General features: G+C 47.2%; 97 protein-coding genes (1 of these 97 running past the window's edge). 52 read left to right on the top strand and 45 right to left on the bottom strand.

The features are described from left to right. The 4 genes from OM95_RS04925 to OM95_RS04935 all read right to left on the bottom strand — a co-directional run. On the bottom strand, nucleotides 1–225 hold the 5' end (the start) of the coding sequence (locus OM95_RS04925; RefSeq protein WP_291515586.1) for a tail fiber domain-containing protein. Its footprint begins 2925 nt before the window's first position; 225 of the gene's 3150 nt are visible here — the first part of the coding sequence; its start codon is at nucleotides 223–225; its stop codon lies beyond the left edge, outside the window. Between the two features lie 179 nt (nucleotides 226–404). Beyond that, nucleotides 405–695: a hypothetical protein gene (locus tag OM95_RS04930; protein ID WP_041870909.1), complete on the bottom strand. Its 291-nt coding sequence runs from the start codon at nucleotides 693–695 to the stop codon at nucleotides 405–407. Beyond that, nucleotides 692–790, bottom strand: a complete 99-nt coding sequence (locus OM95_RS17515; protein WP_363228091.1) for a type II secretion system protein — start codon at nucleotides 788–790, stop codon at nucleotides 692–694. The genes OM95_RS04930 and OM95_RS17515 overlap by 4 nt, the downstream gene beginning before the upstream one ends. A gap of 148 nt (nucleotides 791–938) precedes the next feature. After that, the gene (locus tag OM95_RS04935) at nucleotides 939–3974 is read right to left on the bottom strand and encodes a tail fiber domain-containing protein (protein ID WP_041870910.1); all 3036 of its coding nucleotides are present in this window, start codon (nucleotides 3972–3974) and stop codon (nucleotides 939–941) included. Between the two features lie 884 nt (nucleotides 3975–4858). Here OM95_RS04935 and OM95_RS04945 point away from each other — a divergent pair. Next, nucleotides 4859–5065 (top strand): hypothetical protein, encoded by a 207-nt coding sequence (locus OM95_RS04945; RefSeq protein WP_041870913.1) that lies wholly within the window; start codon nucleotides 4859–4861, stop codon nucleotides 5063–5065. 137 nt (nucleotides 5066–5202) lie between these two features. Here the strand turns inward: OM95_RS04945 and OM95_RS04950 are convergent, their stop codons facing one another. The 3 genes from OM95_RS04950 to OM95_RS04960 are packed head-to-tail and all read right to left on the bottom strand — an operon-like array spanning nucleotide 5203 to nucleotide 7976. Next, nucleotides 5203–6102, bottom strand: coding sequence for a DMT family transporter (locus OM95_RS04950; RefSeq protein WP_041870914.1), 900 nt, complete (start codon nucleotides 6100–6102; stop codon nucleotides 5203–5205). A 3-nt stretch (nucleotides 6103–6105) separates the two neighbouring features. Continuing rightward, nucleotides 6106–6972 carry a pseudouridine synthase gene (locus OM95_RS04955; protein ID WP_041870916.1) on the bottom strand — a complete coding sequence of 289 codons (867 nt, stop codon included), beginning with the start codon at nucleotides 6970–6972 and terminating at the stop codon, nucleotides 6106–6108. After that, on the bottom strand, nucleotides 6927–7976 hold the full coding sequence (locus OM95_RS04960) for a hypothetical protein (RefSeq protein WP_041870918.1): 1050 nt from the start codon (nucleotides 7974–7976) through the stop codon (nucleotides 6927–6929). Before OM95_RS04960 ends, OM95_RS04955 begins: the two co-directional genes overlap by 46 nt. A 105-nt stretch (nucleotides 7977–8081) precedes the next feature. Here OM95_RS04960 and OM95_RS04965 point away from each other — a divergent pair, with 105 nt between their 5' ends. Continuing rightward, nucleotides 8082–8585 (top strand): hypothetical protein, encoded by a 504-nt coding sequence (locus OM95_RS04965; protein WP_291515587.1) that lies wholly within the window; start codon nucleotides 8082–8084, stop codon nucleotides 8583–8585. 59 nt (nucleotides 8586–8644) lie between these two features. Here OM95_RS04965 and dsbD read toward each other — a convergent pair whose 3' ends face one another. Then, nucleotides 8645–10453 carry a protein-disulfide reductase DsbD gene (gene dsbD, locus OM95_RS04970; RefSeq protein WP_041870920.1) on the bottom strand — a complete coding sequence of 603 codons (1809 nt, stop codon included), beginning with the start codon at nucleotides 10451–10453 and terminating at the stop codon, nucleotides 8645–8647. A gap of 104 nt (nucleotides 10454–10557) precedes the next feature. Between dsbD and motA the strand changes: the two genes are divergently transcribed. Both motA and OM95_RS04980 read left to right on the top strand, forming a co-directional pair. Further along, nucleotides 10558–11424, top strand: coding sequence for a flagellar motor stator protein MotA (gene motA / locus OM95_RS04975; RefSeq protein ID WP_041870922.1), 867 nt, complete (start codon nucleotides 10558–10560; stop codon nucleotides 11422–11424). 97 nt (nucleotides 11425–11521) lie between these two features. Continuing rightward, the gene (locus OM95_RS04980; protein WP_041870924.1) at nucleotides 11522–12484 is read left to right on the top strand and encodes a flagellar motor protein MotB; all 963 of its coding nucleotides are present in this window, start codon (nucleotides 11522–11524) and stop codon (nucleotides 12482–12484) included. On the opposite strand, the gene OM95_RS04985 is transcribed toward OM95_RS04980, so the two are convergent. Further along, nucleotides 12456–13103: a TorF family putative porin gene (locus OM95_RS04985; protein ID WP_291515588.1), complete on the bottom strand. Its 648-nt coding sequence runs from the start codon at nucleotides 13101–13103 to the stop codon at nucleotides 12456–12458. The two genes, OM95_RS04980 and OM95_RS04985, sit on opposite strands and share 29 nt — an antisense overlap. A 142-nt stretch (nucleotides 13104–13245) precedes the next feature. Here OM95_RS04985 and OM95_RS04990 point away from each other — a divergent pair, with 142 nt between their 5' ends. The 4 genes from OM95_RS04990 (at nucleotide 13246) to OM95_RS05005 (ending at nucleotide 18311) form a co-directional block, all read left to right on the top strand. Continuing rightward, nucleotides 13246–14079 carry an exonuclease domain-containing protein gene (locus tag OM95_RS04990; protein ID WP_291515589.1) on the top strand — a complete coding sequence of 278 codons (834 nt, stop codon included), beginning with the start codon at nucleotides 13246–13248 and terminating at the stop codon, nucleotides 14077–14079. A 212-nt stretch (nucleotides 14080–14291) separates the two neighbouring features. Beyond that, entirely contained in the window at nucleotides 14292–16346 is a 2055-nt protein-coding gene (locus OM95_RS04995) for an IPT/TIG domain-containing protein (RefSeq protein WP_041870928.1), read from the top strand. Next, the gene (locus OM95_RS05000; protein ID WP_041870930.1) at nucleotides 16333–17055 is read left to right on the top strand and encodes a prepilin-type N-terminal cleavage/methylation domain-containing protein; all 723 of its coding nucleotides are present in this window, start codon (nucleotides 16333–16335) and stop codon (nucleotides 17053–17055) included. Before OM95_RS04995 ends, OM95_RS05000 begins: the two co-directional genes overlap by 14 nt. Further along, on the top strand, nucleotides 17052–18311 hold the full coding sequence (locus tag OM95_RS05005) for a hypothetical protein (RefSeq protein ID WP_041870932.1): 1260 nt from the start codon (nucleotides 17052–17054) through the stop codon (nucleotides 18309–18311). Before OM95_RS05000 ends, OM95_RS05005 begins: the two co-directional genes overlap by 4 nt. 50 nt (nucleotides 18312–18361) lie before the next feature. On the opposite strand, the gene OM95_RS05010 is transcribed toward OM95_RS05005, so the two are convergent. Beyond that, nucleotides 18362–19294: a signal peptidase II gene (locus OM95_RS05010; RefSeq protein WP_041870934.1), complete on the bottom strand. Its 933-nt coding sequence runs from the start codon at nucleotides 19292–19294 to the stop codon at nucleotides 18362–18364. A 90-nt stretch (nucleotides 19295–19384) separates the two neighbouring features. On the opposite strand from OM95_RS05010, the gene dacB reads away from it, so the two are divergent. Together dacB and OM95_RS05020 are read left to right on the top strand one after the other, a co-directional pair. Then, on the top strand, nucleotides 19385–20824 hold the full coding sequence (gene dacB, locus OM95_RS05015; protein WP_291515590.1) for a D-alanyl-D-alanine carboxypeptidase/D-alanyl-D-alanine-endopeptidase: 1440 nt from the start codon (nucleotides 19385–19387) through the stop codon (nucleotides 20822–20824). A 31-nt stretch (nucleotides 20825–20855) separates the two neighbouring features. Beyond that, complete coding sequence (locus OM95_RS05020) at nucleotides 20856–22043, top strand: lytic transglycosylase domain-containing protein (RefSeq protein ID WP_041870936.1); 1188 nt, start codon at nucleotides 20856–20858, stop codon at nucleotides 22041–22043. A 72-nt stretch (nucleotides 22044–22115) separates the two neighbouring features. On the opposite strand, the gene OM95_RS05025 is transcribed toward OM95_RS05020, so the two are convergent. From OM95_RS05025 to OM95_RS05040, 4 genes are all read right to left on the bottom strand, one after another. Beyond that, the gene (locus OM95_RS05025; RefSeq protein ID WP_041870937.1) at nucleotides 22116–22799 is read right to left on the bottom strand and encodes a TetR/AcrR family transcriptional regulator; all 684 of its coding nucleotides are present in this window, start codon (nucleotides 22797–22799) and stop codon (nucleotides 22116–22118) included. A gap of 164 nt (nucleotides 22800–22963) precedes the next feature. After that, nucleotides 22964–23425 (bottom strand): hypothetical protein, encoded by a 462-nt coding sequence (locus OM95_RS05030; protein WP_291515591.1) that lies wholly within the window; start codon nucleotides 23423–23425, stop codon nucleotides 22964–22966. A gap of 120 nt (nucleotides 23426–23545) precedes the next feature. After that, nucleotides 23546–24628: an alpha/beta hydrolase gene (locus tag OM95_RS05035; RefSeq protein ID WP_041870939.1), complete on the bottom strand. Its 1083-nt coding sequence runs from the start codon at nucleotides 24626–24628 to the stop codon at nucleotides 23546–23548. A gap of 45 nt (nucleotides 24629–24673) precedes the next feature. Next, nucleotides 24674–25489, bottom strand: coding sequence for an MBL fold metallo-hydrolase (locus OM95_RS05040; protein WP_291515592.1), 816 nt, complete (start codon nucleotides 25487–25489; stop codon nucleotides 24674–24676). Nucleotides 25490–25572: 83 nt separating this feature from the next. Between OM95_RS05040 and OM95_RS05045 the strand changes: the two genes are divergently transcribed. After that, the gene (locus OM95_RS05045) at nucleotides 25573–26529 is read left to right on the top strand and encodes a helix-turn-helix domain-containing protein (protein WP_041870941.1); all 957 of its coding nucleotides are present in this window, start codon (nucleotides 25573–25575) and stop codon (nucleotides 26527–26529) included. A 123-nt stretch (nucleotides 26530–26652) separates the two neighbouring features. Beyond that, entirely contained in the window at nucleotides 26653–27660 is a 1008-nt protein-coding gene (locus OM95_RS05050; protein ID WP_041870943.1) for a hypothetical protein, read from the top strand. 32 nt (nucleotides 27661–27692) lie between these two features. On the opposite strand, the gene OM95_RS05055 is transcribed toward OM95_RS05050, so the two are convergent. The 10 genes from OM95_RS05055 to OM95_RS05100 all read right to left on the bottom strand — a co-directional run bounded on the left by OM95_RS05055 (nucleotide 27693) and on the right by OM95_RS05100 (nucleotide 35985). Continuing rightward, nucleotides 27693–28931, bottom strand: a complete 1239-nt coding sequence (locus OM95_RS05055; RefSeq protein ID WP_041870945.1) for a M14 family metallopeptidase — start codon at nucleotides 28929–28931, stop codon at nucleotides 27693–27695. Between the two features lie 112 nt (nucleotides 28932–29043). After that, a complete protein-coding gene (gene murB / locus OM95_RS05060) occupies nucleotides 29044–30057 on the bottom strand; it encodes a UDP-N-acetylmuramate dehydrogenase (RefSeq protein ID WP_041870947.1) in 1014 nt (337 codons plus the stop codon). 15 nt (nucleotides 30058–30072) lie between these two features. Beyond that, complete coding sequence (locus tag OM95_RS05065) at nucleotides 30073–30378, bottom strand: PilZ domain-containing protein (protein ID WP_041870949.1); 306 nt, start codon at nucleotides 30376–30378, stop codon at nucleotides 30073–30075. Nucleotides 30379–30482: 104 nt separating this feature from the next. Further along, nucleotides 30483–30992 (bottom strand): dihydrofolate reductase, encoded by a 510-nt coding sequence (locus OM95_RS05070; RefSeq protein WP_041870951.1) that lies wholly within the window; start codon nucleotides 30990–30992, stop codon nucleotides 30483–30485. After that, a complete protein-coding gene (locus tag OM95_RS05075; RefSeq protein WP_041870953.1) occupies nucleotides 30989–31783 on the bottom strand; it encodes a thymidylate synthase in 795 nt (264 codons plus the stop codon). The genes OM95_RS05070 and OM95_RS05075 overlap by 4 nt, the downstream gene beginning before the upstream one ends. 209 nt (nucleotides 31784–31992) lie before the next feature. Further along, entirely contained in the window at nucleotides 31993–32850 is an 858-nt protein-coding gene (locus tag OM95_RS05080; RefSeq protein WP_291515593.1) for an MlaD family protein, read from the bottom strand. Beyond that, nucleotides 32843–33457, bottom strand: coding sequence for a paraquat-inducible protein A (locus OM95_RS05085; protein ID WP_291515594.1), 615 nt, complete (start codon nucleotides 33455–33457; stop codon nucleotides 32843–32845). Before OM95_RS05085 ends, OM95_RS05080 begins: the two co-directional genes overlap by 8 nt. A gap of 141 nt (nucleotides 33458–33598) precedes the next feature. Next, nucleotides 33599–34129 (bottom strand): hypoxanthine phosphoribosyltransferase, encoded by a 531-nt coding sequence (hpt, locus tag OM95_RS05090; protein ID WP_041870955.1) that lies wholly within the window; start codon nucleotides 34127–34129, stop codon nucleotides 33599–33601. Nucleotides 34130–34145: 16 nt separating this feature from the next. Beyond that, nucleotides 34146–34934 (bottom strand): uracil phosphoribosyltransferase, encoded by a 789-nt coding sequence (locus OM95_RS05095; RefSeq protein ID WP_041870957.1) that lies wholly within the window; start codon nucleotides 34932–34934, stop codon nucleotides 34146–34148. A gap of 16 nt (nucleotides 34935–34950) precedes the next feature. Further along, entirely contained in the window at nucleotides 34951–35985 is a 1035-nt protein-coding gene (locus OM95_RS05100) for a hypothetical protein (protein WP_041870959.1), read from the bottom strand. Nucleotides 35986–36153: 168 nt separating this feature from the next. On the opposite strand from OM95_RS05100, the gene rsmH reads away from it, so the two are divergent. The 6 genes from rsmH to OM95_RS05130 all read left to right on the top strand — a co-directional run bounded on the left by rsmH (nucleotide 36154) and on the right by OM95_RS05130 (nucleotide 42883). After that, nucleotides 36154–37140, top strand: a complete 987-nt coding sequence (gene rsmH, locus OM95_RS05105) for a 16S rRNA (cytosine(1402)-N(4))-methyltransferase RsmH (protein ID WP_041871130.1) — start codon at nucleotides 36154–36156, stop codon at nucleotides 37138–37140. An 82-nt stretch (nucleotides 37141–37222) separates the two neighbouring features. After that, nucleotides 37223–37456 (top strand): hypothetical protein, encoded by a 234-nt coding sequence (locus tag OM95_RS05110; protein WP_291515595.1) that lies wholly within the window; start codon nucleotides 37223–37225, stop codon nucleotides 37454–37456. Next, the gene (locus OM95_RS05115; protein ID WP_041870963.1) at nucleotides 37457–39436 is read left to right on the top strand and encodes a penicillin-binding transpeptidase domain-containing protein; all 1980 of its coding nucleotides are present in this window, start codon (nucleotides 37457–37459) and stop codon (nucleotides 39434–39436) included. It abuts the gene before it with no gap. A gap of 183 nt (nucleotides 39437–39619) precedes the next feature. Then, complete coding sequence (locus tag OM95_RS05120) at nucleotides 39620–41182, top strand: ATP-dependent DNA helicase RecQ (protein ID WP_041870965.1); 1563 nt, start codon at nucleotides 39620–39622, stop codon at nucleotides 41180–41182. 73 nt (nucleotides 41183–41255) lie between these two features. Continuing rightward, nucleotides 41256–42017: a nucleotidyltransferase domain-containing protein gene (locus OM95_RS05125; RefSeq protein WP_041870967.1), complete on the top strand. Its 762-nt coding sequence runs from the start codon at nucleotides 41256–41258 to the stop codon at nucleotides 42015–42017. Next, nucleotides 42014–42883, top strand: a complete 870-nt coding sequence (locus tag OM95_RS05130) for an NAD-dependent epimerase/dehydratase family protein (RefSeq protein ID WP_041870969.1) — start codon at nucleotides 42014–42016, stop codon at nucleotides 42881–42883. The genes OM95_RS05125 and OM95_RS05130 overlap by 4 nt, the downstream gene beginning before the upstream one ends. On the opposite strand, the gene OM95_RS05135 is transcribed toward OM95_RS05130, so the two are convergent. Further along, nucleotides 42860–43546 (bottom strand): serine esterase, encoded by a 687-nt coding sequence (locus tag OM95_RS05135; RefSeq protein WP_041870971.1) that lies wholly within the window; start codon nucleotides 43544–43546, stop codon nucleotides 42860–42862. The genes OM95_RS05130 and OM95_RS05135 overlap by 24 nt on opposite strands. Before the next feature lie 34 nt (nucleotides 43547–43580). On the opposite strand from OM95_RS05135, the gene OM95_RS05140 reads away from it, so the two are divergent. Together OM95_RS05140 and murF are read left to right on the top strand one after the other, a co-directional pair. Next, nucleotides 43581–45074, top strand: coding sequence for a UDP-N-acetylmuramoyl-L-alanyl-D-glutamate--2,6-diaminopimelate ligase (locus OM95_RS05140; protein WP_041870973.1), 1494 nt, complete (start codon nucleotides 43581–43583; stop codon nucleotides 45072–45074). Nucleotides 45075–45080: 6 nt separating this feature from the next. Beyond that, nucleotides 45081–46505 (top strand): UDP-N-acetylmuramoyl-tripeptide--D-alanyl-D-alanine ligase, encoded by a 1425-nt coding sequence (gene murF, locus OM95_RS05145; protein ID WP_041870975.1) that lies wholly within the window; start codon nucleotides 45081–45083, stop codon nucleotides 46503–46505. A gap of 55 nt (nucleotides 46506–46560) precedes the next feature. Here murF and OM95_RS05150 read toward each other — a convergent pair whose 3' ends face one another. Continuing rightward, nucleotides 46561–46998 carry a Spy/CpxP family protein refolding chaperone gene (locus OM95_RS05150; protein ID WP_041870977.1) on the bottom strand — a complete coding sequence of 146 codons (438 nt, stop codon included), beginning with the start codon at nucleotides 46996–46998 and terminating at the stop codon, nucleotides 46561–46563. Between the two features lie 161 nt (nucleotides 46999–47159). Between OM95_RS05150 and OM95_RS05155 the strand changes: the two genes are divergently transcribed. After that, nucleotides 47160–47852: a response regulator transcription factor gene (locus tag OM95_RS05155; protein ID WP_041870979.1), complete on the top strand. Its 693-nt coding sequence runs from the start codon at nucleotides 47160–47162 to the stop codon at nucleotides 47850–47852. Nucleotides 47853–47863: 11 nt separating this feature from the next. After that, entirely contained in the window at nucleotides 47864–49132 is a 1269-nt protein-coding gene (locus OM95_RS05160; protein WP_291515596.1) for a HAMP domain-containing sensor histidine kinase, read from the top strand. Here OM95_RS05160 and OM95_RS05165 read toward each other — a convergent pair. Beyond that, entirely contained in the window at nucleotides 49125–49910 is a 786-nt protein-coding gene (locus tag OM95_RS05165; protein WP_041870983.1) for an EcsC family protein, read from the bottom strand. The two genes, OM95_RS05160 and OM95_RS05165, sit on opposite strands and share 8 nt — an antisense overlap. Before the next feature lie 120 nt (nucleotides 49911–50030). On the opposite strand from OM95_RS05165, the gene OM95_RS05170 reads away from it, so the two are divergent. After that, on the top strand, nucleotides 50031–50309 hold the full coding sequence (locus OM95_RS05170; RefSeq protein ID WP_041870985.1) for a GNAT family N-acetyltransferase: 279 nt from the start codon (nucleotides 50031–50033) through the stop codon (nucleotides 50307–50309). A 4-nt stretch (nucleotides 50310–50313) separates the two neighbouring features. Here OM95_RS05170 and OM95_RS05175 read toward each other — a convergent pair whose 3' ends face one another. Both OM95_RS05175 and OM95_RS05180 read right to left on the bottom strand, forming a co-directional pair. After that, nucleotides 50314–50526, bottom strand: a complete 213-nt coding sequence (locus OM95_RS05175) for a hypothetical protein (protein WP_041870987.1) — start codon at nucleotides 50524–50526, stop codon at nucleotides 50314–50316. Between the two features lie 20 nt (nucleotides 50527–50546). Next, nucleotides 50547–51011, bottom strand: coding sequence for a CBS domain-containing protein (locus tag OM95_RS05180; RefSeq protein ID WP_041870988.1), 465 nt, complete (start codon nucleotides 51009–51011; stop codon nucleotides 50547–50549). 204 nt (nucleotides 51012–51215) lie between these two features. Here OM95_RS05180 and mraY point away from each other — a divergent pair, with 204 nt between their 5' ends. From mraY to murC, 6 genes are all read left to right on the top strand, one after another. Further along, the gene (gene mraY, locus OM95_RS05185; RefSeq protein ID WP_041870989.1) at nucleotides 51216–52292 is read left to right on the top strand and encodes a phospho-N-acetylmuramoyl-pentapeptide-transferase; all 1077 of its coding nucleotides are present in this window, start codon (nucleotides 51216–51218) and stop codon (nucleotides 52290–52292) included. Nucleotides 52293–52296: 4 nt separating this feature from the next. After that, nucleotides 52297–53685, top strand: coding sequence for a UDP-N-acetylmuramoyl-L-alanine--D-glutamate ligase (murD, locus tag OM95_RS05190; RefSeq protein ID WP_041870991.1), 1389 nt, complete (start codon nucleotides 52297–52299; stop codon nucleotides 53683–53685). Nucleotides 53686–53764: 79 nt separating this feature from the next. Further along, nucleotides 53765–54133 carry a hypothetical protein gene (locus OM95_RS05195; protein ID WP_041870993.1) on the top strand — a complete coding sequence of 123 codons (369 nt, stop codon included), beginning with the start codon at nucleotides 53765–53767 and terminating at the stop codon, nucleotides 54131–54133. A gap of 86 nt (nucleotides 54134–54219) precedes the next feature. Continuing rightward, a complete protein-coding gene (gene ftsW, locus OM95_RS05200; RefSeq protein WP_041870995.1) occupies nucleotides 54220–55362 on the top strand; it encodes a putative lipid II flippase FtsW in 1143 nt (380 codons plus the stop codon). Nucleotides 55363–55373: 11 nt separating this feature from the next. Beyond that, nucleotides 55374–56450 carry an undecaprenyldiphospho-muramoylpentapeptide beta-N-acetylglucosaminyltransferase gene (murG, locus tag OM95_RS05205; RefSeq protein ID WP_041870997.1) on the top strand — a complete coding sequence of 359 codons (1077 nt, stop codon included), beginning with the start codon at nucleotides 55374–55376 and terminating at the stop codon, nucleotides 56448–56450. Beyond that, nucleotides 56447–57808, top strand: a complete 1362-nt coding sequence (gene murC / locus OM95_RS05210; protein WP_041870999.1) for a UDP-N-acetylmuramate--L-alanine ligase — start codon at nucleotides 56447–56449, stop codon at nucleotides 57806–57808. The genes murG and murC overlap by 4 nt, the downstream gene beginning before the upstream one ends. 76 nt (nucleotides 57809–57884) lie before the next feature. Here murC and OM95_RS05215 read toward each other — a convergent pair whose 3' ends face one another. Together OM95_RS05215 and OM95_RS05220 are read right to left on the bottom strand one after the other, a co-directional pair. Further along, nucleotides 57885–59534 carry a methyl-accepting chemotaxis protein gene (locus OM95_RS05215; RefSeq protein ID WP_291515597.1) on the bottom strand — a complete coding sequence of 550 codons (1650 nt, stop codon included), beginning with the start codon at nucleotides 59532–59534 and terminating at the stop codon, nucleotides 57885–57887. 237 nt (nucleotides 59535–59771) lie between these two features. Next, complete coding sequence (locus OM95_RS05220; RefSeq protein WP_041871001.1) at nucleotides 59772–61301, bottom strand: methyl-accepting chemotaxis protein; 1530 nt, start codon at nucleotides 61299–61301, stop codon at nucleotides 59772–59774. Between the two features lie 233 nt (nucleotides 61302–61534). Between OM95_RS05220 and OM95_RS05225 the strand changes: the two genes are divergently transcribed. The 4 genes from OM95_RS05225 to OM95_RS05240 all read left to right on the top strand — a co-directional run bounded on the left by OM95_RS05225 (nucleotide 61535) and on the right by OM95_RS05240 (nucleotide 66086). Beyond that, nucleotides 61535–62281 carry a cell division protein FtsQ/DivIB gene (locus tag OM95_RS05225; RefSeq protein WP_041871003.1) on the top strand — a complete coding sequence of 249 codons (747 nt, stop codon included), beginning with the start codon at nucleotides 61535–61537 and terminating at the stop codon, nucleotides 62279–62281. A 114-nt stretch (nucleotides 62282–62395) separates the two neighbouring features. Then, nucleotides 62396–63649, top strand: coding sequence for a cell division protein FtsA (gene ftsA, locus OM95_RS05230; RefSeq protein WP_041871005.1), 1254 nt, complete (start codon nucleotides 62396–62398; stop codon nucleotides 63647–63649). A 56-nt stretch (nucleotides 63650–63705) separates the two neighbouring features. Next, the gene (gene ftsZ, locus OM95_RS05235; protein ID WP_041871007.1) at nucleotides 63706–65337 is read left to right on the top strand and encodes a cell division protein FtsZ; all 1632 of its coding nucleotides are present in this window, start codon (nucleotides 63706–63708) and stop codon (nucleotides 65335–65337) included. Continuing rightward, the gene (locus OM95_RS05240) at nucleotides 65337–66086 is read left to right on the top strand and encodes a UDP-2,3-diacylglucosamine diphosphatase (protein WP_041871010.1); all 750 of its coding nucleotides are present in this window, start codon (nucleotides 65337–65339) and stop codon (nucleotides 66084–66086) included. Before ftsZ ends, OM95_RS05240 begins: the two co-directional genes overlap by 1 nt. Before the next feature lie 3 nt (nucleotides 66087–66089). Here OM95_RS05240 and OM95_RS05245 read toward each other — a convergent pair whose 3' ends face one another. Continuing rightward, nucleotides 66090–66794, bottom strand: a complete 705-nt coding sequence (locus tag OM95_RS05245) for a tyrosine-protein phosphatase (RefSeq protein WP_041871012.1) — start codon at nucleotides 66792–66794, stop codon at nucleotides 66090–66092. A 130-nt stretch (nucleotides 66795–66924) separates the two neighbouring features. Next, complete coding sequence (locus OM95_RS05250; protein WP_291515598.1) at nucleotides 66925–67680, bottom strand: hypothetical protein; 756 nt, start codon at nucleotides 67678–67680, stop codon at nucleotides 66925–66927. A 165-nt stretch (nucleotides 67681–67845) separates the two neighbouring features. On the opposite strand from OM95_RS05250, the gene OM95_RS05255 reads away from it, so the two are divergent. The 3 genes from OM95_RS05255 (at nucleotide 67846) to OM95_RS05265 (ending at nucleotide 72113) form a co-directional block, all read left to right on the top strand. Continuing rightward, a complete protein-coding gene (locus OM95_RS05255; RefSeq protein ID WP_041871014.1) occupies nucleotides 67846–68394 on the top strand; it encodes an NUDIX hydrolase in 549 nt (182 codons plus the stop codon). Nucleotides 68395–68409: 15 nt separating this feature from the next. Beyond that, on the top strand, nucleotides 68410–71085 hold the full coding sequence (gene acnA / locus OM95_RS05260; protein WP_041871016.1) for an aconitate hydratase AcnA: 2676 nt from the start codon (nucleotides 68410–68412) through the stop codon (nucleotides 71083–71085). A gap of 230 nt (nucleotides 71086–71315) precedes the next feature. Beyond that, nucleotides 71316–72113 carry a L,D-transpeptidase gene (locus OM95_RS05265; RefSeq protein ID WP_291515599.1) on the top strand — a complete coding sequence of 266 codons (798 nt, stop codon included), beginning with the start codon at nucleotides 71316–71318 and terminating at the stop codon, nucleotides 72111–72113. A 50-nt stretch (nucleotides 72114–72163) separates the two neighbouring features. Here OM95_RS05265 and OM95_RS05270 read toward each other — a convergent pair whose 3' ends face one another. The 6 genes from OM95_RS05270 to OM95_RS05295 all read right to left on the bottom strand — a co-directional run bounded on the left by OM95_RS05270 (nucleotide 72164) and on the right by OM95_RS05295 (nucleotide 80754). Beyond that, nucleotides 72164–74257 (bottom strand): oligopeptidase B, encoded by a 2094-nt coding sequence (locus tag OM95_RS05270; protein ID WP_041871136.1) that lies wholly within the window; start codon nucleotides 74255–74257, stop codon nucleotides 72164–72166. A 76-nt stretch (nucleotides 74258–74333) separates the two neighbouring features. Beyond that, nucleotides 74334–75278: an NmrA family NAD(P)-binding protein gene (locus OM95_RS05275; RefSeq protein WP_041871020.1), complete on the bottom strand. Its 945-nt coding sequence runs from the start codon at nucleotides 75276–75278 to the stop codon at nucleotides 74334–74336. Nucleotides 75279–75362: 84 nt separating this feature from the next. Further along, nucleotides 75363–77057: a DNA repair protein RecN gene (recN, locus tag OM95_RS05280; RefSeq protein WP_041871022.1), complete on the bottom strand. Its 1695-nt coding sequence runs from the start codon at nucleotides 77055–77057 to the stop codon at nucleotides 75363–75365. A gap of 22 nt (nucleotides 77058–77079) precedes the next feature. Next, the gene (locus tag OM95_RS05285) at nucleotides 77080–77967 is read right to left on the bottom strand and encodes an NAD(+)/NADH kinase (RefSeq protein WP_041871024.1); all 888 of its coding nucleotides are present in this window, start codon (nucleotides 77965–77967) and stop codon (nucleotides 77080–77082) included. A gap of 17 nt (nucleotides 77968–77984) precedes the next feature. Next, nucleotides 77985–80018: a M3 family metallopeptidase gene (locus tag OM95_RS05290; RefSeq protein WP_041871026.1), complete on the bottom strand. Its 2034-nt coding sequence runs from the start codon at nucleotides 80016–80018 to the stop codon at nucleotides 77985–77987. 187 nt (nucleotides 80019–80205) lie between these two features. Then, nucleotides 80206–80754, bottom strand: coding sequence for a hypothetical protein (locus tag OM95_RS05295; RefSeq protein ID WP_041871028.1), 549 nt, complete (start codon nucleotides 80752–80754; stop codon nucleotides 80206–80208). A gap of 257 nt (nucleotides 80755–81011) precedes the next feature. Between OM95_RS05295 and OM95_RS05300 the strand changes: the two genes are divergently transcribed. The 14 genes from OM95_RS05300 (at nucleotide 81012) to OM95_RS05365 (ending at nucleotide 97647) form a co-directional block, all read left to right on the top strand. Then, on the top strand, nucleotides 81012–81533 hold the full coding sequence (locus tag OM95_RS05300; RefSeq protein WP_291515600.1) for a hypothetical protein: 522 nt from the start codon (nucleotides 81012–81014) through the stop codon (nucleotides 81531–81533). A gap of 4 nt (nucleotides 81534–81537) precedes the next feature. Further along, nucleotides 81538–82281 (top strand): hypothetical protein, encoded by a 744-nt coding sequence (locus OM95_RS05305; RefSeq protein WP_041871030.1) that lies wholly within the window; start codon nucleotides 81538–81540, stop codon nucleotides 82279–82281. Between the two features lie 12 nt (nucleotides 82282–82293). Next, nucleotides 82294–82974 carry an ABC transporter ATP-binding protein gene (locus OM95_RS05310; RefSeq protein ID WP_041871031.1) on the top strand — a complete coding sequence of 227 codons (681 nt, stop codon included), beginning with the start codon at nucleotides 82294–82296 and terminating at the stop codon, nucleotides 82972–82974. Next, nucleotides 82974–84182, top strand: coding sequence for an FtsX-like permease family protein (locus OM95_RS05315; protein WP_041871032.1), 1209 nt, complete (start codon nucleotides 82974–82976; stop codon nucleotides 84180–84182). Before OM95_RS05310 ends, OM95_RS05315 begins: the two co-directional genes overlap by 1 nt. A gap of 298 nt (nucleotides 84183–84480) precedes the next feature. Beyond that, nucleotides 84481–85479, top strand: a complete 999-nt coding sequence (locus tag OM95_RS05320; RefSeq protein ID WP_041871034.1) for a diacylglycerol kinase family protein — start codon at nucleotides 84481–84483, stop codon at nucleotides 85477–85479. 19 nt (nucleotides 85480–85498) lie between these two features. After that, nucleotides 85499–86524: an SDR family oxidoreductase gene (locus OM95_RS05325; RefSeq protein ID WP_041871036.1), complete on the top strand. Its 1026-nt coding sequence runs from the start codon at nucleotides 85499–85501 to the stop codon at nucleotides 86522–86524. After that, on the top strand, nucleotides 86493–88625 hold the full coding sequence (locus tag OM95_RS05330) for a dehydrogenase (protein ID WP_041871038.1): 2133 nt from the start codon (nucleotides 86493–86495) through the stop codon (nucleotides 88623–88625). Before OM95_RS05325 ends, OM95_RS05330 begins: the two co-directional genes overlap by 32 nt. Before the next feature lie 8 nt (nucleotides 88626–88633). Continuing rightward, nucleotides 88634–89332, top strand: coding sequence for an outer membrane lipoprotein-sorting protein (locus OM95_RS05335; protein ID WP_041871040.1), 699 nt, complete (start codon nucleotides 88634–88636; stop codon nucleotides 89330–89332). Continuing rightward, a complete protein-coding gene (locus OM95_RS05340; protein WP_041871042.1) occupies nucleotides 89329–90390 on the top strand; it encodes a hypothetical protein in 1062 nt (353 codons plus the stop codon). The genes OM95_RS05335 and OM95_RS05340 overlap by 4 nt, the downstream gene beginning before the upstream one ends. 9 nt (nucleotides 90391–90399) lie before the next feature. Next, a complete protein-coding gene (locus OM95_RS05345) occupies nucleotides 90400–91497 on the top strand; it encodes a DUF3419 family protein (RefSeq protein WP_041871044.1) in 1098 nt (365 codons plus the stop codon). Between the two features lie 72 nt (nucleotides 91498–91569). Further along, nucleotides 91570–92130 (top strand): hypothetical protein, encoded by a 561-nt coding sequence (locus OM95_RS05350; protein WP_291515601.1) that lies wholly within the window; start codon nucleotides 91570–91572, stop codon nucleotides 92128–92130. Nucleotides 92131–92159: 29 nt separating this feature from the next. Further along, nucleotides 92160–94973 (top strand): tail fiber domain-containing protein, encoded by a 2814-nt coding sequence (locus tag OM95_RS05355; RefSeq protein ID WP_291515602.1) that lies wholly within the window; start codon nucleotides 92160–92162, stop codon nucleotides 94971–94973. A 115-nt stretch (nucleotides 94974–95088) separates the two neighbouring features. Beyond that, nucleotides 95089–96279, top strand: coding sequence for a PA14 domain-containing protein (locus OM95_RS05360; protein WP_041871048.1), 1191 nt, complete (start codon nucleotides 95089–95091; stop codon nucleotides 96277–96279). Between the two features lie 156 nt (nucleotides 96280–96435). Next, nucleotides 96436–97647 carry a hypothetical protein gene (locus OM95_RS05365; RefSeq protein ID WP_041871050.1) on the top strand — a complete coding sequence of 404 codons (1212 nt, stop codon included), beginning with the start codon at nucleotides 96436–96438 and terminating at the stop codon, nucleotides 97645–97647. Between the two features lie 51 nt (nucleotides 97648–97698). Here OM95_RS05365 and OM95_RS05370 read toward each other — a convergent pair whose 3' ends face one another. The 3 genes from OM95_RS05370 to OM95_RS05380 are packed head-to-tail and all read right to left on the bottom strand — an operon-like array spanning nucleotide 97699 to nucleotide 101891. Continuing rightward, nucleotides 97699–98115: a hypothetical protein gene (locus OM95_RS05370; RefSeq protein WP_291515603.1), complete on the bottom strand. Its 417-nt coding sequence runs from the start codon at nucleotides 98113–98115 to the stop codon at nucleotides 97699–97701. Between the two features lie 15 nt (nucleotides 98116–98130). Beyond that, nucleotides 98131–99912: a long-chain fatty acid--CoA ligase gene (locus OM95_RS05375; RefSeq protein ID WP_041871054.1), complete on the bottom strand. Its 1782-nt coding sequence runs from the start codon at nucleotides 99910–99912 to the stop codon at nucleotides 98131–98133. Nucleotides 99913–99950: 38 nt separating this feature from the next. Then, complete coding sequence (locus OM95_RS05380; RefSeq protein ID WP_041871056.1) at nucleotides 99951–101891, bottom strand: serine/threonine-protein kinase; 1941 nt, start codon at nucleotides 101889–101891, stop codon at nucleotides 99951–99953. 65 nt (nucleotides 101892–101956) lie between these two features. On the opposite strand from OM95_RS05380, the gene coaE reads away from it, so the two are divergent. Then, the gene (gene coaE / locus OM95_RS05385) at nucleotides 101957–102568 is read left to right on the top strand and encodes a dephospho-CoA kinase (protein WP_041871058.1); all 612 of its coding nucleotides are present in this window, start codon (nucleotides 101957–101959) and stop codon (nucleotides 102566–102568) included. Here coaE and OM95_RS05390 read toward each other — a convergent pair. Continuing rightward, nucleotides 102565–103128, bottom strand: a complete 564-nt coding sequence (locus tag OM95_RS05390) for a hypothetical protein (protein ID WP_041871060.1) — start codon at nucleotides 103126–103128, stop codon at nucleotides 102565–102567. The genes coaE and OM95_RS05390 overlap by 4 nt on opposite strands. Nucleotides 103129–103184: 56 nt before the next feature. Between OM95_RS05390 and OM95_RS05395 the strand changes: the two genes are divergently transcribed. Beyond that, on the top strand, nucleotides 103185–104366 hold the full coding sequence (locus OM95_RS05395; RefSeq protein WP_041871062.1) for a hypothetical protein: 1182 nt from the start codon (nucleotides 103185–103187) through the stop codon (nucleotides 104364–104366). A gap of 71 nt (nucleotides 104367–104437) precedes the next feature. On the opposite strand, the gene OM95_RS05400 is transcribed toward OM95_RS05395, so the two are convergent. Both OM95_RS05400 and OM95_RS05405 read right to left on the bottom strand, forming a co-directional pair. Continuing rightward, nucleotides 104438–105181: a hypothetical protein gene (locus tag OM95_RS05400; RefSeq protein WP_041871064.1), complete on the bottom strand. Its 744-nt coding sequence runs from the start codon at nucleotides 105179–105181 to the stop codon at nucleotides 104438–104440. A gap of 111 nt (nucleotides 105182–105292) precedes the next feature. Then, nucleotides 105293–106078 carry a hypothetical protein gene (locus OM95_RS05405; protein ID WP_041871065.1) on the bottom strand — a complete coding sequence of 262 codons (786 nt, stop codon included), beginning with the start codon at nucleotides 106076–106078 and terminating at the stop codon, nucleotides 105293–105295. Nucleotides 106079–106262: the final 184 nt, after the last annotated feature.

Here is a 106262-nt window from a genome sequence, read left to right on the forward strand (position 1 = left end):
CACGCCATGACTGTTCGTCATGTTGATCCCATTTTTTTGTTCGCGATAGATCACGCAAGATCCGGTGTTGTTTGTAATCTCGAACAGGAAACTTACGTTATTGTACTCTAAAGCACTGCCATCGCTTTTAACAATACGCCCCTGGTAAGTGAGAAGATTGGGCGCCGCAAGGGTATGCAAGGATGCCAAAATAGAAAAGACAACAAGATACGTTCCGGTTTTCATGGGAACCTTATCGGAGCGGATTGCTTCTTTTGGAAGGTAAAAATTAAAAGTGAATGATAAGTCGAGGGGTCTTCAGATAACGGGTTCAAGATGAATCGTTAGTCCGGTTGCGTGGCCAAAATCAGAATCTTTAAATGCTTCAAAATGAGATGCTTTGAAGAAGATCCCTCTGATCGGGATCACGGAATGATCACGCAGTGGAAGCCGAAGGGCGGGTGAGCAAACGATGTACTCGAACTCAAATCAATCGTAAAGACTCCCGTGCTGGAGCCCGTGTTCCATCTACCGCCACGACGGATGGCGCCGATTGCAGGGGCTACGCCAAGGTCCGGATAGTTGTCGACCAGAAGACGATTGCATAGAGTATTGCTGGTCATCGTTTGGACTAACAGTTTTTCGACATCCAGAGCCGCAATTTTTTCTGATAAGGCCCGGGTTTCTCTTTGTTGAGTCACATTAATTGTGATCACGCCAGCATCACAATCGATAGGATTCCCAGTGAGACAAGGATTTCAACAAGGCTCATTCCGGATTCGTTTTGAAAACGAGTTCTACATTTTTTCATATTCTTACGTTTCGGCGGGAAGGGGCGGGAGAGTGTAAGCTACGAAAGCGTTCCAAAGTAAAGAATGGAACACTCTAAGTCCGTTTATGCGTGTCAACGAAAGCAGGCCATCAAAGTGGCCTCCATATATCAACGACAGCGACCAAGACTATTTTTCGCCAATGTATCTTTCAAGGCGTTCTAGTCGAGATCTCAGTTCTGCATTTTCCTTCAATAATTTTTCAAATTCTGCTTTATCAACTTTATTATGTTCAAGAGTCGCAATTCCTCGAGCTTGGGAAATCTGTTTGTCTTTGAGGCTGACAACGTTTTGATAAAGTTCTTTGATAGCCTCAATCAATGGAGCTACAAGAGAGGGATAATTCACCGATTTATATCCGTTATGATCGGTATGAACGGCTTCTGGAAATTGTTTTTCGACTTCCTGAGCGATCACACCGATATCCTCAATTCGCTCGTGTGTTGTGGGTTGCGATATGTCGGTTCTCCACTTGAAAGTGACTCCACGCAGTTGAAGAATCTTTTCTAAAGGGTTTTTGATCTCAGTGATTTCTTCTTTAAGTCGTTTATCTGAAGTGGTGTTCCAGGCGGTCGCAAGGGCCGTGCCGTTGACGTGTAAAAGCTGTGTGGGACTTATAGTCCCGATGCCTACATTTCCATTGGACTGAATTGTTAAAAGATTTTCGAAGGTGGAGGCCCCCGTTTTCTGTTTAAAGTCGAAGGCCGTTGTTGCCCCCTCATAAGAATTCCAGAAATTCGTTTCTCCCCAAGCTCCGGAATAATTGCCGCCAATAGTCAGGCCAAAACCCGAGGCGGGAGCTGTTCCATTGTTATTTAAACTGAAAGATGCAAATGCGTTACTCTGAGCGCCCACTTGAAACTTTTGTGTTGGCGCGGCAACGCCGACACCGACATTCCCGGTTGAATAAGCATTCAAAGTTAAAGCGGCTGCCTCCACTAATAAACTTGTGTGGGCTGCCGCCGTTCTATTGTAAGAGGAAATGAGTGCCGTATTCGAGTCATCTGCGTAACCAAACTCTAACCCTTTGCCTGAAGCGGGAAATGTGCCAAAGGAAGCTCCCCCTTGAATACGGATCATGCCTCCAGAGGTGTCAAGGGCTGCCAGAGGATTGCTTGTACCAATGCCGACCTTGCCGCCACTGGGAGCCAAAATGATAGAACCTTTGGTAGTGTGAGATGTCGAATCCAATGTCAAAACATCACTGCTTCCGGTTCCGCCGTTGATAGTCTGCCCGCCAGATCGACCCGCAAGAAAAAGATACTGACTAAAAAAATCACTAGTGGTGGTTGGAAGTAAAGATGCTGGCAAACGACCGTCGCCATCCAAGGTCGCCAAACCATTTGCTTGGGCTTTTTGAGCGGTGATTCTTGCATCCACACTCGAAGAAAAATTCGTAATCGCGGAAGAGTTTAAGGACCCGATATCCTGACAGGTAAAACGATCGGTGATCAACGACCAGGTCATCGACTGATTTGCGGCACAAGCGGAAGCGGGGATTAGTTGGTCTCCTCCCCAGGCCGTTCTGATGTCTTGAGCCCTGACGTATTGTGCTTTCCAAGTCGTATTAATCTGATCCCACAATAATACTTGTCCATTGATGGGTGCTGTCGCATCGATTGGACGACTTTGAATTTTTGCGACGGTTGGATTCGGATAATTTCCGCTTAAATCTCCGCCCGCAGAGCCTTTCGGCTTTCGATCGTCTGACAATCTTGTGTCATCACCTCTGACAACTTCGCTTGCCGCCGCATCGACGCCAGCGCCGGCAACATTTAATGTCGCCGACGTCCCAAGACCCGTGATGTCTGCAGGGGTAAGAGTAATAGCACCGATTCGGCCTGCAACGCTTGAAACCGGAGCGGAAGGAAGAGGTGACCATACAAAGTTTCCAGAAGCATTCAAGCGCAGGACATCACCATTGTTGCCGGCCTGATTTGGCCAAGCTACCGAATATCCTGCGCCACCGGTGGGCAGAGTGAACGTTAAATATTCGCTTGCTCCGTCATAGAGCTTCCAATTTGTAACATTGATATTTGCCGCAGATATGGAGGTTGCACTGACATTTTGAGTGAGCGTGCCTGAGGTAATTTTTGCGGCATCTATATTTGGGATATCCGCAGCAGACAAGGAACCGCCGTTAGTGACCCGACCTTTAGCATCGACCGTGACCTTGGCGTATTCCCCGGCAGTCACACCTGAATTAGCAAGTTTATTTCCGGAAATTGTTCCATCAGCAATGTTGTTCAGTGCCGCGCCCACCCCCAACTTTTCCATGGTCACGGCTCCGTCGCTGATTTTCGCGGTTGTGATAGAGCCGTTGGTAACCTCGGCTACCACATCGTCACAGATCAGATGACCACTTCCATCGTCTTTAAGAAATTGTGTAGAACCACAAGTGGGCAGATCTATTTTCGCAAAGTTCTTTACAGATGTATCGGTCGTGGATGGAGTCATTGCCGCCCAACCACCCGCATTCCAACCAAGGAACTGACCATTCGTCAAAACAGGAACAGGAGAGCCGCGCAGCTGACCGGCTTTTTCATATTGTGTGGAGGCACCAGTTAAAAGATTCACCAGCTCAGAGAAGTTCGCCGGGCTTAAGGGCGTCGCATCACCACTGCTCAAACGCAACAAAGAACTGGCGGGAGTGCCTCCAACTTTTTGCGAATCATAAGCGCTGACTGAGAATGGCACAAAGTTCACATCCATTAAAGGAAGTGTCTGATCACCAGTGCCTGTTCCGTCGTTGAAAGTGACCTCAAGATGCCTTTGATCTAAAAGATCAGGCGTATAGAAAGAACCGGTGTTGCAGACCAACTTTGGAGTATTAGTGGTGTTGAACGTAATATTGGAGTCATTATTGAAAATCCTTTCTACTTGGATTCCTGGATCGGCGGCTGTTCTGGTTCCCTCACCGTCGCCGATCGACAGAACAAACACACCTTGCGAGTTACTCATGTTCAGTGACCGCATCTCTTCATACAGTAAACATTTTTTTGGTTTTGGGCTATAAACTCGGACCTTGAAAACGACATTGGCGTTTTCGACGGGATGCTTGTTTGGATCCAAGAGACGTCCATGATAAGTGATTGCGGCTCCAGCCCATCCGAATAGGGGAGTCAGCATTATCGCCATAACAATGAATAAATTTGTGTGGCTCATTTCCTTATTCCTTGAAAAGGTTGGATTGTAGACTTGTTCGAACAGTATACCCACTTGAAGTTTGCGGTTCTGGTTGAGCGTCATAGTAACTGATTGAGACCTGAGCCTGATAGCCACCCGTGGTATAGACACCTTGACTGCTAGAAGGTGTAACTTCTAAGGGGGGCATTTTTTCAGAAAGCACGGGCGCTGGTCCAGGGGATGTATTTTCACTCAGATTCAAAATTTGAGCATTGAAGGAACATCCCGAAAGAAGGACCACTAAAGATAAGGAAGAGGCTATATTTATTTTTCCTAACCTTTGTTCCACCGTGCCACCTACATTCAGTATTTTTGGCCTTCGGCCAGGCCTCTCGTAAATTAGAGTCATGGTTTCAGGCATTGTGTGACTATGTTTATGAGTTTCTTTTCGGCTTTTTTTTCTGTTTCCTTAAATTTTCAGAAAAAGTATTTACAAAAAAGAAAGTGGGACGGATTCGATCGGGGGATTAGAAATAGGAATGTTGTGTCTTTGTTAGACCCCAATGTAGTACACGTTTTTGTTCGCTCAAGTGACAAAAATCAATAATAATGTTCCAAAACTCGACGGGGACATACTAATTATTGCGACAGAGTAAATTTATAAAAATCGAATATACCTAGTGCAAAACGAATCTTCGATTTCTGTATTCCTATTGGATGTTTTGGAACGCCGACGCGAACGAAATCCCCGGTACTCGATGAGAGCCTTTGCTCGTGATCTGGGGTTATCGCCTGGATGTTTGTCTGATTTTCTTTCTGGTCGAAGAGTGCCCGGAAAATAACTTACTCATCGAATTATCGTCTCTTTAGGACTCAAGCATGAAGAGGCTTAAAAGCTGAAGCAACTCATTGAAAGACATAAAATGTTGCACGTCGAATCTGGTGGTGCCTTTCAGTTGTCAGCCGATCGAGAGCATTTTGCTATTCCGAATTTAATGAAGACGGACAATTACGTTTCGAAAGCTTCCTTGCGGTGTATCCATAGAACTTACGATGAAAATACCATCAGCATTACGGAGGAAAGAATGAGTAAAGTGGATGTTCAAGTTGTTCTGTTAAGATCTTCATGAAAAGAAAGTGAAAGGACCGTCCCTAGGGTCGATGGAAAAGATGGGGTGTGTGAGCGGTCAATGCGATGTCAGGAAACCATGGATTTCGCGCCATTATTGATTCCCCCCTCACACGTTTGAACATGGAGGCCAGGCTCCTAAAGGTGCGGATTAGGTGGCGACTTTTTTGAAATGACATTCAGCACGAGAGCGACAGCGATGATTAAGGCGCCAAGAATTTGCAGAGGTCGCAAGCTTTCATGAAAAATGAAAGCACCCATAAGTGCGGCGGTGATGGGTTCGATCATCATTAGTAAGGCGACTTCGGTGCTTCGTAACTTCTGCAAGGCGGCCAGTTCCAGGGTCAATGGCAGAATTGTGCAAATGATGGCAATGCCAAAAATACAGCTGGCTTGAAAGCTTGTCAGAGCTTGGACATGTGAAAAATCAGTGCGATGAAACAGGGACAGCGTGATCGCGCCGAAAGTGATCACGTAAAGGGTGGAAGAAATAGGACGAACACCCTGTTGCAGTCGACCGGATAGAAGGACATAGATCGCATAACTGATTGCCGATCCCAAGCCAGCAGCGATCGCCCAGAAATTGCGAACTTCGATATGGCCCCACAGAAGCAGTACCAGTCCTGCAGATGCAGCAACCAGACACAGAGCCTCTTTCTTAGAAATTTTATCGTGTGTAAAAAAATGTGAAAAGACATTCACCCAGAACGGGTACGTATAAAGTAAAAGAGCGGCCAGCGTGACACTCAATCCGTCAATGGCTTCGAAATAAAGAGTCGAAAAAAGAGCATAACCAAAAACGCCAAGCAAAGATGCTATAACGGTTTGTCGTCTATTCAGCTTAATCCACTGAGGTTTGAAAAGAAGAAGAAAAATCCAGATAAGAAGAGCTGCCAGAGTGAAGCGATAGGAAAGAAACTGCCCCACAGAAAGACCGGAGGCGAAGGCCCACTTCGCGAAGATCCCTAAAAATCCAAAACCCACGCTGGCGATAGAAATCTCGATCGTGCCTCTTAAGCGTGGGTTCAGGGATGCCATGGTTTATCGGCCTTTTGATTCTTTTTTCACGCGGATACGTGAAGCGGGTTTGGCGGTCTTTTTAACCGAAGCCGTGCGCCCCTTGTAGGTGCGCTTTTGTTTTACTTCCTCAGGATCATCCGCCAAGAAGACGCGTTCGACCGCCACTTCATTCAAGAAGATAAGTTCGCCGGACTTCAAGGCTCCCATGCGCAAGCGGCCAATGGCCACACGTTGAAGTTTTAAAACGTCAAAGCCCACCTTCGCAAACATCTGACGGATCTGACGGTTTTTACCTTCAGTGATTACAATTTTATACCATTCGTACTTATCAGACTTGTTGTCGCCGGACTTTTTAATTTTTTCGATATGGCGAGCCGATACGCGACCGCCGACAATCGAAACCCCTTTTTTTAGTTTTTCAATTTGGTGAGGTTGAGGCTGGCCATCCAATTTCACAAGGTAGGTTTTAGTAACTTCCGCTTTGGGATGCATGACTTTGTTGGCGAAGTCACCGTCGTTCGTCAAAAGCAACATACCTTCAGAGTCCCAATCCAGACGACCCACCGGGAAAACTCGCGCAGGGACTTCTCCCAAATAGTCCGCGACGGTAGGGCGACCATGAGGATCGTCCATAGTTGTCAGCACACCTTTTGGTTTATTGAAGACAAGATAGTATTTTTGCGAAAGTGGTTTACGAAGAGGTTTGCCATCCACCAAGATACGATCTGCTGTAGGATCAACTTTGACGCCCAATTCGTAGACGCGTTTTCCATTAACCGTGACTTGACCTTCTTCGATCATGCGATCTGCATGACGACGGGATGCCAATCCTGAATCAGCAATTAGTTTATTAAGTCGAACTCTTTGAGCGGCGTTATTTTCAGACATTCTTCATCGGCCTCGGGTAATTGTTGTGAAGACAATATACCACCAGTGAGGGCAGAAGAGGAGATATTCTTGCGAGAGTATTCGCCAATGGCGTGGCGAAGATCACGCACTAAAAGAGTCATGAGCTTGTCTCCCATAAAGATATTGTCCAAAGCGGTTTCAGCTTTGTTTAGGACAATGGAAGACCACTTTAGTGCCTCAGAATCACCCTGTTGGATTAAAGCGCAGGTTCTTTCCAGTTGGCTGACCAAATCCTGATAATAAGGATCTGTGCGACGATCGACAAAGAACTGCTCCAAACGCTTGATGGGGAAGAGAATGCGAGTTTGTTCCGCCAGAGGTTCGCTTTTCATTTCTTGAAGTTTTTGAAAAACATACCCACGAAGCAAAGAACCTGTGACCTTTTCGCCCATCACGCGGAATTGTGCTGTGATATAAGGAGCCACTTCGATTTTATGAGTGTGTTGACTGCTGAGTTCCAACTCGGAGTTGTAATAAAGAACAAGATCTTTACGCAAAGGTTCCAAAAGGCCGTTGCGAAGAGTGAACTTGCGGTCAAAAGTGCGAACTTCCAAAGATTTGTCTTCGCGAAGAAGAATCACAATCACGCGTTTGTTCTGATCGGGAAGAACACGAAACTTGTCATTTTCGCCGCAAAGCGTCTTAATGTAAGAACTAACTGCGTCAATCAGATCGTGGAAGTGCTCGATCTCGATAAGCTGCATGTTTTGAGGAAAACGAATTGGACTGAGGTCAAACTTCTGTTGATAGAAGCTATTGAAATTCTCCAACAAAAACTGAACTTCGTGGCCCAACTGCTGCTTGTTGGAAGCCCAATGTGGGTAATCCATGCAGTAATTGAAAAACATTTCGATCAATTCCGGGGTTAAAACGTCTTCAGGATGAGGAAAACCCCGCAAAAAATTGAAAAATGACAAACGCGTGGGCGTATTTTGCGGATTTAGATCAGATACGAATTTTAAAAGTTGTCCAACCTTAAGCAAAATGCGGTCCCCCTTCGCGCATAAAGTATGAACATTTGAAATTTTAGTCCAGAAAAAATATGATAGAAGACGTAGATTTTTTTGAAGTCCTAGGAGGGGCGTCTTATGCAAAAAGAATTAAATCCAGAACTATTTGGGGAAAAGAAAGTCGCCAAGAGTCCTACAGTCGAAATCCCTGCAAACATGGGCACAGTCGGGAACAATTATTTGAACACAGATCGGCAGATTTTTGAGCTCAAAGCCCAGAACCAGGCTTTAGCGGATCAGCTGAATAAAGTGGTGGCGACTGTGAACGAGTTAATCAAATCCTCCAACATCAAATTTGAAAAACACAGTCAACTTCTAGGGCGCCTTGAGCAAAGCCATAACGGGCTTGCGACCGAAGCGGGCCAGAAGATCACCCAACTGGCGCAACGTGTGAACGAACGCAAAAGCCTGGATCTGAAAGTTCAGGAAATGGTGGACCGCCATAATAATGTTATCAAGAGTTTCGAGGTTCGTATGAACCATCTGCAAAAATTGCTGGCGGAAAAAGAAGCGCAAATGATTTCTTCTCAGGCGGCTTTGAATGAAGCGAAAATGGAAATCGCCAGATTGAAACGTTTGTAGAAAAATATCCTGCTTAAATTCGGATAAAGTAAAAAAGCCGGTGAAAACCGGCTTTTTTATTATTGAGCGCCTTTTTCCATGCGTTTTAGAAATGCCTCTGGTTTTTCAAACATGGTCAATGTCAGGGCGTCGATCCACACACCATTGCGATTGATGAAAACCACCGTGGGCAGTCCTTGAATATTGTACTTCTTTTTTAATTCGCGCAATTTTTCGGAATCCTTGGTGGCATCGAATTTCAAGAACACAAAGCTCTGCCCCATGGCGCGGACCCGGGCATCGGTGAAGGTGTGTTCCTCCAACTCGTGGCAGGCGGCGCACCAATCCGCCCAGAAGTCGATAATGACGGGTTTACTGTTCTTCGCAGCCTCTTCAAGAAGTTTTTCCGAATAAGGTTGCCATTGAATTCTGTTGATTTGATTAAGGCTGTCGTTGGCCATAATTCGACCCCGAATGTAGGGGCGCAGATCGAATGCGGCCAGGGCGATGTAACCGATACCGACGATAAGCACCGCCTGCATCAGGCCTTTGCGAATCTTGTTCAAAGCTGAAGCCACCTGTAAAGGAGTCAGGAAGGCGCCGTAGACGCTTGCCAAAATAACAAGCCCTGCTCCCAATGCCAGGTCAAACCCACGTTCTGGCAAGAGGAGTTCCAAATAGTAGTAGAAAGCACTCAACATCAACGTGCCCAGGATGAATTTGAAAAAGTTCATCCATGGACCCGAGCGCGGCAGTGCGCGACTTAATTCTGTGAAGACTCCCAATGCAATAAAGATCAGTCCCAATCCCACAGCGTAAGTGAAAAGGAAAAGGAATCCTAAAACCTTGTTTTGTGTTGAAGCGACATAGGTCAAAATGGCGACCAATACCGGTCCCACACAAGGACTGGCCACGATTCCGGCAAACATTCCTGTGACGTAAGCTCCACCCAAGGATTTTTTTTGTTTTCCCGCGCCCAGGCGATTGCGAATGAAGGCAGGAACTTGGATTTCATAAAGGCCATACATACTCAGTGCCATGGCCAGAAAGATGAAACAGATGACGGCCAAGACATAGGGATTACCCAGGGTGGCGCCGAAGACTCCACCTGTTGAAGCCGCAATTAAACCCAAAACAGAATACGTCGTCGCGATTCCTAACACATACACACAGGCGGTGATCAGGTTCTGTAAACGTGTTCTTTCGTTCGAGTGATTACCCAGAACTGCAAGAGTGATAGGGATCATCGGAAAAATACAAGGCGTGAAACTGGTGAAGACGCCCGCCAGAAAAACAAAGAGCAAGCCGGTGAAAAGACTTGTACTTAAAAACTTTTGAAAACTTCCCGAGTCGAAAAAGGAAGGCGAGGACATGGCAGGTGTCGTCGCTTTTTCCATGATTTGAGGTTCACCTTCAACGACAGTCACGGAAATAGGAACTTCAATTAGCTTCGTGGTGGGAAAAAGACAGAATTGATCTGAACAGGCCTGGTAGGTCAATTCCAGCTTCATCTTGTCATGTTTCTTCAGGAATCTATTTGGAGCTTCAATGTGCGCTTGCAATGTGGCGTCGTTTTCAATTCCCAGGCGGTCTTTTTTTGAGAATTTATCGAACCATTTTTTTAAAGGTGCAACATTCAGTGGCGCCACCTGAAATCCATCGGGTTCCAAGACAACGACTTTAAATTGATCTTCGTAGGCGTGATAACCCGACGGAAGTTTCATTTTAATTTCAAGTGTTCCACCTTGACCCGGATTCCACTCGTAGGGAAGCACTTTGGTTTCGACTAATAACGGATCCGTATCATCGGTATTGAGTTGCGCCCAAGACGAAGGGCCTGTCCCAAGCAAAAGTGTGAAAACGAAAATGTACTTCAGGCTGAGTTTCATGCTTTTCCTCTTAGTCCTAGTCCGGACCATGGGCAAGTTTATTCGCTAATGACTCAATATTACCACAGCTGTCTCCGATAGAGAAACTGAAGAGGTCATATCTTATGGGATTTGTAGGTATCATAGTCGTATTCGTGATGGTGTTCGGGGGCTTTATTATAGCCGGCGGTCACATGTCCGTTATCTTAAAGGCGGCGCCAATCGAAATGATGATTATCGGGGGCGCCGCACTCGGTGCGTATATCATTGCGAACCCGATGAAAATTATTAAATCCGGTTTCAAATTGAGTATCAAAGCAATGACGGCAAAAGGTCCGCAGAAGCAGGATTATGTCGAACTGTTGCAGATGATGTTCCAGCTTTTCCAAGCGTTCAGAAAAGAAGGACCGCAAGGGATTGAAAAACACATCGAGGAACCAGAGAAGAGTGACATCTTCAAAGCTTATCCAAGCTTCATGCATAATCATCATGCGGTTCACTTTCTGTGCGACACGATGAAAATCACGTTGTCAGCAGAGATGTCACCCTACGATGTTGATGATCTTCTTGATGCCGATATTAAAGCGATTCACCACGAAGAACACATGGCTGCACATGCGGTACAAACAGTCGCCGACGGTTTCCCTGGATTGGGTATCGTTGCCGCGGTTCTGGGTATCGTAAAAACCATGGCCCACTTGACCGAAGGGGTTGAAAAAATCGGTTCCTTGGTTGCCGGCGCCCTGGTTGGAACGATGTTAGGGGTTTTCTGTGCCTACGGTTTGATTGCACCAACAGCATCAAAAATGGGTGCGGATATCGAAGCGGAAGGTCGCTATCTGGCTTGTATTAAAGCAGCCATGATTGCGTTGCAAAGAGGCGCGCCACCGATCGTGTGTGTCGAGTACGCTCGTCGTACGATCATGCCTGAAGAGCGTCCTTCATTTGACGAAGTAGATAAGGCAACAAAAGAGATTAAGAAAGCGGCTTAATTAGAGCCGCAAAGGCCAAGCGGGCTTTGTCCCGCACAACCGGACTTGTGATGAAATAAGGACTGAGGAAGGATTCCTCAAGAAAACTGGATAAGAAATGGCAGAAAAAAAGCAAACCATTGTTATCAAAAAGATCATCGTTTCAGGAGGCGGCCACCACGGCGGTTCCTGGAAGGTGGCTTTGGCCGACTTCATGACGGCCCTTATGGCATTCTTTCTGGTCATGTGGCTGTTAGGTCAATCCGAAGAAACAAAAAAAGCCGTTTCAGATTATTTCTCGACACCTTCTGTGATTGAGTACAACTTCCAGAACTTCGGCGCAGAAATCACGCTCGAGAAATTATTCCTGGATATCTTGAATGAGCCCTTAAAAGCTTTCCAAAGTTTTATGGAGCCCGCGGACACAACGCCAAATCTTTTGGATATGGGCTCCACAAAAGTGGTGGCGGCTTACTTGGCTGACCAGATGAATGACGTTGCGAAAAATGTGACGGTCACTCCTGAAGGTTACGACTTTGATATCCCTGACTACATGCTTTTTGAAAGAGGCACGGCCACACCGAACGCAAGTTTCGTGAAAGTCATGGATAAAATCAAAGGCATTACAACCGGTCTTAAAGAAGCTGACATCAAGTTGACGTCAGGATTGTTTGTGCAAGCGGTGGCTGATGGCAATGTGATGACTGCAAATAAAGTGGCGGCAGAAAGATTCGACATCGTTCGCAATAAGATCCTGGCATCCCTGGAAACGAACACGGTGTCCGTGACTGGTGGAATCAGTGTCAAAGAAAAACGGGGAGAGATCGATCCGGCGAAACTCGTGGGCTTCATCCGAGTGAAGATCGCGCAGAAGGAAATCACTTCGGATGGACGAAAACCGCGAAAACTCGAAACACTGTTTGGTCCGTCACGTGTGGATATGTCTGTGTATGACAACTTTGTGAATCAGATCAGCAATCGTAAAAAAGAGCAAGAACCGCCGAAAAACTTAAAAGAACAGGTGGATCAAGAACTCAACGATGCTGCTGGAATTACAGATCCGTCGACGCCGACAGAATAAAAAAGACGTCGCCGGCCCCATTGAATTGGGAGCTTTCGCTGGTTCCAGTGAGAGCTCCTTCTAAGAAGATCACGCCCCATTTTGTTCCTAACCCAGTGCGCCCGTCGAAGTAAGCATTTATATTGTCGACATTGGGTGTGTTGTAACCGATCTCGTTATTCCACTTCCAGCCATTGAAAACATTGGAAACTTTGCCGAACGCAAAGCGCTTCGAGTTTTCATCCGTACCTTCCCAATTGCTAAGGCTGTCATACATGATGCGATAGTCGAACATGTTCAAACGGACACCAATGATGTTTCCGTTTCGGTCCCCACCATTGTAGTACTGGCTTTGCGCATAACTGATGACCAGATTTGTATTGGCGGAAAAAGTGACTTTGATGTCACCTAAAAGTCTGAGATTAAAATGATCATCGCTATTTTCGAAATTAGTGTTGGAGCCCCAAACACCCAAGCGGAACTGCGAACCAAAATGAAACCAAAATGTTCCCTGAAGGGCTGGCGACTTGTCCGATTGGGACAGGCCGTTTTCCACATAATGGGAAAGAAGGCTGATATCTCCGGAAAGATCAAAGGTTGGCGAAGTGCCATCGGCGCCTTGTGCCTTCCAGAAGCTCATTAGAATAATTATAAAAGCAATGTATCTTCGCATAGATAGTCCCACTCATTCTGAACTAAATAAGTGCGAAAAACAAAGACTTCACCAAAGTGGATTTGGGGGACTGGACTTTTGGCTCTGGTCGCTCAGGCAAAAAGGTGTTATGGTGCCGGTTCTTATGAATTTAAATTTGCCTTTGCATGATTACACCTTTGTCGCTTTTGATACTGAAACTAGTGGAGCTTATCCCGTGGGGCACGACATCGTCGAGTTTGGCGCCATCAAATGGTTTCAAGGCGAAGAGGTTGGCCGCCTGCAGTTTCTTTTGAAGCCACGCGAACCCATGACCGATTTCATCATCGGTATTCACGGAATCACCAACGAAATGGTGCAGGATGCCCCCGCGATGGCTGATAAAATTCATGAGATCCATTCTTTCATCAAAGGGTCGGTAGTGATGGCACATCATGCTCCTTTTGATATGGGTTTTTTGGCGGCGGAGTTTGAAAAGTATCATCTGTCACTGCCGCCTGAGCCGGCTTTGTGCACCAGTCTTCTTTCGCGTAAATGGATTCACGGTGTAGAAAATCACAAGCTGCAAACTTTGGTGAAGCATTTGACCATTGATGGGGGCCAGGCCCATCGCGCTTATGACGATGCAAAATCATGTTTGTATGTTGCGCTGGCCTGTTTTCAGAAAATGGATCCGAACGTAACATTGACTGATGCTATAAAAAGTCAGGGAAAAAATCTTTGGTGGCGCGATTATTCTTTGGCCGCCTTGAATGAATCCAAGTTCGTGCTGCTCAAACAGGCAATTCTGGCGAAACAAGACGTGGACATGGTATATATGGGGGGCTCGGCAAAAGGGGAAGTGCGTCGGGTCACGCCTATCGGAATAGTCCGAAATCCTGACGGAGATTATCTTCAGGCTTTTTGTCACAAAGAAAAAACGCCCAAGCGTTACTATTTAAACCGCATCGCCGATGTTGGGTAAATTCATTCATTCCTTCTCATTTTTTCAGATCAATAGGCCTTCGTATAGTTGTGTACGCTGACCCCCCTCTTAGAAAACGTTTTTTTTGAAGAAACCTCTTCAGCAATACTAATTTCGGTGAATCCAGCCGATATTATAATGTAGGTGAAGTCTCACTATCGTGGAATTCTAGGTGCGAGAGAATTTCATCTGAGGTTAAACTTGGGGGGATTATGGATATATCCAGAATATCTGGAACCAAAGGATTTTCTGTCGTAGAGACTCTGGTAGCGATAGGTGTCCTGGCCGTCTTACTGGGTTTGACGGCTGTGGGACTATCATCTAAATGGCAAGGACTTCGGATTGTTTCAGATCAAGAAAGCTGTGCTGAGAATTTACGTGCGGTGGCCTCGAAGATAAAGGGACTAGGTGTGAATTTAGACTCGACGCCGGTGGGTCTGCAGGATCTGTCCAATGTACGATGGGTTGAGAATCTACCTTCAGAACAATCAGATGCTTCGACGGGAGGGGGCCTCATTTCAGTCGCTGATAGATGGGGCGCGATTCAAGGAAAGAGTTTACTTAGTCAGACTCCAAAGACCACGGTTTCAAGATTGCCCTATTTATATAATGGAACGAATCAGATATTAGCCTCTGTGTTTAATTCCTCGCCTGAAGTTTGCACTCAAGGAGTGGATCTTTATTCCGTATTTCAGCACGATAAGATTTCGGACCTTGAAAAGGGACAGATCACAATCAAGATTCAGCCTTATCTTGCGTCATCCGGAGAGGTCATTTCCTGTAAAAATATCGTGCGCCCCCTTTACAGCAGACCATTGTCACGAAACGAACCCGCAGCAATGGTGCAGGATCGAGTTGCAACGTTTGGGGAAAATATCTGGGATATCGGATGGAATGTGGAATTAAAAGGAACTTCCGGGAACGCGAAGGGCGCCGGAGTCGCCTGTTCTTTGTCTTTGAACTTTATGCCTCAAGTTGATTCCGATGAGCCTGTCGAACCAGAGTTTAAAAATATCGTTAATGAATCTAAGGCCACCGCAAAAGTTTGCGAGTTTCCGACACATAAATTTTCATTTGAAGTCGGCTATTTTTCAAAAAAGAGAGGTCCCGGAGACGGAATGTTGTGCCGAAGCCTGTCTTCGACTTTTTTGCCTCAAGGGAAAGAGATTTGTCCGGGAGCCCCCATCATACCAGAGTTCCAAGAGTCGAACCTGTGGGTGCCTTGTGATAAACTATCAATTTGTGGGCGCTCTCCTTCAAGGGTTGTTTCAACGGCCGACCAGAACTCTGCGGAGTTTCTCAAAATCGAATACGAAAATATTCCTTGGAGCTGCCAGATAAACCTTGAAGCCCTGAGTGTCGATGGAGCTGGGAATCTTTCGAAAAAATCCTTTCTATCGGAGGTCATTCGAGTCCCTGCCTGTGCTTATTGTGCGAGTACTCGCAAGGACCAATGTTTAGATTGTCCGGCAGATACCGCCTGCGGTCAGCGAGTGGTGAAGGCCGATAGCGAAGTTTATACGTCTGAACGACTGTGTGTGCACAAGGCCAGAAAGTGCACCCAAGAGGTCTGGGCCCGTGCGACCGTGGTGACCTGGTTGCCCTATAGGGTCGTCGGTGATGACCCTAACTGTTGTATAGAAGCCGGGGTTTACAATGAAAAGCCTTCTTGCCAATTTTTCCCCAACCCTGGGAATCAACCTCCTTATAGAGATGTTCGTACACATGGGTATCCCGCGGGTCTCGGTTCCGGGGATGGGTGTGGAGGCTATGCTTGTTGGATTGGGTGGCACAACATATTCCAGTGCTTTGCCATAAACTCCTTTAGTGCTACGGCCGAGTGGACTTTTAATGGGAAGGCCCCTCCGGGAGTTACATTCGTGACGAAAGTTGCTCCGATGGCGTCCTTTGCGCCTGATTGCGATGAGATGGTAGATCGAAGTCAAGTGGTGCCGCCACCTTCACCAGTACCATCACCAAAATCAAATGAGGCCGATGAAGAACAGGTTTTAGAAGTCACCATGGTAGCTCCCGAAAAAGTTTCGACTAAGGGTGCTTCCGTGAGAATTCTTGGAAAAGGTTTCGGTAGCCAAACTCAAGTTTTTATTGGTGGAGCTCTTTGCGGAGACGTGGCCGTACTGTCGTCTGCGGAAATGACTTGCTTCGCGCCGCCAAGGGCTGCTGCTGGGAATGTTCGGGTTATGGTCTCTAACGGAACTGGAATCCAAAAAGAGTGGAGTGGAACGTTGGTCTATGAAGAGAAGTAAGGGATTCACAGTGATTGAAGTCCTGGTGGCAACAGGTTTGGCAGGAGTGGCAATAGGCGCATCCCTGTACTATCTAAAATTTGTGAAGGAAAACTATGTTGCGGTAGTAGGAGCGATCAGCCACGAAGAAGAGTTGATGAAGATGTTGTACTTTTCCAGATCGTACCTCAGTCAGGCTATTAATCTGAAAACTACGACAAACAATATAGATAGCTATAAATCCGATGGACAACAGGGGTTGTTAAGATTGGGAAGTTTTGGCCAAGCGGGTGATGGCAGCGTACACACCCTGGGGCTTTTCAAACAAGAACACGCGACTAGGAATAAGAGCTCTTATAAGGTGACAGGGATGTTCTTCAAAGAGCCGACGGAAAATACTCCAGGGATGATTTTCTTTGATACGGGCGGAGAGCCCCGGCCCTCGCATAAAGCAATTTCTTTTAGTGGGTTGTTGTCCATGGCGGTGAGTGAGCCGCAGATCACGGCAGAAGGGAACGTCCATTCTGTACAGATCGAAATAAAAACAAGACGTTTTTTTTCTGGGCAGAGTTGGTGTCTGCATAAATGCGAAGAGCGTAGATACCGGGATATTGGAAGAAAGACGCGAATTTTCTTTAGGAATAATGTCATTCGCGACAGCGCCAAGGGCGTTTTCGCAGATCGTGCTTTTGGGAAGATATATTTTTTTAGATCGGAAATCTTGAAATGAATAAGGCCGGTTTTTCGCTATTGGGATTTGCACTGATTTTTGCCGTGATTTCGTCTGTTATCATGTTCGAGATCACCAGGAATTTTGATTCGCTTTTGAAGACGAAAATGATTTATCGAAGAGCTTATTTGGCACAAAGTGCTTCAGAAGATATCGCCCAGAAGATTAAGCGCGCGTACGATCTTGGGGTCATGGTGAAGAATAAAGGAAGTCAGTGCTCTACCTATGGCAATCTTTATCCGCTGCGCGTAGGAAATCTTGATTTCTGTTTTCCAGAGGGTGATGAATTGTGCGGCATCGATGGCATTTACTGTTTGAAGACCTCTTCGATTCGCAGGGCGGTCTTTACGGCCTTCAGGGAGCGAAACTCAAAATTTAAGATGATGGCGCAAGCTCTTCTTGGCGTCGATGTTCGGGCTTCTCAAGAAAGTGTTTATTGGCCAGAGGACCCCCGTTCAGCTCATATAAGTAATGCAATGGTTTTGGACGACTGCGAAGACGGCTCATGCTATTCTTGTGGTAAGGATCTAGTGTGCGTCTCCTACGAAGTCTGCTTGAAAAGCGGGCTTACCTGCGCAAGTGTCATCGAACAAGTTGTCGGTTTTCCGGAAAAGACTCCAAGTTCCTGCAAGGACTTGGTGGAAATGGGTTTTACCGCTGATGGGAACTATACTATCATTTTGCCTGATCGCGGGCCGACCGAAGTGTATTGTAAGATGAATCCATCGGATGAATGTGGAGCTGGCTGGATGTTGGTTTATTCACAAAATGGTGCGACCATTCTTCCGGATGATTCAACGCCCACTGCGGGAGCCAATTATCCCAAAAACCCCGAGGAACGAACCACGGGACGAATCCTGCCTTCAGTGGATTGGAATGATGACATGATCGCATGTTCTCCAGATGGAGGAGCGACTGTTCATAGACTTTGTTTTAAGAAAGATAACATTGTGTGGGATACCGTGAGAACGGAGTCTTCGACGTGCACCTATGGACTGAAGCCTATCGAGGGCAGTGGTGGTGCCGGAGGACAAGCCAATATCAGTTATGTCGAGAAATCGAAAGGAACGAGTGGTGGGCCTCCTTGTGGCAACACGTGTGACTTCGAAAAGAGATTTCGTTTTGACGGAAAAACTCCAGGCGGTCTTCCCGTGACCATAGGAGTATCGGCTTCATCTTGTGGGACAGAGGAGCCTGTGTGTGGGAATGTTCAAGGGGCTAACGCAAATATGAAGTTTTGGTATTATGTGCGTTAGCGCACGGTTCGCGAAAGGCTTTCAAGGGAATTTCGGAAAAATTCCCATTTTTAATTTTCATCGTCTTTGTATTCGATCACGTTGACAGTGCGCTCTTTTTTAATTTGATTTAAGCGCTCGTTGACTTGTTCGGCCAGCTCTTCGAGATGTTTAAATTCGTCTCCCGCTCGTAATTTCAGTGGAGTGGAGGTTCCTTCCAAAGAAGTCTTCAGGAAGCGTTCGAAGGCGTAAAGTGGTCCGGCAATACGATGAGAAATCAAACGTCCCACCGCAAACAAGATGGCGCAAAAGGCAATGCAGATAATAATGAAGGTGATCACATAAGGGACCAGGAATTTATTGAGAAGAAAAGCGTTGTTTCCTACCAGTTCCTGGATGGTGACACGCATATAAGTGTACGAAAAAACCAGACAGATCAAGGTCAGACTTAAACCCACCGCCATCAAAATAAAACAATATTTCAACTGGAAAGGCATGTTGACCCAGTACTGCTTGCGCACGTTGTTTTCCGGCCAAAGCAGCTCACCTTCGCGAATGATTGCATAGACGATCAAGGCATAGCCCAGCCATTGCAAAGCATCGGCTAAATTGAAGGCAGGGCTTGAAAGTGAAGGTGTGCCGACGACAATGAAGTCCACGACATAACCCCATATGATTCTGTCAGTGACGTTGCCAATAATGCCGCCGATCAAAATAGAGAGACCGCTTCGCAGCGTAAGTGACTTGATGGGCAAAAGGTATTGAATCAAAGCATATGTACAAAGAAGGAAGGCACCGCCCGTAGACAATGACACGATTCTAAGCACAGAGGGCAAATCCGAGAACAAACCGAGCATAGCGCCATGATTATGGTGCAAAACAAAATGAATCGGACCAAAGGATTTTAGCTGCGTGATGCCTGTAGCCCAAACTTTCGTAACGCGGTCGATGAGCCAAGTTGCCAGAAGGGGAAGAATCACTATAAGCCATTCACGTTTTTTCATGCACTTCAGTCTAACAATTCACGCCAGTTCTTGCGAAGAAAAACTTCAGCCTTTACTATACCTAGACGGGTACGACCGAGGGAGCTGGACTTGAAATATCTTATCGCCACTATTTTGCTATTTTCTGCTTTTACAAATGCGCAAACACCAGGCTCTGATTCCAAAGACAAATTTGCTGATCTTGCCAAAGAATATCAATCTTTGCTGAAGAAATATGGCGTGGACGCCAAGGATTTGGGCATGTATGCCACGGTCGGCGAAGGCGAAGAAATGAAAGTTCTTTTGGACAACAACGGTTCCAAAGTGATGATCCCGGCTTCGATTTCCAAAATTGCCACGGCTTCAGCTGTTTTAGAACACTTTCCGCCCGGTTATAAATTCAAAACTCAGCTGCTATCCACGGCAGAACCCAAGAATGGTGTTCTTAAGGGGACTCTTTACCTAAAAGGGGCAGGCGACCCCTCTTTTGTCTCAGAAAATATGTGGTACCTGGTCAACGCTTTCACTCGGAATAACGTTAAAAAAATTGAAGGCGACATCGTCGTCGACGATTCTCTTTTTGACAAAGTTCGTTACGACCTGAGTCGGCAGAAAGAGCGCGTGGACCGGGCTTACGACGCCCCGGTGGGCGCGATGAGTTTCAATTGGAACTCGGTGAATATTTTTGTTCGCCCGAATGGGGTCGGGACCGGTGCGCAAGTAACCATTGATCCAGAAAATGAATACATTCGTTTGGTCAATCGGGCGAAAACCGTGTCTGGTTCGGGAAACAATCTGATAGCGGACCGGGAAGATGATAAGAAGTTTCCCGGCGACGTCGTCATTGTGGGCGGATCGATCGGACAGGGTTTGAAAGAGGTTGTCATTTTTAAGAATGTTCAGCAACCCGACCTTTGGGCAGGCTACAATTTGAAATCTTTTTTGGCGCAAAGAGGAATTCAACTGACCGGAGACGTGAAGAACGGTGTCACACCAGAGAAGGCGGATGTTTTAGCGGAATCAGAAAGCAAGCCGATCGAGCAGATGGTGGCCGACATGAATAAGTTTTCCAATAACTACGTCGCCGAAATGCTTACAAAAAACTTGGGTGTGGCGAAAAAGTCAAAAGGAGCGACGTTGGCAGACGGCATGCAGGTTATTAATGAGCATCTGCAAAGTTTAGGGCTTCCTGCGGATCAGTACAAAATAAACTCGCCATCTGGTTTGTCACGAGAAAACAGAATTTCATCCTTCGCTATGTGGAAAGTATTGGACCACTTGCGGGATGATTTCCGAGTCCAGCCCGAATTTCTGACGTCCTTGCCCATCGCGGGCGTTGATGGCACTCTCAAAAAGCGAATGAAAAACTCTTCGGCCGAACGCTGGGTGCGTGCTAAAACGGGATTTTTGACGAATGTCGTATCCTTAGCCGGTTACGCGGGATTAGAGGATGGTCGAGTGGTCACGTTTTCATTTGTTTATAACGGGTCTACGGATGAAACGAAGATTCGCGCGTTTTTTGATAATTTACTTATTTATCTTGTAAAATAAGCCGAATGAGAACCAGGAAGGTGGACGTTCGATGAAAAAGCTGAGTGTCTCAATATTATGCGCAATCTTATCTGTCGCTTCTATCGCGGGAGCGCAAGGTGATATTGCTGCGCAAGTGGTGCCCCAGGTATTGGGAAGAAGTCCTGAAGAAGTTCGCCCTTGGCGTGCACCTTCCTATGCGGATCAATCTGCCTCCTTGGGCTATCACGACAGTGCCTTTTCCATTCCTAAAGGCATGGAAAAACAGGTTCAGTTTTGGATCGATGTCTATACCAAATACACGACAGAACAAGGTGTTATTCACGATTCAGAAAATGTCGAAACAGTTTATGAAATTGTCGATCTCAAAGGTCTTAAGACCGAGCGTGAAAAGCAAAAGAAAGTCGATGAAGTAAAAAAAGTCATCGCGGCTCGCTTGGCAACTCCTGAAGAAGGGGAACGCTTGCGCTTTCAATTGGGTCAGAAAGATCGCATGCAAGACGCGATTTTCTATTCCGGTCGTTACCTTGAAGACATGGAAAAAATTTTCCGAGACAACAAAGTTCCTGTGGAACTGACGCGTCTGGCATTTGTCGAAAGCTCGTTCAATATCATGGCTCGTTCCAAAGTGGGAGCAAGCGGCATTTGGCAGATCATGCCTTACACCGCTCGCCCTTATAAGATGATTTCTCCCGTTGTAGATAAACGAAATCATCCGCTGGAAGCGACAAAGCTTGCGGCAAAACTTCTTCGTCAGAACTACAATATGCTTGAATCCTGGCCTTTGGCGGTCACGGGTTACAATCACGGACCGACCGGCGTTTTAAAAATGACCAGAAGCTATGAAACCCGCGAATTGGGTGAGCTGGTGCAAAACGTTCGTTCGCGCAAAAGCTTTGGTTTTGCTTCAAGAAACTTTTATGCAAGTTTCCTTGCCGCCTTGGAAGTTGAAAAGAACGCGAATAAATATTACGGCTCCGTCGTATGGTCCAAACCTTTGCCGGCTCAGGAATTAAAACTTCCCGTGTCTGTGAAGTATAAAGAGATTGTGGGCTGGTTTGACGGCGATGACTCAAAAGCTCAGGTGTATAATCCGCATCTGACTCAAAAAGCTCGCAAAGGTCATCCTATTCCGGCCCAAACGGTGATTTCAGTTCCGAAGGATAAATACAATGTGGCTTTGATTTCTCTAGCACGGAAAAATCGTACCGTGGCTATGGAAGATAAGAAAAGTCGTTAGACTCTGTCATTTTGAAAATAAAAAAAGGGAGCCAGCAAGGCTCCCTTTATTATTTCGATCAAGAGGTTCAATTTAAATAAAGTCGCCCTTTGCGCGGGAAGCGTTCGTCGCAGTTGTCTCCATCGATGAACCTATGTCCAAATATTTAAAGAACAATTGATGGATTTCTTTTACAATGCCCGCATCGTGGATAGCTTCGGGCTTATCGATAGACATTGTATTTACCAAACCGATAAAGGCATTGACGACTAGATAAGAAACCTTGTCCATGTCGCGGCCTGGAATCGGCGGAAGATTGTAACGAACCACCTCTTGGAAGAAGCGAATGGATTCGGACATATAAGCGGCTTCAGCAACATAATATTGGATCGTTGTTAGTTTGGCGCGCAGTTCTGAGTTGCGGCGGATTGTTTCCACGGCAAGTTCGATCATAGCTTTCACACGCTGTTCAGGGGGAAGGGGAGAGATCGCGCGCATTTTTTCACTAATAAGGCGCTTGTCCTCTTCGACGATGTTTTTAACCACGGCTTGAACGACGGATTCCTTGTTGCCAAAAAACTGATAAAGGGACCCGATGCTGACGCCAGCTTCTTTCGCAATTTTATCTGTCGTTATCGAGTAAAAGCCTTCGGAAATTAACAAACGAGAGCAGGCATCTAAGATGGTTGCCACCGTTTGTCTTGAACGCTCTTGTGTCGGCGCTTTCACGATGATCTTAGTTTTCTTTGCTTTTTCTTTCTCAAGTGACTGACTCATGCCAGAATTATCCCTTCTAAATACGCTCAGTATGGATTCGTGTCCTAATGAGGACAGAATAAGGAGCAACGCAGATACGGGCAAGTCTGGTTTTTTACAGAATTGTAATGATCCTGCAATGAATATGGATTTTAGTAGGGAATGTGATTCCTGCTTGTTTTTGCCTACTCAAGTTCTTGTGAACAATAAACTTCAGCTCGTTGAGCATTGGCGGGATAGGCCATGCTTTTAGCAAAACTCTGACACTGTTTTTTGGTGAGCGAGCGATTGAAGCGGCGAAGGCAATCCCAACGAACCTCGTCGCCCGTATCCGCATATTCCATGCTTTTAGAAATCGCATGGCAGTCCTTGATCCCGATTTGGCGAAGCTCGTAAAGACAGACAAGGCGCGCCTCTTCAGCGTTGGTGGAGTATTCCATTGTTTTCGCGACATTTAAGCACGAAGCCACCGTCAGTTGGTTTTTCTTCTGCTTTAAACATTGCATTCTTAGATCGTCACGTTGATCCATTGCCAGGCGGTTCTTTCCGGTGACTTGGCAAAGGCTTCCCGCCTGAGCGGAAACCATAGAAAAGAAAAATGCAAAGACCATGAGCAGCTTGAATAGATGCATAAGAAATTCCCTCATTGCGGTATTAGTGCAAAATGAGGGCGCTGTATTCTTCTTTATATTTGATTTTAGGCAGGCCCCCCTGTCTAACTTTGATACAGGGGGCGAAAATGGCGGTACGTGAGTCCTCATGTTTTCTTAGAGTTCCAAAAAGTCCGTCTTGATTTGCTCAAGGAAAGACTCTTGAAAGGGCAGTGGGCTCTCATTGGGTTCCTTGCCGTTAAAACTGCTCAGTTGCGAAGAGGCTTTGCGAATGAAATGGTCTCCGTTGGGAACGGCCACCAGTTTGACGGAACTGGTTCCAAATCCGTTAATTTGCGCGGCCATCGAAATAAATTCTGACCATTGCGAGCCGATAAAATCCGAAGAGCCCGAAAAAACTACCACGGCTGTTCGTGCCTGGCTGATATCCGCAACCGGATCAACATCACCTAACTCTTGCATATAAGTCCAATGTGCTTGCATTTGAAAGTAATGGTTCATGTCGGGGTACTTGGTCAGAATTTCTTGGGGTGTTTTTTTGTATTTATAAAATTCCTGAGAAACCAAAGCAATTCTATTCATGATTCCGGCAACCTGATTAGGTTGATAGCCTGCAAGAAGAAACTGGCGGCGATGGTTAGAGATGTCATAATCAAACCATTTTGTGGCTAAGCTTCCATAGACCGCAATTTTTTTAACGCTCACTTCTTGGGCTATAAAGGGAGCGATCACGCCGCCAATACTATGACCAAAAATATAGAGACGATCTTTTTGCACAAAAGGGTAACTGGCCAAAGCTTTCATTCCGGCTTTGAATCCAGCTAACTCCCGTTGAAAACTTTGTAACTGGCAAGGGGTTCCTTTGCTATCACCCATGCCTGTCTTTTCCACTCGCATGGTTACAAAGCCTAGGCGCGCCACAAAATCAATAATGCGGTGATAGGCATCCGGCTTCGGGCCTGTACCCGAAAAATCCATCGAATAGCAGCCTAAGCCACCGACGAAGAGAAGTGCCGGTGAAGGTTTATCGCCAGCGGGTTTAGTCACAATCACTCGTTGAACTTCATTGCCAACTTTGACCGAGCCATAAATAATTTGATAGGCAGAACTGGATTCTCGCGGGAAGCCGCCAGCGGTGGGCTCTCCCAACTCATTTGGAATTGAGACGGCTTGAGTGCCAAGACACCACAAAACAGTCACAAATCCTACACAAAGCGGCCTGATTTTTTTAATAAACATAATGAAGTCCTTCTCTTTATCCGTCTGCCTGTTGGGCGGAAAAAACTAATTATTGTCAGCAGTATTCAGAATCATGCGAGTTCCGGGTGCAAGATCGATAAGTCTTTTTTGCAGGCCAAACATCGCAAACGCAGTGTCCATGAGCATTTTACCTTGGGTGAAGTGCTGCCAGTTATCCTGGTGAACTGGAATGATTTTCGAATTGGGAGACGCGTGTGACAAGGAAAGTACTTCGTTGGTATCCATGGTTAGACGTACGGGAACTTCGGTTGGATGGGCGGCGCCAGCAAACGCGAAAATGTATTTCGGCTTAAATGTATCGACCACCATTTTGACTCCGGGATACCAAACCGTGTCGCCAGTGATATAGAAAAGATCTTGTTGAGAGTTTACATCCGTGATCACGAATCCGATGACTTCACCAACAACGGCTTCGATTCCTTCGGGGCCATGTTGCGCTGGAGTCGCCGTGATTTTAAGCTCTCTTCCGTTGGGAGTGCGAAATCTTCTTTCGTCCCATGGTGACATACCCACCGCATTGTTTTTCAGTCGTTTGGCGCCGGATTGCGTGGTGAGAACGTGTTGAGCCAAGGGCAGAAGCTCTCGTCCAGAGTGATCTAGGTTGTCGGCGTGTTCATCGTGAGTCAGCAAAACAAGATCGATCTTGCCAAGATCTTTGCGATCTACGGCAGGGGCCTCGGTTTTATGCAAAGTCACTGGGCCAGGGTAAATCGACTGAGCCTCGTCAAAGGTGGGATCTGTAATAATTTTGTAGCCATCGATTTCGATAAGCACTGTGGGGCCGCCAACGTGAACGATTTCGATATGAGGGGGTGCGGGTGGAAGATTGATGAATGTCATAATAAGCTCCTTCGCTTGGAGCCTGTTTTACCCTTTGCGTAATCCGTTTTAAAGTGGCATAAATGACACTTTAGGGGTTAATTATGCCAAAACGAAAAAACCTAAAGATCGCCATTATGGCTTATGATGCTGTCAGTATCGGCTTTGTCCTTCTTATCAGGGACGTATTCAAGATTGCAAACATGGTATTAGAGAGTGATTTTTACGAGTTAGAGATCATTAGCTACAAACAACGCCATGTCGGCGATGGCGAGGTCTCTCTTCAGGCGAAGGCCCCAGGAAAGGCATACGACTATATTATTGTACCTCCGGCGACAGACTTTAAACCTTCGTTCTTAAATAACTATGAAAAAGAAGGCCGTTTGCTACAGGCATATCGAGACAAGGGTTCTGTGATTGTCTCCTCTTGTCTGGGCAGTCTGATTGTGGCTCAGGCCGGACTCTTGGATGGAGCCTCAGCGACCACGCATTGGGCCTGGCTGGATTTTGCAAAACAGAAGTTTCCAGAAGTTCAGTGGAACATTCAAAAAATGATCTGTGAAACGTCGGAATTCATCACAGCGGGAGGTTACTTAGCGGCTATCGATCTTTTACTAAGTATTATTGGCAGAAGTTCCGGGAAAAATGTGGCCCAGAAAGTAGGGAAGATTATTCTGGCGGAAACGATTCGCGAAAGTCAGTCGATATTCTCGATGAAGCTGGTACTTCCAGGTAAAGCGGGAAGTGGATTTGAAAACCTGGAAGCTTGGGTCGAGAACAATCTGCGCAGGGATATTCAGGTAAATGATATGGCCGAGTTTTCTCTGATGAGTCTTAGGACTTTCCAAAGAAAGTTTTCAGAAGCCTTTGGAATCAGTCCGCAGAGGTATTTACAGATCAAGCGTGTTGAAAAGGCCAAACAGCTTCTTTCCGATCAATCATTAAGTCTGGAAGAGATTTTAGAAAGAGTCGGGCTCGGAGACCCCTCGGCTTTTCGCAAAGTTTTTAAGCGTGAAATCGGTTTAAGTCCTTCAGAGTTTCGTCGCCGGTCAATTAGCTAATCAACCTCGGGTAACCTGGCCTATATATTCCCGATCTGAGACGGACAATTCACTCACCAGCTAAAGTCGAGCGCGTAACAAACCGATACAGAAAGTGATTTAAACATCTGAAGAGGTTCTGTTATGAAGATCCCTGTATTGATCCTCGGGTTTCTATTTTCGATGTCTGTTTATTCCGCCCCTAGGCAGGACGTGGAAAAGAAGATTATTGCTGACCTGGCACAAAGTTTTTCCCATCTGAAAACTCCTTCAGAAGCATTGGCAAGAATGAAGCCGCATTTAACCGATGAAGAAGTAAAATATTTGCAGAATCTGATCGAAAAAAAGCTGTGGTTAGAAATGCCCCAGATTGAAAACGAAGGACGTTTAATCACTTACAAGTTTTCTAATGGCACGAAGCTCGCGGTCGAAATCGCCGACTACTTTGGTAGGACCTACGTGGTGAACGGCCATAAGTTAGAGCTCGAGCGCTATGCCACTTTAGAAGAACAAATATCTTACTTGCGCCGCTTTATCAGTATGCGAGTCCTCTCGTCAGAGAAAAAGGGGGCCGGGCTGTGGTCTCTATTTCTTCCCTCGGCCCACGCGTCACTGACTTGCAATATGGTAGTCAGCTCGGGCTGTCTTGAAGTTTCGATGGCGGCCGCTCTTTGGCTGACGCGGGAAGCGTCCACGGAGTCTCCATTGGCACGCTGTCGTGATAACTATTACTACAATAAAAATCAGGATATGACGAAAAAATGCCTGTCTCAATACGGCAACAGTCTGTCTTTATCGAGTATTCAAGAGATCAGCGAGATTTTGGCGCAGACAGCGCATACATCCTTGGAAATTTCCTGTAACAAAGGTGAAGGTCCTCATATTTGGATCAACGGAGAAGAGGTCACGCGCTTCAACAAGGGACTTACGGCAGCAGATTATTCGATTACGATGAAGCAGGATCCTCATTTGAAACTCAATAAACTTCCAGCCGCAGTCTTACGCTGCTGTCAAAAGCCTTCGGGGGATCCTTTAGCCGGTGAGTGCGAAGAGTTTGTGAATAACCATCTTGGCATAAAAGAGAAACGCACCAAGGAATTTGGAGGATCTCATTTGCGGATTCGTGGGAAAGAAATTGAAGGAAGAAGATAATAAAAAACCCAGCCGAAGCTGGGTTTTTTAATTTAAGGTTTGAAGATAGGTCCGTTACCAGAATTCAGAACCCGGTAAGGGTTGTCAGAGTATTCAATCAAATACAGAACAGGTTCCAGATTTTTTCTTTGTACTTCCGGAATCACGCCTGCGCCAGGATAGAAGCCCCCAGATCCCCAACCGCTGTTGCCAGGATCCAGTTCAAAGGTGAAAGAGATGATCTTGTGTTCGGCATAAGACCAATCCGTGGTGTCGCCGCTAGCAATATAGAGCTCTGAGGATTGTTGAGGAGTGTAGCCGTTCCACTCGGCCATTTTTTTTGCCATGGTTTCGTGAACTTGTTTGTCCTGGGTATTGGCGATGCTTTCGTAGACATGGCCCCAAGGATAAAGAATTAACTGAGAATAAGTGTGGAATGAAAGAAGGATCGTGATGTTTTCATGAGTGTCCACGTACTTCTTAATGGCTTGCGTTTCAGGTTCACTGAAAGCGTTAGGGCCCCGGAAAGTTTCACTGTTCGGACTGGTGCTGGCACCGCCGCCACCCCAGCCATAACCATAGTTCCGATTCAAATCGACGCCGTAAGTTCCGTTGCTATTGCGGGTGCGATTTTTTCGCCATGATTTATAGCTGCCTGTTGAAATATCGTATTCCGCGCCATCGGGGTTGACCATGGGAATGATATGAATATCACGACTGTTGACCAAACGTTGGATGCGCGGATTGCCGCTGGCGTACTCGGTAAGAAGATACTCAATATAGTAAATAGGAAGTTCAATCGACAGATGTTCACGGGCATGGTGGCCACCCATAAATAAAGAAGCGGGAACGGTGTCGGCTTGGGCCAAGTTGCCGGAGATTCGTACTGCCCAAATATCGCGGCCTTCGACGGATTTGCCGATCGAACTCATCTGTGAAATCGCGCTGTGAGAAGCAACCAGGTTGCGAAGTTTTTCAGTCATTTCCGCATAGTTGTGGAAAGCGGCGTCTTTTGCGGGGAAGTCCATTGCGTCGGTCAAAGGAAAGCTGACATCCAGCAAGCCCATGCGCTCCAGAGCATTCTTTTCTTCAAGGCTTCCCACACCGATCACGTAATCTTCACGGGTGGTTTCAATAGACAAACCGGTATTGGCAATCAAAGATCTTTCAAACTTATCTTTGGCGCGCACCTTCATCCAATATTGTGTCGAATCAACAGTGTAGGCATTTTGAAAAGGCAGAAAGCCAACCGCCACAAAAGCGGCTGCAACGAGCACCTTGGTGATTTTCATAACCCCTCCTTGGGTCTGACATCTCTGTCAGGAATACCTTAGTGTCATTTATCTTTGTCGAGGTACAAGTCTTTAGTCAGTGCACACAGCCTTAGGTCTAGCTGTTTTAATTTTACCAGCGAATGGGTTCTGGCTCGATTTCCACGCCGAACATATTTTTTACGTCGCCACTGACCTGATTGGCAAGTTTCCAGACGTCGTCTGCAGAGGCGCCACCGTGATTCACCAGAACCAAAGCCTGCTTTTCAAACATGCCGACAGGCCCTAATTTTTTGCCTTTCCAGCCAGCTCTATCAATCAACCACCCGGCGGCAAGTTTGAAATTCGTGCTCAGGTAAGGATAACTGACCAGGTCCGTATGTTTCATTAAAATGGCGTCGCGCATTTCTTTTGAAACGATGGGATTTTTGAAGAAGCTGCCTGCGTTTCCTATGACTTTTGGATCGGGAAGCTTGGACTGACGAATGTGAATGACGGCGTTGGCAATAGTGCGTGGATCTGCAGCCAGTTGTTGGCGCTCCAGTTCTTTACGGATGTCTCCGTATTCAAGATGCAGAATGTTCTGTTTGGGCAAACGGAAGGTCACATCCCAGACAAGATAGCGACCAGCACCGTCGTTTTTAAAATAACTGTCACGATAGGCGAACTGGCATTCCTTGTTGTTCAGCTTTTTTGTTTCGCCAGATTGTAAGTCCAGACAGGTGACTTCCCAAATGCTGTCTTTCACTTCGACGCCATAAGCCCCGATATTCTGAATTGGCGAAGCGCCCGCAGTTCCCGGAATAAGAGAAAGATTTTCTAATCCCCAGTAACCCTGCTGCAAAGTCCACTGCACGAAATCATTCCAAACTTCGCCCGCTTGCACTTTCACGAACCAAAAATCCTTGTCGTCGGCGACAAGTTCTTTTCCTTGATTTGAAACCTTCAGCACTAAGCCAGAGATGGAAGAGGGAAGTACAAGGTTGCTTCCGCCACCTAAAATATTCCAATTCAACTTTTTTAGGGAAGAATCATTTTGCAGAGCATGCAAATCCGAAGGGGAGTAGAGCTCTGCAAAGTGCTCTGCTTGTGAGCGCAATTGAAGAGTATTAAATGAGCTAAGGTCAACTTTTGTGCGAATCTGCATGGTGTACAGATTTTATTAGAAGCTGACGGCTTTGGCCATCATTCTTTCCAGAACCTGATCTTTGTTAATAAAACAAATGCCAAGTCCCAGGCCTTTGCTCCAAATCACTTCTGCCGCAACGTTGTGCGTACGTCGAACGCTGTCGAGCTGGACGGTCATATTTAGAAGATCGCCCTTTTGCGGGACGTAGTCTCCTTGTGACACCTCAAGAAAGGCGCCGGTCTGAGAAAGATTTTTTAAATGCGCAACCAGAGTTCCGATATGGCCATAAACTTCGATTTTCGCAGTTTCTTTTGTGGCAAATCTTTGCGAGGTTTTCATGGGGACTCCGGCGACGACATGTTCCTGACTTTATTGTCGGAGGAAATATCGTGTTCGTAGAGTCCAAAACTCCCGGTTCTCAAAATGAGACTGTAATCTGGACTCTATTTGCGAATGTAGGTAAGAAACGAAAATGGAATGGGCAGTTCGACGTCACGACGTGCGGTCTGTGTGAAAACCTTTTCGTCGATTTGCGGGTAATAGGTGTCACCCGGGAACTCCTGATGAATAAGGGTCAGATACACTTTGTCGGTTATGGCCATGGACTGCTTGTAGATTTCTCCGCCGCCGATAATAAAAACTTCGTCGCCCCATTTTTCAGTCAGAGGCTTGGCGTGTGCCACCGCTTCGTCGAGAGAAGAAACAAAAACCACCGGGCTGGATTCTGTGGACGGAAAGCTGTGTTTTGACGGATCACGCGTGATCACGATGTGATAGCGATGGGGAAGAGAGCGGCCGTTGAACGAGTCAAAGGTCTTTCTTCCCATGATCATAATATGACCCTTTGTAGTATCGCGGAAAAATTTCATGTCTTCAGGAAGACTCCAAGGAAGGCCTCCCTGAGTTCCGATGACATGATTTTTTGAGCAGGCCACAACGTGGGTTAAAATCATACAGCCACCGGCGCTTTGATCGCAGGATGCGGGTCGTAGCCTACGATTTCAATATCCTCGTAAGTGAAGGCGAAAAGATCCTTCACCTCTGGATTTAGCTTCAACTGAGGAAGAGGACGGAAGTCACGAGTCAGTTGCAGTTGCGCCTGCTCCAGATGATTCGTGTAAAGGTGCGCATCGCCCAGAGTATGAACGAAATCACCGACACCCAAATCACAGACTTGAGCGATCATATGAGTCAGTAAGGCATAGCTGGCGATATTGAAGGGCACGCCTAGAAAAATATCGGCACTTCTTTGATAAAGCTGACAAGACAGTTTGCCGTTAGCCACATAGAATTGGAAAAAGGCATGGCAGGGTGGCAGCGCCATTTTATCAACATCGCCCGGATTGAACGCCACGACTAAAAGGCGTCGAGAATTCGGATTTTTTTTGATTTGTTCAACCACGTTGGAAATTTGATCGATCGTACGACCATCGGCGGTTTCCCAAGAGCGCCACTGTTTACCATAGACCGGTCCTAAGTTGCCGTTTTCATCCGCCCACTCATCCCAGATGGTTACTTTGTTGTCGTGCAGATATTTGATATTTGTTTCACCTTTAAGGAACCATAAAAGTTCATGAAAGATCGACCGCGTGTGCAACTTCTTTGTCGTTAAAAGAGGAAAACCTTCTTCGAGGTTGTAGCGCATTTGATAGCCGAAAGTGGAAATAGTTCCGGTTCCGGTGCGGTCTTCTTTTTTTGTGCCATTTTCAAGAACGAACTTAATAAGATCGTGGTACTGCTTCATCGATCCTCCCTGAGAGGTGCTTAGCAACAGTATTTTGGAACCTGTCTTTTTTGTCTATGGAAATGCAGGCATATCGCAGGGCCCAAAGGGGGTTTCGTATTGTGTCATGAAAGGCTTTGTTGCCTATTTGCTGCACATCTCGACACTGAAAGCGGCCCTATAAGACAAGCCTTTGTTAAAACCTGACGGACCCAGGCGTTGGGACCTTGTTATTCCAGAACCGTGTTCCACTTTTCATAGTCTTTCGGGGGCTCTGCGAGTAAAGAAAATTTCGCTTGAGCCTTCGCCATTTCTCCTGCGGGTGAAGGTGTTGCAAGCTCGACTCCGCCACGAAGAACCGTATCCAGAGCGTCGATTTTTAGTTCGGATTTGAATAAACCTAACTTCGCCTTAATCCCGGAAGAACGCCAAAACACAGTGTTTGTTCTGACGACACGAACATAACGATTTAAAATATTGATTTGCAGAAGAACGGTTTGCCCGGTCTTGGACAAGATTTCTTTCGTGACGGTGCCGACTTTCAATCCGCGAAAGGTGACCGAGTCGCCGGCGCTGACAGAACCGAGATTGCTAGTTTCCAGTTGATAAGTGCTAGTGTCCTCAAGAGGGTCTTTGGATTCTCCGCCCTCTTTGCCTTTGAATTCCTTTTTTATGGGGCCACCGATTTTTCCGGGATCGACGGAAATATAAGCCCCTTCGATCAGGGTCTCGAGGCCAGAAACGCCCTGCAGGCTGACTTTGGGGGTGACCAACCAGAAGCGGGTGCCTTCCACTGCGAATTCTTCAGCGTGTTTATACAAAATAGCATGCGCCACAACGTCCTTTTTGTCTCTAGAGATCATCACTTTGTGAACATCACCGATCGTCACTCCTCGGTAACGAATTTGTGTTTTACCGGGTTGAATCTGCGAGCCATCATCAAAGAAGATTTTTATATGGGGACCACGCTGCTGCCAATAACCCCAAAAAAGCCACACTGAAATGGCAATAGCAAAGGCGGGGAATAACCAGATATACCATCCAGCTTTCAGGGCTTTCACACGTTGTTCTGTGGCTGTTTCAGTCATCGCTTTCTCTTTCCCATAACATTTGTGGATCGAAGTACGCCGATGCGAGCATCGTAAAAATCACGACAAGCAGGAACATGATGGATCCTGATTCCGGTCGAACTTCGGCCAGGTTTCCTAATTTCATAATGGCAACTAAGACCGCTAAAAGAAAAATGTCCAGCATCGACCAGCGACCGATGGCTTCGACAATATGATAAAGCGTGGTCTTAAAGCGCGCGCGTCGGTTGTTTTTAGCTGTGGCTGACAGATAGAACAAAATGAGCAGCTTCATCAGCGGAATCAGAATGCTGGCTAAAAATACAATAATCGCTATTGGCCAGTAACCCGTGTCGGACAGCTGCAGGATGCCGCTCCAGATTGTAGACGTGGTTTTGTTGCCATAGATTTCTAAGGTCATAAATGGAAAGAAATTGGCGGGCAAATAAAGGATCAATGCCGTGAATGAAAAGGCCGCAGTCAGTTTAGTTGATTTGGGATTAAGGCGAGTATTCCGACTTCCGCAACGATCACAAATAATTGTGGCGCGCACGTGAACGGGAACAGGCATATGATACCCGCAAACCTCACAGACCAAATATCGCGTCGGCGTTTTCGTTTCTTCCATGCAGGCGATTTTAGCTTGAGCCGAGCGGGGGTCATTCTGCAATGACTGGGCTTGCAGAGATGCAAATGAAAGGCTGTAAAGCGGCAAAAAAAAAGCCCTTTGTGGAAACAAAGGGCTTTATCGGAAACAAAAAGAAGCTGTTTATTGGAAGTTCTGAACTTGGGCGATGTAAGGAAGGTTGCGATAATAACCCTGATAATCCAAGCCATATCCGACGACAAAATCGTTTGGAATTTTGAAGCCGACATGGTCGATATCGCATTTGACCTTCAAGGCATCTGGTTTTTCCAACAACGATACTGTCGTCAGGCTTTTCGGTTTGCGAGATAGAATTGCATTTTTCAAGTAATTCATCGTCAGGCCGGTATCGATAATGTCTTCCACCAAAATCACGTGGCAGTTTTCGACCGGACTCGCCAAATCCAAAGTCACTTTCACTTCACCCGAAGAAGAAGTGCCACCGTGATAAGATGCTACACCGAAAAACTCGCAAGTGATGTCCGCATTGATGTTGCGGATTAAATCCGAGTAGAACATGAAAGAGCCTTTAAGAACGCAGACCGCGACAACTTTTTCGTCCTTAAATTTCTTGGACAGAGTTTCGCCCAACTCTTTTACTTTGGCCTGAATTTGTTCTTCAGTGATGTAAGGTTTTAGTGAAAGGTTTGTCATAGTGCTCTCTCCATATCTACACAAAAGAGTTATTCATGATCTCGCCGAAGCCGCCGCCGCCAGGGACGATGTATTGTTTGTCGTTCAGGCCGCGTTCTTGATCCCAATATTCCCCGGGAATAGCCTCTAAAACTGCCGTAGAAGACAGCCCTCGGTCAAGCCTTAAGGCATAGATCACGACATCAGGGTGGGCGCTAAGTACATTCTTCAAATATTCAGGGGTTACGATCAGGTTTAACGCAATAAACTTTTTTGCGGGTCCTTCGATATGAGTTTTATAGTGATCTACGGCCGTGATCATTGTGTTTCCGGTCGCTCCCATGGGGTCCGGGAAGATGACATGCGCGTCTTTAACGTCGCCCCCGATTTTCATGCCGCCAAACTCTGCCCCTGTGACCTTGTCTTTGTTGTTCGTCACGCGGGCTGCAAAGATATGATCCTGACGCACGTTTTGCGGCTTCAGGGAAAAATGGAGGGCATTATAGCAAATATGACTGGGGTAGGTCCCGGCCCGGGCCAGATTTACGCTGACGGCCTTTTGCTCGGCGGACAGGCGCACACCCTGAAGTAATTTGTCGGGATGCGCCTCTGACATGCGCGTGGGTTGGATGAAGTTCTCTAATGTGAACTCGTTATTCATGATAACGGCTATCAGGTGCGTATAAAGCACTTCAACAATGCGATTGATTTCGGGTTGAAAGCAATCGGCAGAACACAAGCGCGCTAAAAGACCACTCAGGAACGGACTGTCAATGATGTGCACCTGAGACCCGTATTTGTGTCTCAGTTCTTGATGAAACGTCATATTGAACCTTTGGTGACTAGTTGCCCTTGACGAACTCGATGAAGATCACAAACTCGCTGTCGCCCGCACGAAAACGGGGCGAACGCAAAATCTTAAAAACATCGATGGCTGTCAGTTCGTCATCGTTTTCCAGATTAGACTGCGCAGGCATGACTCCGGCAAGGAAAAACCCGGTGCGGCCACCGATTTCGAAAATGGCGGGAAAAGACTTTCTTTGAACTTCAAAGTTGCCCGAGGGGGTGGGATCTTTCCAGGTTCTTTGGATTTCCAGATTGCCCCGAAGCGTGTTGCCCTCAATTTCATTGATTTCAAAAAATGTGGTCAAACCGATTTCAATCGTTGGATCACGGCGATCTTTAATGGAATACGACCATTGAATCGTCCCGGCACCATCAAGAGCCCGTTCTTCTTTGTGCAAAATCGTGATTTGTGGCCGATTGATATTAGAATCCACCGTGGGTAAAATTCCCGCGGCATAGTCGTTAAAATTCATGAATTGGCCGGTGTTGCGACTGGCGCCCATAATCGCATTCAGACTGCCACGACCGACTTCCGCGTAATAGACGACCAAGTGGGCCTCGTTTTTAGCAACGGCGCGCGCTGATTTTTCTGTTCCGGTGGGACTGGCGGTCGCTGAAGCTGTAGGGCTTGCAGCCGGGGCCGGAGCCGCTACCTTGTAGGCAGTCACCACGCCATCAGCGGCATCGTTCTTCGCGTCAACTTGCGGTTCTTGAGAAGCTTGATCCGTCGGCGAGGGCTCGGCCGCCTCAGGGCCTGCTGCAGGAGCTGTATTCGGGGACGGGTTGATCTGAACTGTCGATTTAAGATAGTTCACGCGCCGTTCAAGGTTTTGCTGACCTTTTTGATAAAGACTGATCCCGACGCCACCAGCAATGACAACCAAAAGAGAAAGTTGAATCAAAGGATTGCCGAAAACCCGCTTCCACAGCGGAGGTGTCGCTGGTTTAAAACTTTCCATATCAACGCCACACTGTGCGCAGTATTTATCTTTCGGTTGTTGGAACCCACAGCGTGGACAGTTGATCAACATAAAATTAGGTTAAGACAAAGCGACTTGACGCTCAATAGAATAATTCATACCTTGAAATCTCAAGAGAGAATCCTAGAGCGCGTGAATAAAATGGCCGGGACCGAGCGCTCCTCGCGCGGTGTCCGCGACCCTTTTACCAAGTGCTTTTACAGATCGAGAGCCGCAGCTATGAAGAAGTACAAGCCGAAGTCCGGTGAAAAAATAGAGATTAAAGAAGAAATCATCCCGCCAAAAGTCGAGCTGCCTTTTGAGTTTTCTCCCGAGCACTATCCCGTTTTACTGCAAGAAGTTCTAGCCGCCTTTTATCCTTTTCGCGCAAAAGAAAAGCCCACTTATTTCGATGGCACTTTCGGGCGGGGCGGTCACTACTCGGCGGTGCGCTATGTGATTCCCCAGATGAAAGCCACGGTCATGGACCAAGATCTAGCCGCGGTGAATTTCGCTAAAACCCGCTTCCAGACGGACGTCGAGCAGGGCCAGTTAACGATAATACATGGAAACTTCTCTCAATTTTCGGAACACAATCTGAATAATTTTGATATGATGCTCTTAGATCTAGGTGTGAGTTCTCCGCAATTAGACCAGGCGGAGCGCGGCTTTAGTTTTTATCACGATGGCCCCCTGGATATGCGAATGAATCAGCAACAAGGAATGACAGCAGAGATGCTTGTGAATACGGCTTCAGAGGAAGAACTCATTCGAATCTTCAAAGACTACGGTGAAGTGTATCGCCCGGCCCGCGTCGTTCGCGCCATTGTCCATGACCGTAAAACCAAAGCTTTTCAATCCACCAGTCAGTTGGCAGGCCTTATCGAGCGTGTCGATGGGTGGCAAATCAAAGGGCATCATCCCGCTACCAAATATTTTATGGCATTGCGCCTGGCTGTGAATTCGGAACTGGAAGTTGTCGAACAGGCTTTGCCAGCCATGATGAAGTCCTTGAATCCTGGTGGGCGTTTAGCCGTCATCACCTTCCATTCTTTGGAAGACCGTATCGTGAAGAATATCTTCAAAGATGCTGAAGATCTTGGTCGCCCCGTTTATAAAAAAGTGATTGTTCCCACTCAGGAAGAGTGTGACAAAAACTCTCGCTCGCGCTCCGCGAAGTTGAGAGTCTTCGAGAGGAGTGCTCAGGATGAGCTCGGAAAACTTTAGGCAGTTAAAACCTTTTTTTAGTATTCTCGTCATCATCTTCACCCTGTTTTCCATCGTCTTTTTGCAGATGGAGGAGCGGCGCATGGGTTACAGCGTTTTAAAGCTGACCCGCGAACATAAAAAAGTGTGGGAAGAAAAGCGCACCAAAGAAATCGCTTTGGCGAAAATCACCCGACCGCAATTGCTGGATACAATGGCGCAGCAAAAATTCACTCTTAAAAAAGTCCAAGCCAATCAGATTATCCACCTCAGCGGTCCTGTCGCTAGTGATGTGGAAAAAGTGGTGAATAAAGATATCGCAAAAAAGGACCTGTAATTGAAATCACGTATCGTCATTATTTTTGTAGGTATATTGGTTCTATGGTCAGCCTTGATTCTGCGTGCCGGGTATTTGCAGTTTTTACCGAATGATCGCTTGAATTCGTTGCAGAACCGGCAGTTTCAAACCAAGGTGACGCTGCAAGCGCGTCGCGGAGCCATCGTGGATAGCAATGGGCGTGATCTTGCGATGTCGGCTGCGGCCTATTCTTTATATGCGGATCCCAAAATTATTGAAAATCGAAAACTGGCAGCGAAGAAACTCGCCAAAGTTTTAAACCAGTCCTACGAGTCTGTTTATGCGAAGATCAAAGACGGGAATCGTCGCTTCGTGTGGATTCAGCGGATGTTGGATCAAGGTGCCGCTGACGAGATCAAATCCTGGGACATCCGTGGACTTTCCTTCGTTGAAGAATGGCGTCGGGTTTATCCGAATGAAACTTTATTGGCGCAGACCTTGGGCTTTTTAGGAATTGAAGGTCAGGGGTTGGAAGGGCTGGAATTAGGTTACAATCAGTTGCTGGCCGGAAACCAAAAGAAAGTTTCGGTCAAGCGGGATGCTCGTGGTCGTCCTTTGATCAATGATGGCTTGATGTTCATTGAGAATCCAGAAGGAAGCGAATTGCGTCTGACGGTGGACTCTGAGCTGCAATATCGATTGGAAAGCGAGTTGGCCAACGCCGTCTCTACTTTTGAAGCGGATCACGCTGTAGGTGTTATCCTGGATGCGAAGACTTCCGCGGTTTTGGCTTTAGCTTCAGCGCCCACCTTTGATGTCAATAAGGCGATGAAAGCGGCCGCCGAACATCGTCGCAATAAAATCGTCACAGATGCATTTGAGCCGGGCTCGACGATGAAAACCTTCGTGATCGCCGCCGCCTTGCGGGACGGTTTGATTCAACCCAACACCAAGTTCTACTGTGAAAAGGGCAGCTTCAAAGTGGGCGATCGCATTATTCGCGAGGCGGAATCCAAAGAGAAATTCGAGGACCTGACAGTCTCTGAAATTCTGGCGGTGTCTTCAAATGTGGGTACGACGAAAATTGCTTTTAAGATGGGCTCAGACAAACTTCGTCAGGGACTTCTGGATTTTGGCTTCGGCCAAAGATTGGGTGTGGATCTTCCCGGAGAAGCACGGGGCATGGTGCAAGCTTTGCCTTGGAGACAGCACTTGCTAAGTAATATCTCTTTCGGTCACGGTATTTCCGCGACACCATTGCAAATCGCCAACGCTTTTGCCGCGATCGCCAACGGCGGAGTTTTGAATCGACCGTACATCGTACAGAGCATTCGTGATGCCGAAACAGGCGAGTTGAAAGAAGCAGAAGTAAAACCCATCCGCCGAGTTTTAACAGCCGAACAAGCAGCCCAGATGCGGGCAATGCTTGTTGGTGTTACAACCGTTGGCGGAACGGGCGGTAACGCTCGTGTTGACGGTTTTATGGTGGGTGGTAAAACGGGAACTGCGCAGAAGGTGAATCCCAACGGTCGCGGGTATCTAAAAGGTGCTTATATTTCAAGCTTCGGTGGTTTCATCCCTGCGAATGATCCAAAATTCGTGATTTATGTGGCAGTGGATTCGCCTCGCAAAGCATATTATGGCGCTACCGTGGCAGCACCTCTTTTTGCGCGCATGGCCTCTTACGCCGTCCGCAAAGAAGGCATTGCGCCGTTGCCGATTGCGGAAGTTTCGACGGTGGATAAAAAAGTGCGTCGTATCGCCGCGGAACCCAAACCTGCGGTGAAGATTCCTGTAAAAGAAGTATTGACGGCTTCTGAGCTTGATAAGGTGACAGAGGTGATGACCGGCGAAACAGTTCCTAACTTGAAGAATCTGACGACACGAGAAGTTCTTCGCCGTATCAACGGTCAGGACTTGAAGGTGAAATTTGTCGGCCAGGGGGTTGTCGCTGACACCATTCCGGATGCGGGCTCTCTTCTTCCGGAATCCAAAGAAATCACAGTCATCATGAAGTAAAAGTGAAGGGAAGAGATAGTCTTCCCTTTTTTTTGTCCGATTTTTTTCAAACATCGGCCAGTTGTGTCAGTCTTTCGAGTCTCAATTAAAACCTAATCCAGTTCGTTCTTTGCTCTTCGAGTTTACTCTGGAAGCTCAGATATTTGTTGCTTCACCTTCCTCTTTCAAAGAAAGTACTCGAATATGGAAATCCAGCAGGCGTCGCCTTCCGATCTTTTAAAAAAATATTTCAAGCTTTCCCAGTTTCGCCGTGGGCAACAAGAGATCATCGACGCCGTACTCGCCAATAAAGATGTTTTAGCAGTTCTTCCCACGGGTGGCGGTAAGTCCCTGTGCTATCAATATCCAGCGGTGCACTTTCAAAAGCTGGTGATTGTTATTTCGCCTTTGATTGCCTTGATGAAAGATCAAGTGATGGCTTTGCGCAGGCTGGGAATTCCCGCTGGATGTCTGCACTCGGGGCAATCCGATGATGAAAAACGTGAGGTCTTTGCCGAGTTAAATAAAGGCGGCGCTTTCGTGCTCTATCTTTCTCCGGAAAGAGCGCAAAAAGAGGGCTTTCAAAAATGGGTGCAACATAAGCCCATCGCACTTTTTGCCGTCGATGAAGCGCACTGTGTGTCACAATGGGGCCATGATTTCCGTGAAGAGTATGCACAACTGAGTATTTTGAAAAAACTGTGCCCTCATGTTCCGATCTTAGCTTTGACTGCTTCGGCAACGCCAACGGTGTTGGACGATATTTCCAAACATCTGAATTTGCAAAAGCCAGAACGCATGGTCCATGGTTTCTACCGTTCCAATCTTTATTATCAAGTTGAACTTTGTGAAAATGAAGAAGCCAAGCTGGAGCTGCTTCTTCAAAGTATTAAGTCTACGCCCACGGGGCGAATCATTGTCTATTGCGGAACTCGCAAGGTGACCGAATCTACCGCGGCGTTGTTGCAGAAAAAATTCAAGCAGGTTGGCTTTTATCATGCGGGCCTTTCCGCAGAAGTCCGGGCGCAAACGCAGGAATCTTATGCCGAGGGGGCTCTGCGAATTCTTGTCGCGACCAATGCCTTTGGTATGGGAATCGATCAGCCGGATGTGCGTTTGGTCGTGCACTATCAGATTCCTGCAAACATCGATGCCCTTTATCAGGAAATGGGCCGGGGTGGACGTGACGGTGTCGAATCCACCTGTCTGACTTTGTATTCGAAGAAAGACAAGGGGCTGCAGTCCTACTTTATTCATTCTTCGGAAGCGCCAGAGGAAATCAAAAGTGCGCGTTGGCGCAATCTCGAGGCACTCGTCAATTATTCAGAGGGCGGTGAGTGTCGTCATGCCGAGATTCTTACGTACTACAAAGACTCGCAACGCATCGAACGTTGTGGTCACTGTGACAACTGTGATCCGAAGTCTGTGCGTCGTATTTTAAAACCACTAACGCCCTCTTTGGTGCTTGATACCACTCTGGAAAAAATTAAATCGACTTTGAAGAAGACGAAAAAGCCCAAGGCCTCAGACCTGGATTTCGTTTTGGATGACATCCAAGAAAAGCGTTACGAGATTTTGCGCCAGTGGAGAAAAGCGAAAGCCAAAGAACTGGATGCTCCGGCGTTTGTGGTCTTCAGCGATCAAACTTTGAAACATCTTGCCGTGAAAAACCCGCAAAGTCTTGAGGAAATGAAGTCTGTTTACGGCATCGGCGACGCCAAAATTGAAAAATTTGGTTGGGACGTCCTGGCAGAGTTAACCCGCTAGAACTTGGCGTCCTATATCTTAGTACTTGGAATTCTCGGTAGAGATCCCCATTAAGTCCCGCCATAATTTTTCCATGGCGGAAGCATTTGATAAAAACAAAATCATAGAGGCCTTATCTGAAAACCTAAAATCTTCTTCACGGGCTCAAGCGGCCTGGTTGGGGGGCTCGACAGCCACCGGCTATGAGGACTCTTTGTCCGACACTGACATTGTCGTCATCAGTTCTTCTCCTGAAGAAATATTCAAAATTATCGAGGCTTCTTTGCGACAGCTTTTTCCGATCGAACACATCTGGAATGTGGAAGACTCGCCGTGGAAGAATTTTTCTCAGAAGTTTTATGTCTTAGAGCAGGCCCCCAGCACCTACTACGTCGATGCCGGTGTTTTTCAGTCGTTGGAACCTGCGGATTACGCGGAATATTTCAATGTCGAACGCCATGGTGCGCCGGTCCTGCTTTTCGATAAGAGCGGTATTTTGCAGGCCGCCGCACAATCGCCCCGCTATGAAAATTCCAAAAAAATGGATTGGTCTCAATGGATTGCCCGCTTCGAAATACTTTATCGAACTTTTTTAAAGGAATCGATGCGCGGAAAGTACATTGACAGTTACACGTTCTATCAGAGACTCGTGATGATGTGGGTGCAACTGTTACGCGGTCAACGCGCACCTCAGAAGCATGATTTTGGCATGCGTTACCTGTATCGGGACCTGCCCGCGGACGAAGCCGCTTATATCGAAAAACTGCTGCAGGTTTCAAATATTCGCTCGATGCAAGAAGCCGCCGCTGATTTAAAAATGAAAATGACAAAATTTCCAAAGGACGTTTCTTTATGAAGATTTTAGTTTTAGGTGGGACCAGATACTTTGGCCGAAGACTTGTGCATTCGCTGATTCAAGAAGGTCATGAAATATGGGTTCTTTCCCGGGGCCAACAGGAGGATGATTTTGGCGCTCGTGTGCATCGACTCAAAGGGGATCGTAAGAACCAAGAATCCCTGGCTCAGGCGGTGGGTTCTCTATCTTTTGACTTGGTCGTCGATCAGGTCTGCATGACCCCCAATGATGCGGCAATAAGCTGTGAGGTGTTTGCGGAAAAAACGCCTTATTACATTATGACTTCGACCATGTCCGTGTATTCCTTAGGAGGGAATCTTCAGGAGGATAGCTACAACCCCTTCTTGTACCAGCCGAAAAAGCCTACCAATCCCGCCGAAGAATATGGAGAAGGGAAGCGCGCGGCGGAAAACTACTTTGCGACCAAAGCCCCTTTTAAGTGTGCATTCGCCCGCTTTCCTGTTGTAGTCGGAGAAGATGATTACACCGGCCGTCTGTGGGGGCATATTAAGAAAATCAGAGACGAAGAGCCTCTTTATTTTCCCAACTTAAATGCCAAATTTTCTTTTATCACGTCCGAGGATGCGGCTCGCGCGCTCTTGTGGTTGGTACATTCTAAACACGAAGGCGCTTTTAATTTCGCCTCTGAGGATGCCATTCCCCTCAAAGAACTTGTTCAGGACATCGAAGCTATCACGGGAAAAAAAGCGCACCTGCTGCAAGAGCCTTCGCCAGAAAACTGGTCCCCGTATGGAATTACCGAGGACTGGTTTTTAAATGTCGAAAAAGCCAAGGCCGCCGGCTTTAAAGCACAACCGGTGAGCCAGTGGCTTCATTCGCTCTTAGTCAGCTTGAATCGAGTTTAAGTATTCACCGATTTTCATGATCACAGGGGCGGGGATTTCGTGCCCGCCGCGAAAGCTTAACATCGACCCTTTCATTCCGTTTTGATTCAAAAGGGTGTTGAGCTTTTGCGCTTGTTTATGCCCCAGAACCTGATCCATTTCGCCGTGACTTTGGAAGAATCGTTGTCCTTGACGAGCCGGAATGAGTTTCTTCCATTCTTCCTGATGCAGCAAGGTTCCCGACATAATGACAAGTCCAGCGGGAGTTTCGGGCGCACGTAGATAAATTTCTGTCGCGAGCATCGCGCCCTGACTGAATCCACCCAGGACAATTTTGTTCCAAGGCACTTTGAGTTGCCGAATCATTTCCATGGCGGCGTCGTAAGCCTTGGGAAGACCTTTCGGCGTTTCATTGCTGAAGTCGCGGTGCTCGCCGCGAGCTTGAGCCTCTTGGATCTCTAGCATATTGACGGTCCACCAGGCGCGTCCCATCCAGGCTGGTCCAATGGGCACTTCTAAAATTCCATTCGGAAAAAGCCAATTGTAGGTCTTCTTGGTGGAAATCATATCCCCCAAAGAAAAAAGGTCATTACAGTCAGCGCCGAAGCCGTGAAAGAAGATCACCCAGGGCGCGTTATCGTCATTATTTATTTCTTGGCAATGTATCTTTCCGAGTTGTCTCATAACTTAGTCATACGCTATTCTTGAAACCGAGTCTATGAAACTGAATAATCTCTTTGCCAGCATTCCAGGAATTTCGAATTACACTGTGCCAGATGTGGAAGTCAGCGGCGTTTTTAATGATGCGCGTCTGGTAATTCCTGGAGCGGTTTTTGTTGCGATCCGCGGTAGCAAACTGGATGGGCACAGTTTTTTGAACGACGCTGTTACCAAAGGGGCCGCGGCTTTGGTTGTCGAAGATCGCACCAAAGTTCCACAGGGCTTTAGCGGCTTCATCTTCCCAACGGACAACTCACGGGAAACTCTGGATCTTTTAGCCAGTCGTTTTTACTTGGATCCGGGACAGGAACTTTTTTGTGTCGGTGTGACCGGAACAAACGGAAAAACTTCCGTGACGTATATGACCGAGGCAATTTTAAACGCCGGAAAAATTCCCACCGGAGTCATTGGCACGGTCAATCATCATCTGGGCGAAAAAGTCTGGCCATCAGAAATGACCACGCCGGATCCTGTATTTTTGCAAAAACGTCTGCGTGAATTCCGCGATGAGGGGGCCATGGCCGTAGCCATCGAAGTGTCCTCGCACGCTTTGGATCAGAAGCGCGTCGACAGTGTTCCATTTAACACGGTCATCTTCACGAACCTGACCCGGGATCATTTGGATTATCACGAAACCATGGATCAGTATTTTGAGGCCAAACAACGGCTTTTCACGGATCTGTTATGGAAGACCGAAAAGAAACCCTGTTATGCCATTATTAATACGGTGGATAAGTATGGCCGTCGTTTGAAGGTCGCTGATCCGGCGGTTCTTTGGACTTACGGGGCTAAGGATGCAGATATTCGTTACGAAATTTTGAAAATGGATTTCGCGCTGACTCATTTCAAAGTGCAGACGCCGCTTGGTGAAGGGGAAGTGCGCCTTCCAATGTCGGGCACGCATAATGTTTTGAATGCCCTGGCCGCGTTAGGAGCGGGACTTTCCGCCGGAATTCCTTTGGCAATTTGTATTGAAGCCTTAGAGGCTTTCACCGGTGTACCGGGTCGTCTGCAATCGGTTCCTAATCAACAGGATCTTGCGGTGTTTGTTGATTATGCCCATTCTCCAGATGCCCTTGAGAATGTCTTAACCGCATTAACAAAAGTGCGCGAGAATCTAAATTCCTCAGCGCGAATTTGGACGATTTTTGGTTGCGGCGGAGATCGAGACAAAGGGAAGCGTCCTTTAATGGCGCAAATGGCTCTGCGTTTTTCCGATCAGGTCGTGATCACATCGGACAATCCGCGGACGGAAGATCCGCAAAGTATTATCGATGATATCTTAATGGGTGTGACAGATTCTGCGAATAAAACAAAGACCTCGGTCTATGTCGATCGTAAAGAAGCTATTCATCAGACCATAAAAAAAGCTCAACCCGGCGATGTTGTTCTTATTGCCGGGAAGGGACATGAAGACTACCAAATTATCGGCAAAGAAAAATTTCCATTCAGTGACGTGAAAGTAGCCGAAGAAGCCTTGCAAGGGAGATAAAAAACAATGAGAGCCATGGACGTGCAAACCATTGTCAATGTAACCGGAGCCCAAGTTCTTGGACGTAAAGATGAAAAATTTCAGGGTCTCGGCACGGACACACGCGCCGATCTTAAAGGGCAGCTTTTCCTAGCGTTAAAAGGTGAGGCTTTTGATGCCCATCAATTCCTTGATAAAGCGGTTCAGCAAGGGGCCACGGGTCTTTTGGTTCACGAGGACAGCGAGCTTGTAAAAAAACTTCAGGGACAAGTTACGATTCTGAAGGTGTCTGATACGTTGAAGGCATTGCAACAATTAGGGACGTGGGCACGCCGCCAGTCTAAAGCGAAGGTTTTAGGTATCACTGGTTCGAATGGAAAAACGACGACCAAAGAGTTCACGGCGGCGCTCATTGGTTCCGCAAAAAGAGTTCACTACAACAAAGGTTCTTTCAACAATCATTGGGGCGTTCCTTTCACACTTCTGCAAATTCCGGCTGATGCCGAAGTGGCAGTGGTTGAGATGGGAATGAATCATGCCGGTGAATTGACAGAGCTGGTTCATATCGCCGAGCCTGACGTCGTGGTCTGCACCATGGTGGGCCGAGCGCACATGGAGTTTTTCGGCAGCATCGAAAAAGTGGCCGAAGCCAAAGAAGAAATCTATGAAGCCGCCGACATGAACACCCTGCGCATTTATAATCTGGACAATCCACAGACTCATAACATGTACGTCAAGGCAGTCGAGAAGAAGTATCCACGTGAAAAAATTCTAACTTTTTCGTCGGAAGACCCGCGGGCTGACGTGCATCTGACGATCTCTGCCATGAATATGGGCGAACTTTCTATTAAAGGAAGTATCGCGGGAAAGTCAGGATCAGCGAGTGTTCAGGTTTTCGGTTCCCAGAACTTAACCAATCTGATGGCAGCAGCCTCCTTGGGCTTGGCAGCGGGTTTGACGGCGGAACAGGTTTGGAAGGGATTGCCTTATTGTAAAACCAACTGGGGCCGCAATCAGCTTGTGAATTTAAAATCGGGCGCACAAATGATCTTTGACGCTTACAATGCCAACCCCGATAGCATGAAAGCGCTGATTGATAATATGAAGCTCTTAACTGTGCCAGGGCGAAAAGTGGGTGTCTTCGGGCAGATGCGCGAATTAGGAAGTGCCTCAGCCTCTTTGCATGAAGAGTTGGGCACTTGGGTGGGGCAAGCGGGATTCGATAAAGTCTATTTTATCGGAGACGACTATGAAGCCTTTGGGAAAGGCTTGCAAAAAGCCGGTTATAAAAATCCCTCACTGATCGAAAAAGATTTTAAGGAATCTTCGGGTCAGGATTTGGGACGGTTTTTACAATCTGGAGATATTGCTGTCGTGAAGGCATCACGCGGGACAAAGCTGGAACGCTTTGTATTCCCTTGTGAACCTTTGGACTTCGCGGAGAAGCAGTAACACGCTGAACCTTGGACAGGTTCAGCGCTGTGGTGAAAAGCGCAAGATACATAAGCTACTCCCACTTTTTGTGAAACTTCTCGATTTTTTCGACAAGTTCCTTTTTCTGTTCAGCGGTCAGGCTTTTGTGCAACACGGCCACTTTATCGAGATATTTGTCGACCCGTGCATCCATGCGCGCCTGCCGTGCCTGAAGCACTTCTTTGATTTTGCCTTTATCAAGTTCGTCGGCAAGAAGCATTGCTTTCAAGTCGCCATATAAAGACTGGCGAGTGGCTTTTTCCTCAGCAAAGTCTTTTTTGAGCTCGTTCGTGATATCTTTAAGAAGAACCTTTTGCTGTTCATTGAAATCAAATTTATCGGCGATCTTTTCACTTACGGCATTAATTCTTTCTTCAGGACTGCGATGGCATCCAGTCATTAAACCAAGTCCAGCGAAAGCCAAGGCGACGCCCAAAACGCGAGGCCATTTTCTTTTAATTCCCATTTTCATAACAGCTCCTTTGAGGTGAGTGGGTTTCTTGAAGACCAGTGTAGAGCTTCACAGCCTGGCAGTGGTTGCTGGGTTGTTAATATTTGTAACAAATTGTAACTGCTTGATTATTCTGGGGTTTAACCCTTTCGCCAAAACCTTTTATGAACTAATATAAAGGCATGAATCGCATAGCCTTGATCGATGACGATCAGAAATTAGGGGACTTGTTAAAGCAGTATTTCAGCCAGTTCGAGCTGGAGGCGGTGCAATTCACCCTCCCCTCAGAGGCTCTGTCGGCTTTAAAGCGCGATAAATTTGATGCGATTATTCTGGATGTGATGTTGCCGGAAATGGATGGCTTTGAAGTCTGTAAAAAAATCCGCGCCTTCAGTGACCTGCCGATCTTAATGCTGACTGCCCGGGGCGAAACCTCTGACAAGGTTCTGGGGTTGGAGTTGGGAGTGGACGACTATCTGCCCAAACCCTTCGAAGCGCGCGAACTTGTCGCGCGAATGAAAAGCTTGATCCGTCGCTATAAAAAAACCTCTGTCGGCACAAAACTGCGCTCCGGGGCGTTGCTGCTGGATACCCAGTTGCGAGCGGCGTTTTTGGAAAATCAGAATCTGAATCTGAGCACACACGAATACGAGTTGTTAAAACTGCTGATGACCTATGCGGGGCAAAGTCTTTCCCGGGATCGCATCATGGATGAACTTCGTGGTGTCGATTGGGAGGCCTACAACCGCAGTATCGATGTGGCTGTCAGTCGTCTGCGCCAAAAGCTCAAAGATCCTGCCAAAGCACCGATCTTTCTAAGAACTGTCTGGGGCGAGGGGTATTGTTTTATCGCTCCGGTGGAGGAAGCACTGTGAAACCGCGTGGAATGAAATTATTGATCAAGGTGTTTCTGACTTTTCTTTTGACGGCCATCTTCATTGTTGGCGGACTGGCTTTGTTAGGACACTCGTTAAGTCCGGAAAAGTCTTTGTCGCCCGTGATTGAAAGCAACGCTGTTTATTATCTGCAATCTTTAAGTGATAAAATCAAGACGGCCGCTGATATCGAAGCACTTCGCGAAGATTTGCATTTGCGGGTCCGTCGTGAAGGATTTGAAGACGTGGCCGATCGGCAGGGACTTCCATCCTTCGCCGTGACAGAAAAGAAAGACAAAGATTTTTCCAATAAACTTTCGTTAGGTCGGGTGAATGGATTTTACTTCGCGGAAGTGAAGGGAGTTTCACCCAGAACCGTATGGTTTATTGCCAACGCGGATATGCCGCGGGCCTGGGTCTTTCCTTTTCTTTGGGCGGCGGCGTTTATTTTCTTCATCATGGCCATGAGCTTTCTGACTATTCGCTGGATGATGTCGCCGATCAAGGCGGTGGTCGAGGGTGTAAATAAAATTTCTCAGGGAAACTTAAAATATCGCATTCAAACCCGCCATCGTGGAGAGTTTGGTGTCATTGCGGATTCTTTCAATAATATGGCTGATGGCCTGGAAAAAATGATTGTCGCCAAAGAACAGCTTCTGCGCGATGTCAGTCACGAGTTGCGCAGCCCTTTGACCCGCGTCGGGGTGGCTGTGGATCTGCTGGCGGATGAAAAAATGAAGGTCTCGATTAAAGAGGACCTCGCGAAAATGGAAGATTTGATTCATCAGATCTTAGAGTCTTATCGTTTGAAAGAGGGCGCCAAATCCTTAAAAAAAGCCAATACCAACTTAAGCGAACTGATCGCCAGTGTGGCCGCGGATTATGAGTCCTTGGTGCAAATGAAACTGCAACTTCCTTCAGAGGCATCGCTGCCTTTGGATGGAATGCAAATGCAGCGTGTTTTAAGAAATCTTGTTGAAAATGCGATCAAATATGTAAAGCCCGGCACGCGCGGGTCTTTGGAAATTCTTTTAAATAAGGATTGCGATTTTTGGGTTTTGAAGCTCAAAGATGATGGCATTGGTATTTCTGAAAAAGATCTGACGCATATTTTTGAACCGTTCTATCGAGCTGATCCGGCCCGTTCGCCAGGGGCCTCGGGGTTTGGTTTAGGATTGGCAATTGCGCGGGCTGTGGTGGAAGCACATGGAGGAACCATCTCGGTCCGTAGTCAAATAGACGTGGGCAGTGAATTTACAATTCGTCTGCCCATCAAATAATAAGTTCCCGATACAAAGTTTGCACTTCGTTAATTCCATACTTTCTTTCCAGACGACGGACCACGAAATGTCCGCGCGCCATGTCTTGAAAGTGATCCATGAAAATCACGTTGATAGTGGCGCCGCCCAAGGCTCCGACAAGGGGAATTAATTGAGCCGCCACTTTTTCCGCAACCACCACTTGGAAGCGGGAAGCGATACTCGAAAAAAGACGCACGAATAAAGGAGCCGTTTCTTCCGCCAGACTTTTTCCCAGAACGGATTTCGCGGCATCTGTAAAAGCTTTTGATAAAGCCGCGCGAGTCATAATATAACCAGAGCCCGCAGCATCGTCGGCGGTACTCAGTCCGCCAAAAGCGAAAACTTCCAGGCAGGCAAGCTTGGTGTCGACGTCGGCAATGTCCTCGCCTTCGCTTTGGGCAATATCGATGATGGATCTCATCATCAAAGTCGTGGAAATCGGGAGTTCAATCAGCAAGGACGCGGGACCTAAAAATCCTCCTGCTCCGCCGGTACCCGCGACCGCCAGCTTATGTCCCAGATTGTTGGAGTCTTTTTTCGTAGACGGCTCGACGGTTCGCATGGCGATGTCGTAGGCGATGTGAATCGATTTTTCCGCCGCTCTATGCACGGTTTTTTGCAACCTGTCTGGCAGAAGAGCGAGTCCCTTTTCGACAGGAGTTCCTATTTTCGCCGCGATTCGCGCGGTGATGCCAGGTCTTTCCAAAAGTTCTTTCGCTATTCGCAGGGATTGTAAGTCGACGGAATCCATTTGCATGCGAGTCTCCTTCAATGGTGACGCACTGTCAGTTACAAGTATTTTACACGATGTCGAGACTTGCGGGTTTGTTTTTTAGTTATAAGATGAAATGAGTCGACATTTAACAGGGTGGTTGAGATGGATTTTAAACATGATGTTCAAGGGCAGAAAATTTTTACGATGGTCGAGGGCGGCGAGGCGCATATTCTTTATCGTCGCGGCCAGGACAACTCCTATGATCTCTATTCAACAGAAGTTCCTCCCGAGGCGCGCGGAAAAAATGTTGCGGATCAGTTGGTGCGTGAAGCTCTTAAGCTAGCAAAAAGTGAAAAGGCCCAAGTGATCGCAACCTGTCCCTATGTTAAAAAATGGTTCGAAAAACATCCCGAAGAAAAAGCCATTTTAAAACATCAATGATGCTCTAAGATTTTTTTGCCGGATGAACCACAGAAGAGCGCCCGGCTCCAATATCGGTCAGGGCTCCCGTTGGCGAGCCCTTAACATCCGGTTTTGCCATATCAACGGCGTGCCCCTGCTTGTTTGTATAGCCCGAGGCGCGCGCATCATGTTCATTCATTTTTCCGTAGTTCATGCGATGACTAGGGAATTTGGGTTTCGCAGCTTTGTCAGTCATACAATCCCCCTTTGCTGGAATTATATACCGGCTTGGCCCACGAGATAAGCAGCTCGTTGCAAAGCCGGATTCACCAGAATCTCGCTGAGATTCCAGGTAATACCATCTTCTTTATTTAAGATCTGATGAAGGACAATCAACATGTCTTCGCTGGTAACGATACCAACAACTTCGTCTTTCTTAGTGATGAGAAAGGCCGAGACCTTTTCTTCGATCATCCCATCGACGACGTCGGCGATCGGAGTTTCAATGTCAAAAGTCTTTATCGGAGAAGTCATTAATGTGTCGACGCTCACCTCCGCAGACGGGGCGCGAATCAGATCCCGGTCTGAAAGCATGCCGACAATGTAGTCTTCTTGTTCATCCATCACTGGCAAATGCCGAATCCAATAATTGGCCATGAGCCGTTGCGCTTCCGCCGCTGAGGCAGTTCTCGACACAGTAATCAGCTTTTTAGTCATGTGATCTTTCAATACAAGTTTCACAACGGACCTCCTTCATCACTTTTAAAGTTTATCATTTCTATTTGTTTATAACATGATATGTGTCATATCTCATAAGATTGATAAAACACCAATGAAATCAATAAGTTATTAACTTTCCCTTGCTTTTACAAAGAGGTTCATGCTAAACCCTTTAAGTTCCTAGGAAATTTAAATTTATAAGTCACAACAGAGGATACTTTCAGCATGCTTTACCAATGGCTTTATTCGATGGCGGATCAGTTTTCGCCTCTGAATGTTTTCAGGTACTTGACCGTCCGTACGTTCATCTCGTTCTTCACAGCTTTTCTGTTGTGCTGGATGTGGGGGCCGCATTTTATTCGTCGTTTGCAGATGAAGCACTTTGGTCAGTCCATTCGTGACGATGGACCACAAACGCATAAGAAAAAAGCCGGCACGCCGACAATGGGCGGGGGGCTGATTCTTCTATCAACCTTGGTTCCTTGTTTGTTGTGGGTGGATATGATGAATCCCTTGGTTTGGGGTGTTCTGATTATCACTTGGGGCTTTGGTTTGATTGGTTATATGGATGACTGGCTCAAAGTGAGTAAGAAAAACACCAAAGGACTTTCGGGCAAGATTCGTTTGGCCGGAGAGTTTTTGATCAGTGGCGGCGTCGTGGCTCTGTTGGTGCATTATCATGGATTGAGCACGGCGGTGACGGTGCCTTTCATTAAATCCATCTCTTTGGATTTAGGTTATTTCTATATCGTTTTTGCGTCTTTGGTTATCGTGGGCACAGCCAATGCGGTGAATTTGACGGACGGCCTTGATGGCTTGGCGATTGTACCGGTCATGATTTCCGCCGCAACTCTGGGCTTATTTGCCTATGTAACGGGGCACTTTTCCATCGCCAATTATCTGCAGATTCCTCACGTTGTGGGCGCGGGTGAGTTGACTCCGGTCGCGGCGACGATTGTTGCTGCAGGAATGGGATTTTTGTGGTTTAACGCCTATCCCGCGCAAGTGTTCATGGGGGATGTCGGATCTTTGTCATTGGGAGGTTTCCTAGGGACGATGGCCGTGATCACTCAAAATGAACTTTTGATGGTGCTTTTGGGCGGGGTTTTCGTGGTAGAGGCGTTGTCCGTTATCACCCAGGTGATCTCTTTTAAAATGACGGGAAAGCGCGTTTTCAAAATGGCGCCGATCCATCATCACTTTGAATTAGGTGGTCTAACGGAAACGAAAATCATCGTGCGTTTCTGGATCATCTCTATTTTGCTGGCAGTATTAAGTCTATCGACTCTGAAGTTGAGGTAAGAAAATGTATAAAGAGTTTAGCGAATTAAAAGACAAAAGAATTCTTGTCGTCGGCCTTGGAAAAACAGGCGCGTCTTTGGCGCACTTCCTGACCAAGCACGGGGCACAAGTAACGGTGACCGATCATAAGTCAAAGCCCGAGCTTTCCACCCAGTTAGAACAACTGGGAGATTTGCCGATCAAGTTTGAACTGGGTGGTCACAGCCCTAAAACTTTCATCGCTCAGGACTTGGTGGTTTTGTCACCGGGTGTTCCCAGCAATTTGAAAATCTTCGACTATGCCAGATCTCAGGGTATTCGCATCACGGGAGAGTTCGAGTTTTCCGCAGGTTTCATTAAAGAGCCGATCATTGGCTTGACTGGAACGAACGGGAAAACAACTGTGGCGAAAATCACGGAAGCTATTCTTAAGGAATCCGGCATTAAAACGTGGGTGGGTGGCGCCAACGAAAAGCCGCTGGTGGATTACCTGCGCTCGGAAGAAAAAGCGCAAGTGGTTATTGCGGAAGTTTCCAGCTTCATGCTGGAACATTGTGACACTTTCAACCCCATGAATATTGTTTTCACGAATCTTGCGGAAAACCATTTGGATCGTTATCGCTCGATGGAAGAATACGTGAACGCCAAAAGACGTATTTTCAAAAACACCAATCAGGCGACGACCAGCATCTTGAATGCGGACGACAACGCTGTGGTGGAATTGGCGCGTGATCCTGCGGTTCAACGCGGGCGAATTTTTTATTTCTCGCGCAAACCCGCTTTAGAACCACAAATCATGAATATCGGCGGCGCCGTGAATATTGGTGATGAAATCCGTGTTCGTACGGGTCCTGAAATCGAAACATTCACGATCAAAAACATGAAGATGCGTGGTAAGCACTCTGTGGAAAATGTTATGGCGGCTATTTTGGCATCGCGTGAACACGGGGCGACTCGTGAAGCGGTCCAAAAAGTCATCGACAGTTTTTCCGGTCTTCCTCATCGCATTGAGTACGTTCGTAAAGTCGGTGGAGTTCTTTTCTACAATGACTCTAAAGCGACGAACGTTCATGCAGTACTTCGTGCGCTGGACACTTTTGATGAAAATGTGATCTTGATCGCGGGTGGTAAAGATACCAACTTGAACTATGAACCTCTGCGCACGGCGGTTAAGAGAAAGGTGAAGACCTTGATCTTAGTCGGGGAAGCGAAAGAAAGAATCAACCGTGATCTGGGAGACTTCTCTGAAACCTTCCTGATCGGTACTTTCGAGGAGGCGGTTCTGATCGCTTACCAAAAGTCCAGAATCGGCGACACCGTTCTTCTTTCACCGGGCTGCTCAAGCTTCGATATGTTTGACAGTTTTGAAGAGCGCGGCGATTATTTCAAAGAAATCGTGAGAAAGTTTCACTGAGGTTTTAGGCCTCAGTCAATACTCATCCATCATTCGACCGCCCAAGACGGGCGGTCTTGATTTAGCCAGGAGGCTTTAAGTGTTATCGCAACGTCTTTTCATTCTTTTTACGTCTTCAGCTCTTCTTCTTTCCGGCTGTGCCTCTGGAACCTTCAAGGCCCGTCAAGAGCAGCGTGAAAAGCTTGCCGCGAGCACTGGCATGTATTGTGAATTTGTCAGCGGTGATTTAAATCCGGATTTAGACGTTGAATTGAGCATGCAGATGGCGCGTCGCTGTGATGCCAATCGCAGTTTCTCAATCACCAACTACAAAAACTCGTCTGATCATAACGGTGTGATTTATTGCTGTGCTTCGACAAAAAGGGGCGCTGTAACTTCCAAAAAGACCTCAACTCCGGCTCCAAAAACAGAAGTTGAAGATCCCAACGCGGAAGTGATTTCCGAATAAGCCGGGTCCAGCTTTTAAAACCTGAAATTGCAAGTCATAGACGATAAATTGGACTTCTGATTAACTAAAGGTCGGGAGTCCCATTTATGTTGAGATATTTGTCTAGCAGCTTGTTTTTGGCCATCATCACACTTTTGGGTATTGGTCTTGTTCAGGTCTACTCTTCCAGTTTTATATTTGCGATCGAATCGTATGGTGACGGACTTTTCTTTTTCAAACGGCAACTGATATTTGCCTTGATCGCCTTCGCTGTTCTGATTGCCACTGTTCACATTCCATTTCGCTATATCGAAAAATACGGATGGGCCTTCTGGTTGCTGGCGACTCTAGGGGTTCTAGCCACCTACGTTCCCGGTTTGGGTGTCCGTGTGGGCGGTGCTCTTCGCTGGATTCAGTTGCCCTTCGGGATTCGCTTTGAACCTGGTGAACTTTTGAAGATCTCTTTCAGTCTTCTTTTTGCAAGCCTTGTCGTCCGCCAGGAAAACTTTTTGGCACGTGTGAAGTGGCATTGGCTGGTCTTGTTCATGATCTTCCCTTTGGCTTTGCTTCTGAAACAGCCGGATTTTGGAACTTTCGCGATCATCATGATGGTGGGGGTAACACTGCTGTTCGCATTTGGCTTACAGTGGAAATACATCATCGCATCTTTTGCGGTTCTGATTCCCGCGTTTTACTTTCTGGTGATGTCTGTTCCATACCGACGAGCGCGCGTTTTGGCCTTTCTTGATCCTTGGTCAGATCCGGCTCAGAAGGGCTTTCAGGTGATTCAAAGTATGCTGAGCTTTCATTCCGGAGGTTTGACCGGAGCGGGATTGGGGCAGGGACAAGGAAAACTCTTCTTTTTACCAGAGGCGCACACGGATTTCACGATGGCAGTTCTTGGTGAAGAGATGGGGTTTATCGGGTTCGTCGCGATTTTGGCGTTGTATGGATTTGTGGTTTTCCGCGGAATCCAGATCGCGGTCAAAGCTGAGGAGCCTTTTAAAAGAGCGTTGGCTTTGGGTTTATCAGTGACTTTTGGATTGAGTGTCTTTATCAATGCGGGTGTGGTTATGGGACTTCTTCCGACGAAAGGTTTGACTCTTCCCTTCTTGAGTTACGGTGGAAGTTCTTTGGTTTCATTGTGCTTCATGTTTGGTCTGATCCTGAATATTGAAAATTCATTTGAGGAAGACAAATTTTCTCGTCGATTCGGATCGCGCTGGACACATTCGAAAGCAAAAACGTAAGAGGACTTGAAATGACTTCCAGTAAAAAAACGATTGTGATCGCGGGTGGTGGAACCGGAGGTCACATTTATCCTGGGATCGCGATCGCGCGAGCCATTCAGAAATTGGACCCCAGTGTGGAAGTGCATTTTGTGGGGACTGCGACCGGACTAGAAACAAAGATTGTTCCGCGTGAAGGTTTTCCCCTGCACTTGATCGAATCCGGTAAATTAAATGTGAAAAGCCCGGTGCAGAAGTTTAAAACTCTTCTGAAGGTGCCAGTGGGTCTTTGGCAATCCGTGCGTTTGTTGGGACAGCTAAAACCCCTCTACGTGGTCGGGGTGGGGGGATATGCCTCCGGTCCTTTTGTGTTGGCGGCAAGTATTATCGGTTTTAACACGGCTATTTGGGAACCCAATGCAATGCCGGGAATGGCCAATCGTCTGCTGGCGCGTTTTGTCGACAAGTGTTTTGTTGTGTTTAGCGAAGCGAAGAAATTTTTGAAAAGTGACAATGTCATTCAAGCGGGCATGCCCATCCGCGAGGAAATCGAAAATGCGCAACGAGACAAGCGCGAAGATGAGAACTTTCATCTTCTTTCTTTCGGTGGAAGCCAAGGGGCTCGTGCCATAAATAATTGTTTAAGCGATGCGATTCTGGCAGGGGGCGAGTGGGTGCACAATTTGTCTGTCGTTCATCAATTAGGCTCGTTAGATTTCAAAAATATTTCGGAAAAATATAAAACGGCCCCTTGTCATGTTGAACCGCAGGAGTTCATCTATGACATGCCAAAATACTATCGTTGGGCTGACATCATCGTCAGTCGTGGCGGTGCCAGTTCTATTGCGGAAGCAGCGGCCTTCGGGATTATTCCAATCATAATTCCTTTGCCGGCTGCCGATAACCATCAGCAAAAGAATGCTGAAAGTCTTGTGTCGAAAAATGCCGGACGCATGATCTTGCAAAAAGATTTAACTCCCGAAAGATTGATTTCAGAAGTTCAATCTTTAAGAAACGATAAAGCTTTGCGTGAACAGATGGTTCAGAATATAAAGAACTTCTACATCCCTCAAGCGGCGACCACCATCGCAAAGGAAATCTTGCAATGAAGTTACAACAAGCCAAATTTCATTTTGTCGGTATCGGGGGCATCGGTATGTGCGGGCTCGCAGAGCTTCTGTATAATATCGGCGCAAAAGTTTCTGGCAGCGACATCGCTGACAACACCAACACGGAACGCCTTCGTGAAATCGGAGTGAAAGTCTTTAAAGGTCATCAGGCTTCAAATGTCGGTGACGCCGATGTCGTGGTTTATTCCAGCGCTATTCAGTACGGAAACCCCGAAATTTCCGAAGCAAGGGCGCGGCAGATACCCTTGATTCCTCGGGCCGAAGCGTTGGCGGAAATCATGCGATTGAAACGTGGTGTTGCGGTTGCGGGAACTCACGGTAAGACGACCACCACCTCCATGACTTCAGCGATCTTTTTGGAAGCCAATATGAGTCCGACAATTGTCGTCGGCGGCCGCTTTGAGCTGATCAAGTCCACCGCCATGTTAGGTTCCGGAGAGTGGCTGGTTGCGGAGGCCGACGAATCGGACGGAAGTTTTCAAAAACTTTCCCCCGAGATTGCGATCATTACGAACGTCGACTCGGACCACTTGGACCATTATAAAACTTTTGAAAACTTGCAAAAAAGTTTCTATGACTTCGCCTTGAAAGTTCCTTTTTATGGAAAAGTCATCGCCTGTGGCGATGATCCGGTGATTCGCCAAATTTTCGAAAACTTTCCGAAGCGCATTTTATTTTACGGCTTTGATGAAAAGAACGATCTTGTGCTTTCGGGACAGCAAGGCAACTATTCCTTGTATCGCGGCGATCGTCTTTTGGGCACTCGTCACCTGGTGGGTGAATTCAGTCTTAAAGTTCCCGGTCGTCATAACGCCTTGAATGCCACTGCGGGAATTTGCGCCGGTCTTGCCGCCGGAATTCCCTTTGCGACTTGCGCGAAAGGGTTGCAGCGTTTTGAAGGTGTCGATCGTCGTTTCCACTTCAAAGGTGAAAAACGCGGCATCAAAATTTACGATGATTACGGCCATCACCCCACCGAAGTGCGCGCGGTTTTGCAGGCCTTCCGAGAAAAATATCCGGGGCAGCGCCTGGTGGTTTTCTTTCAGCCGCATCGTTATTCACGCACACAGCATTGCTGGCATGATTTTACGACGGCGTTTAAAGAGGCGGACGCGGTTCTTCTTGCCGATATTTATCCTGCCGGTGAAGCGCCAATTCCAGGTATCAGCAGTGAAAAGTTAGCTTTGGATATGAAGCATGCCAACGCGTCTTATTTCCTTCGCGATGACAAAGCGACGCAAAAAGTGTTGGGCCTTTTGAAAGAGGGCGACGTCTTTGTCACGTTGGGTGCCGGGGATGGATGGAAACTTGGACTGGATGTTTTGAACCAGCTGTAAAATCAGTTCAGGAAGTGTTTAAAGCCTGGGACCTTTAAAGAGGGGCGTCTGACGAAGAACGCCCCTTTTTTTATTTTTACGAAGCATCATTCATGGGCAGTAAGTCTTCGTGCTTTTGAGAAGGCGCCGCCGATTTGCTGGAAACACCTGGTTTTCGTGCGGAGCTTCTTTTGGGCAAAGAGTCAGAAAACTCCCTATCTTTTTTGATTTTTCCCTCTATGATTTGTGTCAACTCTTGAACCATTGCGTGCATCTGTTGCGACCTTGCGGAAAGCATTTCTGCATTGGTGGCGCATTGGCCAGCGGCGGAAGCATTTCTCTGTGTGACACGATCCAAGTCATTGATGGACATGTTGATGGAGGCGACCCCTTGAGCTTGCTCGGTGCTCGCTGTTGAGATTTCAATATTTACCGATGTCAGTTTTTCAATCTGTTGAACGATCTCATTAAGCATAGAACCACTGGCCTGAACGACTTCGTGGCCATTTTCTATTTTTTCTACGCTTTCGCGTATAAGGTCCGAAATCTCTTTTGCAGAAGTGGCACTTCGCTGCGCTAGAGCCCGAACTGCATCGGCAACTACAGCGAAGCCTTTGCCTTGTTCTCCGGCTCGGGCGGCTTCAACGGCAGCATTTAGAGCCAGAAGATTTGTTTGGAATGCAATGTCGTCAATCACCGTGATGATCTCTTCAATTTTCTTGGAACTCTTTGCGATTTCTCCCATGGAAAAGATTAACTTTTCCACTTCGTCTTTACCCGCGCGTGCTTTAGTCTGCGCATCTTCGGCCAGAGTTTTTGCCTCTTTGGTGTGTTCTGCATTCAGTCGGATCATGCTGGACATTTCTTCGGTGGCCGAGGTCGTTTGCTCGATAGAAGCTGCGGCCGTAGACGCGGCGGCGCTCAAATCTTGCGAGGACTCGGTGATTTCATGGCTGGCCTTGGCGACGCCCGTGCCGGCTTCCTGAAGTTTTTCAGCAAGACCGGAAAGAGCTTTTAGGGGTTTGTTGAGCATGAGGAAAGAAATTAGAAGAGCGAGGAATGACAGGCCAGACGACCAACCCACAATGTACCACGTCGCACTGGTCGCTGCGGCCGTAATCTGAGCTTTGCTGGAGGTGACGGCGAAGCCACCGTGCAGTTTTCCATCAGACCAATTTTCCATGGGGTACCCCAGAATGTCTTTGCCGTTCTTCCAAGGTGAATTGGCAGGGTCCCCATGGCAGTTCATGCATCCTTGCGCCTCGCTCAGACGGACGGGGCGGTAAACCGTAATGTTGTCTTCGGTCACCGAAGAAATTTCTTTGAGATTGGGATCGGCGGCGAATTTTTTTAAAACGTCCGATTCTTCGGCTGTCACTTCATTTTTTTCGTTGCGAGGCTCATCGGAAAATACGCGAAAAGTATAACCTTCCTCTGCGGCGCCTTCCGCGCCCACCTGCATCGCCGCGAAGATAGGAACTTGCTTCAAGATTTTAGTTTTGGCTTCTTTGGAAAGATGACCATCCGGATGTGTCTTCAGAGCATCTTCGATGCTGTTGTCTAAGCCCCCCTGAGAGGCAATATACGATCGAACGGATTCCAATCGTGATAGAATGGCGCGAGATTTTTCGACGAGCTGTGTTTCACCCTGTTTAGAGATGCGGGATGTAGATACCAGTACGGCGGCGGTAGTGCAGATGATACAGGCCAAAAGAATACTCATCATTACCTTGATGTTGAACTTCATGAAACGCTCCTTAGAAAAGTTCTCGATGAGCTATCTATCGAACAGGCGTTCGGAAATCATGAGTTACAAATTTGCGACGGGTTTAAAGAAAGTTCGCCCCGCTTGCGGGACTTAAGTTTTGTTCTTTGATTTTATTGTGCGATTAAATTAATTTAAGGCGATTTTATGTAAAAACAAACACGAGTTTGATAGTAAACTCGTGTTTGATTATTTCAAAAAAATAACGATGGGAATTATTTAGGCGGCGGTTTTGCCGGTAATAATCTGATTAAGATTTTTAACGGCATCGTTCATAACCACGGACTGATTGGCCAATTCTTCTGAGGCGGCTGCACACTCTTGAGCTGCGGCGGCATTGGCCTGGGTAATTTTGTCCATTTCGTTCAGAGCTTTGTTAATTTGTGTGATCCCTTGTTCTTGTTCTCCGCTGGCCGAAGAAATTTCCTCATTCAACGAAGACAGGGACGCAATACTATTTACAATATCTTTTAAGGACGCTTCACTTGATAGAACGACCGTGTGCCCTTTTTCAATATTATTCACACTTTCATTGATCAGTGACGAGATTTCCTTAGCGGATGTGGCGCTTCGTTGTGCCAGACTGCGAACAGCTTCTGCGACAACGGCAAAACCTTTTCCGTGGTCCCCGGCGCGGGCCGCTTCGACTGAGGCATTCAGTGCTAAAAGGTTTGTCTGAAAAGCGATATCATCGATAACCGTGATAATCTCTTCAATCTTTTTTGAGCTCGTGGTGATTTCGTTCATTGAAACGGTGAGTTTGCGGACCTCTTCTTCCCCCACGCGGGCCTTTTCCTGAACCTGATAGGCGAGATCGCGCGCCTTGCTGGCGTGTCCTGTGTTCATCTTCACCATGCTGGAAACTTGCTCGGTGGAGGCGGACGTTTCCTCAATTGAGGCCGCCGCTTTCACTGCGGAACTGCTTAAGTTTTGACTGGAGTCCCTGATTTCTCTGCCGGCGCTGGAAACCTGTGTTCCTGCGACTGTCAAAGTTTCAATAGACTGTAAAAGTGCTTGCAGCGGTTTGCGCACCACTAGGATGGAGATACCCAAGATCATAACAGTGATTAAAAGAGCCCAGGCTAAAATGGAAAGTGTTGAATTGGTTGCGGCCGCGGCGACCTGATCTGTAGAGGATGTCACGGCAAAAACCCCGTGAAGTTTTCCGTCTTTCCAATTTTCCATAGGATAACCCAAGATGTCCTTGCCATTTTTCCAAGGGCTGGTTGCCGGATCGCCGTGACACAGCAGACATCCCTGAGCTTCAGAAAGACGAACAGGGCGATAGACGACCACAGAGTGCTCGTTCGCCTCGACGATTTCTTTTAAGTTCGTATCAGATTCGAATCTTTTAAGAATTTCTGCCTCACTCGCTGTCGCCTTGTTTTTTTCACGGCGAGGGTTCTGTGAAAAGACGCGAAATTTGTAGCCATCCGCTTCGGCATTTTCGAAGCCGACAACGATAGACGCAAAGATCGGCACCTTGCGCAGAAGAGTTTGCCGTTCTTCATCGGGAAGTTTTCCATCAGGATATTTTTCGACCGCGTGTCTGAAATCCTTTTCTAGCTTTCCTTGAGTGGCAATGTAGCTACGAATGGCTTCTAGGCGGGATAATATCGCCTGGGATTTTTCGACAAGCTGTTCTCGTCCCTGGGTGTGAACCTTCGATGAAGAGATTGCTACAGCAGCCAGCGTGCAGATAACGCACGATAAGCCCACATTGATAATGATCTTTGTTCCCAATCTCATGATTTCTCCTTGGTAATGTTTCTATCGGAGGTTGGGTTTATAAACAAAATACTAAGGAACTCACATTTGCACTTATTTTTATTGATCCCGTGGCTCTCGTGTCGACGGGAGCATGAGACCTAGGTCGTGCTTCACGCTCACATCTGTTTGCAGGAGCGATTATTCACTACTAAGTGAATCGGTGTCTTGTTACTCTAGAATCTACGACAGCAAAGGGTTTGCTCGGAGAATTTGTGAAGAAGCTCGTTTTACAACTCATCTTTGGATTCATCATTTTACCTATAGCTTTGGCGGGCTCACTTTATTATCTGAATCAGAGCGGTTTTTTTAATATCACCAAAATTGAAGTCATTCTTGAAAACCCACCGGTCGGGCAAGAGCAGTTTTTGAAGCCGCATGTGGATCATCTTGAGGCGGAGCTTGCGAAATACAAAGGGATCTCTCTTTGGAGTATCAAACTTAAAAAAATCTCCCGTGAAGTTTCGTCATTGAACTGGGTGGAGCAACTGAACATCAAACGCAGTTGGCCTGCGACTTTGGCGGTGCGAGTTCGACCTTATGAGGTTAAGCTTTTATATATGAGTAAAGGTGGAAAGCTTCTTCCTATTATTAGGGATGGAAGTTTTTTAGATGCGGTCGAAACAAAACAAGCCCCCGATGTCGCTCTTCTTGATGGTGAAAATTTTCAGAAACAAAGTGAGCTTCGAAAAAAAGCCGTGGACGTGATTGAACAAATTCCTGCTGAAGGATCGTTCAGCAAAAAAACGATTTCTGAAATTCGCCACGACACCAAAGAAGGTTTTTGGATGACGATGATAAAGACCGGAATTCAAGTGAAGATGGGCGAAGAGCAGGTTTCACTGAAGGCCGCACGAGTTTCACAAGTCGTCGACTATCTCGAGTCTCGCCAATTTGACGCGCGCGTCATAGATGCGAATCTGTCTAAGAAAGTCCTTGTCAGGTTGCGTAAGGATCCCTAAGCTTAAGTCTGGAGGACCGATCAAAGTCGGGTCACAACCGCTTTGAAAACCCTTTGAAATGATTTTATTGGGTGGTTCTACAACATTAGATTAAGCATCCGTGAGGACTTAAGGATGAGTACATCAAAACCGAAAGCACCGGTATTGGCTGGTTTGGACATTGGGTCTACCAAAGTCTCTTTTGTAATCGGCACAGTCAATTCCGATGGAAAAATCGAAGTCGCTGGCGTAGGAACGGCTCCCAATACGGGCATCCGCCAAGGCGTTGTAGTCAATATCGAGGCTACAACTGAATCCATTAAAAAAGCTAAAGAAGAAGCAGAATTAATGTCTGGTTATTCCGTCTCTGACGTCTGGGTTGGAGTGGCGGGAACACACATTTCCTCTTTTGATTCAAAGGGCATGGTCGCCATTAAAAATCGTGAAGTGACACCTTCTGAAATTGACCGCGTGATCGAAGCTGCAAAAGCTGTGGCGGTTCCTGCGGATCGCACAGTTCTGCATATTCTGCCAAGGGAGTTTAAGGTCGATGGTCAGGACGGAATCACAGATCCCGTTGGTATGTCGGGCATTCGCTTAGAAGCCAATGTACACATCGTGACCGGCAGCCAAAGTGCGATCAACAACTCTGTTAAATGCGTAGAAAAAGCCGGCCTTAAAATTTCCGGTTTGGTTCTAGGACAATTGGCGTCAGCAACGGCGGTTATTTCCAATGATGAAAAGAATCTGGGCGTGTGTGTTGTCGACATGGGCGGCGGCGCTTGCAACGCTTTGTATTTCGTCAATGGCAGTGTGGCGCACTCATCGACAATTCCGGTGGGTGGTCAGCACTTTACGCATGACGTGGCTGTAGGACTTCGCACTCCTCAGTTTGCGGCAGAAGTTTTGAAGAAGAAGCATGGTTGTGCCATGGCTTCTATGGTTAATGAAAACGAGACTATCGAAGTCGAAGGTGTCGGCGGAAGAAAATCCCGCGTGATTCCTCGCAAAGATCTGGCGGACGTGATTGAGGCAAGAGCAGAGGAAACTTTGAACTTGATCGCCAATGACCTTCGTATGAGCGGTTTGATGCCGATGTTGGGTTCAGGAATTGTCCTAACTGGCGGCGCAAGTCAGCTTGATGGTTTGATTGAGATGGGAGAGTTTATTTTTGATATTCCAGTTCGCCGGGGAACTCCTCAGCAAATTGGTGGACTGACTGACGTTGTGAAATCTGGAGAGTTCGCAGCGGCAGTGGGTTTGTTGTTGTACGGTTTGTCGCAAAGAAAAGATTTGCAAGCCGGTCATCAACAACAGGAAGTGAATATCGGCGAGTCACTCGACGGTATCACAAAGAAGATCAAAGATTTTTTTGGACAGATTTTTTAAATTTTACGGGCATCACCGCTGTAGCCTGGGCGGGCGGTTGAAAAGGGGAGGGTCGAATGTTTGAGCTAGAGGAAAATATCAATATCGGAGCGAATATCAAGGTGGTCGGTGTTGGTGGCGGCGGTAGTAATGCCGTAACAACAATGATCGAATCTAACATGTCCGGTGTTGAGTTCATCGTTGCCAACACAGATATCCAAGCATTGAACGCAAATAAAGCTCCTAACAAAATTCAGTTGGGTCTTGATTTGACGAAAGGTTTGGGCGCAGGAGCAAACCCAGATGTGGGTCGCCGAGCTGCGATTGAGTCATATAATGAGATTGTTGAGAAATTGGAAGGCGCGGACATGGTGTTCGTCACTGCGGGTATGGGTGGCGGAACAGGCACAGGTGGCGCTCCGATTGTTGCGAAGATTGCGCGCGAACTTGGCGCTTTGACAATTGGTGTGGTCACTAAGCCCTTCCTGTTTGAAGGTAAAAAACGCGGTAAACACGCTGAAGGCGGTTTGCAGGAACTTAAAGAGAACGTAGATACTTTGATCGTTATTCCGAATCAAAAGCTACTTTCCATCGCTGCGGAAAAAACGCCTCTTCTTGAGACCTTCAAAAAAGCCGACGAAGTTCTTCTTCAGGCTGTCAAAGGGATCTCTGACCTTATCAATATCCGCGGTCTGATCAACCTGGACTTTGCTGATATCCGTACGGTGATGTCTTCTAAAGGTATCGCAATCATGGGTACTGGCGCTGCAAAAGGTGAAAACCGTGCGGTTGAGGCGGCAACAGCGGCGATTTCTTCTCCACTTCTTGAAAATGTTAAAATTGATGGCGCTACGGGCATCATCGTTAACATCACGGGTGGTTCAGATCTTTCTCTATATGAAGTGAACGAGGCGACGACTCTTATCACTGAAGCAGCTCATGAGGATGCGGAAATCATCTTCGGTGCGGTTATCGATGATAACATGGGTGACGAGGTTCGTGTAACTGTGATCGCCACAGGTTTTGATTCTCACGATGTCAAACTTGTGAACGATATGGCGCAAGTAAATCAAATGCAGAATTTCTTGAACCAACAGGCGACGGCTCAATTCGGCGGAATGAACATGATGCCGCAAATGCCACAGATGCCGCAAATGCCGGTGATGCCACAAATGCCGCAGATGCCACAATTCCAAATGCCGCAAATGCCGACAATGCCACAGATGCCACAAGCTCCACAGCAAGCAGCGCCTGTTGAATTGCCGCCAATTGCGACTGTTCAATCTCATGTGATGAATTTTACCCAGCCACAACAGGAGGGTCCCTCGGTAACTGAGACGGTTGTAATTCCTCCAGTAGCTCCAGTGACTCCTCAAGTGGCTCAACAAGCTGCTCAAAACATGATGGTTCAGCAGGCTCAGCCACAACAGCAAGAGGTGGCAACACCGATTCAGCCACAAGTTGAAACAACGGTGTCTCCACGAGATATGTTGTTGGCGAAAGCTCGCGCTTTTAAAGAAAGCCAAGACTTGAAAGCTCGTCATAACAACCCTGAACAGTTGTCTATGAACGTAGACCATGAACAGCAATCTTTGGAAGAAGCGCGCCGCATGGCTCGTGAAGTTTTGAGTTCTCCATTCTCTAGCCAAAATCTTGAAGTACCGGCGTTCATTCGCAAGAAACAAGGTTTTGATTTGAATAAAGAATAGTGGAAGCCTGGTTTTTATCTGATATTCACTTAAAATCCGCCGAAGAGCGCAATGGGAAAATCCTGTTGCGCTTTTTGCGTTCTTTGCTGCAACAAGACCCTTCGCAGATTCATCTTTTCATGCTGGGGGATATCTTTGATTTGTGGGTGGGTGGTCATACCTATTTTGCCAACAAGTTTCCGGAACTGATGCAGGCTTTAAAAGATCTTCGCAAGGCGGGGGCTCGAATCACCTACATTGAAGGAAATCACGATGTGCACGTCGAGGGTTTCTTTCAAAAAAAACTGGGTGTGGAAGTTCATGTTGAAGCTCAGTATTACAATTTGGATGGTCTTACTGTGCGTTGCGAGCACGGGGATTTAATCAATCTTGCCGATGAAAAGTATCTGAAGTATCGCAGCCTTATTCGCAATCCCTATATCAAGCCTCTGGGAAATATTCTTCCCGGTAAGTTTTGGGATCATATTGGGAACAAGGCCAGTCAGCGCAGCCGTCAGCGCAGCGGCCATTATCGCGCGACCAATGAAGATCAGCTAGTGCACATGATCCGTACTCACACCGAGAAGGCGTACAAGGAAAAGCCATTCGATATTATCATCTCTGGCCACATGCACGTTTTTGATGACCATATCGAGGATATTCAGGGACGAAAAGTGCGCACCATCAATCTGGGATCTTGGTTTGAAGAGAAAGTAAAAATCTTTCGAATCAAAGACGGCAAAGCGGATTGGGTGTATATAGAGTCCTGAGTTTTACCTACCGTTGGTCGAACAATAGAAACCTTCAAGGTTCATATTCAGTTCAGGCTCCTGCTCACACCAGGCCTCGTCCAAGGAAAGACGTTGTTTTTTCGCGTGGCCTAGCAGGATCGTCATTTTCAGATAAGTAGGCGTCAGAGTCTCGCGAATTTTAAAGACCACGTTTGGATAGGGTTTGCGAGGGTTGCCGGCTTCGTATCCTCGTGCGCAAAGTTCTTCGCGCACGGACTGTCTGACGGTTTTATAGGTTCCAGCCCACAGCCCCCAAAGACCCGCCAGATAACCCGTACGATCTTCACCGACCGTGCAATGGAAATAAATACTTTTGTTGTTCTGAAGAGCTTTTTCAATGGTGCGAAGAGCCTGAATCGTCATCTGGCAGGAAGATTTAAAATCATGCAGATCCTTCCAAAGAAATGGAATGTGAGTGATGTCATTCTGAGCCAGTCCCAGGCTTTGCAAAGTCAAAATCTGTTTTGCAACTTCGCCCTTGGTTTCGTTTTTGAAAATCAAAAATTCTTCGACTCCTAAAGCCAGCAGTTCTGCCATTTGCTTTTTATTAGCGGGAGCTTTGCCGCGAATAACGGCCGCATCACCCGCATTATAGATCACATGCGCATTGGGAATGGAACTTCCCGGGACAAGCGCATGGGCGGCGGAACTTAAAAAAAGAAAAAGGCAGGCCACAAGTGTTTTCATGGTCCCGTTTATACTGAAAGAGACCTGAAAGTTAAACGCCCATAGTAAATAAGTTATTATGCTTTTTCAGAATAAAAAAGGGCTCCCGTGAAGGAGCCCCTAGGTGATCGGACGTGGGAACAAAGTGAGATTAAAAATTCATTGTATAGCCAATAAGGCCTTGAACGCCTGACATCGTCGTTCTTAGGTCAGAGCCGTCTCTTTCGACCTCAGCGCCGTTGCCACACTGGCTGACGCCGGGAATGTCATTACTGGCGGTACAATTGCCACCCGTAGAGACGTTACGTTCAATCGGCATGTAGCGCATGTTTCCTTCCACCGTCAGACAGTGGGTGTCGGTAAAGCAGAATTCAGCACCGATGCCGCCCATGGCTCCGAAGGCGCTGCCTTTGAAGTCCAGATTTTTTGAGCCTGCGGTCATCGAGCCATTCAAGCTTCCGTAACCCAAGCCCGTTTGCATGTAGAATTTGATAAAGGAGTTTTCCAGAGGGTAAAGGCGGAAGATGGGGAAGACCGTATAACCAGTCAGCTCGTAGGAATAAGATCCTGCCGCTCCGGAACCATCCGTTTTTTGCGTAAAATAAGAAGGACGAAGAACCATGGCGTACATCGTGCCGCTGAAGCGATAGCTCCAGTTGACGTAAAACTCCAACGCCGAACCCATGTTCTTAACGTTCGCAAAGCCATTGTTGGTGGTGTAATCGATAACTCTATTCACGTCATCCTGATCTGCCGATACGGTGGAAAGACCGATACCTAAGGCCATGTCACCTGAAAGGCCGCGACTGCCGCCGAAACGTCTTTGTGCATTTGCATCTTGTACGCTGAAAACAGAGACCGCAAGAACTGTTGAAAGAAAAATTCCAACCTTATTCAACATCTTCATAAAGAATCCTCCTGATTCCCACCGATTTGACTCACTATTAGAATCTTTTAATCCACACACTGTATGCAACTAACATTATACAAGTTTAGGACAAAGGACGGGATCATCTTTTGTCCAGGGGAGTTATATTGAGACAAAGCTTTCTCGGTGTGAGACTCTTTTTTAATGAAGCACTTAGAAGAAAAAACGCTGTCGACAAAACAGATTTTCAAAGGCCGATACTTGCGCATCGAGCAGGATCAGGTCCAGGCACCCGACGGCCGTACGTACACTCGCGAATACATCCTTCATCCAGGCGCGGCTATGATGATTCCGCTTCTTTCCAATGGCAATATCGTGATGATTCATCAGTATCGGCATGCAGTTAAGCAGGTCTTTTTAGAGTTTCCCGCGGGTAAACGCGATCACAATGAAGAGACATTACTAACCGCACAGCGTGAGCTTTTGGAAGAAACCGGATATCAAGCCAAGGACTGGAAATTTCTGACCACCATTCATCCTGTTATTGGTTACTCGAACGAGCACATAGATTTATTTCTGGCCCGGGATCTGACCGTCACGCAACAAAAGCTGGATCACGGCGAATTTATTGAGGTCGTCGAAGTAAAACCAGAAGACCTCATGCGCCTGGTGCGCGATGGAAAAGTCAGCGATGTGAAAACCCAGATCGGGGCTTTTTGGCTTGATAAAATTCTTCGCGGGGAGTGGAATTAGGACGGGGGACGTCCTATGCACATTCAATCAAAAGACAGTTTTAAAACCAAAGAAACTCTTCAGGTCGGAAACGCATCCTACACGATCTATAATCAACAAAAGATTTCTCATCCGAATTTAAAAAAGCTTCCGGTGTCGATGAAGGTTTTGCTTGAAAATCTTCTGCGCCATGAAGATTCCTTGCATGTGACGAAGGAAGATATTGAGTCTTTTTTAAGTCTGGACCCCAAATCTCTTCTGCGTGAAATTTCTTTTTTTCCAGCGCGGGTTCTGATGCAGGACTTCACCGGTGTTCCGGCCGTCGTGGATCTGGCGGCGATGCGAGACGCTATGAAAAATCTGGGCGGAGATCCCAAGAAGATCAATCCTCTGGTTCCTGTCGATCTCGTGATTGACCACTCGGTGATGGTGGACTCTTTTGGTTCAAGTCGTTCATTTGATGAAAACGTCAAAATGGAGTTTGAAAGAAATCACGAGCGCTACGTCTTTCTAAAATGGGGACAGAACGCCTTCCAAAATTTCAAAGTGGTCCCGCCGGGCACTGGCATCTGCCATCAGGTGAATTTGGAGTACATTGGTAAAACCGTGTGGAATTCCCATGGGCACGCATTCCCAGACACGTTGGTCGGGACAGACAGCCATACGACGATGATCAACGGCCTTTCTGTTTTAGGTTGGGGTGTTGGTGGCATCGAAGCCGAAGCAGTGATGCTAGGTCAACCGTTAAGCATGTTGATTCCCGAAGTGATTGGCTTCCGCTTGCACGGAAAACTCAAAGAAGGTGCGACGGCCACGGATTTGGTTTTGGTGATCACCCAAATGCTTCGTAAAAAAGGCGTGGTTGGTAAGTTTGTTGAATTCTTCGGCTCGGGACTGGCGACGATGCCTTTGGCGGATCGGGCGACGATTGCGAATATGGCCCCCGAATATGGAGCCACTTGCGGCTTCTTCCCGGTCGATGAAGAGACAATCAAGTATTTGCGTTTATCGGGTCGACCCCAAGAAACTATTGCTTTGGTTGAAAGTTATGCGAAGGCGACCGGCTTGTGGCGCTCTGAAGAGAACGAAAAGCACTACTTCTTTCAGGATATTTTAGATCTCGATCTTTCCACCGTCGAACCGTCACTGGCAGGGCCGAAGCGTCCTCAAGACCGTGTTGTACTTTCGGGTGCACAAAAAGATTTTCAAACTCAACTTGTGACAGGCTTTCAGGTTGCAGAAAATATGACCTCGAAAGAAAAGTCACAGATGGTCGTGGAAGGTGCTGACTACACAGTGGGACATGGAGACGTAGTTATCGCTGCGATCACAAGTTGTACGAATACGTCCAACCCCTCTGTGATGATTGGTGCAGGCCTGGTTGCCAAAAAAGCTGTTGAAAAAGGTCTGCAAGTGAAGCCTTGGGTAAAAACCTCTTTGGCACCGGGATCTCAGGTGGTGACGGACTATCTAGAGAAATCGGGGGTCCAAAAGTATCTCGATCAATTGGGCTTTAATCTTGTGGGCTATGGTTGCACGACTTGCATTGGAAATTCCGGTCCTCTGCCTGCGCCGATTGCAACGGCCGTGGAAAAAGGCAATTTGGTTGTGGCCTCGGTGCTTTCGGGGAATAGAAACTTTGAAGGTCGCATTAATCCTCATGTGAAAGCCAACTATCTGGCGTCACCGATGCTTGTGGTGGCCCATGCCTTGGCCGGTAGTATGCACGTGGATATTACTAAAGATCCAGTCGGCCAAGATAAAGCCGGGCAGCCGGTGTATCTCAAAGATATCTGGCCGAGTAATCAGGAGATCCAAGATCTTGTGAATAAGACTGTGGAAACTAAAATGTTTGATTCCCGCTACGGCAACGTCTTCGCGGGAACTGACGACTGGAAAAAAATCAATACGACATCATCACAGACCTATTCCTGGGATGAAAGCACGTACATTAAAAATCCTCCTTATTTTGTCGGCATGACGATGACACCTGAAAAGATGACAGATGTAAAAGGGGCGCGAGTTCTGGCCATCCTCGGGGATTCAATTACCACGGATCATATTTCTCCAGCGGGCAGTATAAAAAAAGATTCTCCAGCGGGTCGTTATCTGATCGGCAAAGGCGTCGCTCCTCAGGACTTTAACTCATATGGTTCGCGCCGGGGAAATGACGATGTGATGGTGCGGGGGACCTTCGCCAATATCCGCATTAAAAATGAAATGCTGGGGGGCTTGGTCGAAGGAGGTATGACTAAGCATATTCCGACTGGGGAAGTGCTAGCGATCTACGATGCTTCGATGAAATATCAGGCGGAAAAAACTCCATTGGTAGTGGTCGCAGGGAAGGAATATGGAACTGGATCGTCGCGCGACTGGGCCGCAAAGGGCACACGTCTTTTAGGTATTAAAGCGGTGATTGCGGAAAGTTTTGAGCGCATCCATCGTTCAAACTTAATCGGGATGGGTGTTCTTCCTCTGCAATTCCATCCGGGCACGGATCGTAAGACACTTAATCTGGACGGCACCGAAGTTCTGGATATTGTCGGCATCGAAGGCGGCATGAAGGCGCAACAGGATTTGACTGTTAAAATTACCCGCGCTAGTGGTCAGACGGAAGAGATCAAGGTTCGCTCGCGGATCGATACTGCCGTCGAGTTAGAGTACTACAAAAATGGCGGAATTCTTCACTACGTTCTTCGTAAGCTGACATAAAGTTCGCTGGCAGCCCATTCACCGGGCTGCCTTTTTATTCCTAAATTCCTCTAAAAATCGCTCCCAAGTAAAAATTACCTGTAGAACTTCTTAGCGAAAAAGCCCTCTGTCGGGTGGAAACGAAAGCCCCCTTTGCCTGTAGTGTGTTTACTTTTGCTTTGAAAGTTGAAACCGTTGGCAGGGTATTTGCTGTTCTGTTTTCGTCTTTTTATTTTTAGAACGGAGAAATTATGAACTTTATGAAGTATGGCGCTATCGTTATGACGATGGTGGTCTCTCAAACAGCGTCGGCCTCTTTCTGGGGAAAAGTTAAAAACGCATTTAACGATTGTAAGTATACCGAGCAGGAATACGCCGAAACAGTGGCTTTTGAAAAGCAGATGACAGAAAAATTGCCCGAGCACTTTAAGGGTCGTTTTTCTGAAAGTGACTTTGAAACAAAACCTTGGATGCGTGATTTCCGCTATGTGATCGTCGTGAACAAGGCTTCACGCGGTCCAACGGCTCAGACCATGAAAGTTTATGAATACGGTTATCTGATTCATGATACGAAAATATCGACAGGTCGTGAAGGTTTTGAACTTCGCCGTAAGAACAAAGTCTGCACAGGTGCGCCACCCAAGTCTTATTGGTCGCAGACCCCAACAGGATATTATACTCCAAAGTATTTGTCCGAAGATCATAAATCCAGCTCTTGGGATTCCGACATGCCTTATGCGATCTTCTTCGATATCGAAAACGGTTTGGCGTTACATCAGGTTCATAGAAACTATGTTGATATGTTAGGGGACCGAGCTTCCGGCGGTTGTATTCGTCAGGATAAAGAGACCGCTGAAAATCTTTTCTTCCGAGTTAAAGAAACGGAGCGTTCTGTAGTTCCTGCGGTGAATTTGGATGGCACACCAGTTTTGGATGAAAACGGCGATGTGAAATACATTTCTCAGCAAGAGATGATTCATTCTAAAACGGGTCAGTTGATGAAGTTTAATACCTTCAGTGCGTTGATCATCGTTCAAGACGTTAAATAATTATATTCTACTTTAAAATAAAAAAAGGCCGGTTTCTCACCGGCCTTTTTTTATTTTACCTTTTGGTCGATCATCAGAATAAAAGAATACTCTGTGGCGGTTTCTTTAAGCTGATCGAAACGGCCCGAGGCTCCGCCGTGTCCCGCTTCCATATCCGTCTTTAGCAGAATCAAAGAAGAACCTTGGTTATGATCGCGCAGTTTTGCGACCCACTTGGCGGGCTCCCAGTACTGAACCTGAGAATCATGCAACCCAGTGGTTACCAGGGTGTTGGGATAAGTCTGATTTTTCACGTTGTCGTAAGGGGAATAGGACTTGATATATTCATACGCGGCCTTGTCGTGAGGATTTCCCCACTCGTCATATTCTCCCGTTGTCAGGGGAATCGAGTCGTCCAGCATCGTCGTTATCACATCCACAAAGGGCACTTGCGCCACAATCCCTTGATACAGGTCAGGGCGCAAATTCATCACCGCTCCCATTAAGAGTCCTCCCGCACTGCCACCCATGGCATAGATGCGTTTGGGGGACGCCGTTTTGTTCTTGATCAAAGCTTCCGTGCAGTCGATGAAATCGTTGAACGTGTTTTTCTTATTTATTGTCCTGCCGGTGTCATACCAGTCGCGGCCCATTTCGCTGCCTCCGCGAATATGCGCTTTGGCGAAGACAAAACCGCGGTCCACCAGACTGAAGACATCGCTGCTAAACCACGGGTCCATGCTGGCCCCGTAAGAGCCATAACCATAGATCAACAGAGGCGCTTTGCCATCATTCTGATGCTCTTTCTTCATGACTAAAGAAACGGGCACTTTCACGCCGTCACGGGCGGTGATGAAGATTCTTTCCGTCTTATAAAGCTCGGGATTGTAGTTGGGAACCTCATGGGTTTTTTTAAGCATCTGTTCCCGCGTTTTCATGTTTATTTCATAAACTGAAGGGGGGCGGCGCATGGATTCATAGTCATAACGAACCCACTCAGATTCGAATTCCCGGTTGTCACCAACAGAGGCCATGTAACTGCCGTCGGCAAAAGGAATCAGAAAAGAGTTTTGTGCTTTTTTATCCGTGATATGAATCTGCGTTAAGCCATTTCTTCTTTCGTCCAAAACTAGATAGTTTTTGAAGGCGGTCACGTCTTGAAGAAAAGTGTCCGTACGGTGTGGGATGAGTTCTTTCCAGGACTGCGCATTGGTGTGGGAAAGCTCTGCGGTCATCAGCTTGTAGTTCTTAGCATTTTTGTTCGTGATGATATAAAAGCGGTCGCCATCGTCCGTCACGGAATATTCATGTTCGCGTTCACGGGGATTGAAGATGCGAAAAACGTCCGTGGGCTTATTCGCATCAACAAAACGAACTTCCGTGGTCAGAGTACTGCTCGAGCCAATGTAGATGAATTTTTTCGATAGTGACTTATACACATACGTATTAAAGGTCTCGTCTTTTTCGTGATAGACGAGATCTTTTTTATGGGTGCGAAGATTGTAACGATAGATTTTTTCACTGCGTAAAGTTTTGGGATTCTGTTCCGCATAGAAAATGGTTTCGTTGTCATTGGCCCACGTCAGATTGGACGTCATATTGGGAATCGTGTCTGGAAGCAACTTTCCGGAAATCAGATCTTTGAAGTAAACCGTGAAAAAGCGACGACCCACGGTATCCACCGCATACGCTAGGATCTGATGATTCGGACTCATCCGTGGACCCGTCGATTCGAAGTAATCATGACCCTTTGCCAGTTCCGGCATATTGATCAGGACTTCTTCAGGACCTTGCGGTGTGCCCTTATAGCGGACATAAAGAGGATATTGCTGACCCTGTTCGTAGCGAGCCGCATAGTAATAGCCGCCGTCTTTGACCGGTGTCGAAGACTCATCTTCTTTCACTCGGGATTTCAGTTCCTTAAATAGGTTTTCTTCCAAGTCCTTCACAGACTGTAAAGCTTGCGCCGTGAACTCATTTTCCTTTTTTAAATGCTCAATGACTTTAGGATTTTCTCTTTCTCGTAACCAGTAGTATTCATCGGTTCTGGCATCGCCATGTTTATTCAGAACCACAGGCACTTTGTTAGGTTGCGGATATGAGCGAAGATCTTTGTGCATGCAGGAAACTCCCAGAAGTAGAACAGCGTACGTAACTTTTTTCATGGGAATCAGGCTATCACGGGGAGTCGTCAGTGGGTACAAGCCTCTTGGAAATCCAAGAGGCTGTGCTTGAGCTAGGCTAAGGTCTGGCTTCGCCGCCGCTTTGTTGTTGTTGAAAGCGAATCTGATTTTGTCGGGCCAAGGCTTTATTGAAGGCATCGGCAAAGGTTGTACGCGCGAATTCTTCAAGGGACGTGGCGGTCGTATTGACCTTATCACGCTGGAAGGTTCCGGCAATAGTGCCATTGCCAAAAGCTTCTTCCATTTCCAGATACACGTCCGCCCAATCTTCGGTCAGCCCGGCGCCGATATAGTAATTGCGCATTTCTTGGGGCGGCACTTCCACATATTCCAGGTCGTCGTGACCGATCGCCCGGCCTAAAATTTTCGCAGCCTCATTCATCGAGATATCTCTTTCGCCCAGAAGATATTCCACGTTGTGAGATTTGAAGTCGGGATTCATCAATAAAAATGCCGCGCGAGCTGCAATATCCCGTGTCGCTACCATTGGAATCGGCACTTCTCCATTTATAGTTCCGAACATGCGGTTCATGCCGATAATACTGGGAAGTCCTGCGATCAGGTTCTCCATAAAGTAGGTGCATCGCAGGTGCATAATATCAGCATGAGTGATTTCACTGAGACGTTCCTCTTGATCGTGCAGCCCCAAGATCGGGCCCGTGCCGCTTTCAAGATCGGCTCCGACGCTGCTTAAGTTGACGACTTTTTTAATTCCGGCTTCTTCAATGGCTTCGGCAATAACTTCACCGAATTTATTTTGATAAAAGCGGACCTCTTCGGCTTGCGGATTCGGGGGGATCAAAGTGAAAATCGCCGAGCATCCGCGCATGGCCTCCATCAAAAAGCCGACGTTGTTGGCGTCTCCTTGTGCCAATTCCGCGCCTTGGAAGTCTTCCTTATTGGGAAAATGCCGGGCTACGCAGCGTACTTTTTGGCCGTGAGCAAGTAGATGAGTGACGATTTTTGAGCCGATATGGCCAGTGGCTCCGATGACCAGAATCATAAGAAAACCTCCTTATTTCTTTCTATTTTAGAAGCAGAAATAAGGAGATATATACTTACGAATTCTTCATCGCCGAGGGCTCGACTAGCCTTGTGCCTCTGCCAATAACTGTTCGGCATGTGCCACAGAGGTTTTAGAGATTTTTTCACCACTGATAAGGCGGGCAATTTCCTGAACGCGGTCCTTTGTTTTGAGTTCCGACACAAGCATCGCCACCGAGCCTTTTTGTGGGGACTTTTGAATGAAGAAATGAATATCACCAAAAGCCGCGACTTGAGGAAGGTGAGTGACGCAAATGACCTGTTGCCCTTTGGCAATGGTCTTCAGTTTTTTACCGACTTTTTCAGCAGTTTCCCCGGAAACGCCGGTGTCAACTTCGTCGAAAAGATAAGTGCGAGGCTGGTTTGTCGATCCGACCACACGTTTTAAAGAAAGCAGAATTCTGCTTAATTCGCCGCCCGATGCAAATTTCGCCAGCGGACGTTTGACATCTTTTGCGGAAGTCTGACTTAAGAACTCAACGTCGCTGATGCCAGTCGAAGAAAGATCCATTTTTTCAACTTGAACATGGAAGGTTACGCCTTTCATATTTAAATCCAAAAGTTCGGCATTCACACTTTCGGCAAGAAGATCTGCGCCCTTCATGCGGCGTTTGTGTAAATCACCACCTAAGGCCTCAAGCTCTTTAAGAATGACCGACGCCTCTTTTTTCAAAGACTCAACTTTAGATTCGGAATTTTGCAGATTGGAAATTTCAATTTCCATATCCATCAGGGCTTTTAAGATATCATCGACTGTCGAACCATACTTTTTCTGCAGCTTGCGAAGATCGCTCAGGCGACCTTCGGCTTCTTCCAAGCGCTGCGGATCGGCATCAATCTTCGAGGCATACTGGCGAAGTTCATAAACCGTTTCGTCAATCAAAGCTTTGGCTTGCTCCAGATTTTCAAGCTTCGCCCCGATTTGAGGGTCGACGCCGGCCAGTTCCAGTCCTTTTTTTAGAATGGCATTCAAGCGGCTGATGGCGGAATCATCATCGGTATAAAGAGCTTCTTCGGCCTGATCAACGAAAGAACCGATGCGCGAAGAGTTTTTCAACTTCTTCACTTCTACTTCCAGTTCCATGTCCTCGCCCGGAGACAGATCCAAATTGGCGATTTCATCGCGTTGATAAATCAGGAAATCCAGACGTTGTGCTTTTTGTTTGGCGTCGCTTTCAAGCTTTTTGATCTCTGCAAAGATGGCATGATAACGATTGTACTTTTCCGTAAACAGAAGGCGCTTATCCCATGTACCCGCATACTGATCTAAAAGATCCAGGTGATAAGCTTTGGACATCAAATTGCGGTTTTCATGCTGCCCCGTCATTTCAATCAGAGGAGCCGAGTGGCCTGCCAGTTCCACGAGCGGCGCAACGATATCGCGCAGGCTGTTCAGAGTATTCAGGCTGCCGTTCAAATAGACTTTTGATTTATCACCCGCGCTTAAAACACGACGAACGATCAAAATGTCTTCGTCCACCTCAATTCCCATGCTCTTCAGGTTTTCAATAATATCAGCACGCTTGCTGATATCAAACGAACCTTCGATGGTCGCCTGGGCGGCCCCGGTGCGGATAGTGTCACTAGAAGCTTTCCCGCCCATCAACAGACTGAGGCTTTTTAAAAGGACGGACTTACCGGCCCCTGTTTCACCACTCAGAATATTCAGGCCCTCTTTGAAGGTGATATGCAAGTTTTCGATAATGGCGAAATTAGAAACTTTCAGCTCTAGTAACATAATATCTCCTGCGGGCTAGCTTCTAGCTGCGATCTCCGAATTTAAGTTTTTCGCGAAGCAAGTGGAAGTAGTTGTGATTAGGTTCTCGCACCATCATGTGATCGTAGCAAGACTTGGTCACCACGACTTCATCATCAGGAGTGATCTCGGTCATTTTCTGACCGTCGACGATGAAGTGGGCTTTTTGAGTCTTGCCATCTAGCTTGAAGGACAACTCTTTATTGTCTGGAAAAATCAAAGGACGAGATGTCAGACTGTGGGGCGCGACCGGCGTCATCACGAAAACTGGCGATTCGGGGTCCAATAAAGGGCCGCCGGCAGCCAGGTTGTATGCGGTAGAGCCGGAAGGGCTGGCGACGATAAAGCCATCGGCCTTCACTTCGCTGACCAAGAATTTTTCGGAATAGATTGCGGTGTTGATCAATTGGCTCATCGAGCCTCTTTCAATCACGATGTCGTTCAGGGCGTGATACTCATCCCGTACTTTTCCGCGACGAAGGATTTTCGCAAAAAGCATTGAACGGGGACGAAGCACCATTTTCCCCGCCAAAGTTTTTTCGATGACATCAAAGACAGATTCAGCACTATGAGCTGTTAGAAAGCCCAGCGAGCCCATGTTAAAACCCAGAATCGGCGTGCTTCGCCCTTCCAGAAGGCGCACGGCACGAAGGTAAGTCCCGTCGCCGCCCAGAACGATGATCAGCTTTAACTGATCCAATTGCTTTTTGGTTTTCGCCGCTTTGGTTCCAGGAATAATTTTTTGATCCGGGCCCGTGAAAACCACGTAGCCTTTTTCCTTCAAATAATCCGAGACCTTTTTCGCCAAAGAGACGGCTTGCGCCGTCTGGATACGATACACTAAAGCGATGCTGCTATTTTCTTCTAGAACTAATTTGCTGTTTTTACTCATCGAAAATTTTGCACTCACTAAATCAAACCATCACGTCTTAGAAGCGCATTCGGATCTGGTTCGCGACCGCGGAAATTCTTGTAAAGATCCATCGGGTGCTCTGTTCCGCCTTTGCTTAAAACGTTGTCTTTAAACTTCTGCGCGACTTCCGCGTTGAACAAACCTTTTTCTTTGAAGAACTCAAAGGCATCGGCATCCAAAACTTCCGCCCACTTGTAAGAGTAGTATCCCGCGGAATATCCGCCTGCAAAGATGTGACTGAAGCTGCACGAGCTATTGGCGCCGTCGATCTTAGGGAACAGACGGGTTTCGGCCGTGGCTTTTTCTTCGAACGCATCCACGTCTTTGATGGTCGCGGGATCTGTCGAGTGCCATGCCATATCCATCATACCGAATTGCAACTGGCGGCAGGCGGTGTAACCGGCCTGGAATTTTTGTGAAGCTTTCAGCTTTTCGATCAAATCCGCAGGCATCGCCACATTGGTTTCGTAGTGACGAGCAAAAAGGTCCAGACCTTCTTTTTCACCCACCCAGTTTTCCATGATTTGTGAAGGAAGTTCGACAAAGTCCCAATAAACATTCGTGCCGCTTAAGGATTGATAAGTCACTTCTGACAGCATGCCATGCAAGGCGTGACCGAATTCATGGAACAGGGTGCGCACTTCATCGTACGTCAAAAGTGAAGGCTTCGTTGGCGTCGGTTTGGTAAAGTTACAAACAATGCTGACGTGAGGACGTTTCATCGCGCCATCGATCAGACCCTGCCCACGGAACTGAGTCATCCAGGCGCCGCCTTTTTTGGTCTCGCGAGGGAAGAAATCTGTATAGAAAAGTCCCATGTACTTACCGGACTTGTCTTCATAGATTTCGTAGGCTTTGACTTCAGGATGATAAACCGGGATGTCTTTGTTCTCTTTGAAAGTCAGGCCGTATAGTTTTTTGGCGTGGGCGAAAACACCATCCACAACTTTTTCAAGCTGGAAGTACGGACGCAGGTCTTCTTCATTGAAAGCGTATTTGTCTTCTTTCAATTTCTCAGAGTAATAGCCAAAGTCCCAAGGTTGAATATCAGAAATTCCATCCAATTTTTTTGCGTAAGCGGCGACCTCGGCCAAATCTTTTTTGCCGGCGTCTTTTGAAGCCTGCAAAAGTTTTCCAAGGAAATCCATCACCGTTTGGGGATTCTTGGCCATGCGTTCAGCCAAAACGAAATCCGCATGAGTTTTGAAACCCAGAAGTTTCGCGCGTTGATCACGCAGTTGCACGATTTTAAGAACCGTTTCTTGATTGTCGAATTCGCCTTTGTAGGAACGTGAGGCGTAAGCACGCCACATTTTTTCGCGAAGGGCGCGATTTTTCGCATACGTCATAAAGGGCAGATAAGAAGGGATGGACAAAGTGAAAAGCCATTTGCCTTTTTGCCCTTTGGCTTCGGCCATTGCCGCTGCACCTTCAAGAGTGCCTTCGGGAAGACCTTCAACATCTTCTTTTTTATCCAGGAACATTTCGAACGCATTGGTCGCTTTCAAGACGTTTTCCGAGAATTTAGGGCCCAGAACAGAAAGCTCCTGGTCGATGTTGCGCAAAGTTTCTTTGTCTTTTTCAGAAAGCAAAGCTCCGTTGCGTGTGAAAGACAAATATGTTTTTTCCAACAGGCGTGCTTGTTCTTTGTTTAAGTTCAAGCTTTCGCGTTTGTCATAAACGGCTTTGACCTTTTTAAAAATCTCTTCATCCAAAGAAACGTCCGAAGCAAAGGCGGTGACTTTGGGATAGATCTCTTTTGCTAAAGCCTGTAAAGCATCGTCGGCATGGGCCACTTCAAGATTGGAATAGATCCCGGTGATTCTTTCTGGCAATTCGGAAGCGGCTTCCAAAGCCACAATCGTATTTTCAAAATCAGGTGTTGCCGGATTGCTTTTCAATTTTGCGATATTTTCTTTCGCAATTTTGATCGCCTCGTCCAGGGCAGGCAAGAAGTGTTCGACTTTGATTAAATCAAAGGGGACGGCTTGGTCTTTGTTCGTAAAGGGCTGTAAAAGAGGATTGCTCATGAGGGGCCTCCAAGAGAGTTAAATGACTCTTCTTTTCTTTCATGAACAAGACTGAAAATAAAGGGAAAAATCCGTGTAAAAAGACGGCTAAAAATGGAAAGGGCCCTTGGTGGTTTTATCCGTCCAAGGGCCCATGATATTGCGGCGTATTATTCCGTAAAAACGGTCGAGGAGTGCCGCACTCGCTCTAGTAAGTACATACTCCAAGATTTGATCCAGAGATCACTTGGCGGCACGTCGCCCCTGCGCCGCAAGTGTTTCCCTGATCCAATAGGCAGCTCTGAGTTAATTTATTTCTGCAGGCGCTGGCGCTATTACTTGCTCCCGGTACGTTTGAGATTTGTGGAATATTGATCGTTGTTTGCGGAGCGGCCGTCGTGTAGCCCCACGTGTAACCCCACTGCCAGTAATAAAGCGAGTTGTTATAGGGGTTCAAAAGATCGTTGTGAATACATCCTAAACCGAAAGAACCATTATAAGTGGCGGAATAGCCTGACGGGCATCCGCAGAATCCATACTGATTGAAATAATTCGTATAGTTGTAGGCGTAGTTGAACATGCCCGGATAGGGGATGAATCCGTAGTACTGCGAGTACACTGTATTGTTACAATAGGCTTGGCCCGTTAAACAACTTGTGTTCAAGGGGGTTACTACTGTTGTCGTCGAACCGCCATCATCGCCCGGCTGACAGGCAGCAAGGAACAAAGCGAAGACGAAATAAACCAACTTTTTCATAAGTGGCTCCTTCAGATAATCTTTCATCAATCTTAGGGAGTTCAAGTTTGGTGCCTTCCCAGAAAATCTCCAACTCGGATATATTCGAGCCCAGTCGCAAAAATTCCAATTTGGGTGACCATTTTGGGCACTCAGCGCCCAAAGGTGCCTGTGGATTTTTGTACTGCTCTGCATGACAAAAAATGAGTGGGCACCTTTTGGTTGGCAGTGGAAAGAGCTTCTTTTACTCTTTTATGGAGCATCGAAAGGAGTCGATCATGAAAAACATCGGATGTGTTTTTGCTTTCTCTTGGGCCGTTCTTTTGGCCGTACCTGCTTTTTCTGCTGTTCCTGCACAGAAGCCTCCAACGGCGGCCAAAATTCTTCAGGGTCAAGGCGTCAGTTTTGGCGGTGTCGCCGGGACTGGATTTACTTTGTTAGATGTGCGCCGCACGGCCGACGCGAAGAAAAAGGTCGAGAGAATCGTGATGGATATCGGCGATATGAATGGCGCCTCTTTAAATGGGTTGCCAGGTTATTACTTTGCAGAGCTGAAGAAAAATCCGTCTCGTTTGGTGATAGATTTTGCGCAAATGCCGAATGCGAACATTGATCAGACGCGTCTGTCTTCCTTGATGAAAAACTCGTTGGCGGTGACCGGGACGACTCTGAGTCTTGATCCGATCGACAGTTCTTTAAATCTGACATTGGACTTAAAGAAAAATACCAAAGTTCGTATTTACCAGGTGGCTGGTAAGAAATCGACAAGCAAAGTTGTTGTCGACTTGATGACGGAATAGAGCGATGAAGTTTCTATTTCTGTCTTTTTTCTTATTGTCGAGCACGGCGCAAGCTCGCGTGTTTAATATTCAAAAAGAAACTTTCGCCGCGTATTTCTTAGCTAGTGGCGGCGCCTCTGCCATCGGCACGAAAGCTTTGGATGGTGAGGCTGGGGCGACGCTGTCTTATGGCGGGAACGTGAACTACAATTACTCCGGTGAGTTCGGCTTTCTTTATTCAGTTCGTTATTTGAATTTTCGCTTCGGTTTTGAAATTCTAAAGCCAAGTGCGTTGGATTCCACCGCGAACAATGGCACAGACGATTTGTATTCTGCCGACAGCCAGATTTTGGGATATGTTCCCAAAGTGGGTCTTGAGGTCAATCTGCAAAGCACGAACACTTATCGTTCGTTTGTTTCCGCTTCCGCAGGCTTGGCCAATGTCACTTTGAAAAATGCCTACACCCTGACCACCGCTGGACAAACCGCCTTTCCAGGGGTTGCGGACCATACCGCCGAGTCCAAGGGGACCGCGACGTCCTTGCAAGCCTCTTTAGGTTATGAGGGTGTTCTTTCCGATACGACAACTATTCTGGTCGAGTTCGGTTATCGTCAGCTAAAAATTGATAATTTAAAATACACGAAGGATGTCACGACATTTTCCGGTGCAAAAAGCAGCGGCGATGCGGTGCTGACGTCAACCGGAGAGCAGCGCGAGCTGGATTTTTCGGGCGGGTTTATTTCTTTGGGTTTTCGTTTTTACATGTAAGGAAGCTTCAACATGAGTGCACTCTATCGTTTGCGCGGGCTCGAGTATTCGTATCTTTGGAACAAGCAACAGGTTCCCGTCCTTAAGGGAATTGATTTAGAACTGGAAAAGGGCTGCTTCACCTGCATTGTCGGGCCCAGCGGAACCGGGAAAACAACTTTGTTGAATCTTCTGGGAATGATCGATACTCCATCAAGCGGGCATATCGAGTTTGCCGGGCAAGATGTCACGCATCTTAAAGAAGACGAGAAGGAACAAGTGCGTCTGCACAAGGTCGGATTTATTTTTCAGTCCTTTTATTTGATTCCAACTCTTACCGTCTTGGAAAACACGTCCTACTTCCTACCGTCTTTAGGTTACAATCAGGTCGAGGCGATGAAAATTTCGATGGAGACTTTGGATCTTTTGGGTTTGGCAGACCATGCTAAGAAAAGACCTTTAGAACTTTCGGGGGGACAACGTCAGCGGGTCGCCATCGCCCGCGCGATAGCCAAAAAACCTGTGGTTGTTTTAGCGGACGAACCGACGGCGAACCTGGATTCTGTCACGGCGGAAAAAACCATCAACGCTTTTAAAGAGCTGCAGAAAACCGAAAACACCAGTTTTATATTTTCTACGCATGACTCGCATCTGGTGAGTTTTGCCAAGTCAGTTTACCCCATGAAAGACGGTCGCATCCAGGAGACTCGCTAATGTTTGAACTTGTTAAAATCGCATGGCGCAATCTATTTAGAAATCCTCGTAGAACCTGGGCCAGTTTGTGTACGGTGGCGTTAGGGGCGGCAGGTCTTTTGATTTATCAGGGTTTCAATTCAGGCGTGATGAATCAGTATCGCGAAAATGTGATTCATGGTTACTATGGCTACGGCCAGGTTTTTCCGAAGAACTATTTCGGCAAAGTGCATGAGACCCCCTGGAAAGCCTGGTTTGAGAATCCGGACGAGATTGAAAAGCAGATTCGCTCTTCAAGTGCCGTGACCCAAGTCTTTCCGCGCGTGTCCTTTTATTCCTTCATCGTGAAGGGCGGCATCACTCTGGGCGGAAAAGGAGAAGGCGTAATTCCTGATCGAGAGAACTCTTTCTTTACCGACATGAACTTCATTGCCGGCGGCAATTTGCAAAGCGAAGATGAAGTGATTCTTGGCAAAGGTTTGGCAGAAAGCCTGGATGCCAAGGTGGGTGACGTGGTGACGCTGTTGACCCAGACCGTGAACAATCAATTAAATGGCGCGGACCTGAAAGTGGCGGGCATCTTTTTCACCGGAAAGAAGGTGATCGATGACTCTTTTTACCGTGTGGACTTAAAACAGGCGCAACAGCTTTTGGACACCCAACGAATCGAAATGTTTTCTTTGGCAACCAAGGGCGTGGACGCCTGGGCTCAAGTCGAAAAAGATATTCATGGTGCCAACTCGAATGTCGAGGCGATCCCGTTTGAGATTTTGGATAAAAACTATTATCAAAATTCAGTCGATTTTTTAAACGCGCAGTTCTCGTTCATTCGTTCGATCATTCTGGTGATTGTCGCGATGGGTATCTTCAACGTTATTTCAGTCGGCCTTTTGGAAAGAGCGGGAGAAATGGGCGCGCTTCGTGCCAACGGAGAAAAACGCGTCCGTTTGTTCCGCATCCTTCTTATCGAAAATAGTTTACTGGGAATTTTAGGTGGTTTTTTAGGAATCTGTTTAGCGGTTTTGATCGACAAAACTTTATTGCGTGGAGGAATTCCCATGCCCCCGGCGCCGGGAATCACACGTCAGTTTATAGTCTATTTGGACATCATGGCTCCTCACTACGTTCAAGCACTTTTGCTACCGATGGTGGCCACGGTTGTCGCGAGTCTGTATCCGACAGTGAAGCTTTTGAAGAAGTCCATTCCCGAACTTCTGCGTTCGACGTAGAGGCGATGTGTAAATTTCTTTTTAGAAAAATCCCGTGCTTATGCCACGGGATTTTTTTTATCCATATTTCTTTTATTACTTTTTTAACATGCTTTGTTTTTCCGGGGCCGTTTCGCCAAACAAGATGTGAGTAATTCCTTTTGAAAGTCTTGCGTATTGTGTCCAGTCTCTATACAACAGTGCCAAAATGACATTTTTGGGCCACTTCTAGAGTGTCAGTTCTAATTTACCGCGGAAGACAGCGATATTTCTTAGGTACGGTAATTGCTTTGAAAGATTCTCTGAGGAATTAATTTTTATGAGAGTGTCCGTTCTGGTCAATTCCAAAGCCGGGTCTGTGAATGCGGATCTGATTGAAGCCAAAGTTCGCGAAGCGTTGTTTCGCTGCGATCTTCGTTTCAGCCGTCCGCAAACGCTGACGGAGATGGCGGATTTTCTTAGTGATGAGATGGCTTATCAAACCAATGCTATTATTATCTGCGGTGGTGATGGCACCATCAATGTCGCTCTTCAATGCCTTATGAAGTATGAAGATTTCAGCAAAATTCCTCCGATCACAATTGTGCGTTCCGGAACGGCCAACGATTTGGCGCATGAAATCGGCGTCTCGCATCGCATTGATCGGGCTGTTCGTAATATCTTTGAAGGTGTTGTAAAGAACATCGATGTCATTGAAGTTGGTTCCCCTGAACAAAAAGCCTATATGTTGACTAATGGCGGTCTGGGACTTCCGGCGGTCGCGGCGGAGCTTGCCAACAAGTTTAGAAATCATCTTCGCACTCTTTCCACCTGTCCGAAATCGGCGAAAGCTTTCCGCTATCTTGCAGAGAAAAGCTATTATGCGGTTAAAAAAATGGGCCCAGGTGTTTATTCAATGATGACCGCAGAAGCGATTCGCACTTGGAATCCTGATGGCTGGGGTTTGGAAATTGAAATCCCGGGCAAGGTCAACGTCGAGACAAATTCGCCGATTGTTTTAGTTAGCAATCAACAAAGCATCGGGGCTAGTTTTTTGCCGGCTCCTTACACCTCCAACACAGATGGCACGGTGAATTTACTTTTATCGGAAACGAAAACAGCCCAGCAACATGCCATGGCAGCTTTACGCATCCGCAAAGGAAATTTGGAGAAATTCAACGCCTTTAAATCATTTGAACTTAAAGAGTTCAGACTAAAGAGCCAGAACCCCGGCCGCTCTTTGACTTTCTTTGGGGATGGCGAGATTCTTCTTAAGGACGTGCAGGAAATTTCAATCCGCTGCTTGCATCGCGGACTTCCTATCATGGTCCGACAATAACGGTAAATCTGGAGGCTCCGTGAGCAGACCTCGTATCCTCGTTACAGGAGGAACTGGCTTTCTCGGAAAATTGGTCGTACCCCTTCTTCGTGAAAAATTCGAGGTGGACGTCCTATCCCGCTCGGGCCAGACGGAAGTCCAGGGGGACCTCACGCATTGGAATGCGGACCTCAACTTCGAGACTCTTCGGGAAAAAAATTATTCGCTCTTTCTACACATGGCAGGCCTGTATGACTTAAAAGGATCTTATGTTGATTGTTTTCAACATAATATTTCTGCGATGGGAATTGCTTTGAAAGTTGCCGAGGCGCTGAACATTCCCTATTTCATGAATACAAGTACGGTCGCGGCCGCCATCAATTCCACGCTTTCTACTGTAAAACCTTATGACTTAAATTTTTCCAAACCCTTTCCCGATGCCTATTCAGATTCGAAGGCTTTGGGGGAGCAGGTGTTGCAGAACTGGCCCGTGAAAAACATCAAATCGCGCATCAATCTGCGTCTTGGTGTTCTGGTCGGGGATACCAGAAAAGGACGCATTGAACGTATTGATGGTCCTTATCATGCTCCCGAAGCCTTTAAAAAAATTCGCCCCTTAGTGGAATCCTTTCCGACAGCCTTGCCTTTGCCGGCAAATGAAAACGTGCGTATGCCGATTGTACCTGTCGATAAAGCGGCAGAAGCCATCGTGAAATTTTGCGAGTGGACGCTGTTGGAAAAGCCGGAAGGTTATAAAAGCTTTCATGTCACTCCCACTTACGGATTGACGGCAAAAGAGCTTTATACGGCGACGTTGAAACGTTTGGCGATTCCCAATAAAGGAATCAGATTAGTCAGCAAAGTTCCCAAGTCTCTCATGATGAAAATCTCAAGCCTGGTGGCGCGGTTCCCTGAAGAGGAACTCTATTATCTGATGAATTTTCCGAATTACGATACCGAAGCGACCCGCAAAGTGTTGGGGGCTTCTTGGTGTCCTGAGTTTAAAGAATATGAACAAGCATTTTGGAGCGGGTATGAAGCATTCGTATCGAATCGCCGAAATTAGTTTCGGTCGACCGCACTGGGATGCGGCCTATGAGTTTGAATTCAACGGCAGCCATTTTGAGGTGCAGCGTTTCAGCGTGAACTTTTCCGTGGATGGCGTGCGCCGTCTGATTGAAACGCTTCGCAATCAGGTGGATGCTTTTGCTTTGACCAGTTTACCTCCGGTCATCAAATTGGAGCAGAAAAGTTACGTTCACCGTCAGTACTTAGAGATCATGGGCATTCCGTCGCCGGTTCCCTTGTGTGACGGAACCGGTTTGCGGGAAATTGCCAATATCAATTCGCTGGTTAAGAATATTGAGACCGGAAAAATTCAGCCCGAGGGTGGGATCTTTTTCCCTTCGGCCGTGTTCTGTGCGGAATTGGAAGAGTATATTCGTCATCGTTACCGTAAATCGGTCTATATTGGCGATGCGTATTCTTTGTTGGGAGTGCCTCTTTTGATTCAGCCTTTCCGAGGCTTGATGACGCTGTCCAAACTTGTCTTGAATGTCGCCAACTTCAAAGATCTTCGTAACAACACTCCCTTGGCGGAAACAAAACTTCAAAAGATGAGCCGGTCTTCGTTAGCGGCGCAAGTCGAAAATGTTCAATATGTTTTCTGTGATCTGCCATTCCTGCTTCTTTTTGATTCGGCGGCGACCGAATTTGTACGGGGCAAAGATTTGGTGATCTGGTCCTCGCATCCGTTGATGGAGGCCGAAGTCAAAAAATACAATCCACGCAGTATCATTAATTTATTTCCCGAAAACTATCGCGTGCATCCTTACATGAACTATTCTGTCTTGGATGCGACGTTAAGGCTCGTGCACAATCGTACGGCTCCTTTAAGTATTGAAGAGTGGGAACAGTTGATGACGGAAGATACGGAAATCCGTCAAGTCGCCCGTAAGTACGTCATGACTCGCAATTCATCCACGCAGGCGAAGATTTCCAAAGGAATTAATGCCGTTAAGAATAAAATCTTAAGCGAAAAGGAACCCGACTTTGCATTTGTCATTCATGCGCTGTCGCACAGTGATTTTATGCGTGTTCCCGGTTTGGGGGCTTTGAAGTACATGCCGAAAGAGTGGAATGACTCTTTCGATAAAATGGCGGCCAAAGTTCCGCCGTTTGTACACGGTCATGTGAAGCACATCATCAGTGAAGAAAGTGGCAAAGAAATCAACGGCCTTATTTACGCGCTTCCGGCTACGCCGAAGGTTCTTAAGAACACGGATCCAGAAGTAGTGTATCAGAAAATTGAGGGCATCTGTTATGATGCCGCCAATCGCGGTGCGAAGATGATTGGTCTAGGGGCCTACACGAAAATTGTCGGTGATCAGGGGATCACCATCAATCAAAACAGTCCCATTCCTGTCACGACCGGAAACAGTCTGAGCGCCTCAGCCACACTCTGGGCCTTAAACGACGTCGTAAAGAAAATGCGCCTGCTGAATCAGAATCCTCAGACGGGGATGGTCGATGGAATGGCGATGGTGATTGGGGCTACGGGCTCGATTGGTCAAGTTTCCGCGAAACTTCTGTCATTGGTATTTAGTAAATTGTGTCTGGTGGCTCCTCGCCTGAATCGTTTGCAAGAGCTGAAAGAAACCATTCAGAAGATGGCCCCGCATTGCGAAATCACAATCGCGACGGATGCCAATGAGCTGGCGCCGCAGGCCGATGTCTTGGTGACAGCGACTTCGGCTTTCGATCATAAAATTGTGGATGTCATGCTATTAAAACCGGGAGCTGTGGTTTGTGATTGTTCACGCCCCTTGGATTTTGACATTGAAGACGCCAAGAAAAGACCGGATGTTTTAATTATTGAATCCGGCGAAGTAATTTTGCCAGGCCCGGTGGAAATCGATTTTGATATGGGCCTTCCAGGCAAAGCGGTCTATGCCTGCTTGGCAGAAACAGCACTTTTGACTTTGGAAGGGCAGTACGAGGCTTTCACGATGGGACGCGATATCGAGTGGAACAAGGTGAAACAGATTTACAGAATGGCCCGTCGTCATGGAGTTCAATTGGCGGCGATACAAGGTCACACCGGCATCATCACGGATAAGGAAATTGAACTCACCCGACAACTGGCACTTTCAAAAAGAAATAAATAGGAGATGTCATGAAGACACTTTTAGCCGTATGCACCTTTGTATTTGCAGTTCAGGCATCAGCTCAGGAAAATCCCGCAGAGTGGGTTAAAAAAGCCGACAACATTCGCAATCCCGCCGAATCCTACGAGATGAAGATCCGTGTTGAAACGCCGGAAAACAACTCTGTCTTCCAGGTCTTTCTTCAGGGACAGGACAAAACTTTGATTGTTACAAAAGAACCGGCTCGGGATAAGGGCCGTAACATGTTGATGCTGGATCGTGATTTTCACGCTTACGTTCCGAATTTGAAACGGTCCATGCGACTGTCTCTGGCTCAGAAACTTTCTGGGCAGGTTTCTAATGGAGACATTTCACGTACGCGTTGGTACGGCGATTATGACGTTACCAAGGAAGCGGACAACGGGAAAGAAGTGCAGCTTTTGCTCAAAGGAAACAAAGACAATTTAACTTATGCCTGGATTCGTCTGTGGTTAAAAAAAGGAAGCTTTGAGCCTTTGCGTGCTGAATATCTGGGTTTGAACGGAAAGACCGTTCTAAAGAAAGCCTTTTTTGAAGACTATAAAAATATGGCCGGAGCCGTTCGGCCGACAACCTTAAAAATTGAAGATACAAATAAACAAGTCAGTTACGTGCGAATCCTGGATATGGGAAAAAAAACCTTCGGAGAATCCTTTTTCACAGTTCGTAATATGGAAAGCATGAAGTGAGATTTGGCTTTCTTCTGATCCTTCTCTTGAATTCTGCTGCGGCCATGGCGGACCTCACGGTTGCGCCTCGCTATGAATATATTCAAGGCAAGGACGAGGAGTTGGCCAATCGCCTGCTCGTCAAAGGAAAGCTGAATTCGACGTTAGGACCCTTTGGAGTTTTCGTCGAAGGTTTTGGCGAGCTGGAAGGAAACGAGGATCAGGCCTACGTGCGACGTTCTCCTTCTCATGGATATCTTCAAGAAGCCTATTTTGAATTCAATTTAGATTCTTTTTACGTGCGCGTCGGAAGACAGGCATTGCGCTGGAGTGAAAGCTGGACCGTGCCTTCCTTGGATGTGTGGACGGGAAGACGCTGGAATCGTCTTTTTTTCGACCCGCTGGCGGACCAACTGACTCACTCCACGGGTGTGGTTTTCTCTTACGCTCGCGAATCTTATTCTTTTGAATTGGTGGGGGTGGGCGAACTCGCGAAATCCTCCTATCCTGTTCCCGTGGAAGGCCCGTCCGTCGAAGAAAATACAAGTTTTGGCGGAAGAGTGAAATGGAATTGGGGAAACTTCGCTTTTTCCGCTTTGTCGGCGCAGATTTCGAAAACAGATCATTATGGTCTGACCGGAAACTATGCTTTTGAAAATGCGGTTCCCAAATTCGAAGTGGGTCTGATTCATGACCGCGAAGCTTTGGCCAATCAGCAGGATCGGAAATTCGCGACGTTAGGATGTGATATCTTTTGGGGAAACTGGATATTGCTGACGCAAGCCAGTCAATATGAGACCGTGCAGATTACGGGCATTGAAACAGAAACCTCATACTATTTGTCAGGACAGTGGAATCCCAACCGACACGATATTCAGTTTCAGGCCTTTTACATTCCCGCATCTGAAAGTCGGTTTGGCAGTTTTAGTTATGGCTATAATCTGACCGACTATTTCACGGTCTCTGGTTTTGTGCAAAATTATGCTGGCGGCCGCGATTTGTATCAGATTTATGAAGAGATCACGGGTGGCACCGTGGTCGGTTTACGTTTAGAGTTAAGTGGTAATTTAGCGTTTTAAGGAGCTTTCATGGCAAAAGAATATTTTTCCGACTTGAACTACACCTTGTCCAATGAAGACACACGAATTGAATTTGAACTGCTGCCCGCGAATGCGGAGCGTGTTTTCAGTATTGCTGGCTCTGGCGCGCGCTGTCTTCCCTTGATGGCGAAAAATCCCAAATACTTGGACGTCATTGATATGTCCGTCAGTCAGCTTTATCTTTGTGAGCTGCGCCTTCAGGCGATGAAGACGCTGACTTATGAAGAATATCTTTTTTTTATGGGATATCGTGGGGCCTTGCAGGGGGGGAGCGATAAAGGCGATGATCGCGAAGCACTTTATAAAAAGCTGACGTTGTCGGAAGAGGCGCGAAATTACTGGAACGAGCGCGTTTCGGGATGGAAACCCCATGGATTTATTCTTTTAGGACGCTGGGAATCTCACTTTCAGAAGCTGGGTTATCTTTTCCGCGAAGTTCTACAATGTGACTTCGGCAAAGTGTTCGCCGCGCAAAGCCTGGAAGAGCAGATTGAACTTTATGAAAAGCATTGGCCGAAACTTCGCTGGAACAGTTTTATTAAAGTGGCCGCCAGCGAATATGTCTTCAATAAGTTTTTATACAAAGGTCATTTTAGCGGCAAAGCGGAACATAAGACTGAACAGCGATCCCCATCGCAGTTCATCATGGAAGAGTTCGAACGCATTTTCCGCACGCAATTGGTTCGCAAAAACTATTTTATGCAGATTCTTTTTCTCGGGCGTATTGCTTATGAAGAAGGTCTTCCTTTAGAAGCTCACTTTGAGACCGTCGAGGCCGTCAAAAAGTCCAGAACGGAAGTTCGCTATCTGCATGGGAATCTTTTGGTAGAGCTTCCTAAACATGCGTATGATTTCATCTCGTTATCAGACACCATTTCCTATTTGTCTGAATCCGATGCCAATCAGATCTTACAAAAGTTATCCCCCGAAACGCGCAGTCAAAGTCAAATGGTCATCAGGTCCTTTATGCGAGCTCCCACGGCCATTGATACGCGTGATTGGGAACCTTTGTCTGATCGTAATCAGTGGGCGCAATCCAAGGACGGCACGGGAGTTTACCAGTTCCACATCTTCCGCAAGAAGTAGTGTCTCATTCTAAGAATGTCGAAGACTGATACTTAAAGCTTCCCCTCATTTTTACCGATAAATGAGGGGATTATGAAAGATAAGAACGTCAGCAAGATCAACATTTTGATTGTCTTTTTTCTTTTGGCGGGCTGTACAGACACAAGCCCGACGGTCTCTGTTTTGCGTTCTATCGACGGTTTCAATTTTTCGCCAAGTCATATTGTTACGGCAAGTCTCAATTCAGTCGCGGCTCGGGCCGAGTGTTCTTCTTTCGTCGGACAGGTGCAAATGAGTTTCGATGGAACGACGTGGTTGAATCCCTCTGACTATGACAGCACCGCCAAGAACACTTGCGAGAATGGCAAATTCGAAATCATTCTTTCAAATTCAAAAGCGCCCTGGAACTCGATGAGCATCGTCAACGGTGACACCGTTTCCGTGAAATTTCGGGCACAACCTCGCCTCGGTGACTATATCTATCGAACGGTGAATGTTAAATTCGTTCCATCTTCGCCGATGTCGCAAGAAATACTGGCGGGCTCGCAGGTACAGACGGGTACGGGATTGCAGCTGCACGGACGAGTTCGCGCGCAAGACCAGCACGTTGCTGCAGGCGGTGGTTTTAAAGTTCGCGGAAGGATCGTGCAGTGAACATGATCGTCGCATTTATATTTTCATTCATGTTCTCAGCGATGGCCGCGACGGGGCCTGGGCCGATGTTGACTTATGAAGGTGTTTTGACGGACTCCTCAGACACTCCCATAACCACAGCTCAGAATGTGACCTTTGAGATTCTTCAAAATGGCAGCTGTATTCTTTATCGCGAGACTCAAACAGTCAATCCTGGTTCGCTGGGGCAATTCAGCGTCGTTGTTGGGGTCGGAAATAGAACGGATGCAACGGGAAACACTCTTGAAAAAGTTTTTGCCGTCAGTGGCAACGTGAATTGTGACGGCTCTTCGGCCGTAACTGCGGCGGGGCCTTCATCTCGTTCTTTGCGCATTAGTGTTGGCGCGACGGTGTTGACGCCCGATGTGACGATCACGACGGTCCCCTACGCAATTCAGGCTCAGCGTTTAGGCGACAAGCAGGTCTCTGATTTTATCCTGGCATCAGGAACTTCCACGCAGGCGAATGTCGATGCTTTGACGGCGCTTTATCCCAATATCAATGCGCTTCTGAATATCTACCCCGCAACAGCGCCGGCGACGGGAAGCGTTCTTATTGGAAATGGCGCTACTTTTCAAACGGGCAGTATCGTTGCCGGTGCAGGTATCAATATTTCAAACAGTGCGAGTTCCATTGTGATCTCTGCCACAGGTGGCGGTGGCACTGGGACAGTCACAGAGGTGACGGCCGTGGCGCCATTGACGGTCACAAATGGAACGTCCACACCGGCGCTTTCGCTTCCTCAAGCCAGTGGTACCGCCAATGGTTACTTGAGTATGGCTGATTGGAACAGCTTCAATAGTAAGCTCAGTAACGCCCTGTCTACGGGAAGTATCTTCGTCGGAAATGCCGCGAATCAGGCCGCGGCGGTCACAATGTCTGGCGATGCGACGTTATCTTCGGCGGGTGTATTGTCCCTTTCCGCAATTTCGACCCCGGGAACTTATTCAAAAGTTACCGTCGACGCCAAAGGACGCGTAACCAGCGGGGCCGCCCTGGCGCCAGCGGATATTCCGGGCTTGCCCTGGGCACAGATCACTAGTGGTCTGCCTTCAAACCTTGCAGGGTATGGAATCACGGATGCGATTAAGAATGCGGGAGGTACACCTAGCATTCAATCCGGTTTGGATTTAGATAGACCCACCATAGGCACAGTGGGACGTCTTTACGTCGCCACGGACACGCAAAAAATTTATCGCGATAATGGATCTTCTTGGGATCTTTTAAGCTCGGGAATTTCGACAGGTGCAACGGGGATTGCGGGTGGAGACCTATCGGGAACTTATCCCAATCCAGCGGTTGCAAAAATTCAAGGGCGGGAAGTCGCCTCGACAACGCCAGCCGCAGGTAACGTCTTAAGGTATTCGGGTACGACATGGACCCCTTCGTCGCTAGCGATGGGGGATCTGACTGGAGTGCTGCCCGTCGCGCAAGGCGGAACCGGAGCCAATGCACTTTCTCCCAATCGACTTCTTATCTCTAACGGTGCCGGAACGGCGATCACCCACTTGACGTGTGCGGCAGGGCAGATGTTGGTCTTTGATGCGGCGGCTATCGCCAGTTGCTCTAGTTTTGCTGCTTCGACCGTGATTCTTAGGGATGGAAATTCATACGGGTCCGCGATGACGATTGGGACCAATGACAGCCAGGATCTGAACTTTGAAACTGTCGGGGCCGCACGCATGACGGTGACGAGTACTGGTCGCGTCGGTATCGGCACGACCAATCCCTTGTCCAAATTGGATGTGACTAGTGATGGCAGCTCTTCGATCATTCGCGCTACGACGGTGTCAACCCAAGCCTCTGACTACTCTTCGTTCTATGGTTATGCCGCTCGCGGCACCCTTGGATCTCCGACGCATCCGTTGTCGGGGCAGGGAATTGCGGGGTTTTATGGGGCCAATGCGATCAACCCCTTGGGTTATGCGGGAATGACGATTTCTGCTTCTGAGGATCACACAGGCTCCGCACAGGGTATGGCACTTGATTTGGTGGTAACTAAAAATGCCACAACCACGCCGGTCTCTGGATTGAGGATTGCGAATGACGGAAAAGTGGGCTTCGGAACTTTCAGCCCCTTTTTCAAAGTGCATGTTTCAGATGACTTGACCACAACACCTCTGGGAATTACTTCTGCCAATAGCACAGCGACCGGTCTACGTCTGCAAAACACCAGTGGTAGTAATATGAGTGCCTGGAATATTGGTCAGGTCGGAAATGCCTCGTCATGGGGTAATTTAGGAACGCTGGCCTTTAAACATGATGCCGTTTCCACACCGATAATGACGCTGATACCTTATGGTGGAACGAATGGCGGCGTCGGCATCAACATGACGACTTTCACTGGATATGCTCTTTACGTGAACGGGGCTGCGACGGGCACCTCATGGACGAATCTTTCGGACCGCAGATATAAAAAAGATATTGCCACTTTGCCCGAGGCTTTGAATAAAGTTTTGCAACTTCGTGGGGTGTCGTTTGTCTGGGATCAAGAAAACTTCCCTGATAAAAAATTTCAAGAGGGGCAGGATATCGGGGTGATTGCTCAAGAAGTCGAGGCGGTTTATCCCGAGGCCGTTACGACCTCTGCGGATGGTTACAAATCCGTTGCGTATTCAAAACTGGTCGCGCCGTTGATTGAAAGTACCCACGAACTATATGGAATGTGCAAAGCTCAGGCTTCACAAATCGCCAGTCTTGAACGAAAAATTGCATCGTTGGAAGAAGCCAAAGCCTTGAATGAGGAACGGCTGCAAAATCTAGAAAAAGAAAATGCCGCTTTGAAAAAAGATCTCGAATTGATCAAACAGAAATTAGGCCTCTAGTTTCCGTCTCGGTCAGGGACGTTTTGATCTCATCTTCAAACACCGTGCACCTTTTATCTTCATGATCCTTCCATATTTGTTAAACTTATAGCTATAGAAAATTGAGGTACGTGTAATGGAAAAGTATATTGTATTGATGGTACTGCTTTTCTCGTTTTCCGCGCAGGCAGGCGGGCCGAAGAAAGACGCCCGCTATGAACGTGGTTTACTGAAAAAAATTAAATGCTCCTATTCAGGAGTAAATCGGGCTCCAGCATCCAAGCCTCTTGAAAACGTCGTATTTGAGGATCCGGCGAATACGGTCTGTGATCCTCTATCGCAAAATTCCGGCGCCACTCCGGACAGTGGTCTTTTGGGTAAATTAATTCTTAGAACGCCAGAGATGGGTAAAAAGATTTCTGGTGTCATGGACTATTACAACAAGGGGCAGAAACTAGACGCGAAGCTTTATTTTTCGGACGTGAATGTGCCTACAACTCCTTTCACGTCAGGTTTCAAAAATGTCAACGGTGACGTCTTAGTGGACGCCCAAGGCAATAAACTGATCGAACATTTTGCGATTGAATACACTTCTGTCTTAAAGCTGTCAGCGGCTGATAAAGAGGGGCACTATGAAATTGCCACACTGTCTGACGACGGCTCCCGTGTCTTTATTAAAGAGAACAACCAGTGGAACGAAATCATCAACAATGATGGCGATCATTCCACGCGTATGGGGTGTGCTTTTCGTACCGTCGAATTGAAGCGTGATTCTGAAGTGCCTATCAAAATTCTTTATTATCAAGGACCTCGCTATCATATCGCGAATGTTCTGATCTGGAAGTATCATAAGAAGGCTCAATCTTGGAAAAATCCCAACCATCATTCACTTTGTGGTGTGTCCTCGAACAACTACTTCTTCAATGCCAATAGCGGCAAGAAAATGCTGGCAATGAAGTTCTTGGAACAAACAGGTTGGTCTGTTATTGCTGCTGCTAACTACAAGATGCCGGCCCAGACCACAAATCCCTGTCCCGTGGAAGAACCTCCCGTTGAGCTGGCTTTGACAGACTTCCAGGTTGTTTCAGCGATGGCTCCTACCGCGGTTTTGAGTTGGAAAACGAATTTGCCGACGAACAGTCAGCTAAGAATTTTGAATGTCTATACGGGTGAAGAGATCCTTACGCCGTTGGATGCCAATCTGGTCACGGATCACACGGTCACACTAGATGGACTGGTTCATGGTATTTACTACCTGGCTCAGGCCATTTCCGAGGATAAGGATGGCCGTAAGGTGATAAGCTCCCAAATTGTTCTATTGCCATAATTTATGGGTTTTCTAGTAAAGAAAGTGTCTAGTCTCTAGACACTTTCTTTGAACTCTTGAAGTTCTTTCATCGCGGTGTCCGACTTTGTCACCGCTTCTTTAGATGTCCCGAAGACTGTGATAATTAAGGCCTCTCTTTTACACGAGTGAGGTCTTATGAATCTAAAGGTTTTTTTCGGTACCTTTCTGTGTCTTGCGGGATTTTGGACTCCGCAGGCGAAAGCCTATTTTATTGCCTCTGAACCAGCGACCATTCGCGCGGGAGTACCTACGGATGTCTTTGTCGCGGGCTTTGGTGCGGATCAAGGAAACCAGTTTCTAAAGGCCGCTATCTTAGCGGCCAAAGTTTCGCGGGATCGTTTTCCCGAGCGTCAGCGGGTGATTATCAGCCCGGTCAACGAAAACTTTGAAGGGGAACGTGCGCAGCTTGCGAACGCTGGTTTCGGTTTTCGTAAAGCCGACAAAGATGACTTGGTGAAAGCACGACTCATTCTTGCGATGAAGTACTTGAATGCTCCCTTGAGTTCACTTCAGTTCTTTGGCCATGCCAACACTTACAATGGCTTTCGTTTGCAGGACAAAAGAGATCGCATCAATCACGAAGATGAAGAGTTCGCGCAAATCGGAAGTCTTCTGGCTCCCAATGCCATTGTCGTTATCAACTCCTGCAATTCGGGTTGGTTGTTGGCACCTACAGGGGCAAAGTTGTGGCGTCGTCCTGTTTTCGGCAGTTTAACTTCGTCGGACTTCCACGAACCCATGAGTGACGGCTTGTGGTACGAGCACAATCCTGGTTCCTTTCCAGAGAATCTGACTCGCATTGGGCAAACGACCAGCGTGATTCGGGAAAGCTTGGACTGTGGGACGCGCAAGTGTCTTCGTCTTCGACCTGTGAATACGCCTTACTCCGATGACTTCGGGCGTTTCAGTAAAGGCCTGGGGTTTTACAAAGTGTTTTCACCTGTGGAAAGTCTGATCCCTCAGGCGTTGGTTCACTACACGTTGATAAGTCCGACAGTGACACCACTTTCCAAGCAGTCCTCACGCGAGGATATGATCAAAGCTGTCGTGGATTGGATGTGCCCGGTTGATAAAAGCAGTAAAAAACGCAATGCCTGTCGCGAGGCGATTGAAACGAGAGCCTATGAATCCAATAAAACACTCAATTTCTTTAGCGGTACTCCGATTGCTTGCGGCAACACAAGCTGCGCGACGATTGTGAAGTGTAATGTATTTAAAGCCGTCGTCGGCGCGGTTCCTTGTAAAACCGTTGACTTGGATGACGTGAAGTCCACCGTGTTCAGCGACCAAATGAAACAGATAATGAAGGGACTGGATCTATTCGAGTCTGGACAGCTAAAGCTTTAGTCTTAGCAAAATTTTGCATAAAGAACGCAGCCACGAGCTGCGTTTTTTATTTCAGCCCCCTGTCAGCCAGTACTGCAAAGGCTTTGTCACAAGGGTAATGAAAAATGCGGTTGAAGCCAGAACAGCGATGGCGCCGGTCTTCTTCTCGTTTGCCATAAAGACAAACCCAGCCAGTAAGTTAAGACTTAAATTGGCGATCAAACCGAAAAACCATATCGACTGAGAAGTCTGGTAAGCCGAGTATAAAGTAAAAGCTTGAAGCACAAGAAAAATCCAAGCTATTTTTTTTATCTGGATTTTGCGCGCCAGGCGCGACAGATTTAAGACACCCAGCCAGACAAAAAGACTCAAAAGAAAAATCAGAACATCACTGAATATCGAAACGGGATGCTGAAGCAAAGTGCGCACAAACAAGCCGAAGGTGCCGCATATTAAAATCAATAGAAGAATATGCATTGGATGTTTCAAGCGCCCAAGGTCTCCTTAAGAGTAAAGTTCCTCGATCTGGTCCTTGAATTTCTGATCCAAGACTTTACGTTTGACCTTTAAAGAAGGGGTGAGTTCGCCGCCTTCAATGGTAAACTCATTCGGAAGGACCGCGTACCTTTTTATGGTTTCATAGCTCGCCAGATGGGCATTGGCGTCGCTAACGGCTTTGCGAGCGATCTCTTGAACAAACGGGGAGTTCACCAAGGAATTCCAGTCTGCATAACTGATGTTCTTTTCTTTGGCAAGATTCTCGACGGTCGGACGGTCTAAAGTGATCAGAGCAATAATGTATTTCTTTTGATCGCCGTGAATGTGCACATGCGCCACATACGGAGACAGCTTCAGAAGACCATCCAGTTTTTGTGGAGCCACGTATTTCCCACCGGCTGTTTTAATAAGATCTTTCTTGCGATCGGTGATTTTTAAGTCGCCACCAGGAAGAATTTCGCCGATGTCCCCCGTATGAAACCAACCGTCTGTGAAAACCTCTTTGGTGGCTTCCGGATTGTTGTAGTATTCTTTCATGACCTTATCGCTTTTAACCAGAATTTCGCCATCGTCCGCGATTTTAATTTTCACTTCACCGATGGGGCGTCCCACGGAACCGAAACGATAGTTGAAGGGCGTATTCACGGTCACCGCAGCGGTCGTTTCGGTCAACCCATAGCCTTCCAAAATCAAGATGCCCGCAGAGTGAAAGAAAAGCGCGATGTCTTTGGATATCGGAGCGCCGCCACTAATAGCAAAACGCAAACGACCGCCGAAAGCTTCAGTGATTTTTCCTAGGACAAGCTTGCGTGCCAATTCATATTTGAGCAACAAGTCCAAAGGTAAAATCTGCCCGCTGAGTTTGTATTCGCCCACTTGGCGTCCCACATCCAACGCCCAAGTGAAGACTTTCATTTTAAGAGGTTGAGTTTGCACTTGCGCCCAGATAGCTGCATAGATCTTTTCAAAAATACGCGGCACGGAAACCAGCAGCGTCGGCTTTATTTCCGTTAGATTACCACGGATTTTTTCCAGACTTTCCGCAAAGGCCATCGTGAAGCCAATATAAAGATGACCCCAATGTTCGATGCGGCCAAGAATATGGGCGTAAGGCAGAAAACTGAGCGTGACATCCTTTTCGTTAGCACCGGCGAATGGAAAAGCTTCAGAGACTTCACTGAATGCCTGAAGGTGGGTTAAGACCACGCCCTTGGGGCGCCCGGTTGTTCCGGAGGTGTACAGTATTGTTGCCATGTCTTCCGGTTTTAAAGTTTCGCACGGTGTGCGATAGCAGTCGGGGTGCTTTTTCAGATAGGCCTCGCCCAACTCATGCATTCTTTTCCAGGTAACGGCCTCGGGATTCGGGCAGGTGTTTTCAAAGACGACAAGTTTTTCAACCAGGGGGCAATTGCTTTTAATAGATTCAAATGTTTTAAGCGGGCCCCGGCTTTCGCATATCAAAAGGCGTGCGCCACAATTATTCAAAATGAACTCCACGTCTTCGGCGGTGTTGTTTTGATAGATGGGAACCGTGATGGCTTTAATGCCAAAAATGGCCAAGTCTGTAACGGCCCATTCATAACGTGTATTGGCCATGATGGCGACGCGGTCGCCTTCTTTGACTCCTAAAGCTAAGAGGGCTGCACCAATATTTTCAATATCCCGGTAGTACTCTGCCCAGGATTTGGAATGCCAAGTATCTTTAATTTTAAACTTAACGGCCACGTGCTCAGGATTGCGACTGCGCATGGAAAGAATAGAATGTCCCAACGTGGTTGGCTTCGTCATGATGAAAACTCCTAGTTGCCTGTGTATAATGACGGAGATTACTTCAAATACAAGTCGACAATTTTTCGTTGATCTGTTGGCACTGTGACAGTGGTCTCAGCAGAAAGCCCGGTTGTCTTATTCACAGCTTGAATTTTTACTCCCACTTCGGCCTGGATCAGATAGGCATCGCCGCTGGGTTTGATATTAACAGGAACTCCGGCAATGCGAAGCTCTGGATTGGCGCCACCATTAACGATGTTAATAATCACAGAGGCGACGCGGGGAAGCCTTTGCAGTGTGCCGTTAAAAGAATAGGCTTCATAAGTCGGAGTGATTGTTGTCACCAAGTCCGTATAACCTTCCTTCACTAGGCGCAGGCTGAAAGGAGTGTTGGCTTTGACGGTTTTGCGGGCCGGCGTGAATTCTCCGGTATCAACACCGTCGATGACGACGCGAGCGCGGTCTGGGCTGCTATAGATAGTTACCGTGTATTCCGGAGACGTTGCCGCCATATCCAGTTGTTGAGTTCCACTGTTTTGCGCCGTGTTTGGCGTTCCTGGAGCCACGGCTGTCGCGCCCACCGCAGGAGCTTTCGGTGTTTTCTTCGCAATAAGATTGTTGTAAACCCACCATCCACCGACGATCAGGACCAAGCCGATGACGGCTTTCATCACCAGGCCCGTCATATCTTCTATGGATGAAGAAGACGCGGTTCTTGGAATCGAGGTGCGAGTCCCATTTTGTGAGATGCCAGAAGGTGTCCGTGTCATCGTGCCCGTGCCAGCGTAAACGCCGGTCGCGGATGTACGAGTCTGTGTGATATTAGTATTGGTTTGTCCCGCCGCAGGCATCGCTGGTTTCGGGGGCGTCTTGAGGTTGTCCAGATTCACGCGAATGTCGGTCGACGTATCGATGTTTAGTTTTTCTTCGCTTTCATCGGGAACCGGCGCCTGTGGAAGAGCCCGAGCTTGGGTGCGCATGTCTGTCTGGGTCACCACAGTCTTATCATCAGGATTTGTGCCCTGAATTTTTGCGAACTCCACCAACTTGCGACGTTGCTCAAGAAACGCCGCGGAAAATGCATTTTTCATGAAGACGCTAAAGTCGTGCGGAGAGAACTCCGGATACTGCGTATTTAAAAAGCGATTCAAATCACGGTGCAAGGCCGCCGCGGTTTGATAGCGAAGGCTTTTATCTTTCGCCAAAGCTTTATTGACAATTCTTTCCAGTTCCGGAGGAACAGAAGGATTGATCTTGCGGATGGACGGAACTTGGCATTCACGAATTTTACGAAGAATCGCCGCTTCACTGTTAGAAGTGAAAAGACGGTCGTTAGCCAAAAGTTCCCAAAGAACGATGCCCAAAGAAAAGATATCCGTGCGCGTGTCGATGGATTGTCCATCGGCCTGCTCGGGACTCATGTAACCGTATTTCCCTTTGAGGGTTCCGGCTTTGGTGGCTTCCAGTTGGGTTTCGGCTTTGGCGATACCGAAGTCGATAATTTTAACTTCGCCCTCAAAGCTGACCATGATGTTTTGGGGACTCATGTCACGATGAACGATGTTCAAAGGTTTGCCCGTCGTACCGTCTAGACAGCGGTGTGCGTGGTCCAAACCAGCGGCAACTTCTTTCATCATGTAGACGATTTGTTCAATCGTGAATTGTGTGTTGGATTTTTTTAGTTCATTCAGAATCTGGCGCAGGTTGCGTCCTTCGACGTATTCCATGACCAGGAAGAATTGACTTCTTTCAACCCCGAAGTCGTAGATCGAGACAACGTTCCCGTGATTCAGATTCACGGCAATCTTCGCCTCTTCTTTAAACATCTCGATAAATTCTTGATGATCAGAGTATTGGGGGAGAATTCGTTTGATAGCGACAAACTTGTTGACGCCCACAGCACCCGTTGACTTAGATAGGTACACTTCCGCCATACCGCCGGCAGCGAGACGCTCTAGAAGGATGTACTTACCAAACTGCTCTACGGATTGAGACATGAAAACTTATTCCCCTTTGTGAGGTCTATCGGTAAAATAAAATCAATCCTTAAGGAGAATTGTCTATGAAGTGGATAGGACTGACCGGAGGTATAGCTTGTGGCAAGAGCACCGTCAGCCGGGCGTTGAAAGATCACGCGATTCCGGTTGTGGATGCGGACGAAATTGCCAAAGAGGTCGTGAAGTCCGGTTCTCCTGGACTGAAGTCCGTGATCGATGTTTTCGGAAAGGACTTTCTTTCGTCTGATGGTTCCTTAGATCGTCGCAAATTAGGACAGCATGTTTTCGGCCATCCCGAACTTTTACATCGCCTGGAAGGAATTTTACATCCTCTGATTCGTGAAGAGACCCGGCGACGACGACGTCTGCTGGAAGAGATGAATCATCCGGTCGCCATTTATGACATCCCTTTGCTTTTTGAAACAAAAGCGCGCGATCAATTCGATGCGGTGATCGTGGTCTCTTGCACAAAAGAACAGCAAAAAGAGCGATTGCGTCGTCGACAAAATTGGACTGATGATGAAATCGATATGCGCATTGCTTCGCAGATTCCCATTCAGTTTAAAGAGCAACATGCGGACTTTGTTCTTCATAACAATCGCGATGAACAGCACCTGCTGAAAGAAATCGAAAGACTTCTAGCGTGGTTGAAGACATTGACGCCGGAACCTACTTAAAAAGTGAAGTTATAACCGAACTGAGCGAAGAGATCCGGCCCCGTCACAGCGACACCAACACCAAATTCTGTGGTGAACGCATTTCCCAATCCCACCGACGCTCGGGCCCGCCAACGACGAATTTCCACGAGCCCCGCCAATTCATCAGTGCCTTTTAGATAGAGATTTGCGGAAGCTCTTAGATAGGGATTGAATCTGTCATCAGGGCAACAATACCAACGGTAGCCTGCTCCCAACCCAACAAAGTTCGCGGTATTCACGGCGACTTCATAATCCCAATAGATCGAGTCGTCTTGAAGAGGAATAAAGCGTAACGAAAGCAAAGGGCCTTGAGTCCACTCATCACTTTCCAAATAGTTGCCACCGGCAAAACCCAAAGCAGCTCCCAACAAAAACGTGGGCGGCGAATCACGCAATTCCGGATCGCGAATATCGAGCATAGGATCTGCCTCCGCATTCAAGGGTTGCGTTTCTAAAGTCGTGGTTGTTTGTGGAGCGGCCGCACTGAAAAGGGGGCTCACGACCAAGGTCAAAAAAAGAAGAGAAAGAAGAACTCGCATAAGACAAAGTATAAATTACGACTACAATCATTGTTAACAAATTTGGAGGCAAATTTATGTCGAACCGGGGATTCCTCTTCCTCTCGGGACTTTTTGCGCTGTTAACTGGACCCGTTGTCCAGGCGGAAAGTATCAGCACTACGATCCATCATCACTATCAAGCTCCGCGTGCCTTGGGGATGGGCGACGCCTTTGTCGCTGTGGCTAATGACTATTCTGCGATTTTTTACAACCCGGCAGGGTTGGCACGACGAGACGACGGACAGGTCAATTTGTCTTTAAGTGCCGCTGGCACGCCGGGAGCGATGGACTTTTACGATGAGTATTCGCAGATCGAGTCATCCAATCAATCTGAAACGGACAAGCAGACAGCCTATTTACAACTGATTCAGAAGCACTATGGCGACGTGTACTCATTAAGACTCGCGCCTTTGGAAGGCGTTTGGGTTCGTCCTAACTGGGGTATGGCCTTAATCCCGATGGATGTCAGTGTTGAAATGGCGATGCATCAGCAGGTGGGACCGACATTGAATGCGACGGTGTATGCGGACACGACTTTAGGTCTGGCATATGCCGACGATCTTCATTGGTTCGATTTTGGACGTTTTTCTTGGGGCGTAACTGGAAAATTCGTCAATCGTGGTTTTTTTAGTAAGCCGATCAGTGCCACAGACTTGGCGGCAAGTAGCGAGATTGTGGCAAAAGAGGATCTGCTTGAAGGTTACACCGTGGATGCGGATCTGGGAGTTCTATGGACGCCCGAGCTTCCAGACTCTGGCCTCTGGTCGTTATTGCGTTTGGCCCATCCTACTTTTGGTGCTGTGGTAAGAAATGTCGCTGAAACCGGTTTTGGACAGTCGATGCAACTGGTGAACAAAGAAAAACAAAATGGCACACCCGAAAAACTTTACCGTGTCTTCGACCTGGGCTCGCGCTGGGAGTATCCCTCGATGTGGATCTTTGGCGGCCGGGGTGTCTTGGATGTCAGAGATCTAGGACATCCGGACTTCACTTGGCGGAAAGGCATCCATCTGGGCTTCGAATTTGATTGGACAGTCACCAGTTGGTGGAAAGGCCAGTATCGCGTGGGAATGAGTCAGGGATTTTGGACGGCGGGTCTTTCGGCAGAGCTGGGCATCTTTAACCTTGATGTTGTCTCTTATGCCGATGATGTGGGAACCCGAAATACCCCGATTGAAAGCCGCGTTTATGCGACACGATTGAATCTGGATTTTTAAAAGGCTGGATTAAAGAAAATAAAAAAGGCTTCCTTGGGAAGCCTTTTTTGTTTTACTAAGCATGTGAAAAATTACTTCCATTGCTCCAGAAGCTTCTTTCCCAGCTCGACGATTTCTGCGGGATCAGACGTGGCGATGTCGACGCCGGCCTGACCCAACGCTGTGTTGATCTGACCACAAATATCTTCATTTGCGGATTTGCTGCCTCCGCAAGTCGTCGTGTAAACGGTTTGCACCACCTCAGTCACCTGTGTGATAGCTTGCTCAGCTTCTTGGACTTCAAGAGGGTCCACGGAAGTTAAGCCCGCAATCAAGTTTGTGATGGTCGTCTCTAGCTGAGCGGCATCACAATTCGTAAGTGAACTGCAAGAACCAAATGTTCCTCCCGCCACGCTGGATAGCAAAGTCGCACTTTTAGCCATGGCCCCAATCAGGGTCAATCCTTCTTGGCCAGAGGCTGCGCAGGCTGTGAAAGTGTCGTTCATAAGATCAATACGTGGAAACGTCAAAGCGGAAAGCAACACTGTCGTACTTTGATTGTCTTGAATGGCATTTAAAGCACTTGAAAGATTTGCGGGATCGGTGACTTCTGCGGCGATGAAACCAGCGGCGCAACGAAGAGAGTTCGCGCGGGCGGAAGTCAGACCCGAAATTTTTTGTGTACAGGCCATCGCCGATGCTTCATCGGTGGCTTTATCCAGACAAAACTGCGCTTCGGCAATCATGTCCTTCTCTGTTTGCTCGCCCTCACATCCCGTAAGGACAAAAGCCAAACTCAAGGTCGCTAACAAAGCTGCAGATTTATAAATTTGCATCGACGTCTCCTTCATGAAGTCTTGAAAGTACTTAGTACTTATCGGAATCCAGAAGGGGCTCTTAACTCGGATTTCTATTAAAAAAAGAACAAACTGTCTTACCCTGAGACGCTAGAAATTCATCTCCATTTCCAGAGCATAGACGGGATGGGACTCCCAGTTTTCCGCCGTCGCGAAGTGGGAAGATTTTTCTACAGGGCGATAGATCACCTTGAACAAGGGTTCAAAGTGATCTCCGGCGAATTTTACAAAAGGGGCAATATCTAAAGTATTGACACTTTCATTGAAATTCGCAGAACGGGTGATGTGGTTCTTGAGTCCGGCAGCCCAGCGTCCCCACAGATAAGAGGGAGAAAATTCAAGCTTACTTTGGCGAAGTTCAATATCGTCCCCGCCTTCGCGTGGCAGATATTCCGAGTGTTTCAGGCGAAGACGTGCTTTTCCCCAGGTTTGCAACGGCAGGTGCGTGCGAATATCCAACAGCAAAGCTCCGTCGCGAGCGTCGTCGATTCTTTGCGCTTCCTGAAGAAGATAGTTGTAGGTCATTTGAATCCGCCACTTAAGATCCCAGAGCTTTTTGGAAATACGCAGTCCTGCTTTTACTTGGTCCAGGGACGTTTCGCGAGCCTCTGCTTCGTCTTTGTGGCTTATTTGGAATCCCAGGACAAGGCCATAAAGTTCGTTGATCCTCCAGGCCCCTTGAATGTCGGCCTCGGATGCAGATCCATTGATCTTCTTTTCACTATCGAAAGTTGACTTTGCTTCCAGCTCCACTTTAAGGTTCCAGTTCTTTACGTCTTCCGGAATAGGCATAACGCTGGTTGACTCTTGCGCAAAGCCGGGTTGGCAAAGCAAGAAGAGCAAAAAGAGGATGAGGTGGCGTAAAGTCAGCTTCATGGCTTTTTTATATTGGAATAAACCCAGAAATTATTGTTAGGATTCAGTCAGGGTTTTCAGGGTGTTCTAATTCGCTGTTGTCGGTCGACTCGCGACCACATATACCAGACTTAATGGGGATAGATGTGCCTAATTACATTTCATTGATCTTATTGTTATGCGTGGTGAAAGCCCAGGGGGCCCC

The sequence above is a fragment of the Bdellovibrio sp. ArHS genome, from assembly GCF_000786105.1.
In the GTDB taxonomy this organism is placed as follows: Bacteria; Bdellovibrionota; Bdellovibrionia; order Bdellovibrionales; family Bdellovibrionaceae; genus Bdellovibrio.

What these genes read in the sequence shown, in the direction of transcription:
- OM95_RS17515 (WP_363228091.1), bottom strand. Translation starts at nt 790, where the DNA reads ATGAAAAAATGTAGAACTCGTTTTCAAAACGAATCCGGAATGAGCCTT.
- OM95_RS04935 (WP_041870910.1), bottom strand. Translation starts at nt 3,974, where the DNA reads ATGAGCCACACAAATTTATTCATTGTTATGGCGATAATGCTGACTCCC.
- OM95_RS04945 (WP_041870913.1), top strand. Translation starts at nt 4,859, where the DNA reads ATGTTGCACGTCGAATCTGGTGGTGCCTTTCAGTTGTCAGCCGATCGA.
- OM95_RS04950 (WP_041870914.1), bottom strand. Translation starts at nt 6,102, where the DNA reads ATGGCATCCCTGAACCCACGCTTAAGAGGCACGATCGAGATTTCTATC.
- OM95_RS04955 (WP_041870916.1), bottom strand. Translation starts at nt 6,972, where the DNA reads ATGTCTGAAAATAACGCCGCTCAAAGAGTTCGACTTAATAAACTAATT.
- OM95_RS04965 (WP_291515587.1), top strand. Translation starts at nt 8,082, where the DNA reads ATGCAAAAAGAATTAAATCCAGAACTATTTGGGGAAAAGAAAGTCGCC.
- dsbD (WP_041870920.1), bottom strand. Translation starts at nt 10,453, where the DNA reads ATGAAACTCAGCCTGAAGTACATTTTCGTTTTCACACTTTTGCTTGGG.
- motA (WP_041870922.1), top strand. Translation starts at nt 10,558, where the DNA reads ATGGGATTTGTAGGTATCATAGTCGTATTCGTGATGGTGTTCGGGGGC.
- OM95_RS04980 (WP_041870924.1), top strand. Translation starts at nt 11,522, where the DNA reads ATGGCAGAAAAAAAGCAAACCATTGTTATCAAAAAGATCATCGTTTCA.
- OM95_RS04985 (WP_291515588.1), bottom strand. Translation starts at nt 13,103, where the DNA reads ATGAGCTTCTGGAAGGCACAAGGCGCCGATGGCACTTCGCCAACCTTT.
- OM95_RS04990 (WP_291515589.1), top strand. Translation starts at nt 13,246, where the DNA reads ATGGTGCCGGTTCTTATGAATTTAAATTTGCCTTTGCATGATTACACC.
- OM95_RS04995 (WP_041870928.1), top strand. Translation starts at nt 14,292, where the DNA reads ATGGATATATCCAGAATATCTGGAACCAAAGGATTTTCTGTCGTAGAG.
- OM95_RS05000 (WP_041870930.1), top strand. Translation starts at nt 16,333, where the DNA reads ATGAAGAGAAGTAAGGGATTCACAGTGATTGAAGTCCTGGTGGCAACA.
- OM95_RS05005 (WP_041870932.1), top strand. Translation starts at nt 17,052, where the DNA reads ATGAATAAGGCCGGTTTTTCGCTATTGGGATTTGCACTGATTTTTGCC.
- OM95_RS05010 (WP_041870934.1), bottom strand. Translation starts at nt 19,294, where the DNA reads ATGAAAAAACGTGAATGGCTTATAGTGATTCTTCCCCTTCTGGCAACT.
- OM95_RS05020 (WP_041870936.1), top strand. Translation starts at nt 20,856, where the DNA reads ATGAAAAAGCTGAGTGTCTCAATATTATGCGCAATCTTATCTGTCGCT.
- OM95_RS05025 (WP_041870937.1), bottom strand. Translation starts at nt 22,799, where the DNA reads ATGAGTCAGTCACTTGAGAAAGAAAAAGCAAAGAAAACTAAGATCATC.
- OM95_RS05030 (WP_291515591.1), bottom strand. Translation starts at nt 23,425, where the DNA reads ATGAGGGAATTTCTTATGCATCTATTCAAGCTGCTCATGGTCTTTGCA.
- OM95_RS05035 (WP_041870939.1), bottom strand. Translation starts at nt 24,628, where the DNA reads ATGTTTATTAAAAAAATCAGGCCGCTTTGTGTAGGATTTGTGACTGTT.
- OM95_RS05040 (WP_291515592.1), bottom strand. Translation starts at nt 25,489, where the DNA reads ATGACATTCATCAATCTTCCACCCGCACCCCCTCATATCGAAATCGTT.
- OM95_RS05045 (WP_041870941.1), top strand. Translation starts at nt 25,573, where the DNA reads ATGCCAAAACGAAAAAACCTAAAGATCGCCATTATGGCTTATGATGCT.
- OM95_RS05050 (WP_041870943.1), top strand. Translation starts at nt 26,653, where the DNA reads ATGAAGATCCCTGTATTGATCCTCGGGTTTCTATTTTCGATGTCTGTT.
- OM95_RS05055 (WP_041870945.1), bottom strand. Translation starts at nt 28,931, where the DNA reads ATGAAAATCACCAAGGTGCTCGTTGCAGCCGCTTTTGTGGCGGTTGGC.
- murB (WP_041870947.1), bottom strand. Translation starts at nt 30,057, where the DNA reads ATGCAGATTCGCACAAAAGTTGACCTTAGCTCATTTAATACTCTTCAA.
- OM95_RS05065 (WP_041870949.1), bottom strand. Translation starts at nt 30,378, where the DNA reads ATGAAAACCTCGCAAAGATTTGCCACAAAAGAAACTGCGAAAATCGAA.
- OM95_RS05070 (WP_041870951.1), bottom strand. Translation starts at nt 30,992, where the DNA reads ATGATTTTAACCCACGTTGTGGCCTGCTCAAAAAATCATGTCATCGGA.
- OM95_RS05075 (WP_041870953.1), bottom strand. Translation starts at nt 31,783, where the DNA reads ATGAAGCAGTACCACGATCTTATTAAGTTCGTTCTTGAAAATGGCACA.
- OM95_RS05080 (WP_291515593.1), bottom strand. Translation starts at nt 32,850, where the DNA reads ATGACTGAAACAGCCACAGAACAACGTGTGAAAGCCCTGAAAGCTGGA.
- OM95_RS05085 (WP_291515594.1), bottom strand. Translation starts at nt 33,457, where the DNA reads ATGGAAGAAACGAAAACGCCGACGCGATATTTGGTCTGTGAGGTTTGC.
- hpt (WP_041870955.1), bottom strand. Translation starts at nt 34,129, where the DNA reads ATGACAAACCTTTCACTAAAACCTTACATCACTGAAGAACAAATTCAG.
- OM95_RS05095 (WP_041870957.1), bottom strand. Translation starts at nt 34,934, where the DNA reads ATGACGTTTCATCAAGAACTGAGACACAAATACGGGTCTCAGGTGCAC.
- OM95_RS05100 (WP_041870959.1), bottom strand. Translation starts at nt 35,985, where the DNA reads ATGTTGATCAACTGTCCACGCTGTGGGTTCCAACAACCGAAAGATAAA.
- rsmH (WP_041871130.1), top strand. Translation starts at nt 36,154, where the DNA reads ATGAAGAAGTACAAGCCGAAGTCCGGTGAAAAAATAGAGATTAAAGAA.
- OM95_RS05110 (WP_291515595.1), top strand. Translation starts at nt 37,223, where the DNA reads ATGGGTTACAGCGTTTTAAAGCTGACCCGCGAACATAAAAAAGTGTGG.
- OM95_RS05120 (WP_041870965.1), top strand. Translation starts at nt 39,620, where the DNA reads ATGGAAATCCAGCAGGCGTCGCCTTCCGATCTTTTAAAAAAATATTTC.
- OM95_RS05125 (WP_041870967.1), top strand. Translation starts at nt 41,256, where the DNA reads ATGGCGGAAGCATTTGATAAAAACAAAATCATAGAGGCCTTATCTGAA.
- OM95_RS05130 (WP_041870969.1), top strand. Translation starts at nt 42,014, where the DNA reads ATGAAGATTTTAGTTTTAGGTGGGACCAGATACTTTGGCCGAAGACTT.
- OM95_RS05135 (WP_041870971.1), bottom strand. Translation starts at nt 43,546, where the DNA reads ATGAGACAACTCGGAAAGATACATTGCCAAGAAATAAATAATGACGAT.
- OM95_RS05140 (WP_041870973.1), top strand. Translation starts at nt 43,581, where the DNA reads ATGAAACTGAATAATCTCTTTGCCAGCATTCCAGGAATTTCGAATTAC.
- murF (WP_041870975.1), top strand. Translation starts at nt 45,081, where the DNA reads ATGAGAGCCATGGACGTGCAAACCATTGTCAATGTAACCGGAGCCCAA.
- OM95_RS05150 (WP_041870977.1), bottom strand. Translation starts at nt 46,998, where the DNA reads ATGAAAATGGGAATTAAAAGAAAATGGCCTCGCGTTTTGGGCGTCGCC.
- OM95_RS05155 (WP_041870979.1), top strand. Translation starts at nt 47,160, where the DNA reads ATGAATCGCATAGCCTTGATCGATGACGATCAGAAATTAGGGGACTTG.
- OM95_RS05160 (WP_291515596.1), top strand. Translation starts at nt 47,864, where the DNA reads ATGAAATTATTGATCAAGGTGTTTCTGACTTTTCTTTTGACGGCCATC.
- OM95_RS05165 (WP_041870983.1), bottom strand. Translation starts at nt 49,910, where the DNA reads ATGCAAATGGATTCCGTCGACTTACAATCCCTGCGAATAGCGAAAGAA.
- OM95_RS05170 (WP_041870985.1), top strand. Translation starts at nt 50,031, where the DNA reads ATGGATTTTAAACATGATGTTCAAGGGCAGAAAATTTTTACGATGGTC.
- OM95_RS05175 (WP_041870987.1), bottom strand. Translation starts at nt 50,526, where the DNA reads ATGACTGACAAAGCTGCGAAACCCAAATTCCCTAGTCATCGCATGAAC.
- mraY (WP_041870989.1), top strand. Translation starts at nt 51,216, where the DNA reads ATGCTTTACCAATGGCTTTATTCGATGGCGGATCAGTTTTCGCCTCTG.
- murD (WP_041870991.1), top strand. Translation starts at nt 52,297, where the DNA reads ATGTATAAAGAGTTTAGCGAATTAAAAGACAAAAGAATTCTTGTCGTC.
- ftsW (WP_041870995.1), top strand. Translation starts at nt 54,220, where the DNA reads ATGTTGAGATATTTGTCTAGCAGCTTGTTTTTGGCCATCATCACACTT.
- murG (WP_041870997.1), top strand. Translation starts at nt 55,374, where the DNA reads ATGACTTCCAGTAAAAAAACGATTGTGATCGCGGGTGGTGGAACCGGA.
- murC (WP_041870999.1), top strand. Translation starts at nt 56,447, where the DNA reads ATGAAGTTACAACAAGCCAAATTTCATTTTGTCGGTATCGGGGGCATC.
- OM95_RS05215 (WP_291515597.1), bottom strand. Translation starts at nt 59,534, where the DNA reads ATGAAGTTCAACATCAAGGTAATGATGAGTATTCTTTTGGCCTGTATC.
- OM95_RS05220 (WP_041871001.1), bottom strand. Translation starts at nt 61,301, where the DNA reads ATGAGATTGGGAACAAAGATCATTATCAATGTGGGCTTATCGTGCGTT.
- ftsA (WP_041871005.1), top strand. Translation starts at nt 62,396, where the DNA reads ATGAGTACATCAAAACCGAAAGCACCGGTATTGGCTGGTTTGGACATT.
- ftsZ (WP_041871007.1), top strand. Translation starts at nt 63,706, where the DNA reads ATGTTTGAGCTAGAGGAAAATATCAATATCGGAGCGAATATCAAGGTG.
- OM95_RS05245 (WP_041871012.1), bottom strand. Translation starts at nt 66,794, where the DNA reads ATGAAAACACTTGTGGCCTGCCTTTTTCTTTTTTTAAGTTCCGCCGCC.
- OM95_RS05250 (WP_291515598.1), bottom strand. Translation starts at nt 67,680, where the DNA reads ATGAAGATGTTGAATAAGGTTGGAATTTTTCTTTCAACAGTTCTTGCG.
- OM95_RS05255 (WP_041871014.1), top strand. Translation starts at nt 67,846, where the DNA reads ATGAAGCACTTAGAAGAAAAAACGCTGTCGACAAAACAGATTTTCAAA.
- acnA (WP_041871016.1), top strand. Translation starts at nt 68,410, where the DNA reads ATGCACATTCAATCAAAAGACAGTTTTAAAACCAAAGAAACTCTTCAG.
- OM95_RS05265 (WP_291515599.1), top strand. Translation starts at nt 71,316, where the DNA reads ATGAACTTTATGAAGTATGGCGCTATCGTTATGACGATGGTGGTCTCT.
- OM95_RS05270 (WP_041871136.1), bottom strand. Translation starts at nt 74,257, where the DNA reads ATGAAAAAAGTTACGTACGCTGTTCTACTTCTGGGAGTTTCCTGCATG.
- OM95_RS05275 (WP_041871020.1), bottom strand. Translation starts at nt 75,278, where the DNA reads ATGATTCTGGTCATCGGAGCCACTGGCCATATCGGCTCAAAAATCGTC.
- recN (WP_041871022.1), bottom strand. Translation starts at nt 77,057, where the DNA reads ATGTTACTAGAGCTGAAAGTTTCTAATTTCGCCATTATCGAAAACTTG.
- OM95_RS05285 (WP_041871024.1), bottom strand. Translation starts at nt 77,967, where the DNA reads ATGAGTAAAAACAGCAAATTAGTTCTAGAAGAAAATAGCAGCATCGCT.
- OM95_RS05290 (WP_041871026.1), bottom strand. Translation starts at nt 80,018, where the DNA reads ATGAGCAATCCTCTTTTACAGCCCTTTACGAACAAAGACCAAGCCGTC.
- OM95_RS05295 (WP_041871028.1), bottom strand. Translation starts at nt 80,754, where the DNA reads ATGAAAAAGTTGGTTTATTTCGTCTTCGCTTTGTTCCTTGCTGCCTGT.
- OM95_RS05300 (WP_291515600.1), top strand. Translation starts at nt 81,012, where the DNA reads ATGAAAAACATCGGATGTGTTTTTGCTTTCTCTTGGGCCGTTCTTTTG.
- OM95_RS05305 (WP_041871030.1), top strand. Translation starts at nt 81,538, where the DNA reads ATGAAGTTTCTATTTCTGTCTTTTTTCTTATTGTCGAGCACGGCGCAA.
- OM95_RS05310 (WP_041871031.1), top strand. Translation starts at nt 82,294, where the DNA reads ATGAGTGCACTCTATCGTTTGCGCGGGCTCGAGTATTCGTATCTTTGG.
- OM95_RS05315 (WP_041871032.1), top strand. Translation starts at nt 82,974, where the DNA reads ATGTTTGAACTTGTTAAAATCGCATGGCGCAATCTATTTAGAAATCCT.
- OM95_RS05320 (WP_041871034.1), top strand. Translation starts at nt 84,481, where the DNA reads ATGAGAGTGTCCGTTCTGGTCAATTCCAAAGCCGGGTCTGTGAATGCG.
- OM95_RS05330 (WP_041871038.1), top strand. Translation starts at nt 86,493, where the DNA reads ATGAAGCATTCGTATCGAATCGCCGAAATTAGTTTCGGTCGACCGCAC.
- OM95_RS05335 (WP_041871040.1), top strand. Translation starts at nt 88,634, where the DNA reads ATGAAGACACTTTTAGCCGTATGCACCTTTGTATTTGCAGTTCAGGCA.
- OM95_RS05345 (WP_041871044.1), top strand. Translation starts at nt 90,400, where the DNA reads ATGGCAAAAGAATATTTTTCCGACTTGAACTACACCTTGTCCAATGAA.
- OM95_RS05350 (WP_291515601.1), top strand. Translation starts at nt 91,570, where the DNA reads ATGAAAGATAAGAACGTCAGCAAGATCAACATTTTGATTGTCTTTTTT.
- OM95_RS05355 (WP_291515602.1), top strand. Translation starts at nt 92,160, where the DNA reads ATGTTCTCAGCGATGGCCGCGACGGGGCCTGGGCCGATGTTGACTTAT.
- OM95_RS05360 (WP_041871048.1), top strand. Translation starts at nt 95,089, where the DNA reads ATGGAAAAGTATATTGTATTGATGGTACTGCTTTTCTCGTTTTCCGCG.
- OM95_RS05365 (WP_041871050.1), top strand. Translation starts at nt 96,436, where the DNA reads ATGAATCTAAAGGTTTTTTTCGGTACCTTTCTGTGTCTTGCGGGATTT.
- OM95_RS05375 (WP_041871054.1), bottom strand. Translation starts at nt 99,912, where the DNA reads ATGACGAAGCCAACCACGTTGGGACATTCTATTCTTTCCATGCGCAGT.
- OM95_RS05380 (WP_041871056.1), bottom strand. Translation starts at nt 101,891, where the DNA reads ATGTCTCAATCCGTAGAGCAGTTTGGTAAGTACATCCTTCTAGAGCGT.
- coaE (WP_041871058.1), top strand. Translation starts at nt 101,957, where the DNA reads ATGAAGTGGATAGGACTGACCGGAGGTATAGCTTGTGGCAAGAGCACC.
- OM95_RS05390 (WP_041871060.1), bottom strand. Translation starts at nt 103,128, where the DNA reads ATGCGAGTTCTTCTTTCTCTTCTTTTTTTGACCTTGGTCGTGAGCCCC.
- OM95_RS05395 (WP_041871062.1), top strand. Translation starts at nt 103,185, where the DNA reads ATGTCGAACCGGGGATTCCTCTTCCTCTCGGGACTTTTTGCGCTGTTA.
- OM95_RS05400 (WP_041871064.1), bottom strand. Translation starts at nt 105,181, where the DNA reads ATGCAAATTTATAAATCTGCAGCTTTGTTAGCGACCTTGAGTTTGGCT.
- OM95_RS05405 (WP_041871065.1), bottom strand. Translation starts at nt 106,078, where the DNA reads ATGAAGCTGACTTTACGCCACCTCATCCTCTTTTTGCTCTTCTTGCTT.